This window comes from Eikenella sp. NML120348 (assembly GCF_001648435.1).
Lineage (GTDB): Bacteria > Pseudomonadota > Gammaproteobacteria > Burkholderiales > Neisseriaceae > Eikenella > Eikenella exigua.
In genome coordinates, this window is record NZ_LXSP01000001.1 from 225,914 (window position 1) to 338,494 (window position 112,581).

Below are 112,581 nucleotides of genomic sequence, written 5' to 3' on the forward strand. Positions count from 1 at the left end.
CATCCGCTTCCTCACCAAACGGCTGGAAGCGGCGCAAGTGGTCGATCCCGAAACCCGCGAAGCCACCGACCAAATCTTTTTCGGCGCCACCGTGGAACTGCTGCGCGGCAACGGCGAAGAGCAAACCGTGCGCATCGTGGGCGTGGACGAAATCGACACCGCCCGCCACAAAATTTCCTGGACTTCCCCGCTCGCCCGCGCCTTGCTCAAAGCCCGCGAAGGCGATGAAATTGTGTTCCACGGGCCGGAAGGCAGGGAGGAAATCGAAGTGTTGTCTGTAGCTTATGTGAAGATAGAGTAGAGGGCAGATATATCGTGTAGGGAAAGGCTACCTGAAAATTTTCAGGTAGCCTTTTGCTGGCGTAAAGCGGTGTTGCCATGCTTAAACAACATCCGTTTTTAGCCGGCCTGGTGCAGAGATGACGGCCATGCTTGGATAGTGTTCCGACAGGTATAAAACTTATTCCTACAAGGTTGCAGGCTACCTGAAATTTAGCAGATTGACTGAAACGAAATGATGGGCTAGTTTCAGGTAGCCTTTCATCATATTGCAGGCTATAATCTGCCGCCATTAGTCGGGGTGCCGCAGAGGCGGCTGAGAAAATACCCGTTGTACCTGATACAGCTAGGGTCTGCCGGCAATTACTGGTTTCCGCGTCTTCTCGTTTCCAAAGCAGCATCTTCCGCGTTGGCAATCCTCGCAAGGTGTACAACCTTGCTGTGGTTTCCGCCTTGAATCTACCGCCTTGGGAACAAAAATCCACTTGGAAAAGTAATTGCCAACAGCCCCAATACTGGCGTAGGAAACTATGTGGGTGGCTAGGCATCAAACAGTACAGTTTGATAACAGGCTACCTGAAAGCGAAGCTGAAGAGCCCGCCATATTCTCTTGATACAACACCATTTCTCGCCCGATCCAATAGCGGGCGTTTTTCTTGCCCGTGCCGCCAATCAATAGGAATAAAGTAATATGGAAATCAAATATCTAGATCAAGTTCGTGCCCGTAATCCGCTGGTGCACAATATCACCAATATCGTGGCGGCCCATTTCTCGGCCAACGGCCTGCTTGCAATTGGTGCTTCGCCGATTATGGCCGACAGCGTGGACGAAATGGCGGAGCTGGCAGCGGTGAGTTCGGTAGTGGTGCTGAACATCGGCACGCTGAACAAGCAGAAGGTGGAAGCCATGCTGGTGGCGGGCAAGTCGGCCAACCGTGCGGGCGTGCCGGTGGTGCTTGATCCGGTAGGCGCAGGCTTTACCCAGCTGCGGCGCGAAACCACGGCGCAGCTGTTGGCAGAAATCCGATTTGCTGCTGTGCGCGGCAATGCGGGCGAAATGGCGCACATTGCCGGGGTGGAATGGCATGCCAAAGGCGTAGATGCAGGCAGCGGCTCGGCCGATTTGCACAGCATCGCCCAACGCATTGCGCAGCAATACGGTTGCGTTGCCGCCATCAGCGGCGAAACTGACTACGTTTCCAACGGCAGCCGCACCGCTAAATTGAATAACGGCACGCCGCTGTTCCCCAAAGTAACCGCTTCCGGCTGCCTGTTGAGCACGGTGGTGGGCGCATTTGCCGCTGTGGCCGCGCCGGAAGACTATCTGCACGCCGTGGCCGAAGCCTGCACCGTGTATGCCGTGGCGGGCGAATTGGCGGCGCAGGGCTTGCAGCCTTCGCAGAGCGGCTCGTTCGCATGGGAGCTGATCGACAGCCTGGCCGCTGTATCAGCACAGGAAGTAGCGGCACGCGCGAAAGTAGAATGGATTTAACGGCTTAATTAGGAGAGAACAGATGACGCAAATTGCACAAGCCCTTACCATCGCCGGCTCCGACAGCGGCGGCGGCGCCGGCATTCAGGCCGATTTGAAAACCTTTCAAATGCGCGGCGTGTACGGCATGAGCGTGCTGGCGGCGGTAACCGCGCAAAACACTCTCGGCGTGCAGGCCATCCACGGCGTGCCGCTCGATATTATCCGCGCACAAATCGATTCCATCGCCGCCGATTTTAGCTTCGCAGAAACTCGCGATGCTCGTTTTCAGGTAGCCGCTTTTAAAATCGGCATGCTCGGCACGGCCGAAGTGATTGAATGTGTGGCGGAAAAACTGACAGGCAAACCGTTTGGCCGGCTGGTGCTTGATCCGGTGATGGTGGCCAAGGGCGGTGCGCCGCTGTTGCAGCAAAACGCCGTGGCCGCGCTCAAACGGCATTTGCTGCCGCTGGCCGACGTGCTCACGCCCAACCTGCCCGAAGCCGAAGCGCTGACCGGCATCGATATCCAAACTGATGCCGACGCCGAACGCGCCGCCCACATCTTGCAGGAAGCCGGTGTACAAACCGTGGTGATTAAAGGCGGCCACAGCGGCGAATCGCAAAGCGAAATCTGCCGCGACTGGGTGTTTATGCCCGACGGGCAGTTCACTTTGGAAAGCCCGCGCTTCCCCACCCCGCACACCCACGGCACCGGCTGCACCTTCTCCGCCTGCCTCACCGCCGAGCTGGCCAAAGGCGCAGCGGTGGAAGCGGCCATCCGCACCGCCAAACAGTGCATCACCGCCGCCATCTCGCAGCCCATCAATATCGGCCATGGCCACGGGCCGGTAAACCATTGGGCGATGATGTGTGCAGAGTGAAGAAAGCAAGCAGACAGCTTGGCTGTGTGCAAAGGCTACCTGAAAAGATTTGGCTTCGTTGGAGCTGATGTTTTCAGGTAGCCTTCGTGTATATGGCTGGAAGGTTACCTGAAACTCGATGTGCTGAAACAAACGGCTTGGAACAAGATTCCAAGCCGTTTGTTTATTGTGCCAATTCTGCCCGGAACACGCCGCGCGAGGCGTTGGAGAGGCGGATTTCTTCGGCGTGTTCCAGCATGTCGCGGGTGATGTGCGTTTCGATGACTGTATTTGTGCCCAAGTAGGTTTGCGGCTGCTGCAACACGGCTTGGCGCATGACGCCGTTTAGGATGTCCAAATCCAGAGACGGGGTGAGCCATTGTCCTTGGTATTTGACGAACACGTTGCTTCTGCCGCCTTCGAGCAGGAGGCCGTTTGAATTGAAAAACAGGCTGTCGAATGCGCCCTGCGTTTCGGCGGTTTGCCATGCTTGGTCGTACAGGGCGCGGCGGGTGGTTTTGAAGCGGCGCAGGTAGTCGCGGCGCGGGAGGGGTTGCGGGGCGGGGATGATGCGCTGGGAAGCAGGCAGTTCAGCGGTGGCGGCATGGCTGAGGATGAGGCCGTCTGAAACGAGTTCGGTTTTCAGGCGGAACAGGCCGTCGGGCAAGTCGGCGATGTATTGCCGGATTCGGGTTTCGCAGTCATCGGGCAGGGGCAGGTTGAGGGCTTGGGCTGAGGTTTTCAGACGACCTAAATGCAGGTCGAGCAGGCGGCATTGCCTGTTTTCCACGCGCATGGTTTCGAAGATGCCGAAGGCGGGGCGCAATTCGTTGAGGAAACGGGCTTTCCAGCCGCATTCCCGATATTCGGCGGCGGGGTCGCTGTCGATGACGATGCCGGAACCGACGCCATACACCCCTTGATAGAGGTCGTCTGAAATCGGGTCTGAAACAGGTTTGAGCGACAGGGTGCGGATGACGACGTTGAATATGCCTTCAAATCCCAGCCCGCCCGCGCAGGGGTTCAGGTAGCCGATGCTGCCGGTGTACAGGCCGCGCGGTTCGGCTTCGAGCGATTCGATAATCTGCATGCTCATGAGTTTGGGTGCGCCGGTGATGCTGCCGTAGGGGAAGGCGGCGCGGAGGATGTCGGCGAACGAGGTGTTTGGCAGGGCTTGGGCTTGGATGGTGCTGGTCATCTGCCAGACGCTGCCGAAACGCGATACTTTAAACGGCTCGGGCACGCGCACTTTGCCAGTTTGGGCGATTTTGCCGAGGTCGTTGCGCAGCAAATCGACAATCATCACGTTTTCGGCGCGGTTTTTTGGGTCGTTTTGCAACTCGGCGGCGCGGCGTTCGTCTTGCCCGTCGCCCAAAATCGGCGCGGTGCCTTTCATCGGTTCGGTGCTGATGGTGCCGTCCGCACCGATTTTGAGGAAGAGTTCGGGCGAGAAACACAGCATTCACGCAGATTTCCCCTCCGTATCGGGCAGGTGGGACAAGACGGCATACAGAACGGGTTGGCGCAGGCGGCAAACCAATGTAGAGCAAGATTGCGCCGCGTTCAGACTCAATCCCCATTAGCGGCAAACCGAATTCGTAGTCTGCAAACAACACAGCATGCAGCCCTTTTGCAGCGTATCATCCAGCGAATCCAGTTCGTTATGATGGAAAAGGCGGATTTCCACATGATTTTGATAGAGTTTTTCGCGGCCGCTCACAGCATCGTCAAACAGGGTGAAATAGGGTATGGCTGTGAATGGGCAAGATATGAATGATAGGATCATACGCGCTTTAGGGGATGGAGTTTGGGTTTACCTGAAAAACGGATGATGGTTTTCAGGTAGCCTCATTACCATGAAACATGGATATAACTAAAGCGAATTGAATCTGCCATGGTGTAAACGCCATCTGGACTGCGGGAGAACAAAGGACAGTTGGTGGGAACAGCCGGCAAAGCGGCTGCGGCTTTACAAAGGGGCAGAAGGCTACCTGAAAAAGCATTTCCACTCCGCTTAACTATGCAAAAAGCAGGTGAAACAAACGGCCAATCAGCGCTCGGGTACGGGCAAAGCCAGCCGTAGCGGTCTTCAGCCAAGCCGTATTGGATGTCAGTAATCGCATTGTGGATGGCTGTGCCGTGCTCTTGGCTTTGCAGCACGATTTCCTTTCCATTGATAACAAAGGAAGTAACCGGCGACACCACGGCTACCGTTCCGGTGAGGGTGGCTTCTGCTCTGTTTTCTGCCGCTGCTTGCAATTCGGCCACGGTGAAATTGCACTCACTCACTTTGTAGCCCAAATCGGCGGCTACATGCAATACGGAATCGCGGGTTATACCGTGCAGGAATTCTTCGGTGGGCGGCTGCTTGGTGATGATTTCATTGCCATTAATCAGCGCAAAGTTGGACGTGCCGGTTTCCTGCACGTCGCCGTTCGGGCAGAACAACGCTTGGTTGGCGCCGTATTGCTCTCGGGCGCGCACCACGTTTTGCAGTGCGGAGGTATAGTTGCTACCGCATTTCACCCGGCCCATGTGCGGTGCACAGTGGATGTGTTCGGTTTCCACTAACAGCTTCATCGGCGAACCCACTTTGAAATAGTCGCCCACCGGCGAAGCCAAGATATACAGCATGGCCGAAGACGAGCCCACGCCGGCCTTGCCGATTGCCGGGTCGGTGCCGATAAGCGTGGGCGCAGATACATGGCGGCGGGCGCATCCGGCACAGGCAGTTCCAACAGTTTCGTACTCTGCTGCATACAGGCGATATTCACTTCCAGATGGAAGATAACGATACAGCCATTATTTTACTGGCGGAAGGCCTTCAGCCCTTCAAAGCACTCACTGCCGTAGTGCAGGCTGCTTGGCCGATGGCAGGGAGAGCGAATCGGAAGACTGCCGGCGCATCGGCTGCCATGCGCCATCGGAAAAAACCAACACCGGCATCTCGCGGTGGAAAACGCTGCCGAAAACGGCAGGAACTGCTTTTCCCATGATATTTCTTTGTGATTTGTGCTAAGGCGTCAAAGATATTCTTGAAGCAAAGCGTTTGACAAGCCTTTTGTGCCAAAAATTGCATCCAAGAAGGCTACCTGAACAACGGTTTCTGCGAAAAGCAAACCCGCCATCAAGGCGTTTACGCTCCGCAGACGGGTTTTCAGGTAGCCTGTTTGCCGGATTGGGGCGCAGGTTTGGGATTAATAGCAAATTGCGTTAAGCGGGGTGTGTTGCTCTGATGAATGTTGAGGTGAAGGCTTTGTAGGGGATAAGCACTCAATAGAAGCGGTTTCAGAAGCTTCGGTATTCAGCGCGTCGTCCCTTATGCAAAAGGCTACCTGAAAATCGGAATAAATCGTTTCAGGTAGCCTTTTGGTATTGGACTGGCGCTTACAGGGAAGAGAAGGTGTCGCATTGCGCCGGGTCGCCGCTTTGTAGGCCGCGGCGGAACCATTGCAGGCGTTGGGCGGAGGTGCCGTGGGTGAAGCTGTCGGGCACGGCGTAGCCGCGGCTGCGTTGTTGCAGGCGGTCGTCGCCCACGGCTTCGGCGGCGTTGAAGGCTTCTTCCAAGTCGCCCTGTTCAAACAGCTGGCGTGCTTGCGCGCGGTTGGCCCATACTCCGGCCAGACAGTCGGCCTGCAGCTCCACCATCACGGAGAGGCGGTTGGCATCGCGCTCGCTCATGCGGGCGCGGGCACGGTTTACGCGCTCCATGGTGCCGTCGAGGTTTTGCACATGGTGGCCGACTTCGTGGGCAATCACATAGGCAAAGGCCGCATCGCCCGCTGCGCCGAGCTGGTTTTTCATGTCGTCATAGAACGAGAGGTCGAGGTAAACCTTTTGGTCGGCTGGGCAGTAGAACGGACCCATCGCGGATTGGCCGGTGCCGCAAGCGGTGGGGGTGCTGCCGCGGTAGAGCACCATTTTCGGCTGCACATATTGCCGGCCTTGGCTGCGGAAATATTCGCCCCAAGCGTCTTCGGTGGTGGCGAGGATTTGCGAGGAAAATTGCGCCAATTGCTTTTCTTCGGGGCTGATGGTGCGTTGCTGCTGTTGTTGCATCTGCGGCATCTGCATGCTGCCGCCGGTGAGGCCGCTCAAATCCACGCCGTAATAGGCACCGATGAGTACGATAATTAGGCCGGCGAGGCCCATTTTGCCACCACCTCCGCCGCCAAGGCTGCGACGATCTTCGATGTTGCTGCTGCTGCGTTGGTTGCCGAGTTTCATATTGGAATTCCTTGGGTTGGTGTGGTTTGGGCAGATTATATAACAAGCTACCTGAAAAGCATGCGGAGATTTTGGCTTTGCAGAAACTTGCTTAGCTGGTTTTAGCTTCGTTGAAGCCGGTGCTTTCAGGTAGCCTTGGCGTGTGCGGCAGGGGTTTATTCGATAGCGTATTCGATGGTTACGACTAATCGCACTTGTTTGCCAACGGTGGTTTTGTCGTAGCTGCCGCCGTATTCGTCGTCGCCGCTACTGCCGCTGTCAGCATAGATATTGAACGAGCCTTGCGAAGCGGAGCGCATGGCGCCGACTTTGCCGCCGCCGGTGGAGGCGAATTCGTCGGCGCGGCGGCGGGCATCTTCAGTGGCCTGTTTAATCAGACTGTGTTTGATGGTTTCGAGGTTGCCGAGCAGGTATTGCGGGGCTTCGAAATCGATAGCGTCGTTGCCGGCGCGCAGGGCGAGGATATTTTGGTGGGCGCTTTGGATGCGGTCGAGTTTGCTGCTGGCCACGGTGAGCTGCTGCTTGCCGTCGTAGCCGTTGGGGGTGCGGATTTCGTTGCCGTGGGCATCGCGTTCCACCAAGAAGGCCGGGCTGATTTCGGGAGCGGCAGTTTGGATTTCGGCTGCGTCGAAGCCTTGGCTGCGCAGGAATTGTTCGAGTTTGGGGCGTTGCTGGTTCAGACGGTCGAGCACTTCCTGATAGCTGGCGCCGTGTACGCTCACGGCGGTGTTCCAGCGGGCATGGTCGGACTGGAAGGTTTGTTCGGCCAGGCCTTTTACGGTGATCGTGCCGGGCTGGCGGAAATTTTTAAACTGGCCGCCCAACACGAAGGCTGCGGCCACGAGGCCGATGGCGAGTAGGGCACCGAGGGCTTTAACACTGCCGGAGAGGGCTTTTTCTGTGGACATAATGCTTTCCTTTGCGCTTGGTGGAAGAGAGTCGGCGGAGGCTACCTGAAAAGGTATAGACGGATTTTCAGGTAGCCTTTGATGCTATTCCTGCCAGCCGCGTTTGAGTTTGTCCAGCTCCCGGCGGTCGCGTTTGGTGGGGCGGCCGTCGGGGTAGGCGGCGCTGATGCGGCTGGCCTGGTCGAGCGCTTTTTGCGCTTCGCGTTTGGCGGCGGTGGCGCTGTCTTCGGCGTAGAGGGAGCGTGCTTCGGGGGCGGGGCGGCGCTGGTGGTTGAGCGCGAGCACGGTGATTTTGTAGGGCAGGGAGTTGAGCGTGAGGTTGATGGTGTCGCCCGGCTCGATGTTTTTGCTGTTTTTCACTTTCGCACCGTTCACCAGCACGCGCCCGAGCTCGATGTGTTTCTGCGCCATGCCGCGCGTTTTGAAGAAACGTGCTGCCCACAGCCATTTGTCGAGCCGCATGTGGTGTTCGTCGTGTGAATTTTTGCCTGCCATAGTTGCCTCCGTGTTCAAGCGACTATTTTATACCAAAGGCCGGGAATGCGGCTAACGGCTGGCGGTTGGATTTGTATGTGGTATGTATGCAAATGTATTCGTAATATTTTTATATTTATTATCATTGTGTTGGTTTATTGTTATTGAGAGATGGTACAAAAAATATTGCGTAGAGAAATCATTTTAGATATATTTGAATACAAATGAATACAAAAAGAGAGGTGATTGCATATGGCTGCTGCCAACCGAATTCCGATTAGCGTGCGAATATCGCAGGAAGACGCAGATTTTATTGCTGAATTAAAAATAGAAGGCGCGAATACGCCTTCAGAGAAAATTCGTGAGCTGCTTACACAGGCGCGGCTTGCCCACAGCCAAACCCACGATTACGGCACCGCACTGGCTGCACAGGAGCAGTTTTTTCAGGTAGCCCGGCGCGACGTGCTGCACGCCGAGAAAGAACGGGGCATCCATTCGCACATTGTGGCGCGGCTGTTCGAGCAGCTGCCCGACCTGGCCGCCACGCTGGCCACCGACCTGCCGGAAAACGCGCAGGAAGCCGATTTGAAGCAATACGAGCGCGAGCTGATGTGGCGCATCGTCCGCCTCACCGACAGCATCCTGCAGCTGGCCGTTACCGGCAAAGGCGCAGCCTACGACGATACCGTGCTGCAACAGCTTGAAAATACTTTGAAATTAGCGAAGATTGTGCAGCAGGCGGGCGAAGTTTGATATCTGCCCCGCACCAATTTGAATCAAACACATTTTATGGAAAGGAAATCAAAAATGAGCGAAACCCTATCCCGCAGAGTGGGTCGTCTGGTAAGCGGTGGTTTTCATGCCCTGATTGATGCGGCGGAAAACCTTGCGCCCGAGGCGGTGATGAACGAGGCTAGGCAAAGTGCTGGCGCAGAAGCATCTTGCTGCCAAGAAAATGGCCGACGAGAGCAACCGCCACGAAACCATCGACGCCAACCTGCAAGCCGCCGTGGCGGCCGGGCGCGACGACTTGGCCGAAGCGGGCATTGCCGAGCAGATGGACATCGAAGCGCGCCTGCCCGTGTTGGAAAACACCATTGCCGATTGCGCCGCGCAGGAAAAAGAACTGGAAGGCTTTATCGCCGCCCTGCAGGCGAAAAAACGCGAGATGCAGCAGCAGTTGCAAGACTGGCGCGCCGCACAGCAAGGCGCGGGTGCAGGCAAAGCGGCAGGTGGCAGCGACATGAACCGCATCGCCCGTGATGCCGAAAAAAGCGGCAGTGCCTTCGACCGCGTGATGGGCAGGCAAAACGCCATCCACAGCAGCACCGATGCGGCGCAGTTGGCCAAACTGAAAGAACTGGAAGATTTGAGCCGCAACAACCGCATTGCCGAAAGGCTGGCTGCGTTGAAAGCCAACAGCAAGGAATAAGCATACATTTCAGGTAGCCTTTCCACGCTTTGATAAGGCTACCTGAAAGAGAAGGTTTCCTGCTAGGCAGGCTGTTTGAAAAACACCGCTTATTCCCACCCATGGAGAGCCCATGATATACGCCATCGCCGCCGCGCTCGTTACCGCCGCGCTGCTTTACACCCTGCTGTTTGAAGACTGGGAAGAATTTGCCGAATGCGTGAAATTCTATTTAACCCCCGACATCATCAGCCTGTTTCGGGGCAAGTTTTGGGAAGACAATTGGGCGGAAACCAAACTCGCGCTGTGGCTGGGTATCAGCGCCCTGATCGGCATGCTGGTTTACGCTAACTTCAGTTAACGAACAGAGGGTTCTACCTAATTTTCAGGTAGCCTCTCCGTTTCAAAATTAGGTTGCCAAAATATAAAGGAAACAAGATGAAACAAGCAAATGAGCAGTTGGATACTCCAGCCAAACTCAAATACATCGGCATCCTAGCCGCCGCCTGGCTGCTGATTCCCGCGCTGTGGACGGCCATAGCCAACGCCGGCGGCACCATGTCTTACGGCATCGCGCGTGTAGCTATGTTCACCATCTTCTGGACGATTCTCGCCGCCGTGTATTCGCTGGTATCGTTTGTGCAAACCCTGTTCGGTAAGCCCAGTCCTTCGTGGCCGAAAATCCTGCTGCCCGCGCTCGGCCTGTGGCTGTTCCTTTGCGCTTATGCCTATCTTTGAGCTACGCATTGGTTTTGCAGAAACCCGCTTCGTTCGTTTTCAGGTAGCCTTTCTCAGGCCGTAAAGGCTACCTGAAAAAATAAAACTTCAATAATCAACAGTATCGGAAATGAAAACATGAGAAACAACAGGCGTGTGACAGAAGAGAAAAGCGTCGGCACCGTGCCGGTGGTGTTGGGCGTGTTGGTGCTCGGCGCGGTGTTGTGGGCGGCGGCCGGGAATGCCGGTATGCCTGTGCCGGGCTGGCGGAGCGAAGTGGGTAAACCTTCACCCATGCTGCTTTTGAAAGCTCGTATGGGCAGCGTGGATGCGCAATACGAAGCCGGCCGCCTCTATATGCGCGGCAACCGTTGGAAAGAAGCCGTGCCGTGGTATGAAAAAGCCGCTGCGCAAGGTCATGCCAAAGCGCAAAACAACCTCGGCGTGGCCTATTCCGAGGGGCGCGGCGTGGCGGTGGATAAAGAGAAGGCCTGTCGGCTGTTCGAGCAGGCGCACAAACAACTCAATAGCCGCGACAGCTTGGAAAACGTGGCGCTTTGCAACGATCAAACCGGCAAAACGCAAAATGCTTTCGAGAGCTACCTTTCCGCCGCCGAGCAGGGCAGCCCCAGCGCCATGCGGCTGGTGGGGCAGATGTACGATTCCGGTGAAGGCACGGCGCAGAGCTACGAATGGGCGGTGTATTGGTATCGCCAGGCCGTGCTGAAGAATGATGCGCAGGCTATGTATCTGCTGGCCTCCAAATACGCACAATACCAAGGCGTGCCCAAGCACGAGCCCTACAATGCCTTTAGTGCCTATCTGCTGCTCCAAAGCACTCGGGTGTACCAAACGCCGGAAGATGCCCAAGCTTTGGTCGGGCTGGGTATAGACGAAAAAATCCGCACCTTCGAGCGGGCAATGCCTGCCGATCTGCGTGCCAAGGTTGCTCATGTAGACGTGCTCATCCGCCGCGAAGGTACAAAAAGCGTGCTGGACAGTATAGACAACCTCATCCCCTACCAAGCACCACAAACCCAGCCTTAAATGAAAAGGCTACCTGAAAACTTTTGTTAAGTGAAAACCTATATTTTCAGGTAGCCTACTGCCCACAAACAGCTAAGGAGAAACCCATGCCCATCAACGAATTCAACCAACCTGTCGGCGAAAGCTTGCCCGGTTACACGCTCGGCGATCGACCTGTAGCCACGCTGCTCTCCGGCCGCTACTGCCGTTTGGAAAAACTTTCCGCCGCGCGGCACGGCGCGGATCTGTATGCCGTGTACGGCCCGGCTTCGCCGCCGCAAAATTGGACCTATCTTTCGCTCAACCCCGTGGCGAGCGTTGCCGAGCTGGACGCGCTGCTGCAACGGCTGGAGCAGTCGGCCGACCCATATTACTTCGCCATCGTCGATCAGGCCGACGGCCGGGCGGTCGGCACCATGGCGCTGCAACGCGCGGATACCGCCAACCGCGTAATCGAGGTGGGCTGGGTGATTTATTCCGAACGGCTCAAACGCAGCCGCATCGCCACCGAAGCGCAGTTTTTGCTGGCGCAATATGTGTTTGAAACCCTGCGCTACCGTCGCTATGAATGGAAGTGCGATGCGCTGAACCAGGCCTCACGCCGCGCCGCCGAGCGATTGGGCTTCCGTTTCGAAGGCATTTTCCGGCAGGCGGTGGTGTATAAAGGCCGCAACCGTGATACTGCCTGGTTTGCCATGTTGGATACGGAATGGCCGCAGATTAAGCGGCGGATGCAGTGTTGGCTGGCCGAAGAGAATTTTGACGAACAGGGGCGGCAGCGCGTGCCATTGCAAGAGATTAAATGAAATAGAAATATGGTTTCAGGTAGCCTCTTTCCTCCACCTTAAGGCTACCTGAAAGCGAAACCCGATTAACCGACAACCCGTGAAAGACCCCGCCATGTGGAATTTAATCAACGCCCCCGAAACCGAAATTTTCGGCATCGCCATCGCCCTGATGTTGATGCTCGGCCTGCTCGAGTTGCTCTCGCTCTTGGCCGGCGGCTTCACCGACTGGCTCGATAACCTGTTGCCCGACAGCCTGGTGGAAGCGGATTTGGATGGCGATTTGCACGGCGGCATCGAAGGGGCGGGCGCATTGGTGCGCTTTTTGGATTGGCTGTATGTGGGGCGTGTGCCGCTGATGATGCTGCTGGTGGTGTTTCTCGCCGTGTTCGGGCTCGCGGGCTATGTGCTGCAATCCGTGTGTGCCGGGCTGTTTGGCAGCTACCTGAACGCTTGGCCGGCTGCGGCTGCGGCGCTGTTTCTCGCGCTGCCCCTGGTGCGCCTCACGGCGGGCGGGCTCTACAAAATCATGCCCAAAGACGAAACCACCGCCGTTTCGCAAGAAAGCCTGATCGGGCGCGTGGGTACGGTGGTGCTGGGTGAGGCGCGGCAGGGCAGCCCGGTGCAGGTGCGGGTGAAAGACAGCTACGGGCAGCAGCATTATGTGATGGCCGAGCCCGACGGCGAAGGTGTGCTGAAACAGGGCGAGGCGGTGCTTTTGGTGTCGCTGGAGGGGAACACGTTTAAGGCGATTTTGAATCCAAACGGGAGTTTGGTGGATTGAGGCTACCTGAAAGCGGAGCGTCAACGGAGTTAAAGCGGCAAGCTAACTAGGAGAGACAACATGGCTCATACCATGCCAGATTTACCACCCAGAGCCGAGCCTTCCAGCCGGTATGATACGGAGCTGGTGTTCCGGCAGTTGGGGTTGCTGACGGCGGCATCGTTGGGGTGGCTGCTGATTGCCCTCTCTTGTCTGATGGGGTCGGCGAATAGCGCGCTGCAGCTGCAGCAGATCAGCGGTTTGCTGCTGAGCGGTTTTTTCTTGAGTCGGTTTTGGCAGCGGATGCGCAAAATCCGTTACCGCGCGGCGGAGGATTGCCTGCTGGTATATGCCGCGTCGCTGCGCAGCTGGCAGTTGGCAGCTCGTTATCCGTTGGACGGATTTATCGGGCTGTATCGCGGCGGCAAGGGCTCGATTGCCGAAGTGTGGCTGGTGGGCAAAAACGGCGGGCAGGATGTGCTGCTGGACAGGATATTTTTAGGCACGGGCGCACTGCAAAAACGCTTTGCGGCCGGTTTGACAGATTTGAGCCAAGCCACAGGGCTGCCTGTGCTGGAATCCGGTGAGGCTACCTGAAAATAGCAGCAGAATTTCTGCAGTATCCAAAACAGATGCCACAACATTTTCAGGTAGCCTGCCGTATATGAAGAGGAAGCCATGCAACAGAATAAAAGCAAAATCGTGATGCTGTATCCGTATTCCGGACAAATGCTGGCCTGGCAGACGGCTTTTGTGTGGGGGTTCGTATTGTGGACAATGTATGTGCTGATAGATACGACTGGCGGCTGGTTGGGTAACGGATTTTGGTTTGAATTTGTGTTAGTGGTGTTGCGGGTGCTGATGGTCGGCTTAATCATGATACTGGCTGGCGAGCTGCTGTATGACTGGTGGCATAAACTAACTGGCAAAAACTTCCTGCGGCTGGACACAGCGCGAGGAATATTACTGCACGGTCGCTGGCGTTGGGGCTGGCAGGCGCAGCGGGAATATCCGCTCTCGATGTTTGCGGCGGTGGCGGCGGAGAAGGTGCAGAATGATTACCGTGGCTACTACGGGCGCTTGTGGCTGGAATCAGCAGATGGGCGGAATGATTTGGTATTAGAGGAAGATTTCCTGCCGCATAAGGGCTCGCTGCACGAATTAGACAGGATTCAGAACCATATCGCTAAGGCAACGGGTTTGGCCAAACGGCCGGTAATCAACACAGTAATCCGTGCGGCGGAGGAAACGGCAGCCAATCCGGCACAGTTGCAGCCTTTGCAAGCGAAAACGCTGCCTGCGTGGCGGCAGGCGGTGAATCTGGCGGCGGCCGGGTTGTGGACTTGGCTGGCGGTCTGGTTGCTGCGTTTGGCGGCGGATTGGCAAAGCGGCAGCCTGCCCAAGCCGCTGTATTTCGGCGCGGGGCTGCTGGCGCTCGGGCTGCTGGCAGTGGCGGTGTCGGATGTGCGCGGGGTGTTTCGTGCGCGGCGCGGCCGGAAAACGCCGCAAACACAAATGGCTTGGCGGCAGCCCTCCGAAATCAAAGCTGCGCTGGCAGCGGCCAGGCAGGTGGAACACGAGCCGCAGCCGAAGCTGCCGGAACGTGCCGCGCCGAAACTTGCGGACGGGACGGAATTTGCCGTGTATTCGGTTGGCACTTTGCTCTCGCGCCTACTGTTCTTGCTGTTTGCTTTTGGGATGGTGTGGATTGAGGGAGGGGTCGGCTGGCGGCTGTTTTGGCTGGTGGCGCTGCTGTCTATCGCCGGGCGGCTGGCGCACCGTTGGCATACCTTGCGCAAGGTACGCTACAGCGTGCTGGGAGACGAATTGATTGTGTACCGCCTGCACAGTTTCAAGTGGCTACCTGAAAAACGCTATGCGCTATCGGAATTTTGCGGCATTTACAGCCGCGTGCGGCGCAATGGTGTGAGCGTAGGTTTGAGCGAAATCTGGTTGGCAGGCAAAGAAGGTGGCAAAAACGTACGGCTGCTGGAGGCGGATTCGATAATGTGGGATAACCGGCAAACGGCAGAGAAAACGGCCAAACAAATCAGCCGAGCTACCGGGCTGCCGCTGCTGGAGTATGTGAGTGAAGATCGGGAAGGAGCCGGCTGAAGCGCTGGTTGGGAAAAAGACGAAGCTTTCAGGTAGCCCAATTGGTTACTCGGGCTACCTGAAAACCGACATCAGCGTTTGAAGAAAATATCGATGTAGTCGGTTGCGTTGTCACAGGGGTTTTGTATCGGCTGCATGCGCCAATATTGGCGTGAGTCTTTGGCTTGAAACAGGAAAGTGCCGCTGCGTTCGCAGGTTTGACCGTTGTTGATGTGATATACGCGGGTGCTTACGTTGCCGGTGAAGTAGAAATGGCGCCGGTCGATGACTTCGATTAGGCCGTCGAGTTTCACGAAATCGCCGTTTAAGGATTGGTAGGCATTGATTTCTAGGCCGTTGCTGCCCCGGCGGATGGTAGCGGTGCCGAAACGCTCCCAGCTTATCCATTGCAGGGAAAACATATGCTTGCCCAGCAAGCTGCTTTCGGCAGCGGCCACTTCTTCCGGGCTGCCGGTTTGCAAACTGGCATCACGCATATCGACGATGCCCGGCAGGTTTTGTGCACTGGCGGTTTGAATGCAGAATAATCCGGCCAGCAGTAGGGCGGTTAGGCCGGTAAACAGGCGTTTGACGGGGTGCATAGCGTGCTCCTTTTAAGTAAATTTGTGAAAAGGAATGCTGCATCCCCATCATAGCGCATCCATTTTTAAACCGCCATAATCGCTTCAAATTTAAGAAAATTGTTTGCTTTAGGGCAAATTGTTCTTTAACAATCCGGTATTTCAAATCTTGCTTGTGCCGCAGTCGATCAGGGTTTCGCCCACGCAGATGATTTGGTTGTGGAAGGCGTTGAGGGTGCTGCGGTGGCCGATGCTCACGATGATGCTGTCGGGCAGCTCTTGGCGGATCAGGCGGTAGAGGGCGGCTTCGGTTTCTTCGTCGAGCGCGGCGGTGGCCTCATCGAGCAGCACGAGGCGGGGGCGGGTGATGAGGATGCGCACGAAGGCGATGCGCTGCAGTTCGCCGGGGGAAAGTTTGTGCTGCCAGTCGTCTTCGGTGTCGAGCAGTTCTTTCAGGTAGCCCAGGCGGCAGGCTTCGAGGGCGGCGGTAAGCTGGTGTTCGTCGGGGCGGATGTTGGGGTAGCAGATGGCGCGGCGCAGGCTGCCTTGCGGGGTGTAGGGGCGCTGGGGCACGAAGAGGATGTGTTCACGGGCGGGGCCGATGATGTGGCCGCTGCTGCCGAAGGGCCAGAGGCCGGCCAGGGCGCGCAGCAATGAGGTTTTGCCGCAGCCGGAGGGGCCGCGGATGAGTAGGGAATCGCCGCTTTGGGCGCGGAAGGAGACGTCGGAGAGCAGGATGTTGCCGTTGTTACGGTACAAGGTGAGCTTGTCGGCCTGCAGGATGCAGTTTTCAGCTTCGTGTTGCGGCTGTCGATAGGGCAGGTGGTCTTGCATGCTTTGGAAGAAGCCGTCGAGACGTTCGAGCCGGGCTTGATAAGCGGTGAAGTCTTTGTAGGAGTTGCGGAAGAAGGATAGGGCACGTTGCAGGCGGTTGAAGGCTTGCACGGTTTGGTGCATATCGCCGATTTTCACTTGACCGGCGAAAAAGCGCGGGGCTTGCAGCATGAGGGGCAGCAGGTTGGAAATTTGGGTGATGCCGGTGTTGAAGCCGTTGAGGCCGAGGCTGCGGAACACAATCTGCCAGCGGTTGCGGATGATGTGGGCAAAGTGGCGGCGCAGGTTGCGCCCTTCGGCGGCTTCGCCGTTGTAGAAGGCGATGCTCTCAGCGTGGTCGCGCACGCGCACGAGGGTGTAGCGGTAGTTGCCGTTGAAGTGTTCGTTTTGGAAATTGAGCTTCACCAAGGGGAGGCCGATCCACACGGAAGTGGCGGTGGCAAAGAGGATGAAGAGGTAGATAAACATCACCATGCCGCGCGGGATTTCCAGCCCCAATACGCTGAGCACGCCGGAGAGATTCCAGAGGATGACGGTGAATTCGATGGTGGAAACGATGGCGCTGATCAGGCCGTGCACGAGTTCGGCGGTGGAGGCGATGAAATCTTGCGCGTCTTGCTGGATACGTTGGTCGATGTTGTCGGGCGCGTGGCGGCGCATGTGCAGGCGGTAGTAGTTTTTATGGGCGAGCCAGCTTTGGGTGAGCGCGGCGTTGAGTTTTTCCAGCCAGCGGATCATAAAGACTTGTTCGAGCAGCTCGTCGGCCAGGGCATGGATGATTTTGAACACCATTAAGGCGCTGTTGATACCGGCGAAAAACCAGAAGGCGGCTGCGGCGCGGTCTTGCAGGGAATCGTAGAGGCCTTTGTAGAAAAAGGAATTGAGCACGCTGATGCGCACTTCGAGCAGCACCATCAAGAGCAGCGCAGCCAAGAGCAGGTACACTCGGATATGGTTGCTGCTTGCTAAACAGGGGCGCAGGATGCGCTCGAAGCGCTGGCCGAAAGTAGTACGGCGCAGTAGGAAGGCGGCGATCAGGCAAAACAGCAATACGCCGAAAAAGCTCTGCACCAGCCACAGCGGGCTGTCCAGGAGCTCGATTTTCCATTGTTCTTGTTTCATATGTGGTGTTTGGTTGGATAACTTTATTTTTCAGGTATGGCAAACCAATTTAACTTTCGCTGCCGCGTTGGTTCGCCTTGCCGTACTTCTGTACTGTCTGCGGCTCGCCGCCTTGTCCTGATTTAAATTTAATCCACTATAAGACGGGGTTGAAACAGGCAGGCCAAACAGCGCGGAAGGCTACCTGAAAAGCGGGATGACATTTTTCAGGTAGCCTCTATGGGGCGTTATGCTGTGGCCAAATGCTTAAAACTCAAACTTGGCGGAAACGCTGATTTCGCGCGGATTGCCGATGGCGATCATCGGGTATTGCGCCGAAGAGCCTACGGTGGAGGTGTAGTACAGGCGGTTGGTCAGGTTTTTGCCGTTGAGCCGCACGTTGAGCTTGTTATCCCCGATTTTGGTGTCGTAGGAGACAAAGGCATCAGCTACGGTGGCTGCAGGAATTTTCCACAGACGGTCGCCGCTGGCGGCATTTTTGCCGATATACCATGCGCCGTTGTATTTGGCTCCGATGCCGGCGCGCCAGTTGCCGCCCAGCGCGTTGCCGAAATCATAAGTCAGATATAGGCCGAACTGGTTGCGCGGGGTATTGTTCAGCGGCAGGCCTTGGGCGGCGGCTTCGGCTTCCAGCACCTTGGTTTCGGTGTAGGCATAGTTGGCGTTCACACCGAGGCGTTCGGTAATCTGGCCGCCCATTTCGGCTTCAAAGCCCATGGAGCGGGCGCGGCCGGCAAAGCGGGTTTCAGTTTGGCCGCCAGAGGTTACGCTGTAGCGCACATTTTCTTTTTCGATATGGAATAGGGCTACTGCGGCAGAGAGACGATCGCCGGCAAATTTGGCACCGATTTCAAAGGCTCGACCTTTTTCAGGCTGGGCATCACCAGGGATTTCGTTGGCCACGGAAACCTGTGGGCGGAACGAAGTGGCGTAGCTGCCATAGAGCGACCACTGCGGGGTGAGGCGGTAGGTTACGCCGAGCGAGGGCGAGAAGTTCCAGCCGTGGTTGTCGGTATTGGCTTTGAATACGAAATTGCGGTTGGCGCGACCGGCGTATTGGTCGAAATACTCGGCGCGCAGGCCGGCAGACACAATCCATTTTTCGCCGAGATGAATATCGTCATTGGCATACAGGGCGAAGGTTTTGAGGATTTCAGTTTGCTGAGTGTTGTTGCCTTGGCCGTCGATGGTGTTCACGCCGGGCTGCGGGCTAATGCGGCCATACACCGGGTTGTACATATTGATGGTGTAGTTGTTGGCGGGGCTTTGGTAGATTTTGCCCAGCAGGCGGTCGTTGTGCATGGCTTCGAGGCCGAAGCCGAGTTTGTGCCGTACGCTGCCGGTATGCACGTCGCCTTTGAAGCTTAAGGCCAGGTTGTGCACACGCAAGCGGGCATCCTGCGTGCCGTCGATGCGGCGGCGCACCGTGCCGGTGGTGGTGTTGATACCGGCGGCGGTGTTGGCAATACGGGCTTTCCAGTCGTCGTAGGTATGGTAGGTGAAGCCGTAGTTCAGGCGCATTTTCCACTGTTCGCTCAAATATTGGTCGAGCGTGAACTGGAACATATGGTTTTTGCCACTCTGCTCGCTGAAAGGCTCGTCCAAGCGGCGTTCGGCGGGAATAGCGAGGGGTTTGCCGTAGTTTGCGCCACGGGTGGAGTCGAGGAAAGTGCCGCGGTCGAATGGCACGGTGTAGTCTAAGTATTCGTAGGCGGCGGTGATGGTGGTGTTTTCACCAATCCATTTGATCGAGGGGGCGATGGTGGTTTGCTTGATTTCGCCGAAATTGCGCCAGTAGTCGCTTTGGCGGTAGTCGGCGATGAAGCGGTAAGCCCAGCTTTGGCTGGAGCCGATGGGGCCGGTGAAATCCACACCCACTTGGCGGGCGCTGTGGCTGCCGAAGCTGGTGCTCACGGAGCGGGCAGGTTTGAGCTGCGGCTGTTTGGTTACCACATTCACCACGCCGCCGGGGTCTTGCACGCCGTAGAGTGTGGAGGCCGGGCCTTTGAGCACTTCCACGCGCTCGGCGGTGGGGCTGAATACGTGGGTTTGGGTCATCTGCATGCCGTTGCGCAGCACGGAGTTGTCGCGGTTATCGCCGAAGCCGCGTTTCACCACGGCCTCGAGCGTGCCGGCCAAGGTGTTGGCCTGGCGGATGCCGCTCACGGTGAGCAGGGCTTCGTCCAGCGAGCCGGGGCGGCGGTCTTCCAGCACGGCGGGGGTAACGATGTTTACGCTACGGGGTACTTCGAGCAGCGGGGTGTTGCCACCGCCGATGACATCGGCGGAAATGGGCTGGTAGCCGCTGGCATAGCGGCGGCGGGCGGTGATTTCGATGGCTTCGAGCTCGGTGCTGTCGGCCTGCTGCTCCTGCCCTTGGGCAGGCTGGGCTTCATTCGTGCCTTCGGCATAAAGCAGGCCGGGGCTGCTGATGGCGGCCAGGGCGAGGATTAGGGCTTTGAGGTGTGTGCGCGGTTGTTTCATGAGGATGTTTCCCTTAAACATTAAAAATAGGCAGTTGGGATGAGCCTACTGCCATATCGGTTAGTAAACTATATTAAGAACGATTTGCATTTTAATGCCTGCTCTAATTTTGGCAATCAGTGCCAAATGATGCCTAATTTAGATTTTTGTTTTTTAAATATAACTTCCCGTGTAAAAGACAAGTACTGTTGCAAATCAGGTACAAACGCTATGCCGGACAATTGAAAAATGCCTGCGGTTTGCAGACCCACAGGCTACCTGAAAAGCGTTTTAGGGGAAAATGGCGGGAATGTTGTTTAATGGAGTTCTATGGTTTTCAGGTAGCCTTTTCTGCTATTTGGCCGGCTATCTGAGAACTGGTGTTGAGTTGTGCTCGTGTTGTTCAATTTGGGATTGCAGTTTTGTTTAACCATTTCAGGTAGCACCAGGCTGCCGAAATCCACTCAAGAAAGGAAAACCATGAACCTTATTTCCATTGCCACTATTGCCGGCGTGATACTCGTCGCGCTGTTTGTGCTCGGCCTCATCCTCACCCGACTGTACCGCCGCGCCAGCAAAGAGGTTTCTTTTGTTCGCACCGGTTTCGGCGGTGAAAAAGTCATCATGAACGGCGGCGCGATGGTGCTGCCCGTGCTGCACGAAATTATTCCGGTGAACATGAATACGCTGCGCCTTGAAGTGCGCCGTGCCGCGCAGCAGGCGTTGATTACCCGCGACCGGATGCGCGTTGATGTGATGGCGGAATTTTACGTCCGCGTCAAACCCAGTGCCGAGAGCATCGCCACCGCCGCGCAAACGCTGGGTATGAAAACCATGTCGCCCGACGAATTGAAAGACCTCGTCGAAGGTAAATTCGTTGATGCCCTGCGCGCCGTCGCCGCCGAAATGGCGATGGAAGAGTTGCATGAAAAACGTGTTGATTTCGTTCAGAAAGTGCAACAAGTCGTGAGCGAAGATTTGTTTAAAAACGGCCTCGAACTCGAAACCGTTTCCCTGACCGGCCTCGACCAAACCAGCTTTGAGTTTTTCAACCCGCAAAACGCTTTTGACGCGGAAGGTCTGACCAAACTGACCGAAACCATCGAAGGCCGCCGCAAAAAACGCAACGAAATCGAACAAGACACCGATTTGGCGATTAAAACCAAAAACCTCGAAGCCGAGCAGCAACGCTTGAAAATCTCGCGCGAAGAAGAATACGCCAAACTCGAACAAGAACGCGAAATCGCCGTGCGCCGCGCCGAACAGGAAGCCAGTATCGCCGAGCAGGAAGCGCAGAAAAAACGCGAGGCGGAAGAAGCCAAAATCGCCGCTGAACGCGAAGTGGATTTGAAACGCATCGCCGCCGAACGCGACATTAAAAACGAAGACATCCGCAAAGCCCAAGCCGTTGAGCAGGCGGAGGTTGAGCGCCGCAAAGCCATCGAGCTGGCCGAACAAGATCGCGCCATCGCCGTTGCCGAGAAATCGCGTGCCGAATCCGAAGCCAAAGCCGAAGCTGACAAAGCCCGCGCCGCCGCCGTGCGTGAAGAAGAGAGCGTGATTACCGTGCGCGAAACCGAACGCGCCGAACGTGCCAAAGCGGTCGAACTGATTGCCGCCGAAGAAGCCGCGCAAAAAGACGCGATTTCGCTCACCGTCGCCGCCGAAGCCGAGAAACAGGCCGCGCAAGACCGCGCCGAAGCCGTGCGCATCGCCGCCGAAGCCGAAGCTGAGAAACAGCGCCTGCAAGCCAAAGGTGAAGCCGATGCCAAAGTCCTGCTGGCACAAGCGCAAGAGCAGCAATACAAAGTCGATGCCGAAGGTACCCGTGCCGTGAATGAGGCCGCCAACGTGTTGAGCGTTGAGCAAGTCGAAATGCAAGTGCGCCTCGCCTTGTTGAAACACCTGCCCGACATCATCCGCGAATCCGTGCGCCCGATGGAAAACATCGACGACATCAAGATTCTGCAAGTTAACGGCTTGGGCGGTTTCGGCGGCGCTGCCGCAGACGGTGTTTCAGCTAGCCCCAGCGCCCAAGGCAACGCGGCTTTGTCCGACCAGGTGGTGAACAGCGCCCTGCGTTACCGCGCCCAGGCTCCGCTGGTGGACGGTTTGCTCAAAGAGCTGGGCTTGAGCGGCGGTGACATCAACGGCCTCACGCAAAGCCTCAATCCCGCTGCTCCTGCGAACCAGACACAGCCGCAAGAGGAGGGTGAGGCTGAATAAGAGTTGATGGTGTGAATGAAGAAAAGGCTACCTGAAAACGAACGTAGTGAGTTTCTGCGAAGCTAAAACGAACGCAGCACAGTTTCTGCTTAGCTAAAGTTTCAGGTAGCCTTTTTTGCGTTTACGGTTTGCAAGCCTGTCAAACACCGCGTTCGAAGGCCTCAATCTCACCCACCTTCGGCGCATAGCCGCTGGAGGTGTCGTGGCGCAAATCCAGCCAGATGTTTACCAGCGCCCAAGCGGCAGGGGCGGCGATGACATTTTGCCCCATGCACAGCACTTGCGCGTTGTAGTTTTCCACCGAGCCGCGCAGGGTGAGCAGGTCGTGGGCGGTGGCGGCGCGGATGCCGCGCACTTTGTTGGCGGCAATCGCGGTGCCCACGCCCGTGCCGAAAATCAGAATGGCACGGGCGGCGCGGCCGGCGGCCACTTCTTGCGCGGCGGCAAAAGAGAGCTGCGGATAGCTGCCATCTGGCGACGATAAATCCACCAAGCTCGACACACGCGGGTCGTTTTGCAGATGCGTTTTGAGTGCGTTTTTCAATTCAACGCCGTTGGCCGGTGCGGCAATCACGAGTTTCATCAATCGCTCCTTATTCTGATGTGGGAAATGCAGCCAGTATGCGCCGCTTGGCTGCTGCTTTCAAGCCGGGCTGCCTCAGCGCAATTCTGCCTCTTCCTGACCAGCACGCACAATTTGGTGGACAATTGTACCGCCGCAGTATTGTGTGATCAGTATGCCCAACTCTTCCTGTGCTGAACGTAGTTCATCGTCTCCCACTTCAACTAATGCTTCAATCACAAACACACAGTTGGTTGTATCTGGGCTAATGACGGTGCGTGCCACTTCACGCCAGTTCCAGCGTCGGCAAATGGCGCCGGCGTTGTCTTTATAGAGAATCTCACCCTCTGCTGGCGCCTGTGCCTCATCTTTGTCCAACACAACCACCGGCACTTCATCCGCTCCAGCGTAGGTTAGCTGCAAATTACCCTGCATGGCATTCAAATCTTCTCCGCCCACTGGCACGGTGTATTTGAGCGAAATATAGTTATAAATATCTACCAACGGGCTGATGCTGCCCAAACCTTTTCCTTTAGAAACGCGTTTATATAGCGCTTCTACCGAGCTTGGATATTCTTTGGCCTTCACACCAAATTGTCGATATGCCTCGCGCCAGGCAGCAATTTTCGGCAATTGTGCTACAGGCTGTCCTCCACAATTTTCCACTACATTATTTGCCGCCTGCTGCAATTGCGGCAGGAAAGCAGCCACATCTGCCTTATTGTTTACCCCGCGTGCCACACTAATGCCAATACGCAATCCAGGAAATTGGGTAAACAATTGTTTGTCTGCTATAAATTTCATCTTAATATTCCTTACTAGCTCAATCTTGTCCGAAAGTAGGCAGATTATACGAATAGCAGATTGGCAAGCCAATACGGTAAAGGCGATATAATCCCCGCTTTCTGCCCGCTAAAGGCTACCTGAAAATGCCCGTTTCCCCGCCCGATACGCCGAGCAGCCCCGGCATCGCCACGCTGTTCGGCCAGCCGGTTACCGACCTGCCCGCCGACCTCTTTATCCCACCCGATGCACTGCAGGTGGTGCTGCACAGCTTTGAAGGCCCGCTCGATCTGCTGCTGTACCTTATCCGCAAGCAAAACATCGACGTGCTGGATATCCCCATGCTCAAAATTACCGAGCAGTATCTGGCCTATATCGCGCAAATGGATGAGCAAAACCTGGATTTGGCCGCGGAATATCTGCTGATGGCGGCCGTGCTGATTGAAATCAAATCGCGCCTGTTGCTACCCGTGCCGCCCGCTGCCGCAGACGAAGACATTGCCGACCCGCGCGCCGAATTGGTACGCCGCCTCTTGGCCTACGAGCAGATGAGGCTCGCCGCTGTGGGGTTGGATGCACTGCCCCGCGCCGGCCGCGATTTCGCCTGGGCGTATCTGCCGCTGGAGATTGCCACCGCCGCCAAGCTGCCAGAAGTACAGCTGGCCGACCTCACCCAAGCCTGGCTAGCTATCCTCTCCCGCGCCGGCCAACGCCGTAGCCACACAGTGGTGCAGGAAAACGAAGCCCTTTCTGTGCGCGCCACCATGAGCCGCATCCTGCGCCGTCTGCAAGACGGCAGCTGCCGCTTTAGCCGATTGTTTGAGCCGGAAAGCGGTGTGGCGCAAGTGGTGGTGAGTTTTATCGCCCTGTTGGAGCTGGTGAAAGAAGGGCTGGTGCGCCTCACGCAGGAAGACGGCGCATTTGGCGATATTTTGGTGAGCCTGCCCGGAGAGGCAGATGAAACTGCCGTGCTGCAAAGAGAAGGCGAAGATGAAAATAAATAGAAAGGCTACCTGAAAAACCGTTTGCCATTTTTCAGGTAGCCTTGACAAAGCCTCCTGCCAGTCAAACAATAACGCCCCTCCGCCTCCCAAAGGCTACCTGAAAACATATTGTCTTACAGTAGAAACCACTATGCCTGCAAATTCCGCTCTCTATCGCATCCTCATCCAACACTACCTCGACCTCCCCCACTCCCGCGCCATCGGCCTGTGCTATGAAGGTATCCGTGCCCGCCGCCCCGTGCTCAGTTTCGATTGGCGGCCTCATCTTGTTGGCCGCCACGACACCCAGATCATCCACGGCGGCACCATCACCACCCTGGTCGATATGGTTTCCGCCTGCGCGGTAACCGCCCAGCTGCCCAGTGCCGAAATCCTCGCCACCCTCGATATGCGCATCGACTATATGCACCCCGCCACTCCCGGCCACCGCATCTACGGCCGTGCCGAATGCTACCGCTTGGCCGGCCAAGTGGCCTTCGTGCGCAGCAGCTGCTACCAAGAAGACCCTGCCGACCCCTTCGCTTTGGGCATGGCCACTTTTATGCGTACCCCGCTCACCCCAGAAGAACAAGCTAAATTACAGGAGATGTTGCAAGCATGAACAACACCCTATTCACCCTTTCCAGAGAACTCACGGCAGAAGCCGCCGACCTCATCCCCTACACCGGATTCATTGGCCTGCAATGCGGCGAATCCAACGGAAATCCCCTGTTTGCCTTACCATACAAACGCGAAAATATCGGCAACGTTTTCCTGCCTGCCCTGCACGGTGGCATGCTCGGCGGCTTCATCGAAAGCTGCGCCGTGCTCTTCCTCTACCGCCAGGCCGGCCTCGCCGAGTTGCCTAAAATGATCGATTTCTCGCTCGACTACCTGCGCAGCGGCAAGCCGGAAACCACCTACGCCCGCTGCTCCCTCACCCGCCAAGGCAGCCGCATTGCTAATGTGGCCGTGGAAGCCTGGCAGTCTGATTCCGCCAAACCCATCGTCGTGGCCCGCTGCCACTTCCAAATGCCCGCTGCCCAATAACTTTCGCCCTAAGGAGCGTGCAAAATTTCAGGTAGCCTGTTTTCCGTTAAATAGGCTACCTGAAATTTTTAATTATTTTTTCATACAAGGCGGCGAGCCGCAGACAGTACAGGAGTACGGCGAGGCGAGCCAACACCATATCCAACGCAGGAAGTGAAGCATTTTTAGCTATATCAAACCTTAATCCACATATTCTCCCTCATCCTTATTCAAAAACGCATACGGCACGCCAATCAGCAGCCCGCCGCCAATCCAATTCGCTACAAAAGCCACACTGCAATGGCGCAGGATATTCAGCACCTCAAAATGAGGCACGCTATCGGCAATCTGATTGAAGCCCACCAGCGCAAACGAAGCAAAGTTTGCCGCCACGTGTTCGTTGGCCAAAAACACAAACATATACACCGCCGCAAACACTGCCGCAATCTTCGCCGCCTGTTCCTTCAGCAGCAGATAGGATAACACCGCCACGTTTACAAACAGATTAGCGAAAATCCCCTCCGACAGCACTAGGCCGTTCGGCCGTTCCAGCTTGTGCCCCACCATATTGGCCAAATAGCCATCCGCCGAAATGTGGGCAAACGCGCTGGTTTGGTTGAACAGCCAAGCGGTGAAAATCGAGCCGATTAAATTAAATGCCGTGCAGTAGAGCAAAATAATCAGCGCCTTTTCCCATTTGATTTTTTTGAGGAAGGTACCGGCCGTGAGGTACATCATATTGGAAGTGGTAAGTTCCGCATTAAGAAACAAGATATACACCAGCCCCCAAGAGAAGAAAAACGGAAAGGCAAAACGCCCCAGTGAAGGATGCGCTGTGTTGAGTACATCCGCTGCAATCACACCCGTGGCCGACGTGAGCGTGAGCAGCATGCCGGCAATCAGCGAACGCAGCGCATACTTCGCCTTGTTGCGCTCAAACAACCCCACCTTTTTGCGGCAGGCTAGCTCAATTTTTTCCACAAATACGGATTGTGCCATGACAGCTTCCTTTTTTAAATTAAATAGGTTTCAAATCATTTGGTTGATTGTTCTCATTCAGTCTTCGATGAGTCTAGCAAAGGCTACCTGAAAATTTTCTTATGCCGGTGTCGACATGGCCATGCCGGCCTACAGTTTTGCTGCTGAGGTTTACCGGAATATTATATTATACGATGTAGTTAGGGTTGCTGCTTAGAGCAGTACGGGATTCTTGGTACATAGAGTTTGCCTGTGTATTGCCAATAACATGCATGGGTTATTTTGGTTTCGCTGCTGATGGTGGTGATAGTTTCATGGCATTCCTTTGTTTCAGGTAGCCTTTCAGACGGCCTTGAAGCTGCCTGAAATCATTCTACGGCATAGCACAAAATAGTTTTGAGCTTTTCCGGTGCGGTTGGCGTTGTTCAGATAAATTTCGCAGTTCGTAGCGCTGCTGCGTTGTAGGCCGTGTTCTTGGCAGAACTTGTCCATTTTGGCGAACGAAGTGAGTTCGTCATCAAACCTGCCAACATGTAGAATGCTCACGCATTTGCTATTAGCCATGCGTTCAAAGCATACTTCTTTATACAGGTTTCTTAATGCGTGTTTTGGCCTGCGCATCTTGTCACATTTCAGGCGTGATGAAATCAGACTGGGCGATCATAATGGCGTAGACCAAATTGCCTTTATCCAACTTATCCTCTCCCGCCGTTTTTTGCTGCTAAACGCCTTCCAGCGGCTACACGGAAAAATCGTCAACAGCCTGCCTGGCAGTGGATTTTGTAATTTATCTTCACGGCATACGTCAAGTTGTACAGAGCGCTCATGCGTTCGGAAAAATTAGCAGCATCGCAGCATTGGGGGTTGCCTTCGCCGTTTATCATAATGAACGATTGCGGCAGTACATCCAGCAATACAAGCGACACCTTAATACCGTATGAATCTTTAGTTAACCTTCTTCCATTCTTGTTTCATAATAGTTTCCCTCCTGTAGAAAGGCTACCTGAAACCTACTTTCAAGGCTGGCTATATGGCCCCAGTGTGCTTTGGCTGCCTTCCGATGCCTTACTCGAAGCCGCATCCCATACGGGTGTTATACAGTAGCGCGCAGGGTTGGCAGCCGCCGTGTCTACGCGCGCTGCCCCAGTATTCCACTTGTCCCGCTTGCGCATAGGTGCTGATGGCTATTAACACATGCCGCCTGCACTCATGGATGTAGCGTATGCCTTCGATGATGAATTTTTGATCGAAATTCAGGCCAGGGAAGTCGCGCACGTTAGTCGTGTTTTTCGGCTCCGTGTAAACCGTGTCCGTGCCGTTGTCCACGGCGGTTTTCAGGGAAGGCAGGCTGCCGGCGAGGCAGGCGAGTTCGGGGATGCTGCTGTGCTCGACGGGCTATGAGCTAGATGGCGGTTTGGCACTGATTTAAATCAACATCGCTGGGTGGGTATTTTCAAGCAGTCTCTTTCAGGTAGCCTTTGCGCAAATAGATATAGATAAGGCTACCTGAAAACTTCTGCCTACCCGATTCGGATATGGCTGAAGTCGCCGATTCTCCCTTGGTATTTAAGTAGGCAGCTTCCTGCAATATGCAGTAAAATCATGCTCAATTTTTGTTAAGCGCACAAACCGCCCAAATCACTTTTTGAAAGATACCAAAAAGCCATGAAAACCTCCGAACTACGTCAAAAATTCCTAAAATTCTTCGAATCCAAAGGCCATACCATCGTCCGCTCCTCATCGCTCGTGCCACACGACGACCCGACGCTGCTGTTTACCAACGCCGGGATGAACCAGTTTAAAGACGTGTTCCTCGGCTTCGACAAACGCGCCTACAACCGCGCCACCACCGCGCAAAAATGCGTGCGCGCAGGCGGCAAGCACAACGACTTGGAAAACGTCGGCTACACCGCCCGCCACCACACCTTTTTTGAAATGATGGGCAACTTCTCCTTCGGCGACTACTTCAAACGCGACGCCATCCACTTCGCTTGGGAGTTCCTCACTTCCCCCGAATGGCTAAACATCCCCAAAGAAAAACTCTTGGCGACCGTGTATGCCGAAGACGACGAAGCCTACAACATTTGGCTGAACGAAATCGGTATGCCTGCCGAGCGCATCGTCCGCATCGGCGACAACAAAGGCGCGAAATACGCGTCCGACAACTTCTGGCAGATGGGCGACACCGGCCCCTGCGGCCCCTGCTCTGAAATTTTCTACGACCACGGCGAGGAAATCTGGGGCGGCATTCCCGGCAGCCCTGAAGAAGACGGCGACCGCTGGATTGAAATTTGGAACTGCGTTTTCATGCAGTTCAACCGCGACGAGCAAGGCAATATGAACCCGCTGCCCAAGCCGTCCGTCGATACCGGCATGGGCTTGGAGCGCATGGCGGCCGTGATGCAACACGTCCACAGCAACTACGAAATCGACCTGTTCCAAGACCTGCTCAAAGCCGTTGCCCGCGAAACCGGCGCGCCGTTCAGCATGGACGAGCCGAGCCTAAAAGTGATTGCCGACCACATCCGTTCCTGCTCCTTCCTGATTGCCGACGGCGTGATGCCGTCCAACGAAGGCCGCGGCTATGTACTGCGCCGCATCATCCGCCGCGCCGTACGCCACGGTTACAAACTCGGTCAGAAACAGGCGTTTTTCTACAAACTCGTGCCCGATTTGGTGAAAGCGATGGGCGACGCGTATCCCGAGTTGAAAGAAAAACAAACGCATATTATGGAAGTGTTGCGTGGCGAAGAAATGCGCTTTGCTCAAACATTAGAAACAGGTATGGCTTTATTAGAAAATACTTTGATGTTCAATGAGGCTTGGTCATTACTACCCAAGATTGAATTGGAAAATTTAGAAGGAAAACTTAATATTGATAGCAGCTATGGTTTATTAGCGGATGGCTACCGTTTTGCAGCGGTCAATGTTAAATCAGGTGAGAAATTTATTGCAATTTCATCAACTAATGCTTCTGGGGAGACCACTACTATACTTCCAGATAGCACTATTTTTTCTAAAAAAGCATACGATACCATCATTGAACAGTTGTCTTCTACTAATTCAGGTAGCCTTAATGTACTTGATGGGTTAGTGATTTTTAAACTCTATGACACATATGGATTTCCATATGACTTAACTGCCGATATTTGTCGTGAACGTGGCATTGATTTGGACGAAGAAGGCTTCAACCGCGAAATGGAAGCCCAGCGCGCCCGCGCCCGTGCCGCGCAAAACTTCAAAGCCAACGCGCAACTGGATTACACAGGTGCGGACACCGAGTTCACAGGTTACGAAAAACGCAGCCAAGACACCAAAATCATCGCCTTATACAAAGGCAGCGAAGCCGTGGACGAACTCCAAGCAGGCGAAGCAGGCGTGGTCGTTTTGGAACAAACCCCGTTCTACGCCGAAAGCGGCGGCCAAGTCGGTGACGTAGGCTTTATCTTCGCGGGCGAAAACCGCTTCCGCGTTGAAGACACGCAGAAAATCAAAGCCGCGGTACACGGACAATTCGGCGCAGTCGTATCAGGTCGTCTGAAAGTCGGTGATGCCGTATCCGCCGAAATCGACAACGACATCCGCGACAGCATCATGCGCAACCACAGCGTTACCCACCTGATGCACAAAGCCCTGCGCGATGTTTTGGGCACGCACGTCGAACAAAAAGGCAGCCTGCAAAACGCCGAGCTGACCCGCTTCGACATCTCCCACCCGCAAGGCATCAGCGCGGAAGAAATCGCCGAAGTCGAACGCCGCGTCAACGCCGCGATTATCGCCAACGTGCCCGTCAAAGTCGAAACCATGTCCATTGAAGACGCGCAAAAATCCGGCGCAGTCATGCTCTTCGGCGAAAAATACGGCGACTTCGTCCGAGTGATTACCATGGGCGACTACTCCATTGAATTGTGTGGCGGCACGCACGTCGCCCACACCGGCGACATCGGCTTCTTCAAAATCATCAGCGAAGGCGGCATTGCCGCAGGCATCCGCCGCGTAGAAGCCATCACCGGCCTTGCCGCGCTGGTATGGGCGCAAAACCAAGAAAGCCTGATGAAAAACATCATCGCCGAAGTCAAAGCCCAAACCGAAAAAGACGTACTCGCCAAAATCCAAGCCAACGCCGCAAACGCCAAAGCCTTGGAAAAAGAGTTGACAAAAGCCAAAGCTGAACTCGCCGTCCACGCAGGTGCAAAACTCTTGGACGACGCAAAAGACTTGGGCGCAGCCAAACTCGTCGCCGCCCAAATCGAAGCCGACGCAGCCGCCCTGCGCGAAATCGTTACCGATTTAACCGGCAAATCCGACAACGCCGTCATCCTGCTCGCTGCCGTAAACGACGGCAAAGTCTCCTTGTGCGCCGGCGTATCCAAACCGCTAACAAACAAAGTGAAAGCCGGCGATTTGGTCAAATTCGCAGCCGAACAAGTCGGCGGCAAAGGCGGCGGCAGGCCGGATTTGGCACAGGCTGGTGGTACAGATGTTGCGAAACTGCCTGAAATGCTGGGAAGCGTGGAAGGTTGGGTTAATAGCAAACTGGCTTAACTAAATAAAGGCTACCTGAAATTTTCAGGTAGCCTTTATTTTTAACAAATAAACCTAAAATAGCTCGAACTGATCGTGTTCTAGTGGCTCTACCTTTTCTACATATAAGGTAGGTTTCTTGTCAAAATGAGCGTTACTTTTTTCATGTCTATTGACATAACAACTAATTTTACATTTCAAAAATAAAGAAGATTTATATTGTCGTATAGATCCTCTCTGAGGGTGGCAATTCAAAATTACTCCTTTATATTCAAATCCTAAAGAATTGGTTTTTTCATTACCTCTTATCAGCTTCCCCTGTAATTCAGCTACTTCACCATGAATCAGCTCGGGGAAAATAAATTCATCTTCCTCATCCTCTTCGGAGAAAAATAAAGATTTTTCTGCATTTGTAATAGTTGCTACATCAAATTGTTCTTTTTCATTTCTTACACCAATAGATAGACTTTGTCCTACCATTACACCCTGTACCATTTTCTCAAGCGACGTTTTAGGGATATTTTTGAACCATTCTAATTGTTCAACAGGGATTAATATTAAATCTCCAAATTCATTTTTAATAGAAACAAAGAATTGTTCATCAACCTGCTCAAGCTTAAAATCCTCACTCTCCCAATCAATCTTTCCCTTTTTATATTTTATTAGCTCAATGAGATTTTTTAAGGCTGTAAGTGATTTTTTAAAAACATCAGCAAGACCAATACCGTGAAAATCTTTTTCAGCCATTTTTTCCCCAGCTTTTTTTAGATAAGCGGTTCCAAATACACCAGTTCCCCATAGCAAACCACCTAATACCAAAACAACTCAGGAGCCTTTTTCCGTCTTAACAGGTATCTTATAGTCATATAAAACAATTGTTGGATATTGTTTCTTATTAAAAAACCTTATACACTCATCGAAACCTAACAGTGCCTGTCCAGCAACGTCTGCTTGAATAATTCCGTTTTCAATATTTTCTCCATAGAATTTTAAATATCCCACACAATTTTCGTTTTCCATATATATCCCCTAGCACCATTAATAATATACATAATAGTATTATAACGATTTTTAATAAATATGTGTTATTTGGAAAAATATTTAGTAAGCTATACCCTAAGTTTTTCATCAATATGTACAGGCTGTGCTACACACTCCTTATGTTACACGTTTCAGGTAGCCTAAAACCCATAGATCGAACATTTATGCCTAATCATTCAGCCATTTTAAAATAAGGACCGAGCATGGGCGTTAAACGCATTGTGGCTAATATAAACGCAACCCAACCCGCCGCAGCAAAGGCTTTCTACCATGACTTGCTTGGGCTGGAATTGCTGATGGATCATGGGTGGATACAGACCTACAGATAGGATACGACCATGTCTGTGCAGGTTAGTTTTGCCAGTGAAGGCGGTTCTGGCATGCCTGTGCCTGATTTGTCTATTGAGGTGGACAATCTAGACGAATTATTAGCACGAATACAGCATGCTGGTTTCACGCCTGAATACGGGCTGGCCACTGAGCCTTGGGGCGTGCGCCGCTTTTTTGTGCGTGATCCGTTTCGGCGACTGGTGAATATTTTGCAGCATGAGTAAACGCTTCTCTAGGGGGGAAAGTTTACGTAGCATAGCAAGCTGTATTTTGCATTCCCTACCTACATAAATTTTCAGATAGCCTGTAGCAGTGCGATCTGTCCAAATATTCCCTCCTCCCTGCTCATACAACAGGCTACCTGAAAATAGTTGTTCGGCTGTCCACCCAACCGCAATTCCTACCATCTTCACAATACAAATTATTGCAGCCTTATTTGACTGATCAGATTTAAAAACTAATCCAGCAAACTTTCAGGTAGCCTTTCCATACAAACAGCCTACACTCTTCAAACTAGAGTGCAGGCTGTTTTGATGCCGACGGCGTTACAGTGCAAATGCGGTGAAACAATACACGGTAATGCCGGCAATAATCACATACACAATCGCATAAGGCATGGCGGAGCGCAGGAAGGCGCCTTCTTGGCCTTGCTGTTCGCAGGCGGCGGTGGCGATGGCGATACTTTGCGGCGAAATGATTTTGCCGCCGGTAGCGCCGGCCGTGTTGGCGGCAGCCAGCCATGATTTATCCATATTCAGCTGGTCGGCCACGGAGGCTTGCAGTTTGCCGAACAAGATGTTGGAAGAGGTGTCGCTGCCGGTGGCGAATGTGCCGATGGCGCCCACCAGCGGTGCAACCAGCGGATAGAATGTGCCGGTGGCGTCCACCAAGCCTTTGGCAATCACGGCAATCATGCTGCTGTGGCTCATAATCGCGCTCATGGCCACCAGGCAGATGACGGTAATGCCCGAAGCCTTCATTTTCACCAAAGTCTGGCCCAAAATCTGGAACAGTTTGCTGGCGGAAACGCCTTGCACCAAGCCGCCGATAAATGCGCCCAAAAACAGCATCAGGCCGGCGTTAGACAACCAGCCGAAGGCGAAATATTTGCCTTCCGCATAAATCGGCAGGTGGATTTTGCTCACCAGAGTGGATTTCAAAAACGCGCTGATGGGGCCGGACAAGGGGCTGGCCATGATGATGAAGAACAAGATGAAACCGTACACCGCCCATGCTTTCGCCATTTGCCCCATGCTGATGGCTTTATCGGCAGGCGTATCTTTTTTCTCGGTCATTTTTGCATACAACACGATGAAGACGATGCAGGCGATGCTGCCCAAAATGGCAGGCGTTTCCGCGCCGATGAAATAAGCGGCGACAAACTGTACGCCTAGCGACAATCCGCCTACCACGGTAGATAGGATAATATTAGGAACGATGTATTTTTTAGAGGTGTCGGTCAGCATTAAGATGACAAATGGCACCAAGAACATTAAGAATCCCAATTGAATCACCACGTCGCTGGCGATAGCATGGGTTTGCTCGGAAGTAACCGCAGAACCGAACACTTCTTTTGCTAGCGTAATCACGGGGATGCCAACCCCACCGAAACCGGTGGCTACGCTGTTGCCAATCAACGATACGAGTGCCGCAAAGCGCGGTGTGAAGCCCAAACCGATTAAGATAGCGGCTGGAATTGCCACTGCCGTGCCGAAGCCAGCCATGCCTTCCAACAGGCCGCCGAAGCCCCAAACAATCAGCAGCACCTGAATGCGCTTGTCGCTAGAAATATTTATAAATTGCTGTTTAATCAATTCAATTTGTTTGCTTTCCAGTAGCACGTTGTAACTGAACAATGCCATCAGAATCACAATTAGAATAGGGAAAATGGCTTTCAAGATACCTTCGGCAAATGCCCAGCCGATGTATCTGACACTGTAGCCTTCCGGTGGCGTAAATCCGCTGATATTGGGAACGGCGAAAATGGCAATCAAAACAGCGGACAATGCTGCTAATATTGCGCTGTGATCGCCGCGCATTTTGAAGCCAATCATCGAAATAATTAGAAATAAGATTGGAAAGACAGAAAGGGCGATACTCATGATGTCTCCGTTATATGTCAATGAAACGCCGTAAAGACTGGGGGCATGAGGTACAGGTGTTGTTTGGGGTGTGTAGCTGATTAAAACTTGGAGCGTGAGCGTTCTGGTTCGTAACAGGGCAAACGCCAAATTGTAGTCTTTAGCTTTGTAGGAACTACAGGCTACCCGAAAACAGTTTTTGCTCTACAAAAAATGCAGATGGAAATGTCCGCGTGCCATTGTTTAATTGCTGCCAAAGCAGCCTGCATTCGGTTTAGCCGGAATTTTTGTTGTTTTGCTTTCAACAACTGGTGCAGCGATTTGGGCGCAGGTTTCATCGGTACATGGCTGTCTGTCCAGCTGAGCTGCTCGCCAGAGGGGCAGCCTGCGGAATTTGGTGGTCATTATGCCGAACACGCGGTAGGCAGTTTTGCTGAATAAAATGCCGTCAAATCCGCATCAAGCCAGTTATTTGCTCAAAAGTGTACAAAGCTCCTTAGTTTTTAATTTAGATAGGGCACAGCTTCATCGGGCGTGTGTTGTGCTTCTTTGCACAGGCGCTATATCTGCTAGGTAATCAGGATTTTCACGGGGCAGCCTTCCAAGACGTGTCATACATGGTGCAGGCGGTAGGCAGGTCGTGGGTGGTTTCCGATCCCAGCAGATGCGGTAACAGGATTTTGCCAATTGGTCCGAGGTAAGCGGTGCCATGTGCCGAACCGCCGATATGGTATACACCGGGCAGTGGTTCATGTAGGCGCTACAGCATATACATTGCAGCGTGCGGTGCATCTGTTCTTATGCATCTGTTCTTAGGTGGTGATACTTTGCCCGATACCGTTGTGCGGTATCAGGTTGTAGAGTGTCGGAACATCCGACAATTTGGCCACCACTTTTTCAATGGCGACGCGCGCATTACCCGCATCGGCCTTTACCATCGCCTCCCATTAGACACAGTGTGCCGGTTTCGGTCACGGCAAAGTTCACACTGCTCAAGCCGATATCGGCGGTGTAGTAAATGTTGCACAATATCATGCAGACAAAGCCAGTGAGTTTGTCCATATCGTCGGTCAGCTCCGTGCCGATGTTTTTGTGGAGCAGTTCGTTCAATTGCTTTTTAGTTTTGTGGATGGCGGGCATCACAATGTGGGGGCGGCTTTCGCCGGCCATTTACGCAATATATTTGCCCTAATCGATTTTCACCGCTTTAATGCCGCATTCGGCAAGATAATGGTTCAGCTCGATCTCTTCTCTCACCATCGATTTGCCTTGGTGGTGCATCACGATACTGTGGATAATGCAGCAGACTTCTTTGGGTATTTCCACCCAATGCACTCTCACACCCAGTTTGGTGAGATTGCTTTCCAGCTGTTCCAGCAAATCAGGTGTTTGGACAGCGAACGCTGGCGAATGTGCTTGCAAAGGGTGCACAGCATCTGCAATTCCTGTTCGTCCGACAACACAATTTTGCGCTTGGTCATCAGCATATTCATTGCCGTGCACAGGATTTTTTTGCACAAAGGTTTGTCGGTAAGGGCTTCGCGTGCGTTACTCACGATTTCCGTGACCTGTGTTTCTTTCAGTATGGTCACTTTATCGTTCATTATGTCGCCAGAAATGTCGGATTATTTAACGGAGAATGTGCCGCCGAAGCCGCAGCATTCGCTTTCGTGGTCGTGCACGATACACTCCACGTTTTGCAGGCTTCAATCAGCTTCCAGCCTGTGATGTGCACGCCCATTTCGCGGCGTGCCGTACAGGAAGTATGCGCCGCCACTTTCACTGGCTCGCCCACGTCTTTAGACTCGTAGCCGATGCCCACCAGAAAATTGGTGAACTCAACGCACGGCTGGCCAATTCGTTGGCGAGCTGTTCGTATTCGCTGCCTTTAAATAATTTGGGCCAATGGTGCTTCATCATACTGCCGCAAGAGCCGGAAAGCATAATGATGAGTAGTTTTCGGTGAATAAAGCGAGCTGGGCTTTGGCTACATTGAACGCCTCTTCGCAGTATCAAGTCCAAAAGGCAGAGCCGAAAAATTAAACTTCGGCAGGCTTGCCGCCACTGTGTGTGGTGGTTTGGTTGGCGTTCATAATATGCTTCTTATTTCTTAATAATTTAGAGAAGCCGATGCAAGTCTTACCCAACGGAAAATCCATATTACTTTAAGCGATATGCTTTTAGATGGTCAAGATGCTTGTGAAATTAGGGCTAATGCCAGACACCGTTGATATGGAGGAGGGTAGATTTGACGGATTTAAAGCACAAAATTCGTTATTATGCAGGGGATAGTAGAAACTTTTGTGTGGTCAATGAATTGCCCATGCTATTCGGTTGAAGGCTACCTGAAGGTTCAGGAGGATAGGCATAACAAAATGTCAACGTTGCCACGCCGATATTTCGCAATTCAAACAACAGTTTTATTTTTATTAATCGATTTTCGATACAAAAAGGCTACCTGAAAAGTCCCAGGTAGCCTTTGGTTTATAGCAGATTAACTTAACTTCCGATACAGCATTAGCTTACCTTACCGTGCTCTGTACTGTCTGCAGTTTGCTGCTTTGTATTAAAAATTAATTAATCTGTTATAACTGTGTCGGTAGCAAAATAGTTCAACTGGCCGGCATTACCGCGCAGGAATAGTACCCATGCGGCGGGTGAGGGAGGTGTGCGGCTCGTTGAACAGGCTGGCGTAATAGGTGGCGTTGGTCATCACGCGTTTGACGTAGTCGCGGGTTTCGTCAAACGGGATGGTTTCGGCATACACCGCGCCTTCGAGCGCTGTGGCGGCTTGCCAGTTGCGGGCACGGCCGGGGCCGGCGTTGTAGCCGGCAGTGGCGAGCACTTCGTTGCCCAGCCGGTTGCGGGCATCACCTAGATACCAAGTGCCCATGCGGATGTTGCCTTCAACAGTATGCAATTCGGCAGGATCCATACTGATTTTGCTGGCGATCTCGCGGGCAGTGGCGGGCATCACCTGCATCAGGCCGGTGGCGCCCACGCGGGAGCGCACGCCGATCATGAAGCGGCTCTCTTGGCGGATGATGCCGTAGGCCCAGGCGGGGTCGATATTGGCTTGGGCGGCGTAGCGATCCACGCTGTCACGGAAGGGGGAGATATAGCGCAGGTTGTAGTTGATTTGGCTGTTGGTTTTGTCGGCGGCATAAATGCCCATCTCGTAGAAGCCGGCATCGTGTGCGAGCTTGGAGGCTGCGAGCAGGGCTGGTTCGTTAAAGCCATCCATGGCATAGCGCCACTCGGCTTGGGCTTGCTTGCGCATATCCCAATCTCCGCTGCGCTGAGAGGCGCGGAATAAGTTGAGTGCACGGGAAACTGCACCATCAGCGGCCACTTGGCTGGTTTGGCTACTGCCAGGTTCGGCAGCAGTGTTGCGGGTGTTCACTTCGCCGCCGAGGGCTTCAGTGGCGAGCAGGGCGTAGAAATTGCGGCCGGAGGCAGCGGCTTGGCGGTAGTGCTGCTGGGCTCGGGTGGAATCGCCGCTGGCGGCCAGGCTGCGGGCAAGCCAGTATTGCCAGGTGGGGTCGGCCCGCAGGGTGTCGGGCATGGCTTCGATGATGTTCTGCAGCTCGTTCCAGCGGCCGAGGCGCAGGGCGCTGCGGGCATACCATTCCCAGTGTTCTTTGCCCAGCTGGCCGCGGTCGGCGCGATTGAAGGCATCGAGCGCGGCGGAGAAGCGTTGGTTCAACGCGTAGTGGTGGCCGAGCACGGCCCAGGCAAAGCCGGTTTGAGCCGGGCTGAGGCTGGTGGAGAGGCTTTGCAGGCGTTGGGCGGTATCGGCCTGTTTGCGGGCATTTTGGCCGATTACGCTGTGCAGCATGGCTTCACGGCCGCCTTGGCTGTCGGGCGTGGCGCTGGTGAGCGGCTCGGGCAGGGGTGAGCCCAAGGCGGCGGCCAAGCGGCGGGCATCGCTGATTTGGTTGTTGGCCAGCAAGCCGCGCACGCGCCGCCAAGCGGCATCGGCGGGCAGTTTGCCTTGGGCGGCGAGCTGTTCGAGCAGGCGGTTGCAGCCTTCGGGCTGGCGGCCGAGTTCGGTCAGCACTTCTTGGGCGGCGTTTTGGTTTTCCTGCCCGGCCAGCGCGGCATAGCAGCGGGTTTCTTTATCGCGGTCGGCGGGTTTCAGGTAGGCGTATTGCCGAACAAATTCTTGCCATTGGCCGTTGCGGCCGAGCTGTTTGAGCCACTGGTTGCGCAGGCTGTTGGCCATGGCGCTGGGCTGGGCTTGGGCGAGGAATTGGGCGGCTTGGCCGGCATAGCCCTGTTTGAGCGTGGCTTGGGCAGATTGAAAGAGCTGGTAGTCGGCCAGCACTTTGTCTTCGGAATCGCTGCGGCGGACGCCGGGCAGCTGGACGGCGGCGCTGCTGTCGGCATTGATGGGCTCGACCGGGGTTTCGGTTTGGCTGGAGCAGGCGGCGAGTAGGCCGGCGGCGAGGAGGGGGAGACTGTGTTGATATACGGTTTTTTTCATGCTTGATGTCGGCTTGGATAATTCGGAATGGCCTAAGGCTACCTGAAAGCGGTGGGGCAATGAAGCGGCAGGCGCGAACAGACGGCGGGTTTTACTGCTTTTTACGCAGGAAAAGATTTTCCGGTAGCCTGATAAAGGAGGCTACCTGAAAACTAAAATGCCTCAGCCGCGCTCTACAGCCGCGAGAAATCCGGGCGCAGGCGGAGGAATGCACCGATGGGTTGATGGAACTGCTAGAGAAACTGGGCGGCTGAGGAATGCTTGGATGATGAAGACCGAGACCTTTTCAAAACCACGGATTTGAGTGCGGTTCAAAGCAGCAGCATCGCAAATCATTTGGCTTTATTGGGCACAGATAATATGGAAATATTTTCAAGCATTCGAGAAACGTACCGAGAGGAAATATGCCGAAAACGGGATTTTGCAAAGGTCTCAGGCTACCCTGAAATTTTCAGGTAGCCTTTTGTGTTTGGGGCTGCTTCACCCAAACAAGCTGCTCTTGCTATTGCCTTTCAGGTAGCCACCATTGTGGCGGGGTAAGCGGCTGTCGGATTCGAGAGCTTGGCCTACCTATCTTCAGCTTTTCAACAGCTTTATTTCAGGTAGCCCTCTTCCCGTTTGAGACTACCTGAAATCATCAAACGCTATTTGCGCCAATAGGCAGGGGTAAAAAGCATGAACACGGTAAAGATTTCCAAGCGGCCGAGTAGCATGACGATAGAGCACAGCCATTTTTGGGCGTCGGCTAGGTTGGCGTAGCTGCCGGCGGGGCCCACGCTGCCGAGGCCGGGACCAGCGTTGGTAATGCAGGCGGTGGTGGCAGTGAGGGCGGTTACGAAGTCGAGGCCGGTGGCCATGAGGGCGAAGGTAGCGAAGATGATGGTGAGGAAATAAACGGCAGTGAACACGAGCACGGTCATGGCGGTACGCTCTGCGATGTGCATACCATTGATTTTTACGGTGTGCACGGCGTTGGGGTGCAAGAGCAGCATCATTTCACGCAGACTGAATTTGAACAATACGATGGCGCGGATGGTTTTGAGCCCACCACCGGCGCTACCGGCGTTGGCGAGGATGTTGGCGAGGAAAAACATCCACAGGGATACGGGCAGCGGCCAGGTGGCGAAGTCAGTGTTGGCGTAGCCGTTGGCCAGGCCGATGGAGACGAAGTTGAAACCGACGTAACGCAGGGCGTGCGGCCAGTCGGCGTAAAAATCTTTGTGCCACAAATAGAGGGAGCATACGATAATGCTGGCAATTAGGGTGGTAATCATCACGCGCACTTCACTGTCGCAGCGATAGGCATTGAGGCTGCATTGGCGGAAGGCGTAATAATGGTTGGTAAAGTTGATAGCGGCCATAACACTGCCAATGGTGATGATGATTTCGATGAGTGGAGAATTGAAATAGGCGATGTTTTGGTCGTGGGTGGAGAAACCGCCTAGGCCGAGGCAGGACATGGCATGGCACACGGCATCGAGCCAACTCATACCGGCCAGGCGCAGGGCAAGGCAGATAAGGAGTGTGAAAAAAACGTAGATTAACCAAAGGTTTTTGGCGGTTTGGGAGATGCGAGGGGAAAGTTTGCTGTCTTTGTGGATGCCAGGGATTTCGACTTTAAAGAGCTGGGTGCCGCCCACGCCGATCATGGGCAGGATGGCCACGGCTAACACGATGATGCCCATTCCGCCTACCCAGTTGAGCAGATGGCGCCAGAAGTTAAGTGAGGGGGGGAAGCTGTCGAGGTTGGTGAAGACGGTGGCGCCGGTGGTGGTAAGGCCGGATATGGCTTCAAAAAAGGCGTCGGTGTAGCTGATACCGGGCAAATGCCAGTAGAATGGCAGGGAGGCGACCATGGCAAAGCCTACCCATAAAAGGAAGACGAGGGTGAAGCCGTCGCGGGCGCGCAGCTCGCGGTGGTGGCGGCGGGTGATGAGCCAGATGATGCCGGAAACGAAGATGGTGCCAGCGGCGGTGTCAGCAAATATCCAGAAAGCAGCATCTTGGTAGAGATACGACACGATGGTGGGCGCCAAGAGCAATAGCGAAAATACGAAGCCAAGGCGGGAGAAGATGTGGATGATGGGAGCGAGTTTGTAGTACATGGTGTGGCTTAGGTGGCCTGTGGAAAAGGATGTATTTTACTTGTTTTAACGGGGTGTTGTGATGGCGGTTGAGGCTACCTGAAAACGGATACAGCGGTTTCAGGTAGCTTGCGGCATGAGCAAATGAGCGTGGGTCATAGCTAAAGCACTTATTTCTTCATACAAGGCAGCGAGCCGCAGACAGTATAGGTAAAAGTATGGCAAGACAAGCTAACGTCGTATATAAGAAATAAGTGCTTTAGCTATAAGTGCGTTTCGGGTCATTGGGCCGCAGTTCGGCCGCCAGTTTATCCAAAATGCCGTTGACGAATTTGTGGCCGTCGATGCCGCCGAAGGTTTTGGTGACTTCAATCGCTTCGTTAATGATCACGGGGTAGGGCGTTTCCGGCATATCGCGCAGCTCGAAAGCAGCGGCTAGGAGCACGGCGCATTCGATGGGGCTGAGGTCTTTTTCGTCACGGTCGAGCAGCGGGCGGATAATCTGCATCAGCTCGCGGCGTTTGGCCTGAACGCCGAAGAAAATGGCGGTGAAGAGCTCGTTGTCGGCCTTGGCGAAGTATTCGTTTTCGCGGATATTTTTGGCCACTTCGGTATCGGGCAGCTGGTTGAGCGCGGCCTGATACAGCGCCTGCACGGCAAATTCGCGCGCGCGGCGGCGCGGGGTGCGGTTTTTCGGTTTCATTACTTGGCTTTCTGAAATCAATGTCTACACGAGGGCATCGGGCAGGTTGTTGCCGGCCGGATTGAGGCGGCGCAGCAGGTTGGCGCATTCCACCGCCACCACGGCGGCTTCGGCGGCTTTGCTTTGGATGCGCGCGTGGGCTTGTTCGTCGTTTTCGGTGGTGAGGATGGCGTTGGCAATCGGGATGTTGAAATCCAGCCCCACGCGGCTGATGCCGGCGGCGGATTCGTTTGACACCAATTCGAAATGGTAGGTTTCGCCGCGAATCACCGCGCCCAAGGCTACCAGTGCATCAAAGCTGTGTGACTGTGCCATATTTTGCAGCGCCAGCGGTACTTCCAGCGCGCCGGGCACGGTGGCTACGGTGATGTTGCCGTCGGGCACGCCCATTTCCACCAGTTTTTTGGTGCACACTTCAAGCATGGCGCTGCCGATTTCGTTGGAAAAACGGGCTTGTACAATGCCGATATTCAGGCCTGCGCCGTCGTGGTTGGGGGGGATGATGGTCATGTCCGCTGCTCCGTTGTAGTGAAATAAGCAAAAGCGGCATGCGCCGCAAAGAAAGCGGATTTTACACCAAAGCGCACGTTTTGGGGCTGTGAAGGAAGATGGCTTGCGTTACAATGGCGGCGTTTTGCTCCACTTTTCAGGTAGCCTTCCATGCCAACCATCACTCTTATCGCCGCCGTGGCGGATAACCGCTGCATCGGCAGCGGCAACGCCATGCCCTGGCATATTGCCGAAGATTTCGCCTTTTTCAAACGCTACACCTTGGGCAAACCCGTGGTGATGGGGCGCAAAACTTGGGATTCGCTGCCCAAGAAACCCTTGCCCGGTCGCCGCAATATCGTGATTACCCGCCAGCCGCTCTGGCAGGCCGAAGGCGCAGAACGTGCCGACAGCTTAGATGCCGCGCTGGCCATGCTGGCCGACGTGCCCGAGATCATCATCATGGGCGGTGCGCAGATTTATGCCCAGGCCCTGCCGCTGGCCACCGATTTGCGCCTCACCGAAGTGCGGTTGGATATCGACGGCGACGCCTTTTTCCCAGCCTTTGCCCCCGCCGAATGGCAGGAGGTTGAACGCAGCAGCCACACCGCTGCCGCCAACGGCATCCGCTTCGATTTCGTGCACTACCGCCGCGCCCGGCAGGCTACCTGAAAGATTGAGGCTATCTGAAAAATGCTGCACCGCCTGATCGAACGCCATTGGCAAACGCCCAAGCCGCTGCTCACGCCGATTTTATGGCCGTTGGCGCGGCTGTTCGGCTTGTTGGCAGCGCGGCGGCGTGAAGGCTACCTGAAAGGCCGGCGGCACAGCGAAAAGCTGCCCGTGCCGGTGGTGGTGGTAGGCAATGTGCAGGCCGGCGGCAGCGGCAAAACCCCTGTGGCGCAGGCCTTAGTGCGCGCCTTGCAGGAGCGCGGCATCCGCCCCGGCATCATCAGCCGTGGCTATGGCCGCAGCGGGCAGGGCGTGCACGTGTTAAACAGCCAAAGCACCGCCGCGCAGGCCGGCGACGAGCCGCTGCTGCTGCACCGCAGCACCGGTGCCCCCGCCGCCGTGGGCAGCCGCCGTGCCGAAGCGGGCAGGGCGCTTTTGGCCGCGCATCCCGAAGTGCAAATCATCGTTGCCGACGATGGCTTGCAACACTACGCCCTGCAACGTGATTTCGAGCTGGCCGTGTTCCCCGCCGCCGATGTGGGGCGGCCGCTGGATTTGCTGCCCAACGGCAATTTGCGCGAGCCTTTGCAGCGCCTGGAAAGCGTAAACGCCGTGCTGCTCGCCAACAGCACGCCCGACAGCCCCGAGCCGGATTGGGCGCTGCCGGATAACGTGCTGCTTTGCCGCAGCCGCCTGCAATGCGGGCAGATTTACCGTCTGCACCGCCCGCACGAACCCTTGCCCGAAGGCTACCTGAAACAGCGCCGCGTTATCGCCGCCGCCGCCATCGCCAAGCCAGAACGTTTTTTTGCCGAACTGGCGCGGCTTGGCATCGAAACCGAACGGCAAATGGCACTGCCTGACCACGCTGCCTGGCAGATTGCCGATTTGCCCGCAGCCGATTGCTACATCGTCACTGAAAAAGACGCAGTGAAGCTCGCCGCCGACACCGCGCAGGAAGTATGGGTATTGCCCGTGCGCGCCGAACTGCCGGAAGCCTTAGTGCAGGCCGTAATCCGCCGCTGCCTGCCGGATAAGGAACAGGCTGCCTGAAAGCGAAGCTTCAACGCAGTTAACACACAAGTTGAAACGAAGTTGCCGCAGCAAGCGGAATTTCTGCGAAGCCAAAACCTAAGCTTCAACCAAAACAACACAGGAGACCCCAAACCATGGACAAAAAATACCTCGACCTCCTCGTTTGCCCGCTCACCAAAGGCGCACTCGAATACCATGCCGGCCGCCAAGAATTGTGGAGCCGCCAAGCCAAGCTGGCCTTCCCCATCCGCGACGGCATTCCCATCATGCTGGAAAACGAAGCCCGCCCCCTCACCGAAGAAGAGCTGCGCGCATGAGCACCCCGTTTACCGTTATCATCCCCGCCCGCCTGGCCTCCAGCAGGCTACCTGAAAAAGCCTTGGCCGATATTGCCGGCAAACCCATGGTGGTGCGCGTGGCCGAGCGCGCCAAGCTGAGCGAGGCGCAGCGCATCGTCGTGGCCACCGACCACACCGCCATTGCCGCCGCCTGCTCCGAATACGGCATTGAAGCCGTGCTCACCGGCAAACAGCACACCAGCGGCACCGCCCGCCTGGCCGAAGCCGCACTGCTGCTGGGCATGGCCGATAGCGACATCGCCGTAAACGTGCAGGGCGACGAGCCGCTGATTGATCCCGCCCTCATCAACCGCACCGCCGAATTGCTCGGCAGCAGCAGTGCGCAAATGGCCACCGCCGCCCACCCGATTGCCGACGCGGCCGAGTTTCTCAACCCCAACTGCGTGAAAGTGGTGCTCGACCAGCGGCGCAACGCCCTCTATTTCAGCCGCGCCCCCATCGCCTGGCCGCGCGATGCCTTCGCCGAAACGCAAGCCGTGCTGCCCGAAGGCTTTGCCCCGTTGCGCCACATCGGCCTATATGCCTACCGCGTGGGTTTTTTGCACCAATACGTCGGCCTGCCGCCCTCGCCGCTGGAGGGTATCGAATCGCTCGAGCAGCTGCGCGTGTTGTGGCACGGCGGCAAAATCGCTGTAACCGTGTGCGACAACGCCCCCGCCGCCGGGGTGGACACCGCCGAAGATTTACAGCGCGTGCGCGATTGGTTTGCCCGGCATCCCGAAGAGGCTACCTGAAAACAAATCGCCCGGCCGAGCAAAGCCTATAATTTTGATTTCGCTGAAGCTTCGCTTTCAGGTAGCCTGTTCCCCGAAACGGCTTGCCTTCGCCTTGAACGACCGATTTTAAGGAGTTGAGTTATGCGTTTGCTCCGCCGCGTTGGTTTCTCCGCTCTCCTGATTGCTGTTGCCCTCTCTGCCGCTTATTTTGCGAACACCACCCGCCCGCCGCAAAATCCCGCTGCCCGCGCCAAAGCTGTTCGGCTGCCTGAAACCATGCCGCCGCCCGCATCGGCACAGGTCGGCAACGCGGATAAGGCGCCGCCCATCGTCCGCGCCGCCCGCAGCCAAATCGGCCAAACCGTGCGCTATGACCCCGCCTATACTGCGCTAGATTATCCGATGGGCGATGTGCCGATAGCAAAAGGAGTGTGCACCGATGTGGTGATTCGCGCACTGCGGCAGCAGGGCATAGACTTGCAGCAGCTGGTTCACCAAGACATGAAAGCGAATTTTTCCGCCTACCCGAACCGCTGGGGGCTAAAACGCCCCGACCCGAATATCGACCACCGCCGCGTGCCGAATCTGGAGGTTTATTTCGCGCGGCACGGCTGGGCGGCGCAAGACGGATACCGTGCGGGCGACATCGTTACTTGGCGGCTGGCGGGCAGCGGGCTGCCGCACATCGGCATCGTATCCGACCGCAAACAGGGTGATACACCGCTGATTATCCACAATATCGGCGCAGGCACGCGTGAAGAGGACATCCTGTTCCGCCACGAAATCGTCGGCCATTTCAGGCAGCCCGCCCAATATGGCGCCGTGAAGTGGCGGTGCGGCCAAGCCTGATGCTGTTTTTTAGGTAGCCTTCTCATGCCAAGCAGGCTACCTGAAATCAAAATCTGTCTAACAAAGAAACGAATATGACCACACCCGACAACACCGTCCGCCTTTCCAAACGCATGGCCGAGCTCGGCCTCTGTTCGCGCCGCGAAGCCGATGCCTATATCGAGCGCGGCTGGGTGAGCGTGAACGGCGAGAAAGCCGTGCTCGGCCAAAAGGTGGGCGCGGACGACCGCATCGAGCTGCACCGCGCTGCGCACGAAGAACAGGCCGGGCGGGTGACCATCCTGCTGCACAAGCCGGTGGGCTTCGTGAGCGGGCAGGCCGAAAAAGGCTACCGCAGCGCCGCCGAGCTGATTACCGAAGCCAACCATTGGCCGGAAGACCGCAGCCCGCAAAAGTTTAAAGCGGCACATCGCCACGGCCTCGCTCCCGCCGGCCGGCTGGATATCGACTCGGTCGGGCTGCTGGTGCTCACGCAAGATGGACGCGTGGCCAAAAGCCTGATCGGTGAAAACAGCGGTGTGGAAAAAGAATACCTGGTGCGCGTGAAGGGCAAACTTTCCGAAGAAGGCCTGCGCCTGCTGAACCACGGCCTGAAGCTGGACGGTGAAGCGTTGCGGCCGGCCAAGGTGTCGTGGCAAAACCAAGACCAGCTGCGCTTTGTGCTGAAACAGGGCAAAAAACGCCAAATCCGCCGTATGTGCGAGCTGGTGGGGCTGCGCGTGGTGGGGCTCAAGCGCATCCGCATCGGCAAGGTGAAACTCGGTGCACTGCCGCCGGGGCAGTGGCGCTATCTGGCGCCGCACGAGCGGTTTTGATTGGGAAGATAGCGGATTAAAATAAGAATGCTACAGTGTTGTCTCGCCTAGCTGTACTACCTATACTGTGTCCGCGGCTCGCCGCCTTGTCTCATTCTTATTTTAATCCACTATGAATATGCTAAAGGCTACCTGAAAATACGGCACGGCAGAGTTTTTGCGAAGTTGGAGTTTCAGGTAGCCTTTAGTGTATTCATTTTGGACAGGTGTTGTGATTTCAGGTAACGTGTATGCCGTGTTCTTCGCTTGTTCCTGCAGTTGGTTTGAGAAAAACTGCAATCAAAGCTATACGCCCGGGCGACGGCTATGGCAAAATGCCTGCTTGATTTTATTTCTGTATATTTTAAGGAGTGCCACCATGTCCATCAGCAATGTAGTTCGCATGATTGAAGAGAACGATGTCCGTTTCGTTGATTTGCGATTCACCGACACTAAAGGCAAACAGCACCATTTCACCGTGCCTGCCGCAGTGGTGCTGGACGATCCGGAAGAATGGTTTGAAAACGGCCATCCGTTCGATGGTTCGTCTATCGGTGGCTGGAAGGGCGTTCAGGCCTCCGATATGCTGCTGCGCCCCGATCCGGCCACTGCCTTCATCGACCCCTTCTACGACGATGCCACTGTGGTGCTCACTTGCGACGTGATCGACCCGGCCAGCGGCCAGGGCTACGACCGCGACCCGCGCTCCATCGCCCGCCGAGCCGAAGCCTATTTGAAAGCCAGCGGCGTGGGCGATACGGCCTATTTCGGCCCCGAGCCTGAATTTTTCGTGTTCGATGGCATTGAGTTTGAAACCCATATGCACAAAGCCCGCTTCGAAATCAGCTCCGAAAGCGCCGCGTGGTCGAGCGGCCTGCATTTGGACGGCCAAAATACTGGCCACCGCCCGATGGTGAAAGGTGGCTACGCCCCCGTTGCGCCGGTGGATGCCGGGCAGGATTTGCGCTCCGCCATGGTCAATACCTTGCAGGAAATCGGCATTGAAGTGGAAGTGCACCATGGCGAAGTGGGCACCGGCAGCCAGATGGAAATCGGTACTAAATTCAGTACCTTGGTACACCGTGCTGACCAAACCCAAGACATGAAATACGTGATCCACAACGTGGCGCACAACTTCGGCAAAACCGCCACCTTCATGCCCAAACCTTTGATGGGCGACAACGGCAGCGGTATGCACGTGCATCAATCCATTTGGAAAAACGGCCAAAACCTCTTCGCCGGCGACGGCTATGCCGGCTTGAGCGACACCGCCCTTTACTATATCGGCGGCATCATCAAGCACGCCAAAGCGCTGAATGCCATCGCCAACCCCTCCACCAACTCCTACAAACGTCTCGTGCCGCATTTTGAAGCGCCCACCAAGCTGGCTTATTCCGCCAAAAACCGCTCCGCTTCCATCCGCATTCCCACCGTGCACAGCGTGAAAGCCCGCCGCGTTGAAGTGCGTTTCCCGGATCCTACCGCGAACCCCTATTTGATGTTCGCCGCGCTGTTGATGGCTGGGCTGGATGGTATCCAAAACAAAATCCATCCCGGTGATCCGGCCGACAAAAACCTCTACGACCTGCCGCCGGAAGAGGATGCATTGGTGCCGACCGTGTGTGCCTCTTTGGAAGAAGCCTTGTTCGCCCTCAAAGCCGACCACGAATTCCTCCTGCGCGGCGGCGTGTTCAGCCAAGACTGGATCAACAGCTACATCGCCTTCAAAGAAGAAGACGTGCGCCGCATCCGCATGGCGCCGCACCCGCTGGAATTTGAAATGTATTACTCGCTGTAAGGCAGAATGAAAAGGCTACCTGAACAATCAGGTGGCTTTTTTATACCGAATGTTTGCCCTGGCTGCTGCCTTTCGCAGGTTCAGGTAGCCTTTGTCCCATGATTGCACGAGACAAAATGGCGGCAGATTGAGCAAAATCGGATAGTTTGGAGCAGAGGAATGCCAGTATGATGCCACCTGTTTTAAATTATCCAAGCAATAAGGAACACATCATGGGCGCACGCCGCAAATTTCCGATTCCGCTCAGTTATTTCAGCACCACCATCGGCCTATTCGCGTTGGGTTTGTCGTGGCGCTATGGCGCAGCGGCAGGCCTGATGCCGGCTTGGCCGAGTGAATGGCTGCTGGCAGCGGCGTTTGTGGTGTGGTTGGTGCTGGTGGCGGCTTACGTTTGCAAGATATTGGCTTATCGCGATGATTTTTTAAGCGACTTAACTGATTTGGTGCAATGCTGTTTTCTCAGTGCCATTCCGATTACCACCACCTTGGCAGGCATTGCTGGACTGCCGTATGCCGCCGGGGCGGCACGCGTGCTGGTGTATGCCGGCATTTCTGGGCAGCTGGCGTTTGCCATGTATCGTGCTGCCGGGCTGTGGCGCGGGCTGCACAGCTTGGCAGCCACTACGCCGGTGATTTATCTGCCTACGGTGGCCGCTAATTTCGTGAGTGCCACGGCGCTAGATGTGCTGGGGAGGCATGATTATGCGGTGTTGTTTTTCGGTGCGGGGCTGCTGTCTTGGTTTAGCCTGGAGGCGGCGATTTTAGGCAGGCTGCGCACGGCGGTGGCGGTTGCACCGCAAGTGCGCGGGATAGTGGGCATCCAGCTTGCGCCGGCCTTTGTGGGCTGTGGGGCGTATTTTGCGGTGAACGGCGGCGCAATCGACATTTTTGCGCTGGCCTTGATGGGATACGGCTGTTTGCAGTTTCTGCTGTTGCTGCGCCTGCTGGGCTGGTTTGCCGAGGGCGGGTTTAGCATGAGCTGGTGGGGCTTCTCGTTCGGCTTGGCGGCCATGTGCGGCTGCGGGTTGCATCTGCTGGAGGCGGGCAGGTTGGTGTGGCTGGGCACGGTGCTGGCGGTAAGTGGCTCGGCTGGGGTAGCACTGTTGTTGGCGGGAACGTTGTATTTGGTGTGGCAGGGGCGGTTTTTGGTGCGTTAGGCTGCTAAAGGTTAAAGGCTACCTGAAAACGGTTTATACGGTTTCAGGTAGTCTTTTTGTAGCAGAGGAAGGTATCAGAGCAAATCCAATTGCGCTAAAGCCCGTTGCAGCTGGTCGGCCGTCCAGTGGTTGCTGGCAGCGAGGGTCATGAGGGCGGTGGCGGTTTCGATATTGCATTTGCCGCCGCCCACCGCGCCGGCCTGGCGCAGGGCGTTGCCTTGGGCGTAGGCGGTGCCGGTGCGGCCGTGGTGAGCTTGGCTGATGTTGAGTAACAGGCCGCCGTTTTGGCTGAAGTGTTGCACGGCGGCGAGCAATTCGGGGCTGGCGGGGGCGTGGCCTTGGCCGTAGGAAAGCAGGATGGAGGCTTCTTGGGGGAAGTGGCGCAGGCTGTGGGCGATTTGCTCGGGGCTGCTGCCGGGGGTGAGCAGGTGGCTGCACACACGGGCGGCGGGGTTGAAACGGGTGGGCAGGCCGCTGAGGCGGCGGAGCGGGGTGTTTGGCTGCCAGGTGTTGAAGTGGGCGTTGTCGAAGCCTTGGTCGAGCTCGGTGCTGCATTTACTGCTGCCGATAGCGGGATAGAGCTGGCCGCCGAAGGCGATAACGGTGCCGTGCAGTTGGGGATTTTGCAGGGCGGCAATGGCGGTGTGGAGGTTGGCCGGGGCATCGCTGTTGGCGGCGTGGTAGGGCTTTTGCGCGCCGGTGAGGACGATGGGTTTGCCGCCGCTGTCGAGTGCAAGGGCGAGGAAATTTGCGGTGTAGGCGAGGGTGTCGGTGCCGTGTAAGATGAGGATGCCGTCGTGCTCGGGCAGGGCGGTTTGCAGGATGGCGAGCCATTCTGCCCAATGTTGTGGGGTGATGTTGGAGCTGTCGATCAGGGGCTGGCAGATGTGCCAGTGAAAAACGGCTTGTTCGGCATAGGGCTGCAGGGCTTGTTCGGCGAGCTCGGCATCGGGCACAAGGCCGGTGGGGCTGGGCTTCATGCCAATGGTGCCGCCGGTGTAGAGGACGAAGATTTTTTGCATGGCGGGATGTTTTACTGGAAATGGGATATGGGATTATAGGGGCTAGCTGAAAAGTTGGGGTAGGGGGATTGGAGTTTCTTTTTCAGGTAGCCTTGGTGTGATTGAGGGAATGGATTAAAGGCTACCTGAAAAGTTTTTTGCTTTTCAGGTAGCCTTTTAGTTAGCTGATGGAGTTACTGAACTTTAATCAGTTTAACATCGAATACCAGCACGGAGTTGGGCGGAATGCTGGGGTTGCCTTTGTCGCCGTAAGCGAGTTCGGCGGGGATGTAGAGGGTGTATTCGCCGCCTTCTTTCATCAGCTGCAGGCCTTCGGTCCAGCCTTTGATCACGCCGTCAAGTTTGAAGGTGGCCGGTTCGCCGCGCTTGATGGAGCTGTCGAACACGGTACCGTCGAGCAATCTGCCTTCGTAGTGTACGGTTACAGTGCTCTTGGCAGTGGGCTGTTTGCCGGTGCCTTCGGTTTTCACGCTGTATTGCAGGCCGGAGGGCGTAGTTTTCACGCCTTCTTTGGCTTTGTTGGCTTCGAGGAAGGCTTTGCCTTCTTCCTGCTGGCGGGTGGCCAGTTTGCCCATCTGGGCAGTGTGGTATTGCTGCAGGATGTTGTTGGCTTCTTCATCGCTTACAGGCAGCGGCTGGCTGGCCATACCGGCCTGCAGGCCTTTAATCAGGGTAGCTTGGTCGAAATCCAAGATGGTGTTGGCGTCGCCCAGCTGTTGGCCTTGGAGGTAGCCGATGAGGTAGCTGGCTTTTTGCTGATCGGTCATGCCGGCCAATACGTCGGAGGCAGCGGCAGGGCCTGAAGCGGCAGCGGGGCCGGAGGCAGCTGAAGCGGCGGCAGGGGCTGATGAGGTCGGAGCAGAGGCGTTGCTGGAAGTGGGCTGTTGGTTACAGGCGGCCAGGGCGAATACCACGGCGGCGGCCAGCAGGCAGGTGCGGAATGTGTTGGTTTGCATAAAACTCCCTAATGTGAATGAAAAGAAACAACAGCGGGCATTACATCATTTCCGCCGTGCTGTTTCAATCGGTTTTACCTGAATTAAAAGGCCTCGGCTTGTTTTTTCGCGGCGGAAGTGATGAAATCCCGCCTTTCTACCGAATACACTGAAAGATTTGTTATGCAACCCGTTTGCCTGCCGCGCGGCCCGATTATGGCCGATGTTGCCGCCCACCGCCTGAGCGAGGAAGAAAAACAACGCCTGCTGCACCCCGCCGTGGGTGGCGTGATTTTGTTTCGCCGCAATTACCAAAACCGCAGCCAGCTTCAGGCTTTGTGTGCCGAAATCAAGGCTTTGCGTACGCCGGAGTTGGTGATTGCCGTGGATCATGAGGGCGGGCGCGTGCAGCGCTTTATCGAAGGCTTCACCCGCCTACCGGCCATGAGCACGCTGGGCGGCATTTGGGAAAAGCAAGGCCAAGCAGCGGCAGAAGCGGCGGCGGAACAGGTGGGTTGGGTGTTGGCGACAGAATTGCGCGCTTGCGGGGTGGACTTATCGTTTACGCCGGTGTTGGATTTGGATTGGGGGCAGTGCGCCGTGATCGGTAACCGCAGTTTCCACTGCCAAGCCGACACCGTTACCACGCTGGCACTGGCGCTGCAACGCGGGCTCAACCGTGGCGGCATGCAAAGCTGCGGCAAACACTTCCCCGGCCACGGCTTTGTTGTCGGCGACAGCCACCATGTGTTGCCAGAAGACCCGCGCAGCCTGGCCGAACTGATGGAGGCAGATATTCAGCCTTTCCGTGCTTTGGCTGCCGAAGGCATGGCCGCCGTGATGCCCGCGCATGTGGTGTACCCGCAGGTAGACAAACAACCTGCCGGTTTTTCGAGCATCTGGTTGAAGCAAATTTTGCGCCAGGATTTGGGCTTCAACGGCGTGATTTTTTCCGACGACCTCACCATGGAAGGCGCCAGCATGGCCGGCGGCATCCGCGAGCGGGCAGCGCAATCTTTCGCGGCCGGTTGCGATATCGTGTTGGTGTGCAACCGCCCCGATTGGGTAGACGAACTGCTCGAAGGTTTCAGGCTACCTGAAAACCCGCAATTAGCCGACCGCTGGCAATACATGGCTGGGCGCGGCACACCAAGTGATTACGCCGCAGTAATGCAGCAGCCCGAATTCCAAGCCGCCCAAGCCTTCACCGCCGCACTTTCCTCGCCGCAAGATTTGGCCGGCGGGGTGAAAGTGGGCGAGGCGTTTTAAGGAGGATACCTATGTTAAACCCGAAAATTTTCAGCCTGCCGGAAGAAGAGCTGCTGGTAAAAGACGTGCCGCAGGGCTATGCCATCGTTTCCGACCAGGTTGCCAAAGAAGGCATGCCGATCCGTTTCCTGTATCGGGAAGAGCCTGATTCGGCCTTCCCGCCCGATAGCGGCTGGCGGATGTTTTCCAGTTTTGAAGACGATGATTATGCCGAAAATGCGGCCAACTTCCACCTCTACAGCCTGCAACGCATGGCTAACTACCAGCCGGCGATCGCCAAATTGCTGCACAGCTCCACCGGCTCGGTGTTTGAGCAGGATTTACACCAGCCGGATTTTGTGGCGGTGAGCGATTGGGAGATTCCGCAGGAGTGAGCTTGGTGTCATCATTGTGATGGCGGGCGGTATAGAGGCTACCTGAAGTGGTTTTTTGATTTTCAGGTAGCCTTTTGTTGTGGCCGGGCAAACCAGGCTGATCAATTAGCTTGTGGCCAATTCAAAATATTTCTGCATCACCAACAGGCTGGTGATCAGTTCTTGCCTGCTATTGAAGAAGGGCTGCATATAGGCGTTGGCGTTGCGGATGATGCGTTCGGCGGCATCGGGGTGTTGTTGGTAGAAGGCGAGTTTTTCTTCGAAATCGCTGTAGTCGGGCTGGAGGTGGACGTAGTGGACTTCAGGCTGCAGCAGGCCCTCCAGCAGCCAGGTTTCGTAGGCGGGGGGGGTCATGAAACAGAGGGAGCGGGAGGCGAGTATCCATTTGAGGTTGGTGGCGACGTCGTTGCCTTCGATGCTGAGGATGTATTTGTATTGCAGCTGTTGGCCTACGCTCATGAAGCTGCGGTGGTAGGGCTGGCCGATGGATTGTTTGTGTACGCAGCCGACGTCGCACAGAGGGTGGTTGTGGTATTGGCGCAAGAAGTGCAGGCGTTGTTCTTGGAAGGCGGCGCCGCGCCAGACGAGTTGGTTGCGTTTGGCGGCAAATGGGGTGCGGTCGGGGTAGATGTAGAAATGGCGCACGCTGTCGAGCTTGAGTAAAACGGAGTATTGGTTGTCGCTCCGGATAGGGCGGCTTTTCACGAAGGCGGGCTGGGCGGAGATGTGGGTGACATCGCCGAATTCGTAGGCGAAGCGGGCTTCTGCCGGGAAGTAGCGCAGGAGGGTGGCGAGGTCGTAGTAGTAGGCGGAGGTGTGGCTGCCGCGTTTGAAGTTGCCGGCTTGGCCTACCGGGGTGAGGCTAGCTGAAAGGGTAAACGGCTGGTTTTGCCGGTTGCAGTAGTCCACGCGCTGCCGGATTTGCTGCTGGGTTTCGCTGGGGAGGCGGGCAAACTCGGCCAATACGGGCTCGATGGATTTGGCGAGTAAGCGGTGTGGCAACAGGCCGAATGGGCTGTGGCGGGTGTAGTAGGCGAGTTTGTGCAGGCGGCGGTGGTAGATGCCGAGATCGATGGGCATGGCGGTTTAGCAGGGTTGTATCAGTTGTTTGGCTTCCTGGCGTTTGAGCTTCCAGCCGTGGGAGTAAACGAGGCAGGTGAGGTAGTATTTTGATTCTATGCGGAATAGGGGGATGAAGAAGAAGGTGAATTTGGTGTAGGCATTGGTGATGTGTAGATTAACGCGGTTGTTGCAGTTGCCGCAGAGGCAGCTTTCGCCGAGGTCGTCAAAATAGCCTTTACTGCCCCAGATGAAGATCATGGCGATTTCTCTTTGTACTTATATGGTTATGTGTGAAAGCCGAGCCAGCACGTTGCGGCCGGCTCGGCTGGTTTGGCTTATACGATTTCGGCTTTGGTGATCACTACGGGCTCAACCGGCACATCGTCGTGGTAGCCGTGGCGTTTGGTGGCAACACCTTCGATAGCATCAACTACATCTTGGCCTTCCACCACTTTGCCGAATACGGCGTAGCCCCAGCCGTGCAGGCTGGGGGAGGTGTGGTTGAGGAAGTCGTTGTCTTTGGTATTGATAAAGAATTGAGAGGAGGCACTGTGCGGGGCCTGGGTACGCGCCATGGCGAGGGTGTATTTATTGTTTTTCAGGCCGTTTTGTGCTTCATTTTTAATCGGGGCGCGGGAGGGCTTTTCCTGCATGTTTTCGTCCATGCCTCCGCCCTGAATCATGAAACCTTTGATCACGCGGTGGAAAATAAGGCCGTCGTAGAAGCTGTCTTTCACGTATTGTTCGAAGTTGGCAGCGGTTTCGGGGGCTTTTTCGTGGTCGAGCTCGATGCCGATAGTGCCGAAGTTGGTATGGAGTTTGATCATGTTTGCCGTCCTGTAATGGGTTGGAGGAAAGGGAAGAGGTTACCTAAAAAACAGTTTGGGGTTTCAGGTAGCCTTTTTATGTTGGGATTATTGCGAAAGAACGCGCACTTGGCGGATAACGATGGGCGTGCGCGGCACGTCTTGATACATATCCACTGTGCCGGTGGGAATACCGGCGATTTTGTCCACCACTTCCTGCCCGGCGGTTACTTTGCCGAACACGGCATAGCCATAGCCACGTGCAGTGGGGGCGGTATGGTTGAGGAATTCGTTGTCTTTCAGGTTGATGAAAAACTGGCTGGTGGCGGAGTGCGGCTGGGCAGTGCGCGCCATGGCGATGGTGTAGCGGTTGTTTTTCAGGCCGTTGGCGGCTTCGTTATCGAGGGCGCGACGTATGGGGGCTTTTTCGGCCATTTGGGCGGTGAGGCCGCCGCCTTGAATCATGAAGCCGGGGATTACTCGGTGGAAGATGGTGCCGTTGTAAAAGCCGCTGCAGGCGTAGGCGAGGAAGTTTTCCACGGTTTTCGGTGCGCGGGTTTCATCCAAGGAAAGCTCAATATTGCCTTGGCTGGTTTCAAGCAACACGCGGGTTTCGGCATGGGCGGCGAGGGCGGAGCAGCCGAGTGTGGCGGCCAGGATGAGTGTGCGGAACGGTTTGTTCATGATATTGGTTAAGATATGGAAATGAATAAAGGCGTTAGGGTAAAGGCTACCTGAAAATTTTGCAAGCATGGCTAAAGTATTTCTGCCGGCCGCGTTAGCTGGCGTTGCGGTATTGCTCATGCTGTTTGCAGCCCTCGCCTGGCAAGAAGAAAGAAAGGCTTTCACTGCCATAGAATGCCGGTTATGGTGGGGAGAGTTGTTTGCAATACAGAACTCATTGATTGTGTTAAAATCGCCCGCTTTTTACATTCTAATTTTCCGCAAAGGCACACCCATGATTTCCACTTCCGGCATCACCATGCAGTTTGGCGCGAAGCCGCTGTTTGAAAACGTCTCCGTCAAATTCGGCGAAGGCAACCGCTACGGCCTCATCGGCGCGAACGGTTCGGGCAAATCCACCTTCATGAAGATTTTGGGCGGCGATTTGGAGCAGACCAGCGGCGAAGTGGCGATTGAACACGGCGTGCGTTTGGGCAAGCTGCGCCAAGACCAGTTTGCCTACGAAGACATGCGCGTGCTGGACGTGGTGCTGATGGGGCACACCGAAATGTGGGCGGCGATGACCGAACGCGACGCGATTTACGCCAACCCCGAAGCCACCGAAGAAGACTATATGCACGCGGCCGAACTGGAAGCCAAGTTCGCCGAATACGACGGCTATACCGCCGAAGCGCGCGCCGCCGAATTATTGAGCGGCGTAGGCATTGCCGAAGAACTGCACAACGCCACCATGGCGGAAGTTGCCCCGGGCTTCAAGCTGCGCGTGCTGCTGGCGCAAGCCCTGTTCTCCAAACCCGACGTGTTGCTGTTGGACGAGCCGACCAACAACTTGGACATCAACACTATCCGCTGGCTGGAAGGCGTGCTGAACCAATACGATTCCACCATGATTATCATCAGCCACGACCGCCACTTCCTGAACGAAGTCTGCACCCACATGGCGGATTTGGACTACAACACCATCACCGTTTATCCCGGCAATTACGACGACTATATGCTGGCCAGCGCCCAATCCCGCGAGCGTGCGCTGAAAGACAACGCCAAAGCCAAAGAAAAATTGCAGGAACTGCAAGAATTTGTGGCACGCTTCTCTGCTAATAAATCCAAAGCCCGCCAAGCGACCAGCCGCTTGAAACAGGCCGACAAAATCAAAGCCGAAATAGTGGAAGTGAAACCCTCCACCCGCCAAAACCCGTATATCCGTTTTGAAACGGACGAGAAAAACAAGCTGCACCGCCAAGCCGTAGAAGTGGAAAACCTGGCCAAATCGTTCGACAAAACCCTGTTTGAAAAATTGTCTTATATTTTGGAAGCAGGGCAACGCCTCGCCATCATCGGTCCGAACGGCGCGGGTAAATCCACCCTGCTGAAACTCTTGGCCGGCGCGTTTGACGAAAAACTTTCCGATGTCAAACCCGATGCAGGCTGCATCAAATGGGCGGAAAAAGCCACCGTCGGCTACTACCCGCAAGACCACGAAAACGACTTCGACGTGGACATGGACCTGACAGAATGGATGCGCCAATGGGGGCAGGAAGGCGACGACGAACAAGTGATTCGCGGCACGCTCGGCCGCCTGCTGTTCGGCAGCAACGACGTGGTGAAAAAAGTGAAAGTGCTCTCCGGCGGCGAAAAAGGCCGCATGCTCTACGGCAAACTGCTGCTGCTGCGCCCCAACGTGCTGATTATGGACGAACCGACCAACCACATGGACATGGAAAGCATCGAATCGCTGAACATGGCGCTGGAAAAATACAAAGGCACGCTGATTTTCGTGTCGCACGACCGCCAGTTTGTATCCTCGCTCGCCACGCAGATTATCGAGCTCGACGGCAAAGGCGGCTATGAATATTATCTGGGCGATTACGAAGGTTACTTAGCCAAGAAAGGCTTGGTGTAACCCCAAAAGGCTACCTGAAAGAGAAATCAATTTTCAGGTAGCCTTTTGCAGATGGTTCAAATAAAAATATAAGTAAGAAAGGGAAAGTATGTTTACACTCAATGGGTTTGGCACCACATTTGTTGGCGAATGCGATTACGAGCCGGACGGCACTTACATCACCACGGCATGGATTGTGGCTTTATGGATACTGCTGATTCCGCTGTATAGCGCACGGATTTTGTTGGTGGAACCGACCATGCTCTCCGGCACGAATTATCAAATTATCAAGCAGCCGGTGCATTGGGGTCAGGCTCGGCGGATATGGGCGTACACACTCGGGATTCCCGCTCTGCTTGCCTTGTTTGTTTGGATGGTGGGTGTGTTGGATTCATTGTCGCCGCTGGCGGGGTAAATCCTATTTTGGCTGGCGGTGGGTGTGATGCTTGTCTACGCTCTTTTGCCGTTTTTCCTGCGCTATCGGGCTTGTAAGGCAATCGGGCTGCGTTACAAGGAGCTGAATGAATCGCCTCTTACTTGGCTGATAGTAGTGTTGTTGTTGCTTGCATTCGGTTATGGGGTATTGTTTGGGAACAAACCATAGCGCAGGCTTGGAATCTGCCCAAGCATGAGACTACCTGAAAATCGGTAAAGCAGTTTTCAGGTCAAGGCTGTATGCAGCACTTTGGTTATGCATAGTGCAAATGAAACGGGACGGTTGTTCAAAACCGTCCCGCCATTTTTTGGCTGCCTGCCTGTTGTAGCTGCCTTTGCCTTTCTTGTTACGTTCCGTTTTGTGCCGGAACAGATTGGAACGTACCAGCGCTTTGAGTGCATTATCGCGGATTTTGCCTTTATTGAGTTGGTGTGCCATAGGGCTTTCCTTTTGTTTTGTATTAAAACGGGCGCGGATTGTAGCCTGCCGGTTAGGATGGGGCAAGAGGGAGCAGGCTGCCTGAAAATTGATGTTGCCAAACAAAGGAGAGATGATGCTGCAAGGTTTTGCATTATTGCTTTATGGTATTTTCAGATAGCTTTTTCAGGAAATAAAACGATGGAAAATCATGATTATCTTTCCTGTCGCAAAGAGATACGGGAGTGGGAGTTTGGCAGAGGTTTGTTGAATGGATGGGCTACTGTATTTGGTGCCGCGGCTTTGCTCACTATTCTTGCCCAGATAGCTTTGCTGTCTGGGCAATATCGAATAACAGTATTGCACCTGGGTATATTGCTGCTGATTGCAGTGGCGGTATGCAGGCTGGTGTGGTGGCAGTGGCATGGCAAACGTACCGGGCCACGCGAATTTGTGCGTTTGGAGGAAGAGGGTATCCGTTATTGTTTATCGGGTGCGGGCGAAGGTTTTGTGGCTTATGAATGGTTGCAATTTGTGAATTTGTGGGGCGGAATTTTCCCAGCAAATTGTTATTGCAATACCGCATGCCGGAACAGGCCGGCGTAGTGCCGCAAACGCTCAGTTTGAATTTAAATCGGATTAAGCCGTCGTCTGCAGCCGGAAACCAGGTGTGGCTTAACAGCGCGGGGAATGCTTTGGAATTGGCGGAGGAAATCAGAAACCGCTGCCGGCCGGGGCAGCTGTATGGCAAATTAGTGTATTGATTGCCGGTTTGGCGTGGTGTGGTATTTTTCAGGTAGCCTTTGCATGGAAAGGGCTACCTGAAAACTTAAATGCTTAAGCGCTTTTTTTGCTCCAGCACAAATCTTGCGCCTCGGTCTTGCGCCAAGAGTTCGGCGAGGGCGGGCAGGTTGGCGGCGAGCTGTTCGGCCAGCAGGTAGGGCGGGTTGATAACGAACATGCCGCTGCCGTGCATGCCGAAGCCGTCGCTGCGCGGGGCATGGGCATGAAGTTCGGCTTGCAGCCAATGGGTAATGGGCAGTTTGCGCAGTTCAGCGGGAAGTTGGCGGCTTTCTTCGCGCGAAAGGCAGGGATACCACAGCAAATAGCAGCCGGTGGCGAAGCGGCGCAGGGCGGCCTGCAGGGTTTTGACGACTTGGCGGTAGTCTTGTTTTTGTTCGTAGGGCGGGTCGATGAGGATCAGGGCGCGGCGTGTCGGGGGCGGCAGGAGGGAAATCAGGCCTTGGTAGCCGTCGCTTTGTTTGGCGATGATGCGGTGGTCGGCGCGGGTGTTTTCCTGCAGCAGGGCGAAGTCGGCGGGGTGCAGTTCAAACAGGCGCATTTTGTCGCTGTCGCGCAGCAGGCTTTGGGCAAGGCGGGGCGAGCCGCAATAGAAATCGGGCGCAGGCAGGATATGGCTCAGGTGTTGGCGGAATTGTTCCAGCTCGGCAGGCAGGGCGGGCGCGGCGGGCAGGCGACTGATGCCTTGTTGGTGTTCGCTGGTTTTTTGTGCGGCATCGTCTGTCAGGCGATATAAGCCGGCTCCGCTGTGGGTGTCGATATACCAATAGGGCTTGTCTTTGCGGTTGAAGTAGCTGAGAGTGAGAAACAGGATAAAATGTTTGAATATGTCGGCATGGTTGCCGGCATGGAAGGCGTGGCGGTAGCTGAGCATGAGATGGCGCTGAGTTGGAAAAGGCGGCATTTTATAGCGGGTAGGGCGGCTTTCGCTACTTTGGCTGAATATTGCAGATAAAAAAAGGTGTGGCAGTTGGCCACACCTAAACACACACATCAAGAGGAAAATGAATCCAATGTTGCAAGAAACAGGAGCATCTCTATTTCAACCAACCGGCTTTGCTTGCCAGCCGGGCACTAAATCCTTTCAACTTGGAGGGATTATAAAGATAATGGCTGGGAGAAATATTGACCAAAATCAAATGAACGACAATTCATAGCCCGAAAGTTTGGCAATTTATGCGTAAAAGAGGCTCCGTTAGCAAATTATCGGTGTGTTCCGGCTTTTCAGGTAGCCTCAAATAGCTTAAACGGGCTGCCACAGGGTATGCCGGCATGCTAAAATGTCTGTATATTAACAAGATGCCGTGCAACAGAACAGTTAGCGGGCAGGGGAATAGCCCTTGCCAACCGGCCTTAACTAGGGAGGGGCAGCATGCGGCCTGGCCGCAATAGCCGCCAAAAGAAAGATTTAAATACGGTTGGAACGAATGATTAAATTTGCACTCGGGCGCAAAGCCGTTAAGCTTGTGAAAACAAATCGGACGGGGCAGGATAATCTGCCTGATGCTGAAGCCTACTACCGCCGCGCCCAACAGCTGCTGGAAGCAGAAGACACCCGCGAAAAAGCCGTGGCCGATATGCTCCAAGCCGCCGAAATGGGGCACCAGCAGGCGCAATACGAGCTGGGCGAGTGGAACCGCCAAGGCCAAAATGTGCCGCAAAACCATGCTACTGCACTATATTGGCTGGAGCGTGCTGCCGCTTCAGGCTACCTGAAAGCCGCCTACAGCCTGGCTTTGATGCAGGCCAACGGCGAAGGCATGCAGCAAGACGTATTGGCCGCTAGCCAAGTGATGCAGCATCTGGCTGCGCAAAAATTCCCGCCGGCTATCGTGTGGCTGATGGAAAATGCGGCCGCCCACGGCCAGCACCAAAAAGCCTTCGCCTGGGCCTCCCATGCCGCTGCGCTGGGCGAACCGCAGGCACAATATCATATGGCCTATGCCCTCCTGCACGGATTGGGCACCAAAACCGATGTGCGCCAAGGCATCAGCTGGCTCAAACGCGCCGCCGAACACGACTACGGCGATGCGCAATGGCAGCTTGCCCGCCTGTATGAAACCGGCCGCTTCGGCGGCATGGACAAAGCCAAAGCCTTGCATTGGTATGAACGTGTAGCCGCCAAAGGCGTGGTGGCTGCCCAAAGCAAGGCCGGGCACATGCGGCTCAATGGCATCGGTTGTGCTGCCGACCCCAAAGCCGCCGTACAATGGATTATCCAAGCTGCCAACGCCAACGACTCGGAAGCGTTGAACCTGCTGGCCAAACAGCTGCTCACCGGGCAGGGCATCCAGCAAAACTTCGATGCCGCCGTGCGCTGCTTGGAGCAAGCTGTGCGCTTGGGCAATGCTGATGCTATGTATCAAATGGGCGATGTGTACCGCTACGGCTTGGGCGTATCTAAAGACGACAAACTGGCGCGGCAATGGTATGAACAGGCTGTGCTCAACGGGCATGAAGAAGCCAAAGAAAAGCTGGCCGAGCCGGTGAAACCCCAGCGCCGTGCGTCCGATCCAGTGTGCCACTTGCCCGACCCGGAAGAACAGTTGGCCGAAGAGCACTACCGGCAAGCCTTCGTTTGCCATTTCGGCCTCAATGGTGCCACACAAGACATCGGCCAAGCTTTCTCGCTCTATAAAGCCGCCGCTGAATACGGCCTGCCGCGTGCGCAAACCAATCTCGGCATGATGTTTTTCCTTGGCGAATTTGTGGGCAAAGACTACGAAAAAGCCGCTGCTTGGTTTAAAAAAGCCGCCCTCCGGCACGATCCCGTGGCGCACTACAACCTCGCCTGCCTCTACTACCACGGCTGGGGTGTGCGCGCCAACGCCGGTGAAGCGATTTCCCACCTCAAGGCCGCCATCGCCCAAGGCCATAAGAACGAAGGCGAGTGGCAGAAGCTCTTGGAGCAATGGCAGGAAGAATTGGCTTAGGGCTGCCTGAAATCAAAAGGCTACCTGAAAAATGGCAAACGGTTTTTCAGGTAGCCTTTATATGCAGTGATGGCGAAACGCAACGCCTGCCTTAAAATATTTCGCCGCAGGCACCGCCTGCCTGCACTTTAAACCCGCCGTATCCGCCCTTATTTGCCGCTTAGAATTTACCCAAGCCGACTTGCCCACAAACCCCGCTTTGCGCCACAATAAGCCCATCCCGCATAACACAGAAAAAGGAATAAACCATGTCTGATATTGATCACAGCGATCCCATTATCTTCACTGAAAGCTGCTGCAATAAGGTAGCCGAGCTGATTGCTGAAGAAAACAACCCCGATTTGAAACTGCGCGTGTTCGTGAACGGCGGCGGCTGCTCCGGCTTCCAATACGGCTTCACTTTCGACGAAATCGTGAACGACGACGACTTCCAAATCGAAAAAAGCGGCCTCGTTTTCCTAATCGACCCGATGAGCTACCAATACCTGCTCGGCGCGGAAATCGACTACACCGAAGGCCTGCAAGGCTCGCAATTCGTTATCCGCAGCAACCCGAATGCCGTAACCACCTGCGGCTGCGGTTCTTCGTTTTCGGTTTGATTGATTCAATCGCATGAATGAAAGGCTACCTGAAAGTTTCAGGTAGCCTTTTAAACAAGAATGCTACAGCGTTGGCTTGCCTTGCCGTATTACTCATACTGACGGTGACTCGCCGCCTTATCTGTAATCCGCTATATATTGAATGGCATAAAAAAGCCGGCTGGAAACAGCCGGCTGGTTTTATTTTAAGCGAAGCGATCCAAGCTATCTGCTTATGCGCCGTATACCGGATGGGCATCGCACAAGGCTTTCACTTCACCAGCCACGCGAGCCAGGTTGGCTTCGTCTTCGGGTTTGTCCAGCACATCGGCTACCAGATTCGCCAGTTTGCGGGCGGCAGCTTCGTCGAAGCCGCGGGTGGTAATGGCGGCGGTGCCTACACGGATGCCGGAGGTAACGAAGGGTTTTTCCGGGTCGTTCGGGATGGCGTTTTTGTTGATGGTAATCAACGCTTTGCCCAGTGCAGCTTCAGCAGCTTTACCGGTGATGTGTTTCGGGCGCAGATCCACCAGGAAAACGTGGCTTTCGGTGCGGCCGGAAATGATGCGCAGGCCGCGTTTTACCAGCTCTTCGGCCATGGCAGCAGCATTGATTTTCACCTGTTTGGCGTATTGCTTGAATTCAGGCGACAGGGCTTCTTTGAAGGCCACGGCTTTAGCGGCAATCACATGCATCAGCGGGCCGCCTTGCAGGCTGGGGAAAATAGCGGAGTTGAGCGCTTTTTCGTGGGTGTTGTCGCGGCACAGAATCACGCCGCCGCGCGGGCCGCGCAGGGTTTTGTGGGTGGTGGTGGTAACGAAGTCGGCGTGCGGCACGGGGTTGGGGTATTCGCCGGCAGCAATCAGGCCGGCGTAGTGCGCCATATCCACAAACAGGTACGCGCCTACTTTATCGGCGATTTCGCGGAATTTCGCCCAGTCGATTTCCAAAGCGTAGGCGGAGGCGCCGGCCACAATCATTTTGGGTTTGTGCTCAAGCGCGAGGCGTTCCACTTCGGCGTAGTCGAGCACTTCGTTTTCGTCCAGGCCGTAGGTGATGGCGTTGTAGAGCTTGCCGGAAATGTTTACCGATGCACCGTGGGTGAGGTGGCCGCCGTGGGCGAGGCTCATGCCGAGGATGGTGTCGCCGGGGTTCAATACGGAGGCATACACGGCTTGGTTGGCTTGCGAGCCGGAGTGGGGTTGTACGTTGGCATAGGTGGCGCCGAACAGTTTTTTCACGCGTTCGAGGGCAAGCTCTTCGGCCACATCCACGTGTTCGCAGCCGCCGTAGTAGCGTTTGCCGGGGTAGCCTTCGGCGTATTTGTTGGTAAGCTGGCTGCCCTGGGCTTCCATCACGGCGCAGCTGACGTAGTTCTCGGAGGCAATCAGCTCAACGTGGTCTTGTTGGCGGTGCTCTTCAGCGGTAATAGCAGCGGCGAGTTCGGGGTCATATTGTTCGATGGTGATGCTGCGGGAAAACATGCTTGGATCTCCTTTAGTAAAGGCAATGGTAGGACGCTGGTGGTGTCGGGGGGGATAAGCTGAACAGACCTTCTCTTGCCCCCAACCGTGCTACTTGCATTATTTGCAGTTCGTTGGGTAAAGAAGGGGAGGAGTTTATTTAACTCTAATGCGCTGTATTGTAGCTGAATTCGGTGGTTATAGTTAAGGTACTTACTTGCTTCTTACTGCGTTGGCTTGCTTTACGGTACTACTTGTACTGTGTGCTGTACTGTATCAGTGGTCTCGCCGCCTTGTATGAAAATATTATAGCCTGACCTAGATAGCCAGGACAGACTATCTCTTACCATTTGTTTCAACATGGCAATCTGAGACTTCATTTCATTGTTGTTAAATCGCCATTCGCACTCTTTCAAATACAGCTCGAAATACTTTTTTCGGAATACTGTTGAACTTGCGTAAATGACGTTTGGCCCGGTTCTAGAAATTCTCAATCCCGTTAATGTGGTTTTGCCTGCCTGCAAAACGAGTGCGGTAATTAATGTGCAAGCGGCTAAACTCGCTAACATCCAATACATTGGGATACTGTGACAATCGGTATAAGCTACGCTGTCCGGCCTTATCTGCTCCCGGATAATCGGCAGTAGGGTAGCCGCTAATATTGGCTACGGTAACGGTATAAACCTTGCCGTTACGCTTTAACAGCCAGAATACCATAACTTTGCCGGCTGTTCCGCGACTGCGTTTGCCTTTGCGGCAGCCGTCCAAATAACTTTCATCTGCTTCTACTTCGCTATCAAATCGTTCCAAGTGCTCGTAACTATGAAAAAAGCAAACTCAAACGGTGAAAGTAGTAGGCAGCGGTGGTTTTATTGACTCCGGCCAATTCAGCGGCAGTACGGGCGGTTGCTCCTGTAACGAACAATTCGATCAGTTTGTTTTGAACGGGCTGGCTGAGGCGACTTCCCTCATGGGAATGCTTTAATCAAATCTGAGTATTCCTAATTATCTAGGACAGCTCCAAAAATAATTGCTTCAGCTATATGCAGAGGGCGGAGAGAAAGGCTACCTGAAATTTTTAGGCAGCTTTTTAACGGGTGGCAAGATATAGGGAGAAGATTGAGTGATGAACGTTTGCCGAATTACGGTGCGAGGTTGTCTTGCAGCCATTTCAGGTAGACTTCCACGCCGTCGGATACGGGCAGCAGCAGGATTTGCGGGCAATCGTAGCTGTGGTGTTCGAGGATGAGGCGTTCAACGGCGGGATAGTGCCGAGTGGCGGTTTTGATGGTGAGGCGGATTTCATTGTCGCAGCAGAGTTTGCCCTGCCAGATGTATTGGCTTTGAATGGTTTCGTATTGCACGCAGGCGGCGAATTGATGTTGCAGCAGGAGGCCGCCGATGCGTTCGGCTTCGGTTTGGCTGGGGCAGGTGGTGAGGACGATGGCGGGTTGGCAGGCGGACATGGTGGTAAGGAGAAGATAGGGTTTCAGGTAGCCTTTCCAATTCAAAGGCTACCTGAAACCGGTCGGCTTATTTTTCCAACAGGCCGGGCACGAAGCGCAGCAGGGTGTCGCGCAGGGGAATGAGTTTGCCGTGGAAGAAGTGGGAGGATTGGGGCAGCACAACCACGGGGATGTCTTGCGGGGCGGCCCAGCTGAGGGCGTTGGCCAGCGGCACCACTTCATCAATTTCGCCGTGGATCACCAAAGTGTGCGCCGGGTCGGCGGCTTGGGCAGCGGGCACTTCATACATGCCCACGGCGGGGCCGAGTAGCACGAGGGCATCGGGTCGGCGCTGTTGGGCGGCAAACAGGCTCACGTAGCCGCCGAAGGAGAAGCCGGAAATGATGAATTGGGCGGCATGGGGGTGTTGGCTCTGGGCGTAGTCGATTACGGCGAGGCAGTCGTCGGTTTCGCCGCGCCCGTAGTCGTGTTGGCCTTCGCTTTCGCCCACGCCGCGCAGGTTGGGCAGGTAGCAGTGGAAGCCTAGACGGGCATAGGCTTTGGCGGCGGTTTGGATCACTTTGTTGGTAAACGTGCCGCCGTGCAGGGGGTTGGGGTGGTTGATGATGGCCACGCCGCGCTCGGGGGCTTCGGGCGGCAGGTAGATGGTGTGCAGGCGGCCGGCAGGGCCGTTTATCCAGAGTAGGTGTTGTGGAGTTAGCATAGTTTTTTAGTTTGTGAATGAGATTCATAGTAAATTAATTTTAAAGCAAGACAGCGTTGGCTTGCCTTGCTGTACTACTATACTATCTGCAGCTCACCGCCTTGTCCTGATTTAAACTTAATCCACTGCAAGTTTCAGGTAGCCTGAATGGGTTTGAGGGCTACCTGAAAACTAGTGGCAGGTAATGCTCTAGGCCTAGCCAAGGAACAGACGGTAGGCGGTGTTGTCGGTTTGTTCGGTGTGCACATAGCCCAGCTCTTGCAGGAAGGTGGCAAAGGCTTGGTTGTCAGCGGGTGGTATGTCGATACCCACCAGCACACGGTCATAATCCGAACTGTGGCTGAGGTAGTGGAACAGGGTAATGTTCCAACCGCTATGCATGCGGTCGAGGAAATAGGCCAACGCACCGGGGCGTTTGGGAAATTCAAAACTGAACAAACGTTCGTGCGCTACTTTGCCGGTATGCCCACCCACCATGTAGCGAATGTGAATTTTGGCGGTTTCATTTTTGGTAAGGTTGGTGTTGGGCAGGCCGGCGGCGGCGAGCGCGGCACTGACTGCGGCCAGGTCGGCTGCGCCTTTACTTTGGATACCCATAAAGATGTGGGCGGTGGAGTTGTCGCTGTAGCGGTAATTGAACTCGGTGATGTTTCGGTTACCCAATATGTTGATGAATTTTAAGAAACTACCAGGCTGCTCGGGGATCGATACGGCAAAAATACTTTCGTTGCTCTCGTCCAGCTCGCTGCGCTCGGAAACATGACGCAAGCTGTGGAAATTGATATTGGCGCCGCTGGTTACGGCAATCAAGGTTTGCCTCTGCACCTGCTCACGGGCGATGTAGGCTTTGAGGCCGGCTAAGGCCAGCGCGCCGGCGGGCTCACAGATGCTACGAGTGTCGTCGAAAATGTCTTTGAGTGCGCCGCAGATGGCATCGGTATCGACTGTGATGATTTCATCCAAGAATTCGCGGCACAGGCGAAAGGTCTCCTTTCCCACCAGTTTTACTGCCGTGCCGTCTGAAAACAGGCCGACGTCTTTGAGCTCGACCAGCCGACCGTGTTCGATGGAGGTTTTCATGGCGCAGGAATCGTGGGTTTGCACGCCGATTACCTTGATTTCAGGGCGCACCTGCTTGATGAACACGGCCACGCCGGCCGCCAGCCCACCGCCGCCGATAGGTACGAACACGGCATCAATCGGTTTGGAGTGCTGGCGCACGATTTCCAGCCCGATGGTACCCTGGCCGGCAATCACATCAGGATCGTCAAACGGCGGGATATAGGTTTGACCGCTGGCGTCAGCAAGCTGCATGGCGTGGTCGTAGGCATCGTTGAACGACACGCCTTTGAGCACCACTTTGCCGCCGCGCGAGCGTACTGCGTCCACCTTAATTTGCGGCGCGGTTTCAGGCATCACGATGGTGGCTTCGCAGCCGAGCTTCTGCGCGGAAAGCGCCACGCCCTGCGCATGGTTGCCGGCGCTGGCGGCAATCACACCTTTTTGCAGCATTTTTGGTGGAAGCTTAGCCATTTTATTGTATGCCCCTCTGATTTTGAAGGAGAAAACCGGTTGTAGGTCCTCGCGCTTGAGCAGAATGCAGTTGCCGGTGTGCGCGGAAAGGTTGCGAGCGAAATCTAGTGGCGTTTCAACAGCCAAGTCGTAAACGGAGGCAGTGAGGATGCGGGTGAGGTAGTCGGTGTAGGGCAGTGGCATGATAGGGTGTTTTGAACGAGACTAAAAAGCAAGATACTCTGTTTGCGCCGCCGCTGGCAAGAAAAATCAGGTTAAACGCTTAGCAAAGCGGGTTTGAATGGCTATAATTAGTGCGATTTTGCTGCATGATTGGCATTTGGCAGCAGTCTATCTGAAAAGGTTTCAGTTTCAGATAGACTCAAACCAAACGTTGTTGCCGGCAAACCATTCAACCAAATCAAACAGACAACGCAATGAAACAAAAACTCACCCTCCTCACCTTATCCCTTTTAGTGGCCGGCTGGCAGGTGCAGGCTGCGCCACAAGCTGCTTCTTCCCCCCGCCAAGCCTCTGCTCCCGCTGCTTCTCTTTCGGTTGTTTCCGCCAGTTCTGCCGCCACTCAGCCCGTGGCTGCCGTGGGGCTACCTGAAATCAAAGCTTCAGCCTATGCTGTGTATGACGCGCAAAGCGGCCAGATACTTGCATCGCACAAATTAAACGAACACATCGAGCCCGCTTCCCTCACCAAACTGATGACCGCCTATTTGGTGTTCAAAGCCCTAGAAGAAGGCAAGCTCAAGCCAGATCAAACCTTTACCGTTTCCGAGCAAGGCTGGAAAGTAGAAGGATCGCGCATGTTTCTCGATCCGAAAACCCCTGCTCGCGTGGATGATTTGCTCAAAGGGGTGATTGTGCAGTCTGGCAACGATGCCTCCATTACCCTGGCCGAAGCTGTGGCCGGCAGCGAAGCACAGTTTGTGCAGCTGATGAACGCCGAAGCCAAACGGCTCAGCATGAACGACACCCATTTTGAAAATAGCACCGGCCTGCCCGGCGCGCAGCACTACACCTCGGTGCAAGACCTCATCACCCTTTCCGCCGCTATCATTCACGACTATCCGCAATACTATCGGCTCTACGCCATCCAGTCTTACAGCTACAACAACATCACCCAGCCCAACCGCAACCTGCTGCTTTACCGCGACCCTGATGTGGATGGCATGAAAACCGGCCACACCGACAGCGCCGGCTACAATCTAGTTGCCTCCAGCAAACGTAACGGCCGCCGCGTGATTTCTGTAGTGGTGGGCACTGAAAGCATGCAGGCGCGCGCCGCCGAGAGCAGCAAATTGCTCAATTGGGCGCTGCAATCTTATGATACGCCCAAGCTGTATGATGCCGAGACCGCCATTTCACAGGTGAAAGTGTATAAAGGTACAGAAAACGCCGTGAACGTGGGCTTTATCGACACCACCTACATCACCGTGCCGCACGGCCAAGCCGCCCAGCTTCAGCCCGTGCTAGAAACCGTGCAGCCCGTGCTTGCGCCGATTAGCAAAGGCCAAGTACTCGGCACGGTGAAATTTATGGATGCGCAAAACCGCGTGGTGGCACAGAAAGACGTGGTGGCGCTCAACGACGTGGCTGAAGCCGGCTTCTTCGGCCGCCTGTGGGACAGCATCGTGCTGTGGTTTAAGAGCCTGTTTAGCGGGTCTTGATATGGCTTGATTGATGCGAGAAAGGCTACCTGAAATTGTTCAAGCAGCCTTTTGTTTGGGTAGTAGGGTGCGGTAATGTTGGATTGTGGGTAGGTAGACGTTGCCACACCGGCATTTTGTTCTGTCTGTCGCGCACGATGAGGTGGTTTTGCTGCAAATCGAGCTGGTTACCGTAGAACTCCGCCACACTGATTTTGTGCCCTGTATAGGCTTGCAGGCTGAAATGTTGGATAAGTCGAGCGAGGGAGGCACTTGGTATCGGGCTGCGCGCTGCACAGCCTGTTCATTACGTTTGGCGATAACAGTGTGCAGAGTGTGGTTGGCGATATGCAAATGGTATTTGTGGCGTTCGGCTTCACCATGGGCGGCGGTGTAGGTGAATTGTTGGAAGTCGAGCACGTCGCCGAGCTTGTGGAAGCAGCTGATGGCGGTACGGCATTGACGGTGTTGCCATTTGGGCAGGCTGGCGTAGGGTAGTGTTCCTAGGTATTGGAAGGATATGGGGGTTTAATTTCGTTGAAGCTGCCCTTTCAGGTAGCCTCTTTATGACCTCTTAATCAGTTTCAGGTAGCCTTTTACCCCAAGCTCAGCCGATACGTTTGAATGGAGGCAGGCAGGCGAGGAGTTGTTTGCCGTAGCGGGCGGTGAGGATGCGGTTGTCGAGGATGGTAATGCGGCCGTAGTCGTGTTCGGTGCGGATGAGGCGGCCTACAGCCTGGGTGAGTTTGATGCCGGCTTCGGGCACGGTGATTTCCATGAAGGGATTGCCGCCGCGCCGCTCGATCCAGCGGCTGCGGGTTTTTTCGATGGGGTGGTCGGGCATGGTGAAGGGCAGTTTGGCGATGATGACGTGGGCGCAGTCACTGCCGGGCAGGTCGAGGCCTTCGGCGAAGCTGTCGAGCCCGAACAGGATGCTGGCGCGGCCTTCGGCGATGGCTTGGCGGTGGCGTTCGAGCAGGATGGCTTTAGGCACGTCGCCTTGGATGAGTAATAAGGGCAGGTGGCTTTCAGGTAGCCTTAAGGCTACGTCTTGCATCTGTTTGCGCGAGGAGAACAAAACGAGGGTGCCGACGGCTTCTTCGGGGCTGATGAGCTTGGGCAGCCATTCGGCGATTTCGGCGGTGTGGGCATCGGCCTGCTTGGGGCTGGCGGCCACGGGCGGGATGTAGAGCTCGCCTTGGGCGGGGAAGTTGAAGGGGCTTTCCAGCGCGAGGGTGGTGGTTTCAGGTAGCCATTGCAGGCCGGTTTGCTGCAATAGGTGTTGAAAGCTGCCGAGTGATTGCAGGGTGGCGGAGGTGAGGATGGCACCGGCAGCGCGGCGCCACAGGCCTGCGGCAAGCATGGCGGCGGCGCTCACGGGGGAGGCATGGAAGGAGTAGTCGGTTTTGTCGCTGTTGTGGCTGCATTCGATCCATTTGGCCAGCGGCGGAGCGTCGCCCACGGGCTCGGTGGCGAGCAAGTCCCACACGGCGCTGATTTGCTCGATGCGGGCGCGGAAAATGCCGAATTCGCTGCTGAGACGGTCGATTTGGGCGCTGTCACTGTCTTTTTCGCGGCGGGCGGCGGCGAGGGCGTCGTTGAGGCCGTTGGCGTGTTTGTAGAGGCTTTGCGCGGCGGCGGCGGTGTTGGATACGAGCAGGGCGAGCCCTTCGGGGATTTGGCCGTCTTGCCACAGCCATTGCGGATCACGGCCGCTGTCGTTGTAGGCGAGCTCGGGGGTGTCGCCGAGGTGGAACTGCCATTCGTAGAGGCTGTCGAGCAGGGCGGCGGCTTCGTCGGCCAGGTTGGCCAGCTCGGCTTTGTCGGCCACGGCGGCGATTTTGTCGGTGATTTGCGGCAGTTTTTCCAGCGCCCACACGGCTTGGTTCAACGAATGCTCGGCGGCAAACTGGTTGAGCGCTTTTTTGGGCAGGTGGTGCGCTTCGTCGATGCAGTAGAAGCTGTGTTCGGGCGCGGGCAGGATCACGCCGCCGCCCATGCCGATGTCCACCGTGAGCAAATCGTGGTTGCTCACTACTACATCCACGGTTTCGAGCGTATCGCGGGCAAGGTAGAAGGGGCATTCGGGGCGGTTGGGACAGGCGGCTTTGAGGCAGCCGTAGTTGTCGTTGTTTACCTTGAGCCAGAGTGTATCGTCGATTTTCTCCGGCCAGGTGTCGCGGTCGCCGTTGAAGCGGCGTTCGGCGAAGGCGTCGGCCAGCTCGCGCAGGGTTTGGATTTCTTCGGGCTTGGGTTTGCTGTCCCACAGGATTTGCGGGGTGTCGAAGCCGGCCAGGCTTTGCTGCGCCTGGCTTTGGGTGAGCTGGTAGAGCTTGTAGGGGCAGAGATAGCGGCCGCGCCCTTTGGCCAGGGCAAAGGTGAGCTCGAGCCCGCTTTTTTCCACCAAGAACGGCAAATCGCGCCCCACCAGTTGCTCTTGCAGGGCCACGGTGGCGCTGGATACCACCAGCCGCTTGCCGCGCGTTTGCGCCATGATGCCGCCGGCTAAAAGATAGGCCAGGCTTTTGCCTACGCCAGTGGGGCCTTCAATCACGGCAATGCTCTCGCCCTCGCGCTTGGGCGGCTCTTCGCCGTCGGCTTTTTCCAGCGTACGCGACAGGGTGTTGGCCACGGCAGCCAGCATTTCGCGCTGTGCTTTGCGTGGGCGGAAATGGGGCAGATTTTCGCTGATGGCCTGGTAGTGGCGGCGGATGGCGTCTTTTTCTAAATCAGTGAGCATGGAGGTGGTGGCTGGAAAGAGGCGGGTATTATAGAAGATTATGGGAGGGCTTGGGCGGGAGTGGAGGCTACCTGAAAAATATGGGACAGGGCAGAGAAGGCATAGGTGTTTCAAAATCAGAATAAGACAATGCCATATCCTTCATGGAGACGGCTATAAACTTTCAGGTAGCCTGTTGAGCGACAAAGGCTACCTGAAACCCGATGGCGTGCAGAATGAAAGGCAAGTACAATCCGCCGCATCAATAAATCAAACAGCTGGAGAGTGAAATGTCTGAACTCTTGGAATTTTTCCGCACTGAAACCGTGGGTGCGGCGGCGGAAACGCTGGATTTTTGGCTCAACGAATGCAGTTTGGACGAAGCGCCTTCGGCAGAGGAAGTGGCGCAGTGGCAGGCGGTGCTGGATGAGCGCGGCGGGCGGTTTGTGCGGCTGGCGATGATGTGTGCCGACTGGCTTGAGGAGCACCGGGCGTGAACCGCTGGCTGTGGCTGAGCGTTTTGTGGTTTGCGGGCATGATGTATGCGCTGCTGCTGCATCAGGGCAGCAACGCGCCGCTGCCGTTTGCCCATTTCGATAAAGTGGTGCACGCGGCTTTGTTTTTCGGCCAGTTTTGGCTGCTGGCTAAAGTGTTTTTGCTGCGGCGGCGGCCTGTGCCGTGGAAAGCTTTGCTGCTGGCGGCACTGGTATTGGCTGCGGGCAGCGAGTGGGCGCAAGGCGCGCTCACGGCATCACGGCAGGCCGATTGGCGTGATGCGGCGGCAGATATGGCCGGTGCGGCGGCAGCGCTGTATTTTGCCGCGCAGGTGCAGGCGGCGCGCGCCGAGAAGCGGGCGGGCTTGGGCGAAAAGTGTTGAGATGATGCTTGCTAAACGCCGCTCCCGGGCTTATAATGCGCCTTCTTTCGGAATGTAGCGCAGTCTGGTAGCGCACTTCGTTCGGGACGAAGGGGTCGGAGGTTCGAATCCTCTCATTCCGACCAGCTTTTCAAAAAGACTTGGTGCTGCCAAGTCTTTTTGTTTTGGTGCGGCACAAACGCTGCGCCACTCTCGGTTTTAAAGGCTACCTGAAACTTAGGTTTCGGCCAGGCTGACTATTTTCTATTCCATCCAGTTATTTGCAAAGAAATCTGTTATGACTGCCTCCCTTATCCAAGATCTGCAAGCGCGCGGCCTGATCGCGCAAACCACCGACATTGAAGCTTTGAGCACGTTGTTGAACGAACAGAAAATCGCCCTCTACTGCGGCTTCGACCCGACTGCCGACAGCCTGCATATCGGCCACTTGCTGCCCGTGTTGGCCTTGCGCCGTTTCCAACAGGTGGGGCATACGCCGATTGCTTTGGTGGGCGGCGCAACCGGCATGATTGGCGACCCCAGCTTCAAAGCGGTGGAACGCAGCTTGAATTCCGCCGAAACCGTTGCCGGCTGGGTAGAAAGCATCCGTAACCAACTGAAACCGTTTTTGAGCTTTGAAGGCGAAAACGCCGCCATTATGGCGAACAACGCCGATTGGTTCGGCAGCATGAACTGCCTCGACTTCCTGCGCGACATCGGCAAGCATTTCTCTGTAAATGCCATGCTGAACAAGGAATCCGTCAAACAGCGCATCGAGCGCGACGACGTGGGCATTTCGTTTACCGAATTTTCCTACGCCCTCTTGCAAGGCTACGACTTTGCCGAATTGAACAAACGCCACGGCGCGGTTTTGGAAATCGGCGGCTCCGACCAATGGGGCAACATCACCGCCGGTATCGACCTGACCCGCCGCCTGAACCAAAAACAAGTATTCGGTCTGACCCTGCCGCTGGTCACCAAATCCGACGGCACCAAATTCGGCAAAACCGAAGGCGGCGCGGTATGGCTGAACGCGAAGAAAACTTCACCGTATCAGTTCTACCAATTCTGGCTGAAAGTGGCCGATGCCGATGTGTATAAATTCCTGAAATACTTTACCTTCCTGTCTATCGAAGAAATCGACGCCATCGAAGCGAAAGACCAAGCCAGCGGCACTAAGCCCGAAGCGCAACGCATCCTCGCCGAAGAAATGATACGTCTGATTCACGGCGAAACCGCCCTGCAAGCCGCGCAGCGCATTACTGAGAGCCTGTTTGCCGAAGATCAAAGCAGCCTGACAGAAAGCGACTTCGAACAGCTCGCCCTCGACGGCCTGCCCGCATTTGAAGTTTCAGGTAGCCTCAATGTGGTGGAAGCCTTGGTGAAAACCGGTTTGGCTTCGTCCAACAAAGAAGCGCGCGGTTTTGTGAACAGCAAAGCGGTATTGCTCAATGGCCAAGCCGCCGAATTGAACAATCCGAACCATGCCGCCGAACGCCCCGACGATGCCTATCTGCTGGCCGACGCGCACAAACGCTTCGGCAAATACACCATCCTCCGCCGCGGCAAACGTAACCACGCGCTTTTGGTGTGGCAATGAGTTGAATGATAACTAAAGGCTACCTGAAAACCCAGCTGCTCCGGCCGGATTTTCAGGTAGCCTTATTTTTAGGTTTGCGCTTTGAAAACACAGCTTATTTTCCTTGGATAAAGGCTACCTGAAACCGCTTTTCCGGCTGCTGTTCAGGTTGTCGGCAAGGTTGTTTTCATCGTATGATTCTGCCTCTGGCCAGCCGGCAGACAGTAGATTTTGCAGAACAGGCAGGCCATCAGCCTGTTCTGCAAAATCTAATTGAAATCAGAAAGCTGAACATGCTACAGGCAATCAACCCAATCCGGCTGGCCGATAATTCAGGCCGCCCGCCGGAAACCATTTTGGTGAACGTAACGCCGCAGGAAACACGCGTGGCGCTGTTGGAAGAAAACAAAGTGTGCGAGCTGCACATCGACCGCAACAGCGGCCACGGGCTGGTGGGCAATATTTATTTGGGCGTGGTCAAACGCGTGCTGCCCGGCATGCAGAGCGCCTTTATCGACATCGGCTTGGAGCGCGCCGCCTTTTTGCACATTGTGGACGTGCTCGAACAGCGGCAGAAGCCGGAGGAAACCCAGCGCATCGAGCATATGCTGTTTGAAGGGCAAACCATCTTGGTGCAGGTGATTAAAGACCCGATTAACAGCAAAGGCGCGCGCCTTTCCACCCAAATCTCCCTGGCCGGCCGCTTTCTCGTGTATCTGCCGCAAGACGACCACATCGGCATTTCCCAGCGCATTGAAGACGAAGAAGAGCGCAACGAATTGCGTGCCCGCCTCAAAGCCTTGCTGCCCGAAAACGCCGGCGGCTACATCATCCGCACCAGCGCCGAAAACGCCCGCGACGAAGAATTGCAGGCTGACATCGATTACCTGTCCAAGTTGTGGCAAGACATCCTCGCCCGCTCCAAAACCAGCCCGGCCGAAACCATGCTGTATCAGGATTTGCCCCTGAGCCTGCGCGTGCTGCGCGATATGTTCAACGGCAACACCCAGAAAATCTTCGTCGATTCCGCCAATAATTACCGCCTGATGCAGGAATTTGCCCGGCAATACGTGCAGGGCGCGGTGGAACGTATCCAACACTATCAGGGCGAAAAACCCTTGTTCGAGCTCCATCATGTGGAGCAGGAAATTAACCAGTCGCTCAAGCCGCGTGTGGATTTAAACTTCGGCGGCTACCTGATTATCGAGAGCACCGAAGCCATGACCACTATCGACGTGAACACCGGCGGCTTCGTGGGCGCACGCAATTTCGACGAAACCATCTTCAAAACCAACCTCGATGCCTGCCACGCCATCGCCCGCGAGCTGCGCCTGCGCAACCTCGGCGGCATGATTATTGTGGATTTCATCGATATGGTGAGCGAAGAGCACCGCCAGGCCGTATTGGGCGAGATGGCCAAAGCCCTGCGCTTCGACCGCACCCGCGTTACCCTCAACGGCTTCACCAGCCTGGGGCTGGTGGAGCTCACCCGCAAACGTTCGCGCGAAAACCTTAACCACATCCTGTGCGAACCCTGCCCCACCTGCCAGGGCAGGGGCTACCTGAAAACCCCGCAAACCGTGTGCTACGAAATCCAACGCGAAATCGTGCGCGAATCCCGCCGCTTCGATGCTCGCGAATTCCGCATCCTCGCCGCACCGGCCGTTATCGATTTGTTTTTGGATGAAGAATCGCAATCGCTCGCGCTGCTGATCGACTTCATCGGCAAACCCATTTCCCTGATGGTGGAAAACAGCTACATGCAGGAGCAGTTTGATATTGTGCTGTTGTGATGGGGTTGGATAAGAAAAAAGCTAGCTGAAAACACAGCACGGCAAGTTGCTGCTAACTAAAATTTTTTAGCTAGCTTTTTGGTTATGGGAAGGATTTACATGGTTTGGCGATACAGCAAGAGAAAAGGCTACCTGAAGCTGTTTTCAGATAGCCTTTTGTGCTGTGCGGCGATTATTTCTTCAGCGAATCACGGATTTCGCGCAACAGCAAGATTTCTTCGGATGGCTCGGCAGGAGCTTCTTCCGGAGCGGTTTTTTGCAGTTTGCTGATACTTTTGATCACGGCGAAGATAGCGGTGGCGATAATTAGGAAGCTGATCACGGTGTTGATAAACAGGCCGATATTCAGGGTAACCGCGCCGGCGGCTTGGGCGGCGGCCAGGGTGGCGTAACCGTTGGCAGGGGCATCTGCACCTGCTTTCAGGGTGATGAACAGGTTGGAGAAGTCCACGCCGCCCAAAATCAGGCCGATAGGGGGCATGATCACGTCGTCCACCAATGATTTGACGATGCCGGAGAAGGCGGTGCCGACTACCATACCGACGGCAAGGTCAATCACGTTACCGCGCATGATGAAGGCTTTGAATTCGTCACGTAATGCCATGTGAGTTTCCTTGAATGGTTAAGAACGGCGGCATGATAATGGTTTTAGCCGTCGCCGTCTTGTAGGTTACGGATAAATTTTGTTAATTGTGGCTGAATGGCGAGGAAAGCAGCAAATTATTCGATTTCCCCGCTGTTGGCAGGCAGGATATGGCGGCAGAAACGCCAGTCGGCAACGGCTTGGTCGTCGATATAGGCTTGCGGTTTGGGCAGGAAGGCTTGAAAACAGTGGGCTATCCCCAGCTCTTCGGCACTGGCGCGGGTGTAGTCGGCACCGCCGCTGCTCCACAAGTAGAGCAGGTGGCCGGCATCGTGCAGGCGGCGGATGTGGGCGATTACGGCGGCCATGGGGATGCGCGTTTGGCCAACGCTACGGACGAGGGTGTCGTCAACATCTACGAATATGGTTTTGGGGCGGGTCGTATTCATGTTTATGTGAGGCTACCTGAAAAAAGACCGGGCTGAAGCACTTCATTTCATACGGCCATATTGCTGCCGGGTATGGAAGGAGGGCTTCAGCCTGATTTGTCAAAGCTGGTGCAGGTAAGGCACAAACCCAGGCTGTTGCCTGTGCCGCCTTATTCCGGGTGCATCAGTGCCTGGATTTCAGCTAGGGAAATATCGGGCACGGCGCCGTGGCGGGTAACGTTGAGCGCACCGATGGCGCAGGCGAAGGCCAGTGTGTCTTCGGGGCTGGCGCCGGAGAGCATTTGGAACAGGAAACCGGCAAGGAAGCTGTCGCCTGCGCCCACGGAATCGGCCATGCTCACGCGGAAGCCGTGGTGGGCGAGGATTTTGCCGTGGCGGAAATACACTGCACCATGCTGGCCGAGGGTAATGCAGATGTGGGCGGTGTCGGTGTGGCCGGCGAGGTAGCGCAGGTTTTGTTCGAGGCTGTGGTAGGGCGAGCCGAAGGCGGCGGAGAGTTCGTAGAGTTCCTCGTCGTTGAGCTTGATGAGGTCGGCATGGCGCATGAGGCTGAGCACGCGTTCGGGCTCGTAATGCGGCTTGCGCAGATTGACATCGAGCACGCGGAAACGGGCGGCGGGCAGGATTTGCTCCAACGCGGCACGGGATACGGGATCTCGGCCGGAGAGGCTGCCATACACGAGCACGTCGGATTCGGCCACGCGCGCGAGTGCTGCATCGGTTGCGCTGATTTTATCCCAGGCGCAGGGGTAGACGATGTCGTAGCTGGCGCTGCCGTCGGGCTTGAGCAGCACTTTCACCAGGCTGGTGGCGTGTTCTTCATCGGTTTGCACCAAATCGGCAGCTACGTTGCGCGCGGCAATCTGGCGCAGCAGTTCTTCGCCGTCGGCATCGCGGCCGCGCCGGCTGATGATGCTGCAGTCCGCGCCAAACGAGGCCAGGCGCACCAACACATTGAGCGGCGCGCCGCCGAGCGCTTTGCCGCCGGGGAAGTCGTCCCACAATACTTCGCCGAAGCTGCTGATTTTCATATTTGCTCTCTAAAAATGGATGGTGGGAATGCTAGCTGAAAGTTTTCAGGTAGCCTCTGGGTTGAAAAGTTTTATTTATTGGCCAGCGGATAATCGGTTGGCATGGTGTATTCTCCTGCAGCGGCATCATAGTGGATGATAAAAGCTTGGTTGCGGTAGTGTTTGAAGCCGTTAAAGCCCGACACACTCAGCCGCAGGGGGTAGAAGCCTGCATTGGGGCGGGCGTGGGTTAGGATGCGGAAAGAAGAAGTGGTTAATCGATACCACTTCGCGCGGCATTCGCGGCGTTCGGCGGCGGTAAGCGGCTTACCCGAATCAGGATTGGTTTGGCAATTATTTAAACCATATCCGTTGGTTGTATTGCTTGTGATAGTGCTTCGACCAATCTTCCCTGCGCCGTTGTGGGTGAAAAGTATATATTCCGAGCTGCTGTAACCGTCACTTAGATACGACATAGGCGTCATGAAGCCCCAACGGTCTTTGCCGAAGCGGAGGAACGACCAATATTTAGCCTCAGGGGCATAGCCGTATGTGCCAATTTGATTGTAGGCGCGCACTGCCAGCGGTTGCCAGCCTCCGGATACCTGTTTCAACACGAATATGCCCGCCAAACCCGATTGAACCCGGCCTCCGATGCTTTCGCCCCGATTAAAATCAAAGTTGTCGCCGGTGTAGAGCAGATACATCAGCTTGCCTTGCGCGGTTTGGCGGATTTCGCTTTTGATTTGGCGCATACAGTATTCGCCGCCGAAGCTGGTTTCGGTTACGTTTAACGCATCGATATCGACACGGTAGCAACGGTGTTGCTGCGAATATTGCCGATAGTAGCGCTGCACAATTTGTTGTGGCGTTTGCGGTTGGGGTGCAGCTTTGATAAACCTGCGGTATGAGGAGAATGTTTTTACTTGCGGCAATGTTTGTGCGAAGCTGCCGACGGCCGCTAAAAGCAGGATGGGGAAAAACAGTTTTCGCATAATCATATAGCTAGGCTAAATTCAAACAGGTGATGAGGCTACCTGAAACATATTTTTCAGGTAGCCTAGCGGTTTACACGTTAAACAAGAAGTGCATCACATCGCCATCCTGTACCACGTATTCCTTGCCTTCCACGCGCATTTTGCCGGCTTCTTTGGCTTTGGCTTCGCCGCCGAGCGACACGAAATCGTTGTAGGAAATCACTTGGGCGCGGATGAAGCCGCGTTCGAAGTCGGTGTGGATCACGCCAGCGGCTTGCGGCGCAGTGTCGCCTTTGTGGATGGTCCAGGCGCGGACTTCTTTGACGCCGGCGGTGAAGTAGGTTTGCAGGCCCAAGAGGTCGTAGCCCGCGCGAATCAGGCGGTTCAGGCCGGGTTCTTCCAAGCCCATTTCGGCGAGGAATTCGGCTTTTTCGTCGTCTTCCAATTCGGCGATTTCGCTCTCCATCGCGGCGCAAACGGCAACAACAGGGGCGTTTTCTTTTTCAGCCAATTCTTTCAGGCGGTCGAGGTGCGGATTGTTTTCAAAACCGTCTTCGGCAACGTTGCCGACATACATGGCGGGCTTGGCGGTGAGCAGGAACAGCGGTTTGAGCATGGCGAGCTCGTCTGCGTCTAAGCCGAAGGAGCGCACGGGTTTGCCTTCGTTGAGGTGCGGCAGGATTTTTTTGCACAGTTCCACCAGTTTTTGTGCGTCTTTGTCGCCTGAGCGGGCGCGTTTTTCTTCGCGGACGATGGCTTTTTCGACGCTGGCGAGGTCGGCAAGCGCTAGTTCGGTGCCGATGGTTTCGATGTCGGCAATCGGATCGACTTTGCCGGAAACGTGCACGATGTTATCGTCGTCGAAACAGCGTACGACGTTCACGATGGCGTCGGTTTCGCGGATGTTGGCGAGGAACTGGTTGCCCAAGCCTTCGCCTTTGCTTGCGCCGGCGACCAAACCTGCGATGTCCACAAATTCCACAATGGCGGGCTGCATTTTTTGCGGATTAACGATTTTCGCCAGCTCCGCCATGCGCGGGTCGGGCACTTCGACGATGCCGACGTTGGGCTCGATGGTGCAGAAGGGATAGTTCGCCGCTTCGATGCCCGATTGGGTCAGCGCGTTAAAGAGGGTGGATTTGCCGACGTTGGGCAGGCCGACGATGCCGCATTTCATGCTCATGTGTGTTCCTTAAATGCCGTTAGATTAAAATCGGCGGATTTTAACATAGAAGGCTACCTGAAAGCTGCGGTTTGGGGTTTCAGGTAGCCTAATAGGCGATTTGAAGCGGGCTGAAAACGGCAGCACGGGATGGTAGCCGGGCAGAAGCACGGCTTCGGCTGAGCCAAAATATTGTGACACTTTGTTGAAGCTGCGTTTTCAGGTAGCCTGCGGGGTAGGGCGGAAATAGGCAGTTTGCCCATAAGGCTGCTATAATGCCGCCCCTGTTTGGCCGGCTGTATAGCTAAAGCGGTTATTTCTTCACGCAGCTAGGAAGGAATAAGTGCTTTAGTGTTATGCTGATAACCATACAAAAAAGCTGCACATCACCATGCTTGAACACCTGCCTTATTTCCAGCAACATCTGCCCCGCGATTTGAGCCGCGTTAATGCGGTGATTGAGCGCGCGGTGCAATCGGAAGTGGCGCTGATTTCGCAAATCGGGCGCTACATCATCAGCGCCGGCGGCAAGCGGCTGCGGCCGGTACTTACCATTCTTTCCGGCAAGGTGCTGGACTACGATGAAGACCCGCTCTACGCGCTGGCGGCGATGGTGGAATTCATCCACACCTCCACTCTGCTACACGACGATGTGGTGGATGAAAGCGAGCTGCGGCGCGGCCGGAAAACGGCAAACAATATGTTCGGCAACGCCGCTGCCGTGCTGGTGGGTGATTTCCTCTACACCCGTGCCTTCCAGCTGATGGTGTCTTCAGGCAGCCTGAAGATTTTAGACGTGATGGCCGATGCCACCAACATCATCGCCGAGGGTGAAGTGTTGCAGCTGATGAATATCGGCAACACCAACATCACCGAAGCCGAATATGCGCAGGTGATCCAATATAAAACCGCCAAACTGTTTGAAGCCGCCGCACAAGTGGGCGCGATTTTGGCCGGCGCCACGCCCGAGCAGGAAATTGCGCTGAAATGCTACGGCTGCCATATCGGCACCGCCTTCCAGATTATTGACGACGTACTGGATTATTCCGGCAACATCGAAGAAACCGGCAAAAACGTGGGCGATGATTTGGCCGAAGGCAAGTCAACCCTGCCGCTGATTTACCTGATGCAAAACGCTGAGCAACCGGTGGCCGAAGCTGTGCGCTACGCACTAGAGCACTCGGACCGGAGCTACTTCAAGCAAATTCATGCCTATGTGGCGCAATTCGATGCACTGGCCTATTGCGTGAACGAGGCGCGTAAAGCAGTGGACGAGGCCTTGTCATGCTTGGTCGCGTTGCCGGACAACGAGGTGTCGCAGGCCATGCGGCAGCTTGCCGAAGAATCGCTGGCGCGTGTATCCTAGCGGCCTTTTTTCGGGAATATATAATTGCATCTGAATGTTATCCCGTTATTTTTGGTGCTGCTGATTTTGCTGGGCGTGCTCAGCAACAACCAATCCATCACCATCTCGGCCACCGTGTTGCTCCTGATGCAGTAAACTGTGCTGGTGCGCTATATTCCGCTGGCCGAACAATACGGCATTCAAGCCGGCATTATTCTGCTCACCATCGGCGTGCTCAGTCCGCTGGTGTCGGGCAGAATCCAGTTTCCCGGTTTGGCCGGTTTGATGAGCTGGAAAATGCTGGCGGCGGTTTTGGTGGGCATATTGGTGGCTTGGCTGGCCAGGCGCAGCGTGCCGCTGATGAGCGAGCGGCCAGTGTTGGTAACCGGCCTGCTGTTGGGCACGATTATCGGCGTGGCGTTTTTGGGCGGCATCCCGGTGGGGCCGCTGATTGCCGCGGGGATTTTGTCGCTTATTGTCGGAAAAGCTCGATTGGAAAGTTTGATTATTTCTCGCCGTAGTTCAACGGATAGAACGTATGCCTCCTAAGCGTAAAATACAGGTTCGATTCCTGTCGGCGGGGCCATGACGAAAAGGCTACCTGAAATTTTCAGGTAGCCTTTTTCTTGCCTGCCGTTTGCAGGAAAGGGGGGGTTAGCCCGTATTGCGCAAGCCTTGTGCCACGCCGTTGATGGTGAGGTGGATCAGGTGGATGAGCTGCGGGTTGCCCGGGTGCTGGCGCAAGCGGGCGAGCAGGGCTACCTGAAGCCAGTTGAGCGCGTTCAAGTAGGGAATGCGTAGGGCCAGGGAGCGGGCGAGACTGCGGTTGTCGGTGAGCAGGTGGTCTTGCTCGATTAACTGCAACAGGGCGCGGCGGCTGCGTTCGAACTCGCCTGCAATGCGCTCAAACATGGCTTGGGCGGCCTGCGGCTGGGCGGCCAGGCCAACGTAAGCACGGGCGATATCCAAATCCGCTTTAGCCATCACTTGTTCCATATTGGAGAGCATGGCTTGGAAGAAGGCGCTGTGCCGCACCATATGGCGCAGGCGCTCGAGGTTGGCGGGGTTGTCGCGCAAGAGCTGCTCGACCGCGCTGCCGAAGCCGTACCAAGCAGGCAGCATCAGGCGGTTTTGCGTCCAAGAGAACACCCAGGGAATGGCGCGCAAATCCTGTATCCGCGCCAGGGTTTTGCGGCTGGCAGGGCGGCTGCCGATGTTGAGGCTGGCGATTTCGTTGATTGGGCTGGTTTGCAGGAAGTAGCCCACGAAATCGGGGTGGGTGATGAGTTCGCGGTAGTAGGCGAAGGCGGCATCGGAGAGCGACTGCATCAGCGCGGCATCGGGCTCTTCGGTGCGGTGCGGCAGCAGGCTGGCTTCCAGCGCGGCGGCCACCAAGGTTTCGAGGTTGCGCTCGGCGTTGTCGGCATCGGCGTATTTGGCGGTGATGACTTCGCCTTGCTCGGTGATGCGGATTTGCCCGGCCACGCTGCCGGCGGGTTGGGCCAGCACGGCTTCGTAGGAGGGGCCGCCGCCGCGCCCCACGCTGCCGCCGCGCCCGTGGAACAGGCGCAGGCGCACTTGATGTTTGGCAAACAGTTTCACCAAAGCCTGCTCGGCCTGATACAGCACCCATTGGCTGGTTACATAGCCGCCGTCTTTGTTGCTGTCGGAATAGCCGAGCATGATTTCCTGAATATTGCTGCGGCCGGCGAGCAGGTGGCGGTACCAAGGCAGGGAGAAAAGATGATCCATCACGCCGATGCAGTCTTGCAGCGCTTCGATGGTTTCAAACAGTGGCACGATATTGAGCCGGCTTTCAGGTAGCCCTTCGGCATTCAGGAGCAACAGGCCGGTTTCTTTCATAATCAAGGCCAAGGCAAGCATTTCGCTCACGTTTTCGGCATTGGAAATGATGCTTTGGCGGATAGCTTCCTCGCCGAAGCTGGCTTTAATTTCGGCAGCGGCACGGAAGATAGCCAGCTCGTGTTCGGTATCTTCGCTGTATTGGGCAAACGGGCTGTGGAGCGGGCGCGGGGAAGACAGTTCGCGCAGCAGCACACGTTCGCGCTCGGCTTCGTTCAGCGCGGCGAAGTTTTCCAAGCCGGCAGCGGCAAAGAGCTCGGCTACCACGTCGATATGCTTTTGGGCGTGTTGGCGCAAATCTAGCGGCATCAGATAAAAGCGGAACACGGAAGCGGCACGGATCAGGTCGGCCAAGCGGCCGTCGGCCAGCAGGCGGCTGCCGTTGGCGCATAAGGAAGTGTGCACGGTGTGCAGGTCGGCTAAAAATTCTTCCACCGTGTCATACGGTTCGAGCAGGCCAAACTGGCTGCCCAAGCCGCTGCCGAAACGGTGGGCGGTGGCCACGGTGCGGGCGAGAATATAGGCCAGGGCGCGGCGATAGGGCTCTTCTTCGTGGGCGCGTTCGGTGTCGGGTGATTGGGCTGACAAAGCCAGCACCTCTGGGCTCACGTTCACGCGCCGGACCGACATCGGCAGCTCTTCATACAGTTTGTAGAGCTGGCTGCGGTAGAAGCGGAACACGGCGCTGGCCTGCTGGGAGAAAGCTGTGCGCAGGGTGTCGGCGGAAACGAAAGGGTTGCCGTCGCGGTCGCCGCCGATCCAGCCGCCGATGTGCAACACATTGGACAGGCGGGTGTGTGGGAAGGCTACCTGAAGGGCGGCCTCCAGCTTGCGGTATACGCCGGGCACGGCGCTGAAGAAGCTGAGCGGGAAATACATGATGCCGTTGCTGATTTCGTCGGCCACGGTGATTTTGAAATGACGGTTTTCATTGGTTTGCCACAGCGTCCATAGCATGGTTTGCACCTGCTGCTGCAAGCGTTCTTCGTTCTGCCCGGCCAGGTTGGCGCGTTGGTCGAGCAGGTTGCGGATTTGGCGGTGCAGGGTGAGGGTGGTTTGGCGCTGCACTTCGGTGGGGTGCGCGGTGAGCACGGCGGCCACTTCGGTGTGATTCAGCTGCTGCTGTAAGGCTTCGGCGCTTACGCCTTGCTGTTGCAGCAAATCAAGGGTGTGGCCGAAGGTGGATTTGGCGTTGTCGCGGGTTTGGCTGTGTGCCAGGCGGCGGCGTTGGTGATGTGCATCTTCGGCAATATTGAGGATTTGTGCAAACAGGCCGCAGGCGCGGATGAGGTCTTCCAGCTGTTGGTCGTTGAGCTGCGGCAGGCTGCGCGTTACCACGTCTTGCGGTGCTTCGCCGCCCAGCAGCGCGGCCACGGCTTCCTGCACGGGGCAGTCGGTTTGCTCGGCTAGCACGGTTTGCAGCGCGCCGGTGAGGAAGGCAACGTCGTCGAAGAGCGGCGCGTCTTTATAGGGGTGTTGGCCGGAAGGTTCGGACATCATGGGGTATTCCTTTGCAGAGGGTTATTCTTGGGTTAGCCGGGAAAAACGCAATGTACTGTTTGGGTAATCCAAGCCGTACACGCACCAGATCAATACGAAATAGGAAATGGCATGCAGCGGCCAGTTGGCAGGAAGGCTACCTGAAAACAGCGGAGCCGAAGGTAGACAGGTAAACAAGATGCCCGCCAGCACCGATGCCAGAGCCAGCCATTGGTATACGCGCATGCCGAGAAAATACGGCGTTTGTGGTTCGCCACGCAGCGATTCTTCCACAAAGCGGAACGCACCGCTGAGAATCAAATACATACCGGCGATAAACGAAGCAGGCATTTGCAGCCGGTATAAGCGCCACAGCAGAAAAAAGCTCAGAAAATTGGCGGCGATGGAATAAAACTGGGTGGGGTGCAGATTTTTCCCCTGCCAGCCAGCCAGTTTGCACACACGCGATTTATCATGGAAAAAGCGGATACCCGGCATATCGGTGGGGATACCGTGGCAGCAGCCCTGAATCAGGCAGCGGCAGCGGCCAAACAGCTGGATGGGGCAGGCAGCCAGCGCGGCCGCGCCCAACAGCGTCCAACTGCCCAAATTCGAACCGGCAGCAATCAGACAGCCGACCAGCACGATGCCGAACACGCTGCCGTAGTAGCCAAACGGGCGCAGCAGCGCCGATGAGCCTTCCACCCATTGCGCCCATAAGCCCGCGCCAATAAATCCGGCAACTCCCAGCAGCCACACTACCCACAAATACTGCGGCAGCAGATAAGCCAACACCAGAAAACCGCACACGCCGCCCAATGCGGCATAGAAGCCGTGGTTAATCAGCCGCAGGCGGCCGAAGCGCCATTCGTGCCACGAGTTGGCAATATATTCGGCGGCACGCAACAGAGCGCGGTAGATCGGTTGCCGGTGTCGGATTGCCCAATAAGCGGCCATCCCGGCCAACACATCGGCCAAGGTATGGTTGCGTGGTCAGACAGCTGACAATCACCAGCACCGCCAACAAAGCCCATACCATACGCCACTGCGGGCGGCATAGGCAAGAATATCGTGCAGCCAATAGCGCCCAAAATACATGAAACGAAGGCAGCGCTGCGGCGGCGCTATCATACTCCCGCCCCAGGGCAATCCAACGTAGCCACAACGTATTTTCAGGTAGTCTGCCGTAGCGCACGGCAGCCGGAATAATCAGATAACAATAGAAAATCAGTGCCATGCCCCAGAATGCGTCTAGGGTAAAGCCGCGCAGCTGGCGGTTTTGCCGCAACCACAGCGGCAGCAGCCCGGCCCACGGGTAAAGCAGTACATAAAACACCACACTGAAGCCCCACAGCGGCACGGCCTTATCCCAAGCGCCGTTGCTATACCACGCATCGGGCGGCACCCCCGGCCACACAAACACTTCATACAGCAGCAGCCATACCAGCCAAACCTTCAGTCCGAGCAACAGCCGCCTGGAGAAAGCCGCCTCATGCCCGTTATCCGGCGGCAGGCTGAACAGACCGTAGTGCAGCATCGGCCGGGCGCCAAACTGCTTGGCCATCACCTCGCGCTCGAAGCCAGCCACATAAGCCACAATGAGCAATGCAAACAGCGGCGATACCAGCCACAGCCCGCCGGGCGACTGCGCATACAGTGCCGTGCCCGTGCAAAGCATGACGGCGCCGGTATAAATCGGGTGGCGGCACAGGTGGTAGGCGCCGGAAGCTACAAAATGCTGCGGCGGAAACGCATTCATTGGCAGGCCGCCGCCGCGGTACCACAGGTTGTGCATCGCCCACAGGATTAATGCCAGCCCGGCCGCCGCCAGCAGCGCGCCGGCCAGCGGGTAGGGCGGTACCGGCAGCTGCACCACATCCGAAGTGTGCCGTGCCCAATATTGCAGCACTAGCGGCAGCAGCAGGCAGAACACCAAGGCATAAACAATTTTTTGCAGGGTAACGCTTATTTTTGCCATAACACCCTCTCGTATAAGGCCCAGCCTTCCACGGCAATATTTTCAGGTAGCCTTAAGGTGGCGCGGCTTTTCCATTTTTGTTCGCGGCTGGATAAAAATCTGCGGCTGAATAGTAGCCGCAACAATGGGTTGCGTGCTGCAATAGCCAGCAGCGGCTCGTCTTTTATCGTTTCCGGTGCAGCAAACGCCAGATGCAGGCCGAATGCCGGCGCTTTCAGCCCACCGGCTTCCAGCACGAAATCTTCAGTTAGCACGCCGTTGTAGTACAAACGTTTTAGCGGCACTTCGCCGCGCCATTCGATCCACACCACATAGTGCTGCTCCGATACGAAACGCCCCCAATACAGCTTGCATAACGGCAGCTGTTGCGGCCAAAAATCCATTTCCAGCGTTTCGGCATAACCCAAGCCGCCGTATTCCTGCCCGTTTAAGGCTACCTGAAAACGGGCATTGGGCGTGTGGGCATGCCAAACGAGCCGATGTTTGCCGCCGGCCGGCAAGGTAAGCCGGACACCGTCGGACAAAGCCTGCCAGCGGCCTTCGAGGCCAAGCTTGGGTTGTCGGATGCTGTTGGGGGATAGTTGCGATGCGCTCAGGCAGCTGCGTTCGATGGTGCAGCCGTGGGCCGGGCTGAAAATCAGGGCGGAATAGGGCAGCTTGATGCCGTGGTAATGCAGCTCGGCCGCATAGGCAATCAATGCGTTGCCGGCAGCATCAATGCCGTCGAAATAATGTTTGCACAGGCGGAACATGATGGGAGAAAAACTATTTGGCCGGATGAGGCTACCTGAAAAATAGCAGTTTCGTGCCAGCCGATATTTTCAGGTAGCCTTGGCTGGCACGGCCGGCATACTGTTTGATTGCAGTTTACGCGGCAGCTGGCTGGAAGGAAACAGCGTGTTTAGATGTTGCCAAGCCTACAGCGCGGCTTCGTCCCGCTCGCCGGTGCGGATGCGCACCACGCCTTCCACCGGCAGGATGAAGATTTTGCCGTCGCCGATTTTGCCGGAGTTGGCCGCCTGCACGATGGCTTCCACCGCCTGCTCGACCATGCTGTCTTCCAGCACGATTTCCAGCCGGATTTTGGGCAGGAAATCCACCGCGTATTCCGCACCGCGATAGATTTCGGTGTGGCCTTTTTGGCGACCGAAGCCTTTCACTTCGGTTACGGTCATGCCATTTACACCGATATCGGTGAGCGCGTCGCGCACATCGTCGAGTTTGAATGGTTTGATGATGGCTTCGATTTTTTTCATGGGTTCCTCGGGTGGGTTGGTATATTAAGGTCTGGATGGGTTTATAGCTGAAACAATTATTTCTTCATACCAGGCGGTAAGCCGCAGACAGTAGTAGTGCGGCAAGGCGAGCCAACGCAGTATGAAGAAATAAGTGGTTTAGCTGTAACGCTACCACAAGGCAGCAGTGCTTTCAATCGGCTTACTCCTCCGACAGATTAGGGCAGACTTGGCGTATAATTACGCCTCCCCAACCCTCTCTCATGCGAGTCTGCTCATGCCTATCCTCTTCCTGCGCGGCGAGCGCGCCCTGTCTGGTTTCCGTGTTGAAAAACTGCTGCAAAAAGCTGCTGCTTTGGGGCTACCTGAAGCTGAAATCCGCAGTGAGTATTGGTATTTTGCCGATTGTGCCGAAGGCTTGAATGTAGCAGATGCGGAAAAGTTGGAAGCCTTGCTGGCGGGGCAAGTGGCATCAGAGTTGCCGCAGTCTTCAGGTAGCCTGCATCTGTTTCTCATCACACCGCGTATCGGCACGATTTCGCCTTGGGCTTCCAAAGCCACAGAAATTGCGAAAAACTGCGGCTTCACCCAAATCCAGCGCATCGAACGCGGCATGGCAGTGTGGCTTTCAGGTAGCCTTTCCGAAGCGCAGAAACAGCAATGGGCAGCTTTGCTGCACGACCGCATGACCGAATCTGTGTTGCCCGATTTTCAGGTAGCCGCCAAATTGTTCACCCACCCCGAAGCGCACACCTTCGATACGGTGGATGTGCTCTCCGGCGGCCGTGCTGCACTAGAAAAAGCCAATACCGACTTAGGCTTGGCACTCTCACCCGACGAAATCGATTATCTGCTGGATAATTATCAGACTTTAAAACGCAATCCGTCTGATGTGGAACTGATGATGTTCGCGCAGGCCAACAGTGAACACTGCCGCCACAAAATCTTCAATGCCGATTTCATCTTAAATGGAGAAAAGCAGCCCAAATCGCTGTTCCGCATGATTCGCGACACGCACGAAGCCGCGCCGGCCGGCACGGTGGTGGCGTATAAGGACAACGCCTCGGTAATCGAAGGCGCGAAAATCGCCCGTTTTTATCCCGATGCGGCGGCCAATCAGGGCTACCGTTTCCACGAAGAAGATACGCATATCCTGATGAAGGTGGAAACGCACAACCACCCCACGGCGATTGCACCGTTTGCCGGTGCGGCCACCGGTGCGGGCGGCGAAATCCGCGACGAAGGCGCAACGGGACGCGGCGCTCGCCCCAAAGCCGGCCTCACCGGCTATACGGTTTCCAACCTCAATATCCCCGATTTGAAACAGCCTTGGGAAGGCGGCTACGGCAAGCCCGCCCACATTGCCTCCCCGCTCGACATCATGATTGAAGCCCCCATCGGCGGCGCGGCGTTCAACAACGAATTCGGCCGCCCGAACCTGCTGGGCTATTTCCGCACCTTCGAAGCCGAGTTCGACGGCCAAATGCGCGGCTACCACAAGCCGATTATGATTGCCGGCGGTTTGGGTAATATTCAGGCAGAACAAACGCATAAACACGAAATCCCCGAAGGCGCGCTGTTGGTGCAGCTCGGCGGGCCGGGCATGCTCATCGGCTTGGGCGGCGGCGCCGCTTCGTCGATGGACACAGGTGCGAACGATGCTTCGCTCGATTTCAACTCTGTGCAGCGCGGCAATCCCGAAATCGAACGGCGCGCGCAAGAAGTGATCGACCGCTGCTGGCAGCTCGGTGCGGCCAACCCGATTATCGCTATTCACGACGTGGGCGCGGGCGGCCTGTCCAACGCTTTTCCCGAATTGGTCAACGATGCGGGGCGCGGCGCGGTATTTAAGCTGCGCGATGTGCCGCTGGAAGAGCACGGCCTGACGCCGCTGCAAATCTGGTGCAACGAGGCGCAGGAGCGTTATGTGTTGTCGATTCTGGAAAAAGATTTGGACACTTTCCGCGCCATTTGCGAACGCGAGCGCTGCCCGTTTGCCGTGGTCGGCACGGCTACCGACGACGGGCATTTGCAGGTGCGCGACGATTTGTTTGCCAACAAGCCCGTGGATTTGCCGCTGAACGTATTGCTCGGCAAACCGCCCAAAACCACGCGCACCGATAAAACGCAACAGCAGCCTGAAAAACCGTTTTCAGGTAGCCATATCGATTTGAAGGAAGCCGCCTACCGCGTGTTGCAACTGCCGGCCGTGGCCGCGAAAAACTTCCTTATCAATATCGGCGACCGCAGTGTGGGCGGCTTGACCCACCGCGACCAGATGGTCGGCCGCTGGCAAACCCCCGTGGCCGACTGCGCCGTGACCATCATGGGCTTCGATACGCATCGCGGCGAAGCGATGGCCATGGGTGAAAAACCTGCCGTTGCGCTGTTTGACGCGCCCGCTTCGGGCAGGATGTGTATCGGCGAAGCCATTACCAATATCGCGGCGGTTAATATCGGCGATATCGGCAACATCAAATTCTCCGCCAACTGGATGGCCGCCTGCGGCAATACGGGCGAAGACGAGAAACTCTACCGCACGGTGGAAGCCGTGTCGCAGATGTGCCGGGAAATCGGCGTGAGCATCCCCGTGGGCAAAGACAGCCTTTCCATGAAAACCGTGTGGCAGGACGGCGCGGAGAAAAAATCCGTGGTGTCGCCGTTGAGCCTGATTGCCACCGCCTTCGCCCCTGTGCAGGACGTGCGCAAAACGGTTACGCCCGACATCAAGCAGGTGGCGGACAGCGTGCTGCTGCTGGTGGATTTGGGGCAGGGCAAAGCCCGCATGGGCGGCTCGGCCTTAACGCAGGTGTGTGGCGAATTGGGCGGCGAAACGCCCGACATCGAAGCAGGCCGCCTGAAAAAGTTTTACGATGTGATTCAGCGGCTGGTGCAGGAAGGCAAACTGCTTGCCTACCACGACCGCAGCGACGGCGGCCTGTTTGCCACACTGGCGGAAATGGCGTTTGCGGGGCGGTGCGGATTGGATATTGATATAGGCGAGCTTGCTTACCAGTCTGAACAAATGCTGAATTGGTTGGATAAACAGCAGGATACTATGCCTGACGACGAGTTTGCTTGCTTGGTAAACAAATTGTTGTTCAATGAAGAGTTGGGTGCAGTGCTGCAAGTGCGTACACAAGATAAAGCTTATTTGTATGAATTGTTTGAAGAGCAAGGTTTAGGAAAGGTAACCCGATACAGCCCTGAATGTGGTATTGCTTTGGTGCAACACATGATTGCAGAAATCGGTTTTAGCACCCAGCATCAAAATATCATCATTACTTGCCAAAATGATGAGCTCTTCCGTGAAAACAGCTTAGACCTGCAACGCGCCTGGCAGTCCACCTCCCACCAAATCCAGCGCCTGCGAGACAACCCCGCCTGCGCCGACAGCGAATTCGCCTTGCTGGCCGATAAAGAACGCAGCCGGCTGTTTGCCGATTTAAGCTTTGATGTGAAACAGGATATTGCCGCACCGTTTATCAACAGCGGGGCAAAACCCAAAATCGCCATCCTGCGAGAACAGGGCGTGAACGGCCAAGTGGAAATGGCCGCCGCCTTCACCCGCGCCGGTTTTGATGCCTACGATGTGCATATGTCCGACATGATGGCAGGCCGCGTGAAGCTGGAAACCTTCCAAATGCTGGCCGCCTGCGGCGGGTTCAGCTACGGCGACGTGCTGGGCGCGGGCGAAGGCTGGGCGAAATCTATCCTGTTCCACAGCAAACTGCGCGACCAGTTTGCCGAATTCTTCGCTAGGCCGGACACACTCTCACTCGGCGTGTGCAACGGCTGCCAGATGATGGCGAACTTGGCCGAAATCATCCCAGGCGCGGAGGGTTGGCCGAAGTTCCGCCGCAACGAATCCGAACAGTTTGAAGCACGCCTGAGCATGGTGCGCGTGCCGCAATCGCCCTCGCTGATTTTGGCCGATATGATGGGCAGCAGCCTGCCGGTGGTGGTTAGCCACGGCGAAGGCCGCGCCGATTTCGCCCACTTGGGGCGAGCTGAAAACCAAGTTTCAGGCAGCCTGAAAACCGCCATGCAATATATCGATGGCCAGGGCAAGCCCACCCAAACCTACCCACTCAACCCCAACGGCTCGCCCGATGCCATCGCCGCCGTCACCACCGCCGACGGCCGCGTAACCATCATGATGCCGCATCCGGAGCGGGTGTACCGCAGCGCGCAAATGAGCTGGCTGCCGGAAGAGTGGCGCGACAGCGAATTGGCCGGCTGGTATCGGATGTTTGCTACGGCACGGAAGGTGCTGGGCTAGACTGTCGGGCAATATAAGGCTACCTGAAAGTATCCGCTTCAATGCCGTGAGAATGTAGAAGCTGAATACTTTCAGGTAGCCTCAATCATGGCGAAAACGGAGATAGGGTATGGAAACCAAGCTGCTGGTGTTAAAACCGGCCAAAATATTCGGCGATCCCAACGAGTTGGCCAACTTCCGCTTTGCCAACGGCCGGGGCTTCTCCGCATCCTACCAGCGCTTTGCCACGCAATATGGCTGGGGTCGTTCGCTGGGCAACTATCTCGTCCACATTCCAGCCAATCCGCAATATTGCGATTCCTGGCAGCAGGCCAGTGCAGCCGTGAAATCTACCTATATCGCTGATTTAGACGAATACGAAGGCTTTTTCTCCGCGCAGCACGTTTGCCTGATGGCCAGGATGGAGTTTTTTGCCAAAAGCGAATCCGGCACTTATCTGTTTTGGGATATTGAAAGCCGACCGAGCCAAGACGAATTCGATATTTATGCTTTCGATTTCAGGGAAGAGCCCTTCTTAATCGGCCGCTCGCTAGACGAAGTCTGGTTCAACCTCACCCGCGAATCCGCTGCCACCGCCGCCCTGCGTGCCGCGCCGCGCCAGGCCGTGTTTGAAGGATTTGATTCGATGTCATAAGCGGGCAAGCCAGCCCGATATTTTTCAGGTAGCCTCATCATGAATTGGGAAACCCTCACGCAAATCGACCGCCGCCACATTTGGCATCCCTACGCCGCCATGCCCAACACCCAGCCGGTGTACGCCGTGGCACGGGCGGAAGGTTGCAGCATCGAGCTGGCCGATGGCAAACGGCTGGTGGACGGCACCTCTTCTTGGTGGGCGGCGCTGCACGGCTACAACCACCCGCGCCTCAACGCTGCGGCCGTCGCACAATTGGCGAAGATGAGCCATGTGATGTTCGGCGGGCTCACCCACGAGCCGGCGGTGCGGCTCACGCAGTTGCTGCTGGAATTGTTGCCGACGGCCCTCAACCAAGTATTTTATGCCGACAGCGGTTCGGTGGCGGTGGAAGTGGCGATGAAGATGGCGCTGCAATACCAGCAGGCCGTGGGGCGGGGTAAACGCTGCCGTTTCGCCACCATCCGCGCCGGTTATCACGGCGACACCTGGCATGCCATGTCGGTATGCGATCCGGAAGAAGGCATGCACGGCCTGTTTTCGAGCAGCCTGCCGGTGCAGTACTTCCTGCCGCAACCGGCCAGCCCGTTCCACGGCAAATGGCAGCCGGAAAGTATCCGCCCGTTGGAAAACTTGTTGGCAGAAAAACATGATGAATTGGCGGCGCTGATTTTAGAGCCGGTGGTGCAGGGGGCGGGCGGAATGTATTTCTACCATCCCGAATACCTGCGGCAGGCGCGGGCATTGTGCAGCCGATACGGCGTGCTGCTGATTTTTGACGAAATCGCCACCGGCTTTGGCCGCAGCGGCGAAATGTTTGCTTTGGAGCATGCCGACGTGGTGCCGGACATTATCTTGCTGGGCAAGGGGCTCACCGGCGGGTATCTCACCTTGTCGGCGGCGGTGTGCACCGAGGAAATTTCCGCGGCCATCAGCCGGGGCCAAGCGGGCGCATTTATGCACGGCCCCACCTTTATGGCCAACCCGCTGGCCTGCGCGGTGGCGGCAGAGAGCGTAGCGATGCTGCGGGAAAGCCCGTGGCGGCAGCGGGTGGCCAATATCGAGCAAACGCTGCGGCGTAAGCTGGCTGCGGCGGCGCAATGGCGTTGCGTGCGCGAAGTGCGGGCGCTTGGCGCGATTGGGGTGTTGGAGATGGCGCAGCCGGTCAACACGGCTTCCCTGCAGCCGCAGCTGGTGGAAAAGGGCGTGTGGGTGCGGCCGTTCGGGCGGCTGGTATATCTGATGCCGCCGTTTGTGATCAGCCAGCAGGAATTGGATTTCTTGGCCGAACAGACCTTGGCGGCAGTGGCGGAGGAATACGGCGAAGCATGGCCGCAGTCCGAATAATGCTACACGCACTGAAGGCTACCTGAAATTTTCAGGTAGCCTGTTTGCAGAGAGGAGAACAGTATGCAGAAACTGGTTTATTTTGTTAGCGGCATCGACACCGGCATCGGCAAAAGCATCGCCACCGGCCTGTATGCCAAAGAGCTGGCCGCTGCCGGCCGCCGTGTGATTACCCAAAAAATCGTGCAAACCGGCTGTCAAGGCATCGCCGAAGACATCCAAACCCACCGCCGCCTGCAAGGCATCGGGCTCACCGAACACGACCGCAACGGCAGCACCTGCCCCTATGTGTTTGCCTACCCCTGCTCGCCGCACTTGGCTGCCGAGCAGGAACAGCGCCCCATTGATTTGAAAACCATCGATGCAGCCACCCAAACCCTGCTGCAAAGCTACGACACCGTGCTGCTCGAAGGGGCGGGCGGGCTGATGGTGCCGCTAAACCGCGAGCAAACCCTGCTCGATTTTGCCGCCGAACGCGGCTATCCGCTGGTGTTGGTTACATCCGGCCGCCTGGGCAGCATCAACCACACCCTGCTCAGCCTTGCCGCTGCCCGCCATGCCGGCCTGCCGGTGCACCGGCTGGTGTACAACTGCTATCCCGCGCCCGACCCCGTAATCGGCGCGGAAACCGAACGCTATTTGCGTGATTATCTGCAGCAGCATTTCCCCGAGGCGGAATGGACGGTGTTGGCAGAGGCTACCTGAAAACCGTTCGCAGCATTTTTCAGGTAGCCTTGCACACAGCTTTAGCCCGAACCCCCACATATCCGCTATAATCCGCATTTTCGTTTACCCCTCTCCCCAAACCGAATCATGGGACAAAAAATCCAAGCCGTAAAAGGCATGAACGACCTCTTGCCGGTGGAGCAGAAAGATTTCAAGCTCACCGCCGCCTTCTGGCAGGCCTTTGAAAACCGCATCGGCCAATGGGCGCACCGCTTCGGCTACCGCCAAATCCGCACCCCGATCGTGGAGCAAACCGGCCTTTTCGTGCGCTCCATTGGTGAAGACACCGATGTGGTGGACAAAGAAATGTATACCTTTGCCGACTCCAACGACACCCTCAGCCTCAGCCTGCGCCCCGAAGGCACCGCCTCCTGCCTGCGCGCCGTGGTGGAGCACAATCTGCTGTACAACGGCGGCCAGAAGCTGTGGTATATGGGCCCCATGTTCCGCCGCGAACGCCCGCAGAAGGGGCGCTACCGCCAATTCCACCAAGTGGGTGTGGAAGCGCTGGGCTTTGAAGGCCCCGATATCGATGCCGAAATCATCGCCATGTGCGCCGATTTGTGGCGCGAGCTCGGCATCAGCCAATATCTGACTTTGGAAATCAACAGCCTGGGCAACCGCGAAGAACGCGCCGCCCACCGCGCCGCCTTGGTAGGCTACCTGAAACAGCACGAAGCCGCGCTGGATGAAGACAGCCGCCGCCGTATGCACACCAATCCGTTGCGCGTGCTGGACAGCAAAAACCCCGATTTGCAGGAAATCTGCAATGCCGCCCCGCGCTTGGCCGATTATCTCGGCGAAGCCTCCCGCGCCCACTACGCCGGTTTCAAAGCCCTGCTCGACGGTTTGGGCATTGCCTATGTGGAAAACCACCGCCTCGTGCGCGGGCTGGACTACTACAACCAAACCGTGTTCGAATGGACCACCGACAAACTCGGCGCCCAAGCCACCGTGTGCGGCGGCGGCCGCTACGACGGCCTGATTGAAGAGCTCGGCGGCAAACCCGCCCCCTCCATCGGCTTTGCCATGGGCGTGGAGCGGCTGCTGCTGTTGGTACACGAATACGGCAGTCTGCAAGCCGATGCCGCACCCGATATTTATGTGATACACCAAGGCGGCGATACCTTGCTGCCCAGCATGCAGTATGCCGCCGCTGCCCGCGCCGCCGGCTTCAGCGTGCTGCAACATTCCGGCAGTCAGAAACTGGCCGCCCAAATGAAAAAAGCCGACGCCTTCGGCGCCAAAGTGGCGCTGATCGTGGGCGAAGGCGAGCTGGCCGAAGGCAAAGCCAGCCTCAAAGATATGCAGCAAGGGCGCGGCCAAGTGAGCGTGCTTGCTGCCGATTTGCTTCAACAATTAAACGAATGGATACGCTAAATGGCTGTTTACGATTTAAAAGACCAAGAAGAAATTGAAAACTTCAAATATTTCTGGCGCAGCTGGGGGCGCTGGCTGTTTGCCCTGCTCGTGGTGGCCGCCATCGGCTACTTTGGCTGGGTGATGTACCGCAGCCACCAGCGCAACGTGAGCAACGAAGCTGTGGCCGTGTTTGACCAGTGGGCAGAAAATCAGCAGGCCGGCAAACCTGCCGAAGCCGCCAAACTGCTCACTCAACTGCAAAGCCAATATCCGACCAGCGTTTCCTCCGCCCAAGCCACCCTGATGCAGGCCGGTGCCGCCTTCGACCAAGGCAAATACGACGAAGCCGCCGGCCACCTGAACTGGGTGCTCAAATACCACCAAGAACCGCTCATCCGCGCCATGGCCATCCAGCGCCTGGCCACCGTTCAGCTGCAACAGCAGAAATACGACGCAGCCATCGCCACCCTCGGCATGAATACCGATGAAGCCTACGCTGGTATCTTGTTGGAAACCAAAGGCGATGTTTACGCCGCCCAAGGCAAACGCAGCGAAGCCGCCGCCGCCTACAAACAGGCGATGGACAAACTGCCCCAAGACGACCAAGGGCGCGAGTTCATACAGCTGAAAATCGACCAGCTGAACTAAGGCAGGCCAAAGCCCATAACGGCTGTTGCCGGCGGATGGAAAACCCATCGCCGGCAACAGCCGTTTTTTCAGGTAGCCTTTTGGGTTTCAGGTAGCCTTTTGGGTTTCAGGTAGCCTTTTGGGTTTCAGGTAGCCTTTTGGGTTTCAGGTAGCCTTTTGGGTTTCAGGTAGCCTTTTGGGTTTCAGGTAGCCTTTTGGGTTTCAGGTAGCCTTTTGGGTTTCAGGTAGCCTTTTGGGTTTCAGGTAGCCTTTTGGGTTTCAGGTAGCCTTTTGGGTTTCAGGTAGCCTTTTGGGTTTCAGGTAGCCTTTTGGGTTTCAGGTAGCGTGTAGCTTGAATAACATATTGCCTGCGCGGAAGTGAATACAGGCTACCTGAAACTATGTCTGGATGGTTTGGAGGCTTACCAAAGCTAATACCGAGCAACTTTATTCTGCAAACAAAGGCTACCTAAAACTATTTCAGGTAGCCTTTGTACATTCCGTACCAATCAAGCCGCAGGCGTTTTGCCTTGTTGGCCTTTGATGATGCTCATGCCGGCGGAGACGAGGCTGCCGATGTCGGCCACGTTGGCGGGCATAATCAGGGTGTTGCCTTCTTTGGCCAGTTTGGCGAAGGCGTCTACGTATTGTTCGGCCACTTTCAGATTAACCGCTTCGTTGCCGCCGGGCTGGTTGATGGCGTCGGCCACCAGGCGGATGGCGTCGGCGCTGGCTTGCGCCACCAGTTTCAGGGCTTCGGCTTCGCCTTGGGCGCGGTTGATGCGGGCCACTTTTTCGCCTTGCGAGGCGTTGACGGCGGCTTGGGCTTCACCTTCGGATTTTTTGATTTCGGCTTCGCGCTCGCCCGAAGCAAGGTTGATTTGCTCGATTTTCAAGCCTTCGGATTGGGCGATGCGGGCGCGTTTTTCGCGTTCGGCGGTGATTTGCGCCTGCATGGCGCGCAGGATTTCCTGCGGCGGCACGAGATCTTTGATTTCGTAGCGCAATACTTTCACGCCCCAAGATACGGCGGCTTCGTCGAGCGAGGCGACCACGGTGCGGTTGATGTCGTCGCGCTCTTCAAAGGTCTTGTCCAGTTCCATTCGGCCGATGACGGAGCGCAGGGTGGTTTGGGCAAGCTGGGTGATGGCGGTGATGTAGTTGCTGGAGCCGTAGGAGGCGAGTTTGGCGTCGGTTACTTGGAAGTAGATGATGCCGTCTACGGTGAGCTGGGTGTTGTCGCGGGTGATACACACCTGGCTGGGCACATCGAGCGGGATTTCTTTGAGCAGGTGTTTGTAGGCCACACGGTCGAGGAAGGGGATGAGGAAGTTGAGGCCGGGGTTGAGCACGGCATGGAAGCGGCCGAGCCGCTCCACCACATAGGCTTCCTGCTGCGGCACGACGGTGAAGGCTTTAAAGCCGAATACAACGATAACGGCAAATAGGATTGCCAGGGTAACGATATCCATCAGTTTTCCTCCAGAGGTTGCAAAATCAAGATATTGCCGGATTTCCCGGCGATGCGCGCGGCTTGCCCGGCCTGCGCAGGGAAGGGGGCTTCGGCCTGCCAATAGGTGCCGCGATATTGCACGAGCCACAGGCTGCCGGATTGGGGCTGGTGCAGCAGCACGGTGTTGCCGATGTCCAAATCGCCTTCAGCATCGGCGGCGTGGGCGCGGCGGTTGCGCCGGATGCGGTATACGGCGGCGATACCGGCCGCGGAAAGCAGCACGGCCACCAGCAGCGATACGCCGCTGCCCGCGCCGAACCAGGCGGCCACGCCTGCGCCGAGCAGGGCGATGCTGGCCACCAGCAGGTAGAACGTGCCGCTGAACATTTCGAGAACGAACAGGGCGGCTGCGGCGATAAACCAATACCAATAGCGCATGAGCTGCTCCTTTCTTGTGTGGTTGGGGCTTGAGCTTTGCTGAAACTCTGCTTGGGCTATACCAAGACATTGTTTAAGGTAGTTTCAGGTAGCCTTTAGCCTGCCGGATGAGGCTACCTGAAAACGGCCTGCTCAAAGTTTTTATTACTTTTGGCCGGGTTTCAACTTTTCGTTGAAGCAGAGGCGTTGGCTTTGTAGAAACGCTGTTTCACTCGTTTCGGGTAGCCTTTGGATGGTTGGTAAGGCTACCTGAAAAGCTCAGCTGCACCGAAGTTAATATTGTACAGACCAGCTCAGCCTATGCCTGTACTTCCTGCAAACGGGGCAGGGCGGCAGTAAGGTCGATGCCGGCAGCGGCGGCGGTTTGCACCAGTTGGCGCGGGTCTGCGCCTTGGGCGGCTTGCCCCATGGCCCACAAGAAGCTGCTGCGGGTGCCGCTGCGGCAGTAGGCGAGGGCAGGCGCGGGGTGGTCGGCCAGGTGTTTGGCAAACTGTGCGGCAGCGGCGGCATCGATTTGCGGCATCAGCATGGGCTGGTGAATAACGTGCCGGATACCGGCTTCGGCCGCCCAGTGGCGGATTTGATCAAAGCTGGGCTGGCCGGGCTCTTCGCCGTCGGGGCGGTTGCAGATGATGGTTTGCACGCCGGCGGCAGCGGCGGCGAGAATGTCTTGGCGGCTGATTTGCGGAGAAACAAACAGGCCGGGGGCAAGGGTGGGGAAGGGGGCTTGGTTTGACATGGTTTTCCTTGATTATGAATGGTTTGGTTTGGCTCGGACGAGCTCGATGGATTCTTTGGCAGTGAGGTGGTCGATTTCTAAAACCATCACTTTCACGTAATCAAAATGTTTGCCGATATAGGGTAGGAGGCCGTTTTGGTCGGGGGAGTATTTGTGCCCCACGGCTTCGAGTGCGGCCTGTTTTTCGGCGGGGTCGGTAACGGTGCGTACCGTGCCGAACACGATGGCGCTGCGGAAATAAGTGGTGAATTCCTGCGGCACGATGTCGTTGAGATCCACCACGCAGAAGGAAACGTGGTTGTCGTGCGCAAGCAGTTCGTGTTTATGGCCTGCGGGCGCGCCGTGCAGGATAATTTTGCCTTCGTGGTAAACATAGCTGATCGGCACGGCATAGGGATAACCGTTGTCGCCGTGCAGCGCAAGTACGCCGGATTTGCCGCGCTGCAAAATGGCGATGGCTTCTTTGTTGGATAGCTGCTGGTTTGCGTGCTTCATTTCTCTGAAAGACATGATTTTCTCCTCCGTTAAGCTTAGGCAAGCCGGTTTCAGGTAGCCGCTCACAGGGGAATGATACCAAATTCCACGCCTGAATGCTGGGCTCAAACAGCTTGGAGGCTACCTGAAAATAGAGCGGCGGCAGGGCACAGCACTTGGTTTGCAGGCGGCGTGGGCGTCTATATAATGGCAGCTGTTTTCTATGTCTGCTTACTTAAGGAGGTTGCCATGCACAAACCGCCGTTTGCCCGCACCATTTTGCTCGCCTTATTATCCGTATCCGCCCTGCCCGCGCTGGCAGACAATGCCCAGCGCCTTCATCAGACCTGTTCGCGTTATTTGGACGAACAGCCGGATTATTATGAATCCCGAAGTGCCCGCTTCAGCTTACGCGCCATGCCGCAGGCAGCGGTGAAGAACCATTCTGTGACTTCATATGAAGCAGCGCCTTCAGCTGCGCCCGCAGTGCAGGCGACAGCCGATTTAGGCTCCGAAGGCTCATATAGCATAATTAATAGCGAGAAGAGGATGGTGAATGCGGGCGCGGCTGCCCCGTCACGCCAAAACACCGAGCGCTACGGCCATTATGAGCCCAACCCCGTGCACGCCGTGGCCGAGCAGCCCGTTTCCACCTTCAGCATTGATGTGGACACCGGCAGCTACGCCAACATCCGCCGCTTCCTCACCCAAAGCGGCCGCCTGCCGCCCGCCGATGCCGTGCGCATTGAAGAAATCATCAACTATTTCGACTACGGCTACGCCAAGCCTGCCGACGGCAAACCTTTCGCCGTGCACACCGAAACCGTGGATTCCCCCTTCCGCAGCGGCGCCAAGCTGATCCGCATCGGCATTCAGGCCAAAGAGGTGAGCCAAGCTGCATTGCCGCCGGCCAATCTTGTGTTCCTGGTGGACGTGTCCGGTTCCATGTATAGCCGCGACAAACTGCCGATGGTGAAATACACCCTCTGCACCCTCGCGCACCAAACCCGCGCCCAAGACCGCATCACTCTCGTTACCTATGCCGACGGCAACAAAGTCGTGCTGCCGCCCACCCCGGGCAACCAGCGGCAGAAAATCCTCGCCGCGCTCGACAGCCTGAAGGCAGGCGGCTCCACCGCCGGCGAAAATGCCATCCAACAGGCCTACCAAGCCGCCCAGCGCGCCTATATCCGCAACGGCATCAACCGCATCCTGCTCGCCACCGACGGCGATTTCAACGTGGGCATCACCGATTTCAGCACCCTGCGCAGCATGGTGGCTGAAAAACGCAAAAGCGGCATTTCGCTTACCACGCTCGGCTTCGGCAGCGGCAACTACAACGAACGGCTGATGGAACAGCTGGCCGATGCCGGCGACGGCAACTATAGCTACATCGACAGCCCCGAAGAAGCGCAGAAAGTGCTGCACCGCCAGCTCTCCTCCACGCTTGCCACCGTGGCGCAAGATGTGAAAATCCAAGTGGAATTCAACCCCGCCACTGTGAAGGAATACCGCCTGATCGGCTATGAAAACCGCATGCTCGCCCGCGAAGACTTCAATAACGACCAAGTGGACGCAGGCGACATCGGCGCCGGCCACAACGTTACCGCGTTGTATGAAATCATCCCCGCCGGGCAAACCGGCTGGCTGCCGGAAAGCCGCTACCAAGCCGCGCCCGCCGCCAACGATAAAGCCGCCAGCGAATACGCCTTCATCAACCTGCGCTACAAACTGCCCGGCCAAAGCAACAGCATCCTCATCAACCGCCCCGTGGTCGTGGGCAGCAAACCGCTCGCCCAAGGCAGCAACGCCACCCGCCAAGCCGTGGCTGCAGCCGCCTTCGGCGAACTCTTGCGCGGCGGCAAATACAGCGGCAACTTCGGCTGGCCGCAAACCCTTGAGCTCGCTCGCAACGCCCAATCCCCCGACCGCCACGGCCTGCGCCGCCAGTTTGTACAGCTGATTGAAAAAGCACAACAGCTGAGCAGCAAGCCGCAGTAAGGTTTCAGGTAGCCTTTGCCTGGTTGGAAAGGCTACCTGAAAATTAAAACTGGTAGGTTGAATACTCATGCCCTGCAAGCATGTTGTAGGGCGATTTTCTGTTTGCTCCTATATTTTCAGGTAGCCTCTTACTCCAACCCCAAAGGAACCCCCATGCCCATTTCCCCAAACATTTTCAAAGCATACGACATCCGCGGTATCGTTGGCCAAACCCTCACCGAAGAGACTGCCGAGCAAATCGGCCGCGCCATCGCCACGCGTGCTGCCAGGCAAGGCCTGCGGCAGATTGCCGTAGGGTGTGACGGCCGGCTCAGCGGCCCGGCATTGCAAGCGGCGCTGATGCGCGGGCTCACCGCTGGCGGGCTGGAGGTGGCCGATGTGGGCATGGTGGCCACGCCCATGCTGTATTTCGCCGCCGTGCAGCATTGCTCCGGCAGTGGCGTGATGATTACCGGCAGCCACAACCCGCCCGATTACAACGGCTTCAAAATGATGCTTGGCGGCAATACCCTGGCCGGGGAAAGCATTCAAGAGTTGCGCGGCATCATTCAAGCGCAGGATTTTGTTTTAGGTAGCCCGCAAGGCAGCGTGCGCCGTTTGGATGTGGCAGACGAATATATCCAGCACATCGCCGGCCATATCCGACTGCAGCGGCCGATGAAAGTCGCCGTCGATGCCGGCAATGGCGTGGCCGGAGCGTTTGCCGGGCGGCTGTATCGTGCGCTGGGTTGCGAAGTGGAGGAGCTGTTTTGCGAAGTGGACGGCCATTTCCCCAGCCACCATCCCGACCCCGCCAAGCCCGCCAATCTGCAAGACCTTATCCGTGCCGTGCAGGCCGGTGCAGCCGAAGTCGGCCTTGCTTTCGACGGCGACGGCGACCGCCTCGGCGTGGTTACCCGCAGCGGCAGCATCATCTATCCCGACCGCCAGCTGATGCTGTTTGCGCAAGACGTGCTCGGGCGCAACCCCGGCGCTAAAGTGATTTACGACGTGAAATCCACTCGCCTGCTGGCGCCGTGGATTAAGCAGCACGGCGGCGAAGCGGTGATGAGCAAAACCGGCCACAGCTTCATCAAAGCCGCCATCAAGCAACACGGCGCGCTTTTGGCGGGCGAAATGAGCGGGCATGTGTTTTTCAAAGAACGCTGGTTCGGCTTCGACGACGGCCTCTACGCTGGTGCGCGCCTGCTGGAAATCCTTTCAGCCAGCCCCAATCCCAGCGCCGTGCTGGAAGCCTTGCCGGAAGGCGTGTCCACCCCCGAATTGAATATCGCCCTGCCCGAAGGCGCTGATGGCCACGCATTGATTGCCGATTTGGCTCAGGCCGCCCGGTTCGACGGCCTGCAAGAGCTGATTACCATCGACGGCCTGCGCGCCGAATTTGCTGACGGTTTCGGCCTGCTGCGCGCTTCCAACACCACGCCGGTGTTGGTGTTGCGCTTCGAGGGTGACAACCCGGCCGCGCTGGCGCGGATACAGGCGCAGTTCAAAACCCTGGTGGAACAACACGGCGGCTTGCAGTGGCCGTTGTGAAACCGAGCCGGATAAAGCAAACCGCACCGTGGCAATACGGTGCGGTTTGGTTTTCAGGTAGCCTGATCGTTTTAGGCACACGCTGGCTAGGGTCTATTGGTATTTAATACTGAATCGTGCCGTTAGCGGTTTGCTGCACGGTGCTGCTGCCCGGGCTGTCGAACACGGGCTCGGGGCTGCCTGCTTTTTCATAGGCAGCGGCGCGTGCCATCGCGGGAACGGCCAGGGATTGTTCGTTTTGCTGCAACGATACTTCCACCACGCGGTAGCCGCTACCGCCCATGCTGCGGCTGAGGGTGTCGGCGCGTTTGCGGAAGTTTTGCAGGGCTTCGATGGCGAGGCTTTCTTCAATTTGGCGGCGGCTTTCCGGCTTGAGCGAGAAGCCGATGCCGTTGATGGCGGCTTCGTTGCTGCTTTCGGCAATCAGCTTGCCGATGGCTTGGAAATCGCTGCCGGAAACGCGCAAGATGGCGATGTCTTCCCAAGGGCGTGCGCCGTTGCGGTAGCTTTGGTAGGCGTGGCGGCCTTCCAGCTTCACTTCTGCGCCGGAGAGGCGGCGGGCGCGGCTTTGCAGGATGTTTAAGCGGCGTGTGGTTTCGGCGGCAGCCTGGGCGGGATTGGCGTGGGTGAAGGAAACTTTCAGGCGCACGGTCATCCAGTTGTTGGGCACGGTGCGGCTGGCGGTTTCGCTGAATTTGAGCAGGTTGTAGTTGAGCGGTTCGGCTATCGCGGGAGCCAGGCTGAGTCCGGCCAGCAGCGCGGGCAGGAGGAGGGCGGTTGTTTTCATAAGCGTTTTCCTGTTGGTTGGGGCAGGGTGATTATAGGGAACAGCTATGCCGAAGGCTACCTGAAAACACTTCGGGTTTGCCTGCGCCAAGGTTTTCAGGTAGCCTTGCGCGCCATCTGATCGTGAAAAGGAAATGCCGTGATTACTGTGAACACTTTGCGCAAAATGAAGCGCGAGGGCGAGAAAATCGCCATGCTCACCTGCTACGAAGCCAGCTTTGCCGCGCTGATGGATGCGGCGGGGGTGGATATGCTGCTGGTGGGCGATTCGCTGGGCATGACGGTGCAGGGGCAGAAATCCACCCTGCCGGTGAGCCTTGCCGATATGTGCTACCACACGGCGGCGGTGGCGCGCGGCAGCAGCAATGCACTGATCGTGAGCGATTTGCCGTTTGGTGCCTACCAGCAGAGTAAGGAGCAGGCTTTTGCCGCTGCGGCCGAATTGATGGCGGCAGGGGCGCATATGGTGAAGCTGGAAGGCGGCGCCTGGATGGCGGAAACCACCGAGTTTCTGCAGCTGCGCGGCATTCCGGTGTGCGCGCACATCGGGCTCACGCCGCAGTCGGTGCATGTGTTTGGCGGCTATAAGGTGCAGGGCAAGGGCGATGTGGCGGCGCAGGCGCTGCTGAACGATGCGCTGGCGCACGAGAAAGCCGGCGCGGCAGTGGTGCTGATGGAGTGCGTGCCCGCTGCTTTGGGCAAACAAATTACCGAAACGCTGGCCTGCCCCACCATCGGTATTGGCGCGGGAGTGGACTGCGACGGGCAAGTGCTGGTGATGCACGATATGCTCGGCGTGTTCCCCGGCCAAACGGCGAAGTTTGTGAAAAACTTCATGCAGGGGCGGGATAGCATTCAGGCGGCGGTATCGGCTTATGTGCGCGAAGTGAAGGAGAAAACCTATCCCGCGCCAGAGCATACCTTTGCAGCTTGAGGCAGGCTAAATAAAGTGAGGCTACCTGAAAGCGCAGCGCCGCTTTTGCCAAGCTGAATTCGGATTGTCTTGTTATTATTTTCAGGTAGCCTCGCGATTGAGCCAAAAGGCTACCTGAAAACCTTAGCCAAACCATTCCAATTTTTAATCAACAAAGAAGATAGAGCAACCATGCTGCACCGCACCCCCGCCGGCAGAAAATTGCCCGGCTTGTGCACGACCACGGCTTTATGTCGGTGGAAGAGCTGGCGCGCAGCCTAAACGTGACCCCGCAAACCATCCGCCGCGATATCAACGTTTTGTGTGAACACAATATCCTGCGCCGCTACCACGGTGGCGCCGCGCCCGGCAGCAGCGTGCAAAACGAAGACTACGACACGCGCAAAAACAAGCTGCAAAGCGAAAAAGCCCACATTGCCGACCTGATTGCCGAGCACATCCCCGACAACGTTTCCCTGTTTATGAGCATCGGCACCACCATCGAAGCCGTGGCGCTGGCGCTGGTGAAAAACCATAAAAACCTCTGCATCATCACCAACAATATCCACGTTGCCTCTATCGTGTCCGGCCGGCCGGACTACACCGTCATCATCACCTCCGGCGTGGTGCGGCCGGTGGACGGCGGCATCACCGGCGTAGCCACCATCGATTTCATCAATCAATTCAAAGTGGATTACGCCATCCTTGGCGCCTCCGGCATCGAAGCCGACGGCTCGCTGCTCGATTTCGACTACAAAGAAGTGAGCGTGATGCAGGCCATGATGGCCAACGCCCGCCACTGCTACCTGGCCGTAGACCACAGCAAATTCGGCCGCAACGCCTTGGTGCGCATAGGCGACGTAACCGAATTTCACGCCCTGTTTACTGACGAGCCGCCCAGCGCCAGCCTGTGCAAAAAACTGGACGACGCGGGCGTGCGCTGGCATTTGGCGGCCAAAGAAGGAGAAGAATAGGGCGGCAGGCTACCTGAAAGAGGTTCGGCATAAATTTTCAGGTAGCCTTTGATTAAGCCGATACGGCTCTGAACGCCAAGCTTGAATAAAGCGAAAATGCCGTTTGATGATTGAAAAAAAGGTATTCACGCGGCAAGAAACTGGCGGCTGTACCAGCTTTGCAGTATATTTTGCTTAAATTGATTTTGTTACGGAGAACACACCATGTCGATATTGAAAAGGCCGGAAGAAGTGATTATGGCAGTGCTGGGTGCGCTGTTCGTGGTGCTGACTTATGCGGCAGCATCCTATTTCGGCGCACAGGGGCAAACCGCGCTGCTGGTGGCGGTGCTCACGCTGATTGTGCTGCTGCCGGCGTTTTTGCTGTGGCAACGCAACCGCGCAGCTTGGCTGTGGCCCTGCCTCCTCGGCCTGCTGGCAGCTTGCTGGTGGCCGTATTTCGATGCCCGCGGCGAGCAATCGCTGCCGGTGGGCTTGTTGCAGCAGGATGCAGCGGCTGCGGTTTCAGCCCTGCCTTGGTATGCGGGCTGGACGTTTAAGCTGATCTTCGCGGCGCTGCCAGTGCTGGTGGGGTATGGCTGGATAGTGTATCGGCGGTATTATCGGAAGAAAAAACCGATATAAGCATAGCCGGAATTTGAATAGGAAAAAGGCTACCTGAAAATTTAGCTTCGCAGAAATTTTGCTGCATTGCGTTTTCAGGAAGCCTTTTTGCTTTGCCTTTCATATCAAATCATCTTGCCTTGACCAGGAAAATCATTCTTTTTTGATTTGGCACAATAATTTACTTAATAAAACTAGAATGATAGCAGTTTCCAATTTGAGTTCTATATTAATTAAGATTTATTATCACAGTAAACCTAGGCAAGGAATAATCAAAACAATTTCTTTCTAGGCCTCCTAACTCCACTCCAGAAAGCCCAACTATGTCCACCACTCCACTCTCCCAGCTGCGCAAAGGCGCGGTTGCGCATATTGATTCCATTGTCCCCAATCCCGTGTTCGGCGAACTCGATGCCTTGGTATCGCGCCGTTTGGCGGATTTGGGTTTTTCCGGCGGCATGCCTTTGCAGGTGATTGCCGTGGGCGGCTTCGGGCGCGGGCCGTTTGCGGTGCGCCTGGGCAACCAGTCGCAGTTTTCGCTGCGGCACGATGAGGCAGGGAAGATTATGTGCCATTTGGTCGATGCGGAACAAAAACAGCCTGCACCTTGAAGGCTACCTGAAAATATAGCGGATTAAAATTGCCATGATACGGCGTTGCCAACGCTTTTATGTACTCTCCGTACACGGCAACCGTTGCCGCCTTGCCTCATTTTTATTTTCATCCGCTATGAAAAAGCAGCCTGCACGCGGCAGACAGAAGAAAAATCGAGAAAATCAAAAAGGAAATACGATGGAACTGAGCTATTTCGCCCTCATCGGTGCGCCGAACTGCGGCAAAACCGTGTTGTTCAACGGGCTGACCGGCGCGCACGCCAAAGTGGCCAACTATCCGGGCGTAACGGTGGACAAGCGCGAAGGCGCGTTTTTGGACGACGAAGCCGTGCGTATTGTCGATTTGCCCGGCACATACAGCCTGCGCACCACCAGCCCCGACGAAGCGGTGGCGAAAGACGTGGCCGTGGGCAAACTCGGCATTCCGCCCGATGCCATCATTGCCGTGGCCGACGCGACCAATCTGCGCATGACGCTGCGCATGATTTTGGAACTGAAAACGCTGAAACTGCCGATGGTGGTGTCGCTGAACATGAGCGATGTGGCGCAACGGCGCGGGTTGAATATCGACGCGGCCAAATTGAGCGAACTTTTGGGCGTGCCCGTGTTGGAAACCGTGGCCGTGAGCGCGTCGGGCGTGCAGGCGGTGCGCGAAGCCGTGGCGCAGTTGCCGCGCAAACGCTCGTTTCCCGCCAACCCCGCTTCCGCCGAACGCACGTTGGACGAATTGGACAGCGACGCGCTTTATCACGAAGTCGAATCCATTTTGGCGCAAGTGGTGCGCACGGAAATGACCCTGCCCGCCTGGCACAAAAAATTGGACGAAATCGTGCTGCACCCCGTGTGGGGCGTGGTTTTGCTGATGGTTATCCTGTTTATGGTGTTCCAAGCGGTGTACACCTGGGCCGCGCCGATTATGGAAGCCATCGAAGGCGGCTTCGGTTGGCTGGGCGAATGGGTGGCCGCCAATATGCAGCCGGGCATTTTGAACGATTTAATCGTGAACGGCGTGATTGCCGGCACGGGCAGCGTGCTGGTGTTCCTGCCGCAGATTACCATCCTGTTCGCCTTCATCCTTCTGCTGGAAGACTCGGGCTACCTGCCGCGCGCCGCGTTTTTGCTGGATAACGTGATGGCGAAAAGCGGCTTGTCCGGCCGTTCGTTCATCCCGCTGCTGTCCAGCTTCGCCTGCGCCGTGCCCGCCGTGATGTCCGCCCGCACCATCCACGACCCGCGCGAACGGCTGGTCACCATCGCCGTCGCCCCGCTGCTCACCTGCTCCGCGCGGCTGCCCGTGTATGCGCTGATTATCGCCGCCGTCATCCCCAATCAAACCGTGTTCGGCATATTCAATCTGCAAGGGCTGACGCTGTTCGTCCTCTATATTGCAGGCATCCTGTCCGCCGCACTCGCCGCCTACCTCATGAAACGGCTGGCGCGGATTAAGGGCAACGTACAGCAATTCCCGCTCTTGATGGAGCTGCCCACCTTCCGTACACCCAACTTCAAACACATCCTGACCAGCCTGTGGGACAGGGTGAAAGCCTTCCTGAAACGCGCGGGTACGATTATTTTCGCGCTGACCGTGATTCTGTGGGGCTTGGTGAGCTGGCCTGCGCCGCCCGAAGGCGCAACCGGCGCGGCAATCGATTACAGCCTGGCCGGTATGATCGGCCACGCCATCCAGCCGCTGTTCGCACCGCTGGGCTTCACTTGGGAAATGTGCATCGCCATGATTCCGGGCATCGCCGCACGCGAAGTGGTCGTCGCCGCGCTGGGCACGGTGTATGCCGTGGGCGCGTCGTCCGAAGACGCAGTGCAGAACGCGCTGATTCCCATTGTCCACAGCAACTGGGGCCTGCCTACCGCCTTCGCCTTCCTGGCCTGGTATGTCTATGCTCCCATGTGCGCCGCCACTTTGGCCGTGATTAGGCGCGAAACCAAATCGCTGAAACAAACCGCCATCATCGCCGGCTATATGTTCGCGCTCGCCTACCTCGCCGCCTTCGTTGTTTACCAAATTAGTTCAAGGATTTTGTGATGCTTCAATATATTATCGTCGCCCTCATCATGCTTGCCAGCGCGTTCTTCCTGCTGCGGAAGTTTGTGTTCAAACCGAAAAAAACGAAACACGATTGCAGCAGTGGATGTGGGAAATGCGGGGGCTGTGGGTAAGATTGTTGTTTAGTTGATTTTGATGTAAGGAAAAGCAGCCTGCATTTTAGATGGGTAGAGTGCAGGGTGTTTGTGGTAAGAAGGCTACCTGAAAAATTTCAGGTAGCCTTCTGCTGTAGTTAAGAACACATTTTTATAAGGGCAGCTTGCCGTCTTAAAAAAGTTACTTGAATCTTCTAGGTAGCCTTTAATCTGGCCAAGCTCTCATTTTCAACGCCCGGTATGCATAACCAGGCATTGTTCTTGCCGTTGCAGGAAGACTTCGCTGCCGCCGAGTTTGTCCAACTGCTGTTTCGGTGAAAGCTTCGGCAGGCTGCGGAGATCTTCCGTGCTGAGTTTTTGCACCGACTCTTCCCACAGGCAGCAGCAGTAGGGTTCAAGCACGCGCTCGCTTTGGCCGGCAAGGCCGTTTTGGCCAAGTTGGCTTGCCATTGCGGTACGGCGGGTATATTTTGGACAGGCTTCCACGATGCGGCAGCTGATGCCGTCCTTATCCGGCGCATAGAAGCGCAGTATGAGGGCAAAGGTGAGTGTCAACACCACCGTTACCACATTCCAACCGATGAGGGGGCAGCGTTTGTGGCGGTCGGATTCATCGGCTTGAATCTCAGCCATGCAGGCTTTCCATGCGCAGCATCATCACGGGCTGGAAAACGTGCTCTAGCGCTTCGATTTTGGCGATAGCGGCCTTGATGTGCTTTTCTTTAGACTGGTGGGTGAGAATCACGATTTCGGCATTTTCGTGATTGATTACACCTTTTTGTAGAAGAGCTTCGATAGAGATGCCCTGTTCGGCAAGGATGCGGCCGATATCGGCCACCACGCCAGGTCTGTCTTGTGCCGATACACGCAGGTAGTAGTTACTGGTGATTTCGTTTATCGGCAGCACGGACAGCTCTTCGTTGTTGCGGAAGGCTAAAGGCGGCACACGCTGTTCGTTGGCAGCGTGAATTAGGCGGGCGGTATCAATGATGTCGGCCACCACGGCGCTGGCGGTGGGGGCTGCACCAGCGCCAGCGCCGTAATACAGGGTCTCACCCACCATGTTTGATTGCACTAGTACAGCATTCATCACACCTTCCACCTGTGCCAGCAGACGGCATTCGGGCACGAGTGTGGGATGTACACGCAATTCAATGCCTTCTTCGGTTTTGCGGGTGATGGCCAAGAGCTTGATGCGGTAGCCCAGCTCTTCGGCGTAGCGGATGTCTTGGCTTTCCAGCTTGTTAATGCCTTCCAAGTAGCAGTGTTGGAAATTAATCGGCGTGCCGAAGGTCAGCGCAGACATAATGCTCAACTTGTGCGCCGCATCGTGGCCTCCGATGTCGAAAGTCGGGTCGGCTTCGGCGTAGCCCAGCTCCTGTGCCTGTTTGAGCACTTCGGCAAACGGGCTGCCGTGGGCGCGCATATTGCTCAGAATGAAGTTACTAGTACCGTTGATGATGCCAACCACCGATTTGATACGGTTGGCGGCCAGGCCTTCTCGCAGGGCTTTGATAATCGGGATGCCGCCGGCCACTGCTGCTTCAAACATTACCATCACGTTTTTTCCCGCCGCCAGTGCGAAAATTTCATTGCCGTATTCAGCCAGCAGTTTTTTGTTGGCGGTAACCACGTGTTTGCCGTTTTCGATGGCACACAGCACCACTTCGCGTGCCGTATCCGTTCCGCCAATCAACTCTACCACAATATCCACATCCGCACTGCGGGCTACCTGAAACACATCGTCTGACACTATGGTATCTGGCGGACATAATTTGCGGATGCAGCCAGTGTTGCGGCTGGCGGCCATGCTGATACGCACCTCCCGCCCCAGGCGACGCGTGATTTCCTGCACGTTTTCTGCCAACAGTTTGACCGTACCACTGCCGACGGTGCCCATCCCTAAGATGCCGATTCTGACTGGTTGCATGCTGATTCCTTGTTATGATTACGGCTGTGCCGAGTGCCAATTTGCCGTTTTGCTCTGAACATGCCGGCCTACCATACGGGCAGCCAAGCTGATAAACAATAAAATCCGAAAGCGGACAGAAAGCCGCTATCTTAGCTGAAAACCCCGCTTTTTACACCTTTTAATAGAAACACTTACACTTTTAACCACACTGCCTCAAAGCCAAGCGTTTCAATCTCCTTGCAGCCTATGCTTTCAGGTAGCCTCCAACCCATTCAAACACA

Annotated in this window: 101 protein-coding genes, 2 tRNA genes and 8 pseudogenes (1 of these 111 running past the window's edge); 57 read left to right on the forward strand and 54 right to left on the reverse strand. The window is 56.1% G+C overall.

Annotated elements, in window-relative coordinates:
- The 3 genes from greB to thiD all read left to right on the forward strand — a co-directional run.
- Positions 1-301: the 3' portion of a transcription elongation factor GreB gene (greB, locus tag A7P99_RS01055; protein WP_067527942.1), read on the forward strand. It extends 191 nt beyond the left edge of the window; only the last 301 of its 492 coding nucleotides appear in the window; its start codon lies off the left edge, out of view; the stop codon is at positions 299-301.
- Between the two features lie 669 nt (positions 302-970).
- The gene (thiM, locus tag A7P99_RS01060) at positions 971-1,771 is read left to right on the forward strand and encodes a hydroxyethylthiazole kinase (protein WP_067446601.1); all 801 of its coding nucleotides are present in this window, start codon (positions 971-973) and stop codon (positions 1,769-1,771) included.
- 22 nt (positions 1,772-1,793) lie between these two features.
- On the forward strand, positions 1,794-2,633 hold the full coding sequence (gene thiD / locus A7P99_RS01065) for a bifunctional hydroxymethylpyrimidine kinase/phosphomethylpyrimidine kinase (RefSeq protein ID WP_067527609.1): 840 nt from the start codon (positions 1,794-1,796) through the stop codon (positions 2,631-2,633).
- Between the two features lie 163 nt (positions 2,634-2,796).
- On the opposite strand, the pseudogene A7P99_RS01070 reads toward thiD, so the two are convergent.
- The 5 genes and pseudogenes from A7P99_RS01070 to A7P99_RS01090 all read right to left on the reverse strand — a co-directional run bounded on the left by A7P99_RS01070 (position 2,797) and on the right by A7P99_RS01090 (position 8,242).
- Positions 2,797-4,362, reverse strand: a pseudogene (locus tag A7P99_RS01070) (chorismate-binding protein).
- A 320-nt stretch (positions 4,363-4,682) separates the two neighbouring features.
- Positions 4,683-5,606 (reverse strand): annotated as a pseudogene (locus A7P99_RS01075) (aminotransferase class IV); the annotation flags it as partial.
- 393 nt (positions 5,607-5,999) lie between these two features.
- Positions 6,000-6,839, reverse strand: a complete 840-nt coding sequence (locus A7P99_RS01080; protein WP_067686249.1) for a neutral zinc metallopeptidase — start codon at positions 6,837-6,839, stop codon at positions 6,000-6,002.
- A 155-nt stretch (positions 6,840-6,994) separates the two neighbouring features.
- Complete coding sequence (locus A7P99_RS01085) at positions 6,995-7,747, reverse strand: SIMPL domain-containing protein (RefSeq protein ID WP_067686252.1); 753 nt, start codon at positions 7,745-7,747, stop codon at positions 6,995-6,997.
- 84 nt (positions 7,748-7,831) lie between these two features.
- Positions 7,832-8,242, reverse strand: coding sequence for an RNA-binding S4 domain-containing protein (locus A7P99_RS01090; RefSeq protein WP_193563033.1), 411 nt, complete (start codon positions 8,240-8,242; stop codon positions 7,832-7,834).
- A gap of 231 nt (positions 8,243-8,473) precedes the next feature.
- Here A7P99_RS01090 and A7P99_RS01095 point away from each other — a divergent pair, with 231 nt between their 5' ends.
- The 9 genes and pseudogenes from A7P99_RS01095 (at position 8,474) to A7P99_RS01140 (ending at position 15,038) form a co-directional block, all read left to right on the forward strand.
- On the forward strand, positions 8,474-8,974 hold the full coding sequence (locus A7P99_RS01095; protein ID WP_067446681.1) for a hypothetical protein: 501 nt from the start codon (positions 8,474-8,476) through the stop codon (positions 8,972-8,974).
- Positions 8,975-9,028: 54 nt separating this feature from the next.
- Positions 9,029-9,653: pseudogene (locus tag A7P99_RS01100) on the forward strand (PspA/IM30 family protein).
- A gap of 112 nt (positions 9,654-9,765) precedes the next feature.
- A complete protein-coding gene (locus tag A7P99_RS01105; RefSeq protein WP_067686255.1) occupies positions 9,766-9,993 on the forward strand; it encodes a hypothetical protein in 228 nt (75 codons plus the stop codon).
- A gap of 77 nt (positions 9,994-10,070) precedes the next feature.
- Entirely contained in the window at positions 10,071-10,370 is a 300-nt protein-coding gene (locus A7P99_RS01110; RefSeq protein ID WP_067446687.1) for a hypothetical protein, read from the forward strand.
- A gap of 117 nt (positions 10,371-10,487) precedes the next feature.
- Positions 10,488-11,396: a tetratricopeptide repeat protein gene (locus tag A7P99_RS01115; RefSeq protein ID WP_067446689.1), complete on the forward strand. Its 909-nt coding sequence runs from the start codon at positions 10,488-10,490 to the stop codon at positions 11,394-11,396.
- 86 nt (positions 11,397-11,482) lie between these two features.
- Positions 11,483-12,181: a GNAT family N-acetyltransferase gene (locus A7P99_RS01120; protein WP_067527617.1), complete on the forward strand. Its 699-nt coding sequence runs from the start codon at positions 11,483-11,485 to the stop codon at positions 12,179-12,181.
- Between the two features lie 94 nt (positions 12,182-12,275).
- Entirely contained in the window at positions 12,276-12,944 is a 669-nt protein-coding gene (locus A7P99_RS01125) for an OB-fold-containig protein (RefSeq protein WP_067686468.1), read from the forward strand.
- 60 nt (positions 12,945-13,004) lie between these two features.
- Complete coding sequence (locus A7P99_RS09905) at positions 13,005-13,520, forward strand: hypothetical protein (protein ID WP_156499657.1); 516 nt, start codon at positions 13,005-13,007, stop codon at positions 13,518-13,520.
- Between the two features lie 81 nt (positions 13,521-13,601).
- Positions 13,602-15,038, forward strand: a complete 1,437-nt coding sequence (locus tag A7P99_RS01140) for a hypothetical protein (protein ID WP_067686261.1) — start codon at positions 13,602-13,604, stop codon at positions 15,036-15,038.
- Between the two features lie 71 nt (positions 15,039-15,109).
- On the opposite strand, the gene A7P99_RS01145 is transcribed toward A7P99_RS01140, so the two are convergent.
- The 3 genes from A7P99_RS01145 to A7P99_RS01155 all read right to left on the reverse strand — a co-directional run bounded on the left by A7P99_RS01145 (position 15,110) and on the right by A7P99_RS01155 (position 20,038).
- Positions 15,110-15,619, reverse strand: a complete 510-nt coding sequence (locus A7P99_RS01145; RefSeq protein ID WP_153705457.1) for a hypothetical protein — start codon at positions 15,617-15,619, stop codon at positions 15,110-15,112.
- A 141-nt stretch (positions 15,620-15,760) separates the two neighbouring features.
- Positions 15,761-17,554 carry an ABC transporter ATP-binding protein/permease gene (locus A7P99_RS01150; protein ID WP_067527619.1) on the reverse strand — a complete coding sequence of 598 codons (1,794 nt, stop codon included), beginning with the start codon at positions 17,552-17,554 and terminating at the stop codon, positions 15,761-15,763.
- Positions 17,555-17,800: 246 nt separating this feature from the next.
- On the reverse strand, positions 17,801-20,038 hold the full coding sequence (locus tag A7P99_RS01155; RefSeq protein WP_082881512.1) for a TonB-dependent siderophore receptor: 2,238 nt from the start codon (positions 20,036-20,038) through the stop codon (positions 17,801-17,803).
- A 459-nt stretch (positions 20,039-20,497) separates the two neighbouring features.
- Here A7P99_RS01155 and A7P99_RS01160 point away from each other — a divergent pair, with 459 nt between their 5' ends.
- Complete coding sequence (locus A7P99_RS01160) at positions 20,498-22,243, forward strand: flotillin family protein (protein ID WP_067446700.1); 1,746 nt, start codon at positions 20,498-20,500, stop codon at positions 22,241-22,243.
- Between the two features lie 139 nt (positions 22,244-22,382).
- On the opposite strand, the gene A7P99_RS01165 is transcribed toward A7P99_RS01160, so the two are convergent.
- A complete protein-coding gene (locus A7P99_RS01165) occupies positions 22,383-22,826 on the reverse strand; it encodes an RpiB/LacA/LacB family sugar-phosphate isomerase (RefSeq protein WP_067686264.1) in 444 nt (147 codons plus the stop codon).
- A gap of 75 nt (positions 22,827-22,901) precedes the next feature.
- Complete coding sequence (locus tag A7P99_RS01170) at positions 22,902-23,609, reverse strand: B3/4 domain-containing protein (protein WP_067527621.1); 708 nt, start codon at positions 23,607-23,609, stop codon at positions 22,902-22,904.
- Between the two features lie 125 nt (positions 23,610-23,734).
- Between A7P99_RS01170 and A7P99_RS01175 the strand changes: the two genes are divergently transcribed.
- From A7P99_RS01175 to A7P99_RS01185, 3 genes are all read left to right on the forward strand, one after another.
- A complete protein-coding gene (locus A7P99_RS01175) occupies positions 23,735-24,592 on the forward strand; it encodes a ScpA family protein (protein WP_067527623.1) in 858 nt (285 codons plus the stop codon).
- 130 nt (positions 24,593-24,722) lie between these two features.
- Positions 24,723-25,193 carry a PaaI family thioesterase gene (locus tag A7P99_RS01180; protein ID WP_067444673.1) on the forward strand — a complete coding sequence of 157 codons (471 nt, stop codon included), beginning with the start codon at positions 24,723-24,725 and terminating at the stop codon, positions 25,191-25,193.
- Positions 25,190-25,621 (forward strand): PaaI family thioesterase, encoded by a 432-nt coding sequence (locus A7P99_RS01185; protein WP_067446711.1) that lies wholly within the window; start codon positions 25,190-25,192, stop codon positions 25,619-25,621. The genes A7P99_RS01180 and A7P99_RS01185 overlap by 4 nt, the downstream gene beginning before the upstream one ends.
- A 180-nt stretch (positions 25,622-25,801) precedes the next feature.
- Here the strand turns inward: A7P99_RS01185 and A7P99_RS01190 are convergent, their stop codons facing one another.
- From A7P99_RS01190 to A7P99_RS09510, 3 genes and pseudogenes are all read right to left on the reverse strand, one after another.
- On the reverse strand, positions 25,802-26,599 hold the full coding sequence (locus tag A7P99_RS01190) for a formate/nitrite transporter family protein (RefSeq protein WP_067446713.1): 798 nt from the start codon (positions 26,597-26,599) through the stop codon (positions 25,802-25,804).
- A gap of 321 nt (positions 26,600-26,920) precedes the next feature.
- Entirely contained in the window at positions 26,921-27,199 is a 279-nt protein-coding gene (locus tag A7P99_RS10330) for a GyrI-like domain-containing protein (protein ID WP_369799376.1), read from the reverse strand.
- 513 nt (positions 27,200-27,712) lie between these two features.
- A pseudogene (locus A7P99_RS09510) lies at positions 27,713-27,955 on the reverse strand (U32 family peptidase); the annotation flags it as partial.
- A 288-nt stretch (positions 27,956-28,243) separates the two neighbouring features.
- Here A7P99_RS09510 and alaS point away from each other — a divergent pair.
- The gene (gene alaS / locus A7P99_RS01205) at positions 28,244-31,123 is read left to right on the forward strand and encodes an alanine--tRNA ligase (RefSeq protein WP_067446717.1); all 2,880 of its coding nucleotides are present in this window, start codon (positions 28,244-28,246) and stop codon (positions 31,121-31,123) included.
- Positions 31,124-31,177: 54 nt separating this feature from the next.
- Here alaS and A7P99_RS01210 read toward each other — a convergent pair whose 3' ends face one another.
- On the reverse strand, positions 31,178-31,921 hold the full coding sequence (locus A7P99_RS01210; protein WP_153705456.1) for a hypothetical protein: 744 nt from the start codon (positions 31,919-31,921) through the stop codon (positions 31,178-31,180).
- 6 nt (positions 31,922-31,927) lie between these two features.
- Positions 31,928-32,122: a hypothetical protein gene (locus tag A7P99_RS01215; protein WP_067527627.1), complete on the reverse strand. Its 195-nt coding sequence runs from the start codon at positions 32,120-32,122 to the stop codon at positions 31,928-31,930.
- 359 nt (positions 32,123-32,481) lie between these two features.
- Here A7P99_RS01215 and A7P99_RS10335 point away from each other — a divergent pair, with 359 nt between their 5' ends.
- Positions 32,482-32,697: a VOC family protein gene (locus A7P99_RS10335; protein ID WP_231863694.1), complete on the forward strand. Its 216-nt coding sequence runs from the start codon at positions 32,482-32,484 to the stop codon at positions 32,695-32,697.
- A 321-nt stretch (positions 32,698-33,018) separates the two neighbouring features.
- Here the strand turns inward: A7P99_RS10335 and A7P99_RS01225 are convergent, their stop codons facing one another.
- From A7P99_RS01225 to ribH, 7 genes and pseudogenes are all read right to left on the reverse strand, one after another.
- A complete protein-coding gene (locus A7P99_RS01225) occupies positions 33,019-34,575 on the reverse strand; it encodes an L-lactate permease (RefSeq protein WP_067527630.1) in 1,557 nt (518 codons plus the stop codon).
- 263 nt (positions 34,576-34,838) lie between these two features.
- Positions 34,839-36,110 (reverse strand): annotated as a pseudogene (locus A7P99_RS09910) (LUD domain-containing protein); the annotation flags it as partial.
- A pseudogene (locus A7P99_RS10340) lies at positions 36,105-36,557 on the reverse strand (heterodisulfide reductase-related iron-sulfur binding cluster); the annotation flags it as partial. The pseudogenes A7P99_RS10340 and A7P99_RS09910, both read right to left, overlap by 6 nt.
- Before the next feature lie 623 nt (positions 36,558-37,180).
- Positions 37,181-39,040 (reverse strand): lytic transglycosylase domain-containing protein, encoded by a 1,860-nt coding sequence (locus A7P99_RS01240; RefSeq protein WP_067527632.1) that lies wholly within the window; start codon positions 39,038-39,040, stop codon positions 37,181-37,183.
- Positions 39,041-39,684: 644 nt separating this feature from the next.
- On the reverse strand, positions 39,685-41,145 hold the full coding sequence (locus A7P99_RS01245; protein ID WP_067439319.1) for a TrkH family potassium uptake protein: 1,461 nt from the start codon (positions 41,143-41,145) through the stop codon (positions 39,685-39,687).
- A gap of 238 nt (positions 41,146-41,383) precedes the next feature.
- The gene (gene nusB / locus A7P99_RS01250; protein ID WP_067439316.1) at positions 41,384-41,827 is read right to left on the reverse strand and encodes a transcription antitermination factor NusB; all 444 of its coding nucleotides are present in this window, start codon (positions 41,825-41,827) and stop codon (positions 41,384-41,386) included.
- A 24-nt stretch (positions 41,828-41,851) separates the two neighbouring features.
- Positions 41,852-42,337 carry a 6,7-dimethyl-8-ribityllumazine synthase gene (gene ribH / locus A7P99_RS01255; RefSeq protein WP_067446732.1) on the reverse strand — a complete coding sequence of 162 codons (486 nt, stop codon included), beginning with the start codon at positions 42,335-42,337 and terminating at the stop codon, positions 41,852-41,854.
- 150 nt (positions 42,338-42,487) lie between these two features.
- Here ribH and A7P99_RS01260 point away from each other — a divergent pair, with 150 nt between their 5' ends.
- From A7P99_RS01260 to tehA, 8 genes are all read left to right on the forward strand, one after another.
- Positions 42,488-42,988 carry a dihydrofolate reductase gene (locus tag A7P99_RS01260; protein ID WP_067446734.1) on the forward strand — a complete coding sequence of 167 codons (501 nt, stop codon included), beginning with the start codon at positions 42,488-42,490 and terminating at the stop codon, positions 42,986-42,988.
- Positions 42,989-43,009: 21 nt separating this feature from the next.
- Positions 43,010-44,041: a tetraacyldisaccharide 4'-kinase gene (lpxK, locus tag A7P99_RS01265; protein ID WP_067446736.1), complete on the forward strand. Its 1,032-nt coding sequence runs from the start codon at positions 43,010-43,012 to the stop codon at positions 44,039-44,041.
- 116 nt (positions 44,042-44,157) lie between these two features.
- On the forward strand, positions 44,158-44,340 hold the full coding sequence (locus A7P99_RS01270; protein WP_067439304.1) for a Trm112 family protein: 183 nt from the start codon (positions 44,158-44,160) through the stop codon (positions 44,338-44,340).
- Positions 44,337-45,116 carry a 3-deoxy-manno-octulosonate cytidylyltransferase gene (kdsB, locus tag A7P99_RS01275; RefSeq protein WP_067686270.1) on the forward strand — a complete coding sequence of 260 codons (780 nt, stop codon included), beginning with the start codon at positions 44,337-44,339 and terminating at the stop codon, positions 45,114-45,116. The genes A7P99_RS01270 and kdsB overlap by 4 nt, the downstream gene beginning before the upstream one ends.
- Before the next feature lie 258 nt (positions 45,117-45,374).
- Positions 45,375-45,947, forward strand: coding sequence for a DUF1287 domain-containing protein (locus tag A7P99_RS01280; RefSeq protein ID WP_231863708.1), 573 nt, complete (start codon positions 45,375-45,377; stop codon positions 45,945-45,947).
- Positions 45,948-46,021: 74 nt separating this feature from the next.
- On the forward strand, positions 46,022-46,762 hold the full coding sequence (locus A7P99_RS01285; RefSeq protein WP_067527636.1) for a pseudouridine synthase: 741 nt from the start codon (positions 46,022-46,024) through the stop codon (positions 46,760-46,762).
- Between the two features lie 358 nt (positions 46,763-47,120).
- On the forward strand, positions 47,121-48,539 hold the full coding sequence (gene glnA / locus A7P99_RS01290; RefSeq protein WP_067527638.1) for a type I glutamate--ammonia ligase: 1,419 nt from the start codon (positions 47,121-47,123) through the stop codon (positions 48,537-48,539).
- Between the two features lie 212 nt (positions 48,540-48,751).
- Positions 48,752-49,696, forward strand: a complete 945-nt coding sequence (gene tehA / locus A7P99_RS01295; protein ID WP_067446745.1) for a dicarboxylate transporter/tellurite-resistance protein TehA — start codon at positions 48,752-48,754, stop codon at positions 49,694-49,696.
- A 74-nt stretch (positions 49,697-49,770) separates the two neighbouring features.
- On the opposite strand, the gene A7P99_RS01300 is transcribed toward tehA, so the two are convergent.
- Positions 49,771-50,718, reverse strand: coding sequence for an asparaginase (locus tag A7P99_RS01300; RefSeq protein ID WP_067527642.1), 948 nt, complete (start codon positions 50,716-50,718; stop codon positions 49,771-49,773).
- A gap of 173 nt (positions 50,719-50,891) precedes the next feature.
- Positions 50,892-51,674, reverse strand: a complete 783-nt coding sequence (locus tag A7P99_RS01305) for an FKBP-type peptidyl-prolyl cis-trans isomerase (protein WP_067446749.1) — start codon at positions 51,672-51,674, stop codon at positions 50,892-50,894.
- A 162-nt stretch (positions 51,675-51,836) separates the two neighbouring features.
- Here A7P99_RS01305 and nagZ point away from each other — a divergent pair, with 162 nt between their 5' ends.
- Together nagZ and A7P99_RS01315 are read left to right on the forward strand one after the other, a co-directional pair.
- Positions 51,837-52,922 carry a beta-N-acetylhexosaminidase gene (nagZ, locus tag A7P99_RS01310; protein ID WP_067447350.1) on the forward strand — a complete coding sequence of 362 codons (1,086 nt, stop codon included), beginning with the start codon at positions 51,837-51,839 and terminating at the stop codon, positions 52,920-52,922.
- An 11-nt stretch (positions 52,923-52,933) separates the two neighbouring features.
- Positions 52,934-53,296: a DUF2185 domain-containing protein gene (locus tag A7P99_RS01315; RefSeq protein WP_067446751.1), complete on the forward strand. Its 363-nt coding sequence runs from the start codon at positions 52,934-52,936 to the stop codon at positions 53,294-53,296.
- Between the two features lie 105 nt (positions 53,297-53,401).
- Here the strand turns inward: A7P99_RS01315 and A7P99_RS01320 are convergent, their stop codons facing one another.
- The 4 genes from A7P99_RS01320 to A7P99_RS01335 all read right to left on the reverse strand — a co-directional run bounded on the left by A7P99_RS01320 (position 53,402) and on the right by A7P99_RS01335 (position 55,848).
- The gene (locus tag A7P99_RS01320) at positions 53,402-54,376 is read right to left on the reverse strand and encodes a glycosyl transferase family 90 (protein WP_067446752.1); all 975 of its coding nucleotides are present in this window, start codon (positions 54,374-54,376) and stop codon (positions 53,402-53,404) included.
- Positions 54,377-54,382: 6 nt separating this feature from the next.
- On the reverse strand, positions 54,383-54,616 hold the full coding sequence (locus tag A7P99_RS01325) for a zinc-ribbon domain-containing protein (protein ID WP_067446754.1): 234 nt from the start codon (positions 54,614-54,616) through the stop codon (positions 54,383-54,385).
- Between the two features lie 77 nt (positions 54,617-54,693).
- Positions 54,694-55,185, reverse strand: a complete 492-nt coding sequence (locus tag A7P99_RS01330; protein ID WP_067446756.1) for a peptidylprolyl isomerase — start codon at positions 55,183-55,185, stop codon at positions 54,694-54,696.
- Between the two features lie 87 nt (positions 55,186-55,272).
- The gene (locus tag A7P99_RS01335) at positions 55,273-55,848 is read right to left on the reverse strand and encodes a peptidylprolyl isomerase (protein WP_067447352.1); all 576 of its coding nucleotides are present in this window, start codon (positions 55,846-55,848) and stop codon (positions 55,273-55,275) included.
- Between the two features lie 274 nt (positions 55,849-56,122).
- On the opposite strand from A7P99_RS01335, the gene A7P99_RS01340 reads away from it, so the two are divergent.
- Both A7P99_RS01340 and A7P99_RS10345 read left to right on the forward strand, forming a co-directional pair.
- Entirely contained in the window at positions 56,123-57,748 is a 1,626-nt protein-coding gene (locus tag A7P99_RS01340) for an ABC-F family ATPase (protein WP_067447354.1), read from the forward strand.
- 88 nt (positions 57,749-57,836) lie between these two features.
- Entirely contained in the window at positions 57,837-58,142 is a 306-nt protein-coding gene (locus tag A7P99_RS10345) for a hypothetical protein (RefSeq protein WP_231863695.1), read from the forward strand.
- A 219-nt stretch (positions 58,143-58,361) separates the two neighbouring features.
- Here A7P99_RS10345 and A7P99_RS10350 read toward each other — a convergent pair whose 3' ends face one another.
- The gene (locus tag A7P99_RS10350) at positions 58,362-58,601 is read right to left on the reverse strand and encodes an alternative ribosome-rescue factor A (protein WP_067686272.1); all 240 of its coding nucleotides are present in this window, start codon (positions 58,599-58,601) and stop codon (positions 58,362-58,364) included.
- Between the two features lie 57 nt (positions 58,602-58,658).
- On the opposite strand from A7P99_RS10350, the gene A7P99_RS01355 reads away from it, so the two are divergent.
- Complete coding sequence (locus A7P99_RS01355; RefSeq protein ID WP_156499659.1) at positions 58,659-59,186, forward strand: hypothetical protein; 528 nt, start codon at positions 58,659-58,661, stop codon at positions 59,184-59,186.
- 223 nt (positions 59,187-59,409) lie between these two features.
- On the opposite strand, the gene A7P99_RS01360 is transcribed toward A7P99_RS01355, so the two are convergent.
- Positions 59,410-60,255, reverse strand: coding sequence for a 23S rRNA (adenine(2030)-N(6))-methyltransferase RlmJ (locus A7P99_RS01360; RefSeq protein ID WP_067447356.1), 846 nt, complete (start codon positions 60,253-60,255; stop codon positions 59,410-59,412).
- A 553-nt stretch (positions 60,256-60,808) separates the two neighbouring features.
- On the opposite strand from A7P99_RS01360, the gene A7P99_RS01365 reads away from it, so the two are divergent.
- Together A7P99_RS01365 and erpA are read left to right on the forward strand one after the other, a co-directional pair.
- Positions 60,809-62,314: an SEL1-like repeat protein gene (locus tag A7P99_RS01365; protein WP_067446762.1), complete on the forward strand. Its 1,506-nt coding sequence runs from the start codon at positions 60,809-60,811 to the stop codon at positions 62,312-62,314.
- A gap of 248 nt (positions 62,315-62,562) precedes the next feature.
- Positions 62,563-62,913 (forward strand): iron-sulfur cluster insertion protein ErpA, encoded by a 351-nt coding sequence (gene erpA / locus A7P99_RS01370; RefSeq protein WP_003821808.1) that lies wholly within the window; start codon positions 62,563-62,565, stop codon positions 62,911-62,913.
- Between the two features lie 212 nt (positions 62,914-63,125).
- Here erpA and glyA read toward each other — a convergent pair whose 3' ends face one another.
- The 5 genes and pseudogenes from glyA to ilvA all read right to left on the reverse strand — a co-directional run bounded on the left by glyA (position 63,126) and on the right by ilvA (position 68,240).
- On the reverse strand, positions 63,126-64,376 hold the full coding sequence (gene glyA, locus A7P99_RS01375; protein WP_067527647.1) for a serine hydroxymethyltransferase: 1,251 nt from the start codon (positions 64,374-64,376) through the stop codon (positions 63,126-63,128).
- 221 nt (positions 64,377-64,597) lie between these two features.
- Positions 64,598-65,289 (reverse strand): annotated as a pseudogene (locus A7P99_RS01380) (IS1595 family transposase).
- Positions 65,290-65,497: 208 nt separating this feature from the next.
- The gene (cutA, locus tag A7P99_RS01385; protein WP_067527649.1) at positions 65,498-65,821 is read right to left on the reverse strand and encodes a divalent-cation tolerance protein CutA; all 324 of its coding nucleotides are present in this window, start codon (positions 65,819-65,821) and stop codon (positions 65,498-65,500) included.
- A gap of 67 nt (positions 65,822-65,888) precedes the next feature.
- Entirely contained in the window at positions 65,889-66,524 is a 636-nt protein-coding gene (locus tag A7P99_RS01390; RefSeq protein ID WP_067446766.1) for an alpha/beta hydrolase, read from the reverse strand.
- Positions 66,525-66,719: 195 nt separating this feature from the next.
- The gene (gene ilvA / locus A7P99_RS01395) at positions 66,720-68,240 is read right to left on the reverse strand and encodes a threonine ammonia-lyase, biosynthetic (RefSeq protein ID WP_067527651.1); all 1,521 of its coding nucleotides are present in this window, start codon (positions 68,238-68,240) and stop codon (positions 66,720-66,722) included.
- Between the two features lie 233 nt (positions 68,241-68,473).
- On the opposite strand from ilvA, the gene A7P99_RS01400 reads away from it, so the two are divergent.
- Positions 68,474-69,718, forward strand: a complete 1,245-nt coding sequence (locus A7P99_RS01400; protein ID WP_067446771.1) for a D-alanyl-D-alanine carboxypeptidase family protein — start codon at positions 68,474-68,476, stop codon at positions 69,716-69,718.
- Between the two features lie 306 nt (positions 69,719-70,024).
- On the forward strand, positions 70,025-70,195 hold the full coding sequence (locus A7P99_RS01405; protein ID WP_156496183.1) for a hypothetical protein: 171 nt from the start codon (positions 70,025-70,027) through the stop codon (positions 70,193-70,195).
- A 109-nt stretch (positions 70,196-70,304) separates the two neighbouring features.
- Here A7P99_RS01405 and dinG read toward each other — a convergent pair whose 3' ends face one another.
- Positions 70,305-72,437 carry an ATP-dependent DNA helicase DinG gene (dinG, locus tag A7P99_RS01410; protein WP_067446775.1) on the reverse strand — a complete coding sequence of 711 codons (2,133 nt, stop codon included), beginning with the start codon at positions 72,435-72,437 and terminating at the stop codon, positions 70,305-70,307.
- A 269-nt stretch (positions 72,438-72,706) separates the two neighbouring features.
- Here dinG and A7P99_RS01415 point away from each other — a divergent pair, with 269 nt between their 5' ends.
- From A7P99_RS01415 to rng, 5 genes are all read left to right on the forward strand, one after another.
- On the forward strand, positions 72,707-72,913 hold the full coding sequence (locus A7P99_RS01415) for a hypothetical protein (RefSeq protein WP_064104855.1): 207 nt from the start codon (positions 72,707-72,709) through the stop codon (positions 72,911-72,913).
- Complete coding sequence (locus A7P99_RS01420) at positions 72,910-73,293, forward strand: hypothetical protein (protein ID WP_082880642.1); 384 nt, start codon at positions 72,910-72,912, stop codon at positions 73,291-73,293. Before A7P99_RS01415 ends, A7P99_RS01420 begins: the two co-directional genes overlap by 4 nt.
- 48 nt (positions 73,294-73,341) lie before the next feature.
- Positions 73,342-73,418 (forward strand) — tRNA-Pro (locus A7P99_RS01425).
- Between the two features lie 152 nt (positions 73,419-73,570).
- Positions 73,571-74,872 carry a tyrosine--tRNA ligase gene (gene tyrS / locus A7P99_RS01430; RefSeq protein ID WP_067446777.1) on the forward strand — a complete coding sequence of 434 codons (1,302 nt, stop codon included), beginning with the start codon at positions 73,571-73,573 and terminating at the stop codon, positions 74,870-74,872.
- A gap of 272 nt (positions 74,873-75,144) precedes the next feature.
- Complete coding sequence (gene rng, locus A7P99_RS01435; RefSeq protein ID WP_067447360.1) at positions 75,145-76,644, forward strand: ribonuclease G; 1,500 nt, start codon at positions 75,145-75,147, stop codon at positions 76,642-76,644.
- Positions 76,645-76,816: 172 nt separating this feature from the next.
- On the opposite strand, the gene mscL is transcribed toward rng, so the two are convergent.
- The 6 genes from mscL to A7P99_RS09920 form a co-directional block, all read right to left on the reverse strand.
- Positions 76,817-77,248 carry a large conductance mechanosensitive channel protein MscL gene (mscL, locus tag A7P99_RS01440; protein ID WP_067444724.1) on the reverse strand — a complete coding sequence of 144 codons (432 nt, stop codon included), beginning with the start codon at positions 77,246-77,248 and terminating at the stop codon, positions 76,817-76,819.
- A 116-nt stretch (positions 77,249-77,364) separates the two neighbouring features.
- Positions 77,365-77,676, reverse strand: a complete 312-nt coding sequence (locus A7P99_RS01445) for an HAD family hydrolase (protein WP_067446779.1) — start codon at positions 77,674-77,676, stop codon at positions 77,365-77,367.
- Between the two features lie 149 nt (positions 77,677-77,825).
- Positions 77,826-78,707 carry a carbohydrate kinase family protein gene (locus tag A7P99_RS01450; protein WP_049258840.1) on the reverse strand — a complete coding sequence of 294 codons (882 nt, stop codon included), beginning with the start codon at positions 78,705-78,707 and terminating at the stop codon, positions 77,826-77,828.
- Between the two features lie 71 nt (positions 78,708-78,778).
- On the reverse strand, positions 78,779-79,681 hold the full coding sequence (locus tag A7P99_RS01455; protein WP_231863696.1) for a hypothetical protein: 903 nt from the start codon (positions 79,679-79,681) through the stop codon (positions 78,779-78,781).
- A 73-nt stretch (positions 79,682-79,754) separates the two neighbouring features.
- Positions 79,755-80,846: a redox-regulated ATPase YchF gene (gene ychF, locus A7P99_RS01460; protein WP_067446783.1), complete on the reverse strand. Its 1,092-nt coding sequence runs from the start codon at positions 80,844-80,846 to the stop codon at positions 79,755-79,757.
- A gap of 24 nt (positions 80,847-80,870) precedes the next feature.
- Positions 80,871-81,026 (reverse strand): hypothetical protein, encoded by a 156-nt coding sequence (locus tag A7P99_RS09920; protein ID WP_153705451.1) that lies wholly within the window; start codon positions 81,024-81,026, stop codon positions 80,871-80,873.
- Between the two features lie 190 nt (positions 81,027-81,216).
- Between A7P99_RS09920 and A7P99_RS01465 the strand changes: the two genes are divergently transcribed.
- The 3 genes and pseudogenes from A7P99_RS01465 to A7P99_RS01475 all read left to right on the forward strand — a co-directional run bounded on the left by A7P99_RS01465 (position 81,217) and on the right by A7P99_RS01475 (position 82,756).
- Positions 81,217-82,191 (forward strand): polyprenyl synthetase family protein, encoded by a 975-nt coding sequence (locus tag A7P99_RS01465; protein ID WP_067446786.1) that lies wholly within the window; start codon positions 81,217-81,219, stop codon positions 82,189-82,191.
- Positions 82,192-82,215: 24 nt separating this feature from the next.
- Positions 82,216-82,656: pseudogene (locus A7P99_RS01470) on the forward strand (DUF441 domain-containing protein); the annotation flags it as partial.
- Positions 82,657-82,681: 25 nt separating this feature from the next.
- Positions 82,682-82,756: transfer RNA gene (locus A7P99_RS01475), tRNA-Arg, on the forward strand.
- Positions 82,757-82,824: 68 nt separating this feature from the next.
- Here A7P99_RS01475 and ppc read toward each other — a convergent pair.
- The 5 genes from ppc to A7P99_RS01495 all read right to left on the reverse strand — a co-directional run bounded on the left by ppc (position 82,825) and on the right by A7P99_RS01495 (position 88,746).
- Positions 82,825-85,533 (reverse strand): phosphoenolpyruvate carboxylase, encoded by a 2,709-nt coding sequence (ppc, locus tag A7P99_RS01480; protein WP_067446788.1) that lies wholly within the window; start codon positions 85,531-85,533, stop codon positions 82,825-82,827.
- Between the two features lie 21 nt (positions 85,534-85,554).
- On the reverse strand, positions 85,555-86,418 hold the full coding sequence (locus tag A7P99_RS10355) for a prolipoprotein diacylglyceryl transferase family protein (protein ID WP_231866507.1): 864 nt from the start codon (positions 86,416-86,418) through the stop codon (positions 85,555-85,557).
- The gene (locus A7P99_RS10360; protein WP_231863698.1) at positions 86,351-87,490 is read right to left on the reverse strand and encodes an isoprenylcysteine carboxylmethyltransferase family protein; all 1,140 of its coding nucleotides are present in this window, start codon (positions 87,488-87,490) and stop codon (positions 86,351-86,353) included. Before A7P99_RS10360 ends, A7P99_RS10355 begins: the two co-directional genes overlap by 68 nt.
- Entirely contained in the window at positions 87,478-88,242 is a 765-nt protein-coding gene (locus tag A7P99_RS01490) for a hypothetical protein (RefSeq protein WP_067527653.1), read from the reverse strand. The genes A7P99_RS10360 and A7P99_RS01490 overlap by 13 nt, the downstream gene beginning before the upstream one ends.
- A gap of 165 nt (positions 88,243-88,407) precedes the next feature.
- Entirely contained in the window at positions 88,408-88,746 is a 339-nt protein-coding gene (locus A7P99_RS01495; RefSeq protein WP_003823108.1) for a P-II family nitrogen regulator, read from the reverse strand.
- A 256-nt stretch (positions 88,747-89,002) separates the two neighbouring features.
- Between A7P99_RS01495 and purL the strand changes: the two genes are divergently transcribed.
- From purL to A7P99_RS01525, 6 genes are all read left to right on the forward strand, one after another.
- Positions 89,003-93,007, forward strand: coding sequence for a phosphoribosylformylglycinamidine synthase (purL, locus tag A7P99_RS01500; RefSeq protein ID WP_067686275.1), 4,005 nt, complete (start codon positions 89,003-89,005; stop codon positions 93,005-93,007).
- Positions 93,008-93,116: 109 nt separating this feature from the next.
- The gene (locus A7P99_RS01505) at positions 93,117-93,641 is read left to right on the forward strand and encodes a hypothetical protein (RefSeq protein WP_156499661.1); all 525 of its coding nucleotides are present in this window, start codon (positions 93,117-93,119) and stop codon (positions 93,639-93,641) included.
- A gap of 39 nt (positions 93,642-93,680) precedes the next feature.
- A complete protein-coding gene (gene bioA, locus A7P99_RS01510; protein WP_067446794.1) occupies positions 93,681-94,988 on the forward strand; it encodes an adenosylmethionine--8-amino-7-oxononanoate transaminase in 1,308 nt (435 codons plus the stop codon).
- A gap of 63 nt (positions 94,989-95,051) precedes the next feature.
- Complete coding sequence (bioD, locus tag A7P99_RS01515; RefSeq protein ID WP_067527657.1) at positions 95,052-95,693, forward strand: dethiobiotin synthase; 642 nt, start codon at positions 95,052-95,054, stop codon at positions 95,691-95,693.
- A 108-nt stretch (positions 95,694-95,801) separates the two neighbouring features.
- On the forward strand, positions 95,802-97,094 hold the full coding sequence (hisS, locus tag A7P99_RS01520) for a histidine--tRNA ligase (RefSeq protein ID WP_067446798.1): 1,293 nt from the start codon (positions 95,802-95,804) through the stop codon (positions 97,092-97,094).
- Positions 97,095-97,724 (forward strand): tetratricopeptide repeat protein, encoded by a 630-nt coding sequence (locus A7P99_RS01525; RefSeq protein WP_067446800.1) that lies wholly within the window; start codon positions 97,095-97,097, stop codon positions 97,722-97,724.
- A gap of 488 nt (positions 97,725-98,212) precedes the next feature.
- On the opposite strand, the gene A7P99_RS01530 is transcribed toward A7P99_RS01525, so the two are convergent.
- From A7P99_RS01530 to A7P99_RS01545, 4 genes are all read right to left on the reverse strand, one after another.
- Positions 98,213-99,175, reverse strand: a complete 963-nt coding sequence (locus tag A7P99_RS01530) for an SPFH domain-containing protein (protein ID WP_023886699.1) — start codon at positions 99,173-99,175, stop codon at positions 98,213-98,215.
- The gene (locus tag A7P99_RS01535) at positions 99,175-99,594 is read right to left on the reverse strand and encodes an NfeD family protein (RefSeq protein WP_067446803.1); all 420 of its coding nucleotides are present in this window, start codon (positions 99,592-99,594) and stop codon (positions 99,175-99,177) included. Before A7P99_RS01535 ends, A7P99_RS01530 begins: the two co-directional genes overlap by 1 nt.
- 298 nt (positions 99,595-99,892) lie before the next feature.
- Complete coding sequence (locus tag A7P99_RS01540) at positions 99,893-100,333, reverse strand: TIGR01244 family sulfur transferase (RefSeq protein ID WP_067527659.1); 441 nt, start codon at positions 100,331-100,333, stop codon at positions 99,893-99,895.
- A gap of 12 nt (positions 100,334-100,345) precedes the next feature.
- The gene (locus tag A7P99_RS01545) at positions 100,346-100,843 is read right to left on the reverse strand and encodes a pyridoxamine 5'-phosphate oxidase family protein (RefSeq protein WP_067446807.1); all 498 of its coding nucleotides are present in this window, start codon (positions 100,841-100,843) and stop codon (positions 100,346-100,348) included.
- A gap of 213 nt (positions 100,844-101,056) precedes the next feature.
- Between A7P99_RS01545 and A7P99_RS01550 the strand changes: the two genes are divergently transcribed.
- Together A7P99_RS01550 and A7P99_RS01555 are read left to right on the forward strand one after the other, a co-directional pair.
- Complete coding sequence (locus A7P99_RS01550) at positions 101,057-102,808, forward strand: VWA domain-containing protein (protein ID WP_231863699.1); 1,752 nt, start codon at positions 101,057-101,059, stop codon at positions 102,806-102,808.
- A gap of 153 nt (positions 102,809-102,961) precedes the next feature.
- Positions 102,962-104,341 carry a phosphomannomutase/phosphoglucomutase gene (locus A7P99_RS01555; protein WP_067446810.1) on the forward strand — a complete coding sequence of 460 codons (1,380 nt, stop codon included), beginning with the start codon at positions 102,962-102,964 and terminating at the stop codon, positions 104,339-104,341.
- A 103-nt stretch (positions 104,342-104,444) separates the two neighbouring features.
- Here A7P99_RS01555 and A7P99_RS01560 read toward each other — a convergent pair whose 3' ends face one another.
- A complete protein-coding gene (locus A7P99_RS01560) occupies positions 104,445-105,128 on the reverse strand; it encodes an SIMPL domain-containing protein (RefSeq protein ID WP_067686278.1) in 684 nt (227 codons plus the stop codon).
- 138 nt (positions 105,129-105,266) lie between these two features.
- Here A7P99_RS01560 and panB point away from each other — a divergent pair, with 138 nt between their 5' ends.
- The 6 genes from panB (at position 105,267) to A7P99_RS09520 (ending at position 110,406) form a co-directional block, all read left to right on the forward strand.
- A complete protein-coding gene (gene panB, locus A7P99_RS01565) occupies positions 105,267-106,061 on the forward strand; it encodes a 3-methyl-2-oxobutanoate hydroxymethyltransferase (RefSeq protein ID WP_067446814.1) in 795 nt (264 codons plus the stop codon).
- Positions 106,062-106,291: 230 nt separating this feature from the next.
- On the forward strand, positions 106,292-107,014 hold the full coding sequence (locus A7P99_RS01570) for a DeoR/GlpR family DNA-binding transcription regulator (protein WP_067527665.1): 723 nt from the start codon (positions 106,292-106,294) through the stop codon (positions 107,012-107,014).
- Positions 107,015-107,218: 204 nt separating this feature from the next.
- On the forward strand, positions 107,219-107,638 hold the full coding sequence (locus A7P99_RS01575; protein ID WP_082881513.1) for a hypothetical protein: 420 nt from the start codon (positions 107,219-107,221) through the stop codon (positions 107,636-107,638).
- 302 nt (positions 107,639-107,940) lie between these two features.
- A complete protein-coding gene (locus A7P99_RS01580; RefSeq protein ID WP_067446818.1) occupies positions 107,941-108,228 on the forward strand; it encodes a FeoA family protein in 288 nt (95 codons plus the stop codon).
- A 181-nt stretch (positions 108,229-108,409) separates the two neighbouring features.
- Positions 108,410-110,272: a ferrous iron transporter B gene (locus A7P99_RS01585; RefSeq protein ID WP_067686281.1), complete on the forward strand. Its 1,863-nt coding sequence runs from the start codon at positions 108,410-108,412 to the stop codon at positions 110,270-110,272.
- Positions 110,272-110,406, forward strand: a complete 135-nt coding sequence (locus tag A7P99_RS09520) for a FeoB-associated Cys-rich membrane protein (protein WP_003783835.1) — start codon at positions 110,272-110,274, stop codon at positions 110,404-110,406. Before A7P99_RS01585 ends, A7P99_RS09520 begins: the two co-directional genes overlap by 1 nt.
- Positions 110,407-110,616: 210 nt before the next feature.
- Here A7P99_RS09520 and A7P99_RS01590 read toward each other — a convergent pair whose 3' ends face one another.
- Both A7P99_RS01590 and A7P99_RS01595 read right to left on the reverse strand, forming a co-directional pair.
- Entirely contained in the window at positions 110,617-111,021 is a 405-nt protein-coding gene (locus tag A7P99_RS01590) for a hypothetical protein (protein ID WP_067446822.1), read from the reverse strand.
- Positions 111,014-112,318: a homoserine dehydrogenase gene (locus tag A7P99_RS01595; protein WP_067527667.1), complete on the reverse strand. Its 1,305-nt coding sequence runs from the start codon at positions 112,316-112,318 to the stop codon at positions 111,014-111,016. Before A7P99_RS01595 ends, A7P99_RS01590 begins: the two co-directional genes overlap by 8 nt.
- Positions 112,319-112,581 lie beyond the last annotated feature (263 nt).

What these genes read in the sequence shown, in the direction of transcription:
- A7P99_RS01300 (WP_067527642.1), bottom strand. Translation starts at nt 50,718, where the DNA reads ATGCAAAAAATCTTCGTCCTCTACACCGGCGGCACCATTGGCATGAAG.
- A7P99_RS01140 (WP_067686261.1), top strand. Translation starts at nt 13,602, where the DNA reads ATGCAACAGAATAAAAGCAAAATCGTGATGCTGTATCCGTATTCCGGA.
- A7P99_RS01320 (WP_067446752.1), bottom strand. Translation starts at nt 54,376, where the DNA reads ATGCCCATCGATCTCGGCATCTACCACCGCCGCCTGCACAAACTCGCC.
- A7P99_RS01495 (WP_003823108.1), bottom strand. Translation starts at nt 88,746, where the DNA reads ATGAAAAAAATCGAAGCCATCATCAAACCATTCAAACTCGACGATGTG.
- A7P99_RS01415 (WP_064104855.1), top strand. Translation starts at nt 72,707, where the DNA reads ATGTCTGAACTCTTGGAATTTTTCCGCACTGAAACCGTGGGTGCGGCG.
- A7P99_RS01450 (WP_049258840.1), bottom strand. Translation starts at nt 78,707, where the DNA reads ATGAAAATCAGCAGCTTCGGCGAAGTATTGTGGGACGACTTCCCCGGC.
- alaS (WP_067446717.1), top strand. Translation starts at nt 28,244, where the DNA reads ATGAAAACCTCCGAACTACGTCAAAAATTCCTAAAATTCTTCGAATCC.
- A7P99_RS01105 (WP_067686255.1), top strand. Translation starts at nt 9,766, where the DNA reads ATGATATACGCCATCGCCGCCGCGCTCGTTACCGCCGCGCTGCTTTAC.
- A7P99_RS01400 (WP_067446771.1), top strand. Translation starts at nt 68,474, where the DNA reads ATGAAACAAAAACTCACCCTCCTCACCTTATCCCTTTTAGTGGCCGGC.
- ilvA (WP_067527651.1), bottom strand. Translation starts at nt 68,240, where the DNA reads ATGCCACTGCCCTACACCGACTACCTCACCCGCATCCTCACTGCCTCC.
- A7P99_RS01270 (WP_067439304.1), top strand. Translation starts at nt 44,158, where the DNA reads ATGGACAAAAAATACCTCGACCTCCTCGTTTGCCCGCTCACCAAAGGC.
- hisS (WP_067446798.1), top strand. Translation starts at nt 95,802, where the DNA reads ATGGGACAAAAAATCCAAGCCGTAAAAGGCATGAACGACCTCTTGCCG.
- ribH (WP_067446732.1), bottom strand. Translation starts at nt 42,337, where the DNA reads ATGACCATCATCCCCCCCAACCACGACGGCGCAGGCCTGAATATCGGC.
- A7P99_RS01595 (WP_067527667.1), bottom strand. Translation starts at nt 112,318, where the DNA reads ATGCAACCAGTCAGAATCGGCATCTTAGGGATGGGCACCGTCGGCAGT.
- A7P99_RS01240 (WP_067527632.1), bottom strand. Translation starts at nt 39,040, where the DNA reads ATGAAAAAAACCGTATATCAACACAGTCTCCCCCTCCTCGCCGCCGGC.
- A7P99_RS01085 (WP_067686252.1), bottom strand. Translation starts at nt 7,747, where the DNA reads ATGTCCACAGAAAAAGCCCTCTCCGGCAGTGTTAAAGCCCTCGGTGCC.
- dinG (WP_067446775.1), bottom strand. Translation starts at nt 72,437, where the DNA reads ATGCTCACTGATTTAGAAAAAGACGCCATCCGCCGCCACTACCAGGCC.
- A7P99_RS01110 (WP_067446687.1), top strand. Translation starts at nt 10,071, where the DNA reads ATGAAACAAGCAAATGAGCAGTTGGATACTCCAGCCAAACTCAAATAC.
- A7P99_RS01160 (WP_067446700.1), top strand. Translation starts at nt 20,498, where the DNA reads ATGAACCTTATTTCCATTGCCACTATTGCCGGCGTGATACTCGTCGCG.
- A7P99_RS01335 (WP_067447352.1), bottom strand. Translation starts at nt 55,848, where the DNA reads ATGAACAAACCGTTCCGCACACTCATCCTGGCCGCCACACTCGGCTGC.
- A7P99_RS01360 (WP_067447356.1), bottom strand. Translation starts at nt 60,255, where the DNA reads ATGCTCAGCTACCGCCACGCCTTCCATGCCGGCAACCATGCCGACATA.
- A7P99_RS01575 (WP_082881513.1), top strand. Translation starts at nt 107,219, where the DNA reads ATGTCGATATTGAAAAGGCCGGAAGAAGTGATTATGGCAGTGCTGGGT.
- A7P99_RS01580 (WP_067446818.1), top strand. Translation starts at nt 107,941, where the DNA reads ATGTCCACCACTCCACTCTCCCAGCTGCGCAAAGGCGCGGTTGCGCAT.
- A7P99_RS01525 (WP_067446800.1), top strand. Translation starts at nt 97,095, where the DNA reads ATGGCTGTTTACGATTTAAAAGACCAAGAAGAAATTGAAAACTTCAAA.
- A7P99_RS01260 (WP_067446734.1), top strand. Translation starts at nt 42,488, where the DNA reads ATGCCAACCATCACTCTTATCGCCGCCGTGGCGGATAACCGCTGCATC.
- A7P99_RS01340 (WP_067447354.1), top strand. Translation starts at nt 56,123, where the DNA reads ATGATTTCCACTTCCGGCATCACCATGCAGTTTGGCGCGAAGCCGCTG.
- A7P99_RS01560 (WP_067686278.1), bottom strand. Translation starts at nt 105,128, where the DNA reads ATGAAAACAACCGCCCTCCTCCTGCCCGCGCTGCTGGCCGGACTCAGC.
- A7P99_RS09520 (WP_003783835.1), top strand. Translation starts at nt 110,272, where the DNA reads ATGCTTCAATATATTATCGTCGCCCTCATCATGCTTGCCAGCGCGTTC.
- rng (WP_067447360.1), top strand. Translation starts at nt 75,145, where the DNA reads ATGCTACAGGCAATCAACCCAATCCGGCTGGCCGATAATTCAGGCCGC.
- ppc (WP_067446788.1), bottom strand. Translation starts at nt 85,533, where the DNA reads ATGATGTCCGAACCTTCCGGCCAACACCCCTATAAAGACGCGCCGCTC.
- kdsB (WP_067686270.1), top strand. Translation starts at nt 44,337, where the DNA reads ATGAGCACCCCGTTTACCGTTATCATCCCCGCCCGCCTGGCCTCCAGC.
- thiM (WP_067446601.1), top strand. Translation starts at nt 971, where the DNA reads ATGGAAATCAAATATCTAGATCAAGTTCGTGCCCGTAATCCGCTGGTG.
- tehA (WP_067446745.1), top strand. Translation starts at nt 48,752, where the DNA reads ATGGGCGCACGCCGCAAATTTCCGATTCCGCTCAGTTATTTCAGCACC.
- A7P99_RS01175 (WP_067527623.1), top strand. Translation starts at nt 23,735, where the DNA reads ATGCCCGTTTCCCCGCCCGATACGCCGAGCAGCCCCGGCATCGCCACG.
- A7P99_RS10345 (WP_231863695.1), top strand. Translation starts at nt 57,837, where the DNA reads ATGTTTACACTCAATGGGTTTGGCACCACATTTGTTGGCGAATGCGAT.
- glnA (WP_067527638.1), top strand. Translation starts at nt 47,121, where the DNA reads ATGTCCATCAGCAATGTAGTTCGCATGATTGAAGAGAACGATGTCCGT.
- A7P99_RS01165 (WP_067686264.1), bottom strand. Translation starts at nt 22,826, where the DNA reads ATGAAACTCGTGATTGCCGCACCGGCCAACGGCGTTGAATTGAAAAAC.
- A7P99_RS01490 (WP_067527653.1), bottom strand. Translation starts at nt 88,242, where the DNA reads ATGTTCCGCCTGTGCAAACATTATTTCGACGGCATTGATGCTGCCGGC.
- bioA (WP_067446794.1), top strand. Translation starts at nt 93,681, where the DNA reads ATGAATTGGGAAACCCTCACGCAAATCGACCGCCGCCACATTTGGCAT.
- A7P99_RS01530 (WP_023886699.1), bottom strand. Translation starts at nt 99,175, where the DNA reads ATGGATATCGTTACCCTGGCAATCCTATTTGCCGTTATCGTTGTATTC.
- A7P99_RS01155 (WP_082881512.1), bottom strand. Translation starts at nt 20,038, where the DNA reads ATGAAACAACCGCGCACACACCTCAAAGCCCTAATCCTCGCCCTGGCC.
- A7P99_RS01555 (WP_067446810.1), top strand. Translation starts at nt 102,962, where the DNA reads ATGCCCATTTCCCCAAACATTTTCAAAGCATACGACATCCGCGGTATC.
- A7P99_RS01445 (WP_067446779.1), bottom strand. Translation starts at nt 77,676, where the DNA reads ATGAATACGACCCGCCCCAAAACCATATTCGTAGATGTTGACGACACC.
- A7P99_RS01120 (WP_067527617.1), top strand. Translation starts at nt 11,483, where the DNA reads ATGCCCATCAACGAATTCAACCAACCTGTCGGCGAAAGCTTGCCCGGT.
- A7P99_RS01550 (WP_231863699.1), top strand. Translation starts at nt 101,057, where the DNA reads ATGCACAAACCGCCGTTTGCCCGCACCATTTTGCTCGCCTTATTATCC.
- A7P99_RS01080 (WP_067686249.1), bottom strand. Translation starts at nt 6,839, where the DNA reads ATGAAACTCGGCAACCAACGCAGCAGCAGCAACATCGAAGATCGTCGC.
- A7P99_RS01285 (WP_067527636.1), top strand. Translation starts at nt 46,022, where the DNA reads ATGACCACACCCGACAACACCGTCCGCCTTTCCAAACGCATGGCCGAG.
- A7P99_RS01540 (WP_067527659.1), bottom strand. Translation starts at nt 100,333, where the DNA reads ATGTCAAACCAAGCCCCCTTCCCCACCCTTGCCCCCGGCCTGTTTGTT.
- A7P99_RS01280 (WP_231863708.1), top strand. Translation starts at nt 45,375, where the DNA reads ATGCCGCCGCCCGCATCGGCACAGGTCGGCAACGCGGATAAGGCGCCG.
- A7P99_RS01245 (WP_067439319.1), bottom strand. Translation starts at nt 41,145, where the DNA reads ATGTACTACAAACTCGCTCCCATCATCCACATCTTCTCCCGCCTTGGC.
- A7P99_RS01315 (WP_067446751.1), top strand. Translation starts at nt 52,934, where the DNA reads ATGTTAAACCCGAAAATTTTCAGCCTGCCGGAAGAAGAGCTGCTGGTA.
- A7P99_RS01535 (WP_067446803.1), bottom strand. Translation starts at nt 99,594, where the DNA reads ATGCGCTATTGGTATTGGTTTATCGCCGCAGCCGCCCTGTTCGTTCTC.
- glyA (WP_067527647.1), bottom strand. Translation starts at nt 64,376, where the DNA reads ATGTTTTCCCGCAGCATCACCATCGAACAATATGACCCCGAACTCGCC.
- A7P99_RS01090 (WP_193563033.1), bottom strand. Translation starts at nt 8,242, where the DNA reads ATGGCAGGCAAAAATTCACACGACGAACACCACATGCGGCTCGACAAA.
- A7P99_RS01185 (WP_067446711.1), top strand. Translation starts at nt 25,190, where the DNA reads ATGAACAACACCCTATTCACCCTTTCCAGAGAACTCACGGCAGAAGCC.
- A7P99_RS01330 (WP_067446756.1), bottom strand. Translation starts at nt 55,185, where the DNA reads ATGATCAAACTCCATACCAACTTCGGCACTATCGGCATCGAGCTCGAC.
- A7P99_RS01190 (WP_067446713.1), bottom strand. Translation starts at nt 26,599, where the DNA reads ATGGCACAATCCGTATTTGTGGAAAAAATTGAGCTAGCCTGCCGCAAA.
- A7P99_RS01365 (WP_067446762.1), top strand. Translation starts at nt 60,809, where the DNA reads ATGATTAAATTTGCACTCGGGCGCAAAGCCGTTAAGCTTGTGAAAACA.
- erpA (WP_003821808.1), top strand. Translation starts at nt 62,563, where the DNA reads ATGTCTGATATTGATCACAGCGATCCCATTATCTTCACTGAAAGCTGC.
- A7P99_RS01390 (WP_067446766.1), bottom strand. Translation starts at nt 66,524, where the DNA reads ATGCTAACTCCACAACACCTACTCTGGATAAACGGCCCTGCCGGCCGC.
- A7P99_RS01305 (WP_067446749.1), bottom strand. Translation starts at nt 51,674, where the DNA reads ATGCAAACCAACACATTCCGCACCTGCCTGCTGGCCGCCGCCGTGGTA.
- A7P99_RS01325 (WP_067446754.1), bottom strand. Translation starts at nt 54,616, where the DNA reads ATGATCTTCATCTGGGGCAGTAAAGGCTATTTTGACGACCTCGGCGAA.
- A7P99_RS01225 (WP_067527630.1), bottom strand. Translation starts at nt 34,575, where the DNA reads ATGAGTATCGCCCTTTCTGTCTTTCCAATCTTATTTCTAATTATTTCG.
- mscL (WP_067444724.1), bottom strand. Translation starts at nt 77,248, where the DNA reads ATGGCATTACGTGACGAATTCAAAGCCTTCATCATGCGCGGTAACGTG.
- tyrS (WP_067446777.1), top strand. Translation starts at nt 73,571, where the DNA reads ATGACTGCCTCCCTTATCCAAGATCTGCAAGCGCGCGGCCTGATCGCG.
- A7P99_RS01465 (WP_067446786.1), top strand. Translation starts at nt 81,217, where the DNA reads ATGCTTGAACACCTGCCTTATTTCCAGCAACATCTGCCCCGCGATTTG.
- A7P99_RS01095 (WP_067446681.1), top strand. Translation starts at nt 8,474, where the DNA reads ATGGCTGCTGCCAACCGAATTCCGATTAGCGTGCGAATATCGCAGGAA.
- A7P99_RS01180 (WP_067444673.1), top strand. Translation starts at nt 24,723, where the DNA reads ATGCCTGCAAATTCCGCTCTCTATCGCATCCTCATCCAACACTACCTC.
- A7P99_RS09905 (WP_156499657.1), top strand. Translation starts at nt 13,005, where the DNA reads ATGGCTCATACCATGCCAGATTTACCACCCAGAGCCGAGCCTTCCAGC.
- A7P99_RS10335 (WP_231863694.1), top strand. Translation starts at nt 32,482, where the DNA reads ATGTCTGTGCAGGTTAGTTTTGCCAGTGAAGGCGGTTCTGGCATGCCT.
- ychF (WP_067446783.1), bottom strand. Translation starts at nt 80,846, where the DNA reads ATGAGCATGAAATGCGGCATCGTCGGCCTGCCCAACGTCGGCAAATCC.
- A7P99_RS01585 (WP_067686281.1), top strand. Translation starts at nt 108,410, where the DNA reads ATGGAACTGAGCTATTTCGCCCTCATCGGTGCGCCGAACTGCGGCAAA.
- A7P99_RS01455 (WP_231863696.1), bottom strand. Translation starts at nt 79,681, where the DNA reads ATGCGAAAACTGTTTTTCCCCATCCTGCTTTTAGCGGCCGTCGGCAGC.
- nusB (WP_067439316.1), bottom strand. Translation starts at nt 41,827, where the DNA reads ATGAAACCGAAAAACCGCACCCCGCGCCGCCGCGCGCGCGAATTTGCC.
- thiD (WP_067527609.1), top strand. Translation starts at nt 1,794, where the DNA reads ATGACGCAAATTGCACAAGCCCTTACCATCGCCGGCTCCGACAGCGGC.
- A7P99_RS01355 (WP_156499659.1), top strand. Translation starts at nt 58,659, where the DNA reads ATGGGGCAAGAGGGAGCAGGCTGCCTGAAAATTGATGTTGCCAAACAA.
- A7P99_RS01570 (WP_067527665.1), top strand. Translation starts at nt 106,292, where the DNA reads ATGTCGGTGGAAGAGCTGGCGCGCAGCCTAAACGTGACCCCGCAAACC.
- A7P99_RS10330 (WP_369799376.1), bottom strand. Translation starts at nt 27,199, where the DNA reads ATGCGCAGGCCAAAACACGCATTAAGAAACCTGTATAAAGAAGTATGC.
- A7P99_RS01170 (WP_067527621.1), bottom strand. Translation starts at nt 23,609, where the DNA reads ATGAAATTTATAGCAGACAAACAATTGTTTACCCAATTTCCTGGATTG.
- A7P99_RS10350 (WP_067686272.1), bottom strand. Translation starts at nt 58,601, where the DNA reads ATGGCACACCAACTCAATAAAGGCAAAATCCGCGATAATGCACTCAAA.
- A7P99_RS01505 (WP_156499661.1), top strand. Translation starts at nt 93,117, where the DNA reads ATGGAAACCAAGCTGCTGGTGTTAAAACCGGCCAAAATATTCGGCGAT.
- A7P99_RS01125 (WP_067686468.1), top strand. Translation starts at nt 12,276, where the DNA reads ATGTGGAATTTAATCAACGCCCCCGAAACCGAAATTTTCGGCATCGCC.
- A7P99_RS01145 (WP_153705457.1), bottom strand. Translation starts at nt 15,619, where the DNA reads ATGCACCCCGTCAAACGCCTGTTTACCGGCCTAACCGCCCTACTGCTG.
- A7P99_RS01545 (WP_067446807.1), bottom strand. Translation starts at nt 100,843, where the DNA reads ATGTCTTTCAGAGAAATGAAGCACGCAAACCAGCAGCTATCCAACAAA.
- A7P99_RS01150 (WP_067527619.1), bottom strand. Translation starts at nt 17,554, where the DNA reads ATGAAACAAGAACAATGGAAAATCGAGCTCCTGGACAGCCCGCTGTGG.
- lpxK (WP_067446736.1), top strand. Translation starts at nt 43,010, where the DNA reads ATGCTGCACCGCCTGATCGAACGCCATTGGCAAACGCCCAAGCCGCTG.
- nagZ (WP_067447350.1), top strand. Translation starts at nt 51,837, where the DNA reads ATGCAACCCGTTTGCCTGCCGCGCGGCCCGATTATGGCCGATGTTGCC.
- purL (WP_067686275.1), top strand. Translation starts at nt 89,003, where the DNA reads ATGCCTATCCTCTTCCTGCGCGGCGAGCGCGCCCTGTCTGGTTTCCGT.
- A7P99_RS01115 (WP_067446689.1), top strand. Translation starts at nt 10,488, where the DNA reads ATGAGAAACAACAGGCGTGTGACAGAAGAGAAAAGCGTCGGCACCGTG.
- A7P99_RS01590 (WP_067446822.1), bottom strand. Translation starts at nt 111,021, where the DNA reads ATGGCTGAGATTCAAGCCGATGAATCCGACCGCCACAAACGCTGCCCC.
- A7P99_RS01215 (WP_067527627.1), bottom strand. Translation starts at nt 32,122, where the DNA reads ATGGAAAACGAAAATTGTGTGGGATATTTAAAATTCTATGGAGAAAAT.
- cutA (WP_067527649.1), bottom strand. Translation starts at nt 65,821, where the DNA reads ATGTCCGCCTGCCAACCCGCCATCGTCCTCACCACCTGCCCCAGCCAA.
- A7P99_RS10360 (WP_231863698.1), bottom strand. Translation starts at nt 87,490, where the DNA reads ATGGCAAAAATAAGCGTTACCCTGCAAAAAATTGTTTATGCCTTGGTG.
- bioD (WP_067527657.1), top strand. Translation starts at nt 95,052, where the DNA reads ATGCAGAAACTGGTTTATTTTGTTAGCGGCATCGACACCGGCATCGGC.